Origin of the sequence: Streptomyces sp. NPDC007863 (assembly GCF_040633895.1) — a bacterium.
GTDB lineage: Bacteria > Actinomycetota > Actinomycetes > Streptomycetales > Streptomycetaceae > Streptomyces.
Genome location: NZ_JBEYEI010000011.1, coordinates 167,124 through 279,609, shown reverse-complemented (window position 1 = coordinate 279,609; position 112,486 = coordinate 167,124). Strand labels below are relative to the sequence as shown.

Annotated in this window: 102 protein-coding genes, 3 tRNA genes and 1 pseudogene (1 of these 106 running past the window's edge); 43 read left to right on the top strand and 63 right to left on the bottom strand. The window is 73.9% G+C overall.

Translation table 11 applies throughout. The annotated features are described in order from the left end of the window. Positions 1–399 (top strand): Fur family transcriptional regulator (locus ABZ621_RS19640; RefSeq protein ID WP_360606102.1); only part of this gene is annotated, 399 nt, incomplete at its 5' end. A 117-nt stretch (positions 400–516) separates the two neighbouring features. Here the strand turns inward: ABZ621_RS19640 and ABZ621_RS19635 are convergent. The 4 genes from ABZ621_RS19635 to ABZ621_RS19620 form a co-directional block, all read right to left on the bottom strand. Next, a tRNA-Met gene (locus ABZ621_RS19635) sits at positions 517–590 on the bottom strand. Positions 591–638: 48 nt separating this feature from the next. After that, positions 639–2,684, bottom strand: a complete 2,046-nt coding sequence (locus tag ABZ621_RS19630) for a sel1 repeat family protein (RefSeq protein ID WP_360606100.1) — start codon at positions 2,682–2,684, stop codon at positions 639–641. 203 nt (positions 2,685–2,887) lie between these two features. Beyond that, positions 2,888–2,961, bottom strand: a tRNA-Met gene (locus ABZ621_RS19625). Positions 2,962–3,004: 43 nt separating this feature from the next. Beyond that, the gene (locus tag ABZ621_RS19620) at positions 3,005–5,944 is read right to left on the bottom strand and encodes a UPF0182 family protein (protein WP_360606098.1); all 2,940 of its coding nucleotides are present in this window, start codon (positions 5,942–5,944) and stop codon (positions 3,005–3,007) included. A gap of 135 nt (positions 5,945–6,079) precedes the next feature. On the opposite strand from ABZ621_RS19620, the gene ABZ621_RS19615 reads away from it, so the two are divergent. Next, entirely contained in the window at positions 6,080–6,619 is a 540-nt protein-coding gene (locus ABZ621_RS19615; protein WP_360606096.1) for a PPA1309 family protein, read from the top strand. Between the two features lie 41 nt (positions 6,620–6,660). Here the strand turns inward: ABZ621_RS19615 and ABZ621_RS19610 are convergent, their stop codons facing one another. The 4 genes from ABZ621_RS19610 to ABZ621_RS19595 form a co-directional block, all read right to left on the bottom strand. Continuing rightward, positions 6,661–7,749 (bottom strand): PDZ domain-containing protein, encoded by a 1,089-nt coding sequence (locus ABZ621_RS19610; RefSeq protein ID WP_360606094.1) that lies wholly within the window; start codon positions 7,747–7,749, stop codon positions 6,661–6,663. A 72-nt stretch (positions 7,750–7,821) separates the two neighbouring features. Further along, the gene (locus ABZ621_RS19605; protein WP_360606092.1) at positions 7,822–8,046 is read right to left on the bottom strand and encodes a hypothetical protein; all 225 of its coding nucleotides are present in this window, start codon (positions 8,044–8,046) and stop codon (positions 7,822–7,824) included. Positions 8,047–8,247: 201 nt separating this feature from the next. Further along, positions 8,248–8,709 carry a molybdenum cofactor biosynthesis protein MoaE gene (locus ABZ621_RS19600; RefSeq protein ID WP_360606090.1) on the bottom strand — a complete coding sequence of 154 codons (462 nt, stop codon included), beginning with the start codon at positions 8,707–8,709 and terminating at the stop codon, positions 8,248–8,250. Between the two features lie 80 nt (positions 8,710–8,789). Then, positions 8,790–9,899: an SDR family oxidoreductase gene (locus tag ABZ621_RS19595; protein ID WP_360606088.1), complete on the bottom strand. Its 1,110-nt coding sequence runs from the start codon at positions 9,897–9,899 to the stop codon at positions 8,790–8,792. Positions 9,900–10,090: 191 nt separating this feature from the next. Between ABZ621_RS19595 and ABZ621_RS19590 the strand changes: the two genes are divergently transcribed. Together ABZ621_RS19590 and ABZ621_RS19585 are read left to right on the top strand one after the other, a co-directional pair. Continuing rightward, positions 10,091–11,533: a zinc-dependent metalloprotease gene (locus ABZ621_RS19590; RefSeq protein WP_360606086.1), complete on the top strand. Its 1,443-nt coding sequence runs from the start codon at positions 10,091–10,093 to the stop codon at positions 11,531–11,533. Then, positions 11,530–12,051: an NUDIX hydrolase gene (locus ABZ621_RS19585; protein WP_360606084.1), complete on the top strand. Its 522-nt coding sequence runs from the start codon at positions 11,530–11,532 to the stop codon at positions 12,049–12,051. Before ABZ621_RS19590 ends, ABZ621_RS19585 begins: the two co-directional genes overlap by 4 nt. 70 nt (positions 12,052–12,121) lie before the next feature. Here the strand turns inward: ABZ621_RS19585 and ABZ621_RS19580 are convergent, their stop codons facing one another. The 4 genes from ABZ621_RS19580 to ABZ621_RS19565 all read right to left on the bottom strand — a co-directional run bounded on the left by ABZ621_RS19580 (position 12,122) and on the right by ABZ621_RS19565 (position 15,899). Beyond that, positions 12,122–12,877, bottom strand: coding sequence for an AIM24 family protein (locus ABZ621_RS19580; RefSeq protein ID WP_360606082.1), 756 nt, complete (start codon positions 12,875–12,877; stop codon positions 12,122–12,124). Positions 12,878–12,896: 19 nt separating this feature from the next. Then, the gene (locus ABZ621_RS19575) at positions 12,897–13,577 is read right to left on the bottom strand and encodes an AIM24 family protein (RefSeq protein ID WP_189847816.1); all 681 of its coding nucleotides are present in this window, start codon (positions 13,575–13,577) and stop codon (positions 12,897–12,899) included. A 14-nt stretch (positions 13,578–13,591) separates the two neighbouring features. Next, entirely contained in the window at positions 13,592–15,253 is a 1,662-nt protein-coding gene (locus ABZ621_RS19570) for a TerD family protein (RefSeq protein WP_360606080.1), read from the bottom strand. A gap of 112 nt (positions 15,254–15,365) precedes the next feature. Further along, the gene (locus tag ABZ621_RS19565) at positions 15,366–15,899 is read right to left on the bottom strand and encodes a M48 family metallopeptidase (protein ID WP_360606078.1); all 534 of its coding nucleotides are present in this window, start codon (positions 15,897–15,899) and stop codon (positions 15,366–15,368) included. Between the two features lie 190 nt (positions 15,900–16,089). Between ABZ621_RS19565 and ABZ621_RS19560 the strand changes: the two genes are divergently transcribed. Both ABZ621_RS19560 and ABZ621_RS19555 read left to right on the top strand, forming a co-directional pair. Next, positions 16,090–17,298, top strand: a complete 1,209-nt coding sequence (locus tag ABZ621_RS19560; RefSeq protein ID WP_360606076.1) for a TOMM precursor leader peptide-binding protein — start codon at positions 16,090–16,092, stop codon at positions 17,296–17,298. Then, positions 17,291–18,640, top strand: coding sequence for an AarF/ABC1/UbiB kinase family protein (locus tag ABZ621_RS19555; protein WP_360606074.1), 1,350 nt, complete (start codon positions 17,291–17,293; stop codon positions 18,638–18,640). The genes ABZ621_RS19560 and ABZ621_RS19555 overlap by 8 nt, the downstream gene beginning before the upstream one ends. 7 nt (positions 18,641–18,647) lie before the next feature. Here ABZ621_RS19555 and ABZ621_RS19550 read toward each other — a convergent pair whose 3' ends face one another. The 5 genes from ABZ621_RS19550 to ABZ621_RS19530 form a co-directional block, all read right to left on the bottom strand. Then, the gene (locus tag ABZ621_RS19550; RefSeq protein ID WP_360606072.1) at positions 18,648–18,830 is read right to left on the bottom strand and encodes a hypothetical protein; all 183 of its coding nucleotides are present in this window, start codon (positions 18,828–18,830) and stop codon (positions 18,648–18,650) included. Between the two features lie 94 nt (positions 18,831–18,924). Next, on the bottom strand, positions 18,925–19,287 hold the full coding sequence (locus ABZ621_RS19545) for a hypothetical protein (RefSeq protein ID WP_360606071.1): 363 nt from the start codon (positions 19,285–19,287) through the stop codon (positions 18,925–18,927). Beyond that, on the bottom strand, positions 19,284–19,652 hold the full coding sequence (locus tag ABZ621_RS19540) for a WhiB family transcriptional regulator (RefSeq protein WP_031013886.1): 369 nt from the start codon (positions 19,650–19,652) through the stop codon (positions 19,284–19,286). Before ABZ621_RS19540 ends, ABZ621_RS19545 begins: the two co-directional genes overlap by 4 nt. A 170-nt stretch (positions 19,653–19,822) precedes the next feature. Then, positions 19,823–20,158 carry a hypothetical protein gene (locus tag ABZ621_RS19535; RefSeq protein WP_360606069.1) on the bottom strand — a complete coding sequence of 112 codons (336 nt, stop codon included), beginning with the start codon at positions 20,156–20,158 and terminating at the stop codon, positions 19,823–19,825. A 172-nt stretch (positions 20,159–20,330) separates the two neighbouring features. Continuing rightward, the gene (locus tag ABZ621_RS19530) at positions 20,331–22,523 is read right to left on the bottom strand and encodes an ATP-dependent DNA helicase UvrD2 (protein WP_360606067.1); all 2,193 of its coding nucleotides are present in this window, start codon (positions 22,521–22,523) and stop codon (positions 20,331–20,333) included. Between the two features lie 200 nt (positions 22,524–22,723). Here ABZ621_RS19530 and ABZ621_RS19525 point away from each other — a divergent pair, with 200 nt between their 5' ends. Beyond that, complete coding sequence (locus ABZ621_RS19525) at positions 22,724–22,978, top strand: glutaredoxin domain-containing protein (protein WP_360606065.1); 255 nt, start codon at positions 22,724–22,726, stop codon at positions 22,976–22,978. A 54-nt stretch (positions 22,979–23,032) separates the two neighbouring features. On the opposite strand, the gene ABZ621_RS19520 is transcribed toward ABZ621_RS19525, so the two are convergent. Beyond that, positions 23,033–24,136, bottom strand: coding sequence for a helix-turn-helix transcriptional regulator (locus ABZ621_RS19520; protein WP_360606063.1), 1,104 nt, complete (start codon positions 24,134–24,136; stop codon positions 23,033–23,035). 140 nt (positions 24,137–24,276) lie between these two features. Between ABZ621_RS19520 and ABZ621_RS19515 the strand changes: the two genes are divergently transcribed. From ABZ621_RS19515 to ABZ621_RS19500, 4 genes are all read left to right on the top strand, one after another. After that, on the top strand, positions 24,277–24,486 hold the full coding sequence (locus tag ABZ621_RS19515; RefSeq protein WP_360606061.1) for a hypothetical protein: 210 nt from the start codon (positions 24,277–24,279) through the stop codon (positions 24,484–24,486). Between the two features lie 20 nt (positions 24,487–24,506). Continuing rightward, the gene (locus tag ABZ621_RS19510; protein ID WP_360606059.1) at positions 24,507–24,713 is read left to right on the top strand and encodes a hypothetical protein; all 207 of its coding nucleotides are present in this window, start codon (positions 24,507–24,509) and stop codon (positions 24,711–24,713) included. A 130-nt stretch (positions 24,714–24,843) separates the two neighbouring features. Further along, entirely contained in the window at positions 24,844–25,329 is a 486-nt protein-coding gene (locus ABZ621_RS19505) for a hypothetical protein (protein WP_360606057.1), read from the top strand. A 90-nt stretch (positions 25,330–25,419) separates the two neighbouring features. Then, a complete protein-coding gene (locus ABZ621_RS19500; protein WP_360606055.1) occupies positions 25,420–26,088 on the top strand; it encodes a class I SAM-dependent methyltransferase in 669 nt (222 codons plus the stop codon). Between the two features lie 480 nt (positions 26,089–26,568). Here ABZ621_RS19500 and ABZ621_RS19495 read toward each other — a convergent pair whose 3' ends face one another. Continuing rightward, entirely contained in the window at positions 26,569–28,260 is a 1,692-nt protein-coding gene (locus ABZ621_RS19495; RefSeq protein ID WP_360606053.1) for a hypothetical protein, read from the bottom strand. A gap of 297 nt (positions 28,261–28,557) precedes the next feature. Here ABZ621_RS19495 and ABZ621_RS19490 point away from each other — a divergent pair, with 297 nt between their 5' ends. Continuing rightward, complete coding sequence (locus ABZ621_RS19490) at positions 28,558–28,803, top strand: hypothetical protein (protein WP_360606051.1); 246 nt, start codon at positions 28,558–28,560, stop codon at positions 28,801–28,803. 25 nt (positions 28,804–28,828) lie between these two features. Here ABZ621_RS19490 and nudC read toward each other — a convergent pair whose 3' ends face one another. The 7 genes from nudC to ABZ621_RS19455 form a co-directional block, all read right to left on the bottom strand. Beyond that, positions 28,829–29,776 carry an NAD(+) diphosphatase gene (nudC, locus tag ABZ621_RS19485; protein WP_360606049.1) on the bottom strand — a complete coding sequence of 316 codons (948 nt, stop codon included), beginning with the start codon at positions 29,774–29,776 and terminating at the stop codon, positions 28,829–28,831. Between the two features lie 56 nt (positions 29,777–29,832). Further along, entirely contained in the window at positions 29,833–31,251 is a 1,419-nt protein-coding gene (locus ABZ621_RS19480; RefSeq protein ID WP_360606047.1) for a dipeptidase, read from the bottom strand. Positions 31,252–31,261: 10 nt separating this feature from the next. Further along, positions 31,262–34,753, bottom strand: coding sequence for a UvrD-helicase domain-containing protein (locus tag ABZ621_RS19475; RefSeq protein ID WP_360606045.1), 3,492 nt, complete (start codon positions 34,751–34,753; stop codon positions 31,262–31,264). 61 nt (positions 34,754–34,814) lie between these two features. Continuing rightward, positions 34,815–35,624 (bottom strand): hypothetical protein, encoded by an 810-nt coding sequence (locus ABZ621_RS19470; protein WP_360606043.1) that lies wholly within the window; start codon positions 35,622–35,624, stop codon positions 34,815–34,817. 107 nt (positions 35,625–35,731) lie between these two features. Next, positions 35,732–36,508 carry a hypothetical protein gene (locus ABZ621_RS19465; RefSeq protein ID WP_360606041.1) on the bottom strand — a complete coding sequence of 259 codons (777 nt, stop codon included), beginning with the start codon at positions 36,506–36,508 and terminating at the stop codon, positions 35,732–35,734. A gap of 160 nt (positions 36,509–36,668) precedes the next feature. Next, positions 36,669–40,076, bottom strand: coding sequence for a UvrD-helicase domain-containing protein (locus tag ABZ621_RS19460; protein ID WP_360606126.1), 3,408 nt, complete (start codon positions 40,074–40,076; stop codon positions 36,669–36,671). 488 nt (positions 40,077–40,564) lie between these two features. Next, the gene (locus ABZ621_RS19455) at positions 40,565–40,975 is read right to left on the bottom strand and encodes an MGMT family protein (RefSeq protein WP_360606039.1); all 411 of its coding nucleotides are present in this window, start codon (positions 40,973–40,975) and stop codon (positions 40,565–40,567) included. A 171-nt stretch (positions 40,976–41,146) separates the two neighbouring features. Between ABZ621_RS19455 and ABZ621_RS19450 the strand changes: the two genes are divergently transcribed. Beyond that, positions 41,147–43,792 carry a lysylphosphatidylglycerol synthase domain-containing protein gene (locus ABZ621_RS19450; RefSeq protein WP_360606037.1) on the top strand — a complete coding sequence of 882 codons (2,646 nt, stop codon included), beginning with the start codon at positions 41,147–41,149 and terminating at the stop codon, positions 43,790–43,792. Between the two features lie 10 nt (positions 43,793–43,802). Here ABZ621_RS19450 and ABZ621_RS19445 read toward each other — a convergent pair whose 3' ends face one another. Beyond that, positions 43,803–44,543 carry a YwiC-like family protein gene (locus tag ABZ621_RS19445; protein WP_360606035.1) on the bottom strand — a complete coding sequence of 247 codons (741 nt, stop codon included), beginning with the start codon at positions 44,541–44,543 and terminating at the stop codon, positions 43,803–43,805. 138 nt (positions 44,544–44,681) lie between these two features. On the opposite strand from ABZ621_RS19445, the gene ABZ621_RS19440 reads away from it, so the two are divergent. From ABZ621_RS19440 to ABZ621_RS19405, 8 genes are all read left to right on the top strand, one after another. Continuing rightward, on the top strand, positions 44,682–48,326 hold the full coding sequence (locus ABZ621_RS19440) for a nitrate reductase subunit alpha (protein ID WP_360606033.1): 3,645 nt from the start codon (positions 44,682–44,684) through the stop codon (positions 48,324–48,326). A gap of 1 nt (position 48,327) precedes the next feature. Beyond that, entirely contained in the window at positions 48,328–49,860 is a 1,533-nt protein-coding gene (gene narH, locus ABZ621_RS19435; RefSeq protein WP_360606031.1) for a nitrate reductase subunit beta, read from the top strand. After that, complete coding sequence (gene narJ / locus ABZ621_RS19430; RefSeq protein WP_360606029.1) at positions 49,857–50,486, top strand: nitrate reductase molybdenum cofactor assembly chaperone; 630 nt, start codon at positions 49,857–49,859, stop codon at positions 50,484–50,486. Before narH ends, narJ begins: the two co-directional genes overlap by 4 nt. Beyond that, a complete protein-coding gene (gene narI, locus ABZ621_RS19425) occupies positions 50,486–51,208 on the top strand; it encodes a respiratory nitrate reductase subunit gamma (protein ID WP_360606028.1) in 723 nt (240 codons plus the stop codon). The genes narJ and narI overlap by 1 nt, the downstream gene beginning before the upstream one ends. Further along, positions 51,205–52,392, top strand: coding sequence for a TIGR04053 family radical SAM/SPASM domain-containing protein (locus ABZ621_RS19420; protein ID WP_360606026.1), 1,188 nt, complete (start codon positions 51,205–51,207; stop codon positions 52,390–52,392). Before narI ends, ABZ621_RS19420 begins: the two co-directional genes overlap by 4 nt. Further along, positions 52,380–53,705, top strand: a complete 1,326-nt coding sequence (gene hemG / locus ABZ621_RS19415) for a protoporphyrinogen oxidase (RefSeq protein WP_360606024.1) — start codon at positions 52,380–52,382, stop codon at positions 53,703–53,705. Before ABZ621_RS19420 ends, hemG begins: the two co-directional genes overlap by 13 nt. Before the next feature lie 487 nt (positions 53,706–54,192). Continuing rightward, positions 54,193–55,779, top strand: a complete 1,587-nt coding sequence (locus ABZ621_RS19410) for an alpha/beta hydrolase (RefSeq protein WP_360606022.1) — start codon at positions 54,193–54,195, stop codon at positions 55,777–55,779. 106 nt (positions 55,780–55,885) lie between these two features. Further along, positions 55,886–57,355 carry an alpha/beta hydrolase gene (locus tag ABZ621_RS19405; RefSeq protein ID WP_360606020.1) on the top strand — a complete coding sequence of 490 codons (1,470 nt, stop codon included), beginning with the start codon at positions 55,886–55,888 and terminating at the stop codon, positions 57,353–57,355. Between the two features lie 57 nt (positions 57,356–57,412). Here the strand turns inward: ABZ621_RS19405 and moeZ are convergent, their stop codons facing one another. The 7 genes and pseudogenes from moeZ to ABZ621_RS19370 form a co-directional block, all read right to left on the bottom strand. Beyond that, a complete protein-coding gene (gene moeZ, locus ABZ621_RS19400) occupies positions 57,413–58,591 on the bottom strand; it encodes an adenylyltransferase/sulfurtransferase MoeZ (protein ID WP_360606018.1) in 1,179 nt (392 codons plus the stop codon). Between the two features lie 63 nt (positions 58,592–58,654). Beyond that, complete coding sequence (locus tag ABZ621_RS19395; RefSeq protein WP_360606016.1) at positions 58,655–59,404, bottom strand: spherulation-specific family 4 protein; 750 nt, start codon at positions 59,402–59,404, stop codon at positions 58,655–58,657. Then, positions 59,392–60,363 (bottom strand): NAD-dependent epimerase/dehydratase family protein, encoded by a 972-nt coding sequence (locus ABZ621_RS19390; RefSeq protein WP_360606014.1) that lies wholly within the window; start codon positions 60,361–60,363, stop codon positions 59,392–59,394. The genes ABZ621_RS19395 and ABZ621_RS19390 overlap by 13 nt, the downstream gene beginning before the upstream one ends. A gap of 121 nt (positions 60,364–60,484) precedes the next feature. After that, positions 60,485–62,002 (bottom strand): hypothetical protein, encoded by a 1,518-nt coding sequence (locus ABZ621_RS19385; RefSeq protein WP_360606012.1) that lies wholly within the window; start codon positions 62,000–62,002, stop codon positions 60,485–60,487. A 13-nt stretch (positions 62,003–62,015) separates the two neighbouring features. Beyond that, complete coding sequence (locus ABZ621_RS19380) at positions 62,016–63,656, bottom strand: glycosyltransferase (protein ID WP_360606010.1); 1,641 nt, start codon at positions 63,654–63,656, stop codon at positions 62,016–62,018. 308 nt (positions 63,657–63,964) lie between these two features. Further along, positions 63,965–64,786: pseudogene (locus ABZ621_RS19375) on the bottom strand (DUF3152 domain-containing protein); the annotation flags it as partial. A 775-nt stretch (positions 64,787–65,561) separates the two neighbouring features. Next, positions 65,562–66,542: an alpha/beta hydrolase gene (locus ABZ621_RS19370; protein ID WP_360606008.1), complete on the bottom strand. Its 981-nt coding sequence runs from the start codon at positions 66,540–66,542 to the stop codon at positions 65,562–65,564. A 199-nt stretch (positions 66,543–66,741) separates the two neighbouring features. On the opposite strand from ABZ621_RS19370, the gene ABZ621_RS19365 reads away from it, so the two are divergent. The 4 genes from ABZ621_RS19365 to ABZ621_RS19350 all read left to right on the top strand — a co-directional run bounded on the left by ABZ621_RS19365 (position 66,742) and on the right by ABZ621_RS19350 (position 68,745). Beyond that, complete coding sequence (locus ABZ621_RS19365; RefSeq protein ID WP_360606006.1) at positions 66,742–66,957, top strand: hypothetical protein; 216 nt, start codon at positions 66,742–66,744, stop codon at positions 66,955–66,957. A 235-nt stretch (positions 66,958–67,192) separates the two neighbouring features. Beyond that, positions 67,193–67,852, top strand: a complete 660-nt coding sequence (locus tag ABZ621_RS19360) for a TetR/AcrR family transcriptional regulator (protein ID WP_360606004.1) — start codon at positions 67,193–67,195, stop codon at positions 67,850–67,852. 136 nt (positions 67,853–67,988) lie between these two features. Continuing rightward, positions 67,989–68,216, top strand: coding sequence for a DUF3107 domain-containing protein (locus tag ABZ621_RS19355; RefSeq protein ID WP_360606002.1), 228 nt, complete (start codon positions 67,989–67,991; stop codon positions 68,214–68,216). Positions 68,217–68,469: 253 nt separating this feature from the next. After that, positions 68,470–68,745, top strand: coding sequence for a hypothetical protein (locus ABZ621_RS19350; RefSeq protein ID WP_360606000.1), 276 nt, complete (start codon positions 68,470–68,472; stop codon positions 68,743–68,745). A 148-nt stretch (positions 68,746–68,893) separates the two neighbouring features. Here the strand turns inward: ABZ621_RS19350 and ABZ621_RS19345 are convergent, their stop codons facing one another. After that, positions 68,894–69,646 (bottom strand): ferritin-like fold-containing protein, encoded by a 753-nt coding sequence (locus tag ABZ621_RS19345; protein WP_169087119.1) that lies wholly within the window; start codon positions 69,644–69,646, stop codon positions 68,894–68,896. Between the two features lie 483 nt (positions 69,647–70,129). Between ABZ621_RS19345 and ABZ621_RS19340 the strand changes: the two genes are divergently transcribed. Further along, on the top strand, positions 70,130–72,862 hold the full coding sequence (locus ABZ621_RS19340; protein ID WP_360605998.1) for a DEAD/DEAH box helicase: 2,733 nt from the start codon (positions 70,130–70,132) through the stop codon (positions 72,860–72,862). Positions 72,863–72,962: 100 nt separating this feature from the next. Beyond that, entirely contained in the window at positions 72,963–73,865 is a 903-nt protein-coding gene (locus ABZ621_RS19335) for an alpha/beta hydrolase (RefSeq protein ID WP_360605996.1), read from the top strand. Here ABZ621_RS19335 and ABZ621_RS19330 read toward each other — a convergent pair. Further along, complete coding sequence (locus ABZ621_RS19330; protein WP_360605994.1) at positions 73,849–74,772, bottom strand: NYN domain-containing protein; 924 nt, start codon at positions 74,770–74,772, stop codon at positions 73,849–73,851. The genes ABZ621_RS19335 and ABZ621_RS19330 overlap by 17 nt on opposite strands. A 157-nt stretch (positions 74,773–74,929) precedes the next feature. On the opposite strand from ABZ621_RS19330, the gene ABZ621_RS19325 reads away from it, so the two are divergent. Beyond that, positions 74,930–75,082: a hypothetical protein gene (locus tag ABZ621_RS19325; RefSeq protein WP_099054331.1), complete on the top strand. Its 153-nt coding sequence runs from the start codon at positions 74,930–74,932 to the stop codon at positions 75,080–75,082. Positions 75,083–75,171: 89 nt separating this feature from the next. On the opposite strand, the gene ABZ621_RS19320 is transcribed toward ABZ621_RS19325, so the two are convergent. The 4 genes from ABZ621_RS19320 to ABZ621_RS19305 all read right to left on the bottom strand — a co-directional run bounded on the left by ABZ621_RS19320 (position 75,172) and on the right by ABZ621_RS19305 (position 78,441). Further along, complete coding sequence (locus ABZ621_RS19320; protein WP_360605992.1) at positions 75,172–75,777, bottom strand: MarC family protein; 606 nt, start codon at positions 75,775–75,777, stop codon at positions 75,172–75,174. Between the two features lie 291 nt (positions 75,778–76,068). Continuing rightward, entirely contained in the window at positions 76,069–76,935 is an 867-nt protein-coding gene (locus tag ABZ621_RS19315; RefSeq protein WP_360606124.1) for a PHP domain-containing protein, read from the bottom strand. Positions 76,936–77,058: 123 nt separating this feature from the next. Further along, positions 77,059–77,697 carry a DUF6758 family protein gene (locus tag ABZ621_RS19310; RefSeq protein ID WP_360605990.1) on the bottom strand — a complete coding sequence of 213 codons (639 nt, stop codon included), beginning with the start codon at positions 77,695–77,697 and terminating at the stop codon, positions 77,059–77,061. Positions 77,698–77,850: 153 nt separating this feature from the next. After that, positions 77,851–78,441, bottom strand: a complete 591-nt coding sequence (locus ABZ621_RS19305; protein ID WP_360605988.1) for a suppressor of fused domain protein — start codon at positions 78,439–78,441, stop codon at positions 77,851–77,853. Between the two features lie 423 nt (positions 78,442–78,864). On the opposite strand from ABZ621_RS19305, the gene ABZ621_RS19300 reads away from it, so the two are divergent. Both ABZ621_RS19300 and ABZ621_RS19295 read left to right on the top strand, forming a co-directional pair. Continuing rightward, complete coding sequence (locus ABZ621_RS19300; RefSeq protein ID WP_360605986.1) at positions 78,865–79,992, top strand: magnesium and cobalt transport protein CorA; 1,128 nt, start codon at positions 78,865–78,867, stop codon at positions 79,990–79,992. A gap of 25 nt (positions 79,993–80,017) precedes the next feature. Further along, positions 80,018–80,518 carry a hypothetical protein gene (locus ABZ621_RS19295; RefSeq protein WP_360605984.1) on the top strand — a complete coding sequence of 167 codons (501 nt, stop codon included), beginning with the start codon at positions 80,018–80,020 and terminating at the stop codon, positions 80,516–80,518. Here the strand turns inward: ABZ621_RS19295 and ABZ621_RS19290 are convergent. Further along, positions 80,515–80,988: a DUF4440 domain-containing protein gene (locus ABZ621_RS19290; protein ID WP_360605983.1), complete on the bottom strand. Its 474-nt coding sequence runs from the start codon at positions 80,986–80,988 to the stop codon at positions 80,515–80,517. The genes ABZ621_RS19295 and ABZ621_RS19290 overlap by 4 nt on opposite strands. Positions 80,989–81,050: 62 nt before the next feature. Between ABZ621_RS19290 and ABZ621_RS19285 the strand changes: the two genes are divergently transcribed. Next, positions 81,051–81,419 carry a helix-turn-helix domain-containing protein gene (locus ABZ621_RS19285; RefSeq protein WP_360605981.1) on the top strand — a complete coding sequence of 123 codons (369 nt, stop codon included), beginning with the start codon at positions 81,051–81,053 and terminating at the stop codon, positions 81,417–81,419. A gap of 7 nt (positions 81,420–81,426) precedes the next feature. Here the strand turns inward: ABZ621_RS19285 and ABZ621_RS19280 are convergent, their stop codons facing one another. Further along, positions 81,427–82,203 carry a hypothetical protein gene (locus ABZ621_RS19280; protein ID WP_360605979.1) on the bottom strand — a complete coding sequence of 259 codons (777 nt, stop codon included), beginning with the start codon at positions 82,201–82,203 and terminating at the stop codon, positions 81,427–81,429. Between the two features lie 344 nt (positions 82,204–82,547). Between ABZ621_RS19280 and ABZ621_RS19275 the strand changes: the two genes are divergently transcribed. Genes ABZ621_RS19275 through ABZ621_RS19265 form a run of 3 tightly spaced genes read left to right on the top strand, consistent with a single transcriptional unit; the run spans position 82,548 to position 85,565 of the window. Beyond that, a complete protein-coding gene (locus ABZ621_RS19275; RefSeq protein ID WP_360605977.1) occupies positions 82,548–83,816 on the top strand; it encodes a CBS domain-containing protein in 1,269 nt (422 codons plus the stop codon). Next, positions 83,809–84,387: a DUF1003 domain-containing protein gene (locus tag ABZ621_RS19270; RefSeq protein ID WP_360605975.1), complete on the top strand. Its 579-nt coding sequence runs from the start codon at positions 83,809–83,811 to the stop codon at positions 84,385–84,387. Before ABZ621_RS19275 ends, ABZ621_RS19270 begins: the two co-directional genes overlap by 8 nt. A 44-nt stretch (positions 84,388–84,431) precedes the next feature. Next, a complete protein-coding gene (locus ABZ621_RS19265; RefSeq protein WP_360605973.1) occupies positions 84,432–85,565 on the top strand; it encodes an Mrp/NBP35 family ATP-binding protein in 1,134 nt (377 codons plus the stop codon). A gap of 54 nt (positions 85,566–85,619) precedes the next feature. Here ABZ621_RS19265 and ABZ621_RS19260 read toward each other — a convergent pair whose 3' ends face one another. From ABZ621_RS19260 to sigE, 5 genes are all read right to left on the bottom strand, one after another. Further along, on the bottom strand, positions 85,620–86,222 hold the full coding sequence (locus tag ABZ621_RS19260; protein WP_360605971.1) for a hypothetical protein: 603 nt from the start codon (positions 86,220–86,222) through the stop codon (positions 85,620–85,622). A 62-nt stretch (positions 86,223–86,284) separates the two neighbouring features. After that, complete coding sequence (locus ABZ621_RS19255; protein WP_360605969.1) at positions 86,285–86,758, bottom strand: sec-independent translocase; 474 nt, start codon at positions 86,756–86,758, stop codon at positions 86,285–86,287. 105 nt (positions 86,759–86,863) lie between these two features. After that, the gene (locus tag ABZ621_RS19250; RefSeq protein ID WP_360605967.1) at positions 86,864–88,573 is read right to left on the bottom strand and encodes a trypsin-like peptidase domain-containing protein; all 1,710 of its coding nucleotides are present in this window, start codon (positions 88,571–88,573) and stop codon (positions 86,864–86,866) included. 76 nt (positions 88,574–88,649) lie between these two features. Then, positions 88,650–89,513, bottom strand: a complete 864-nt coding sequence (locus tag ABZ621_RS19245) for a zf-HC2 domain-containing protein (RefSeq protein WP_360605965.1) — start codon at positions 89,511–89,513, stop codon at positions 88,650–88,652. Further along, a complete protein-coding gene (gene sigE / locus ABZ621_RS19240) occupies positions 89,510–90,268 on the bottom strand; it encodes an RNA polymerase sigma factor SigE (protein WP_360605963.1) in 759 nt (252 codons plus the stop codon). The genes ABZ621_RS19245 and sigE overlap by 4 nt, the downstream gene beginning before the upstream one ends. Positions 90,269–90,410: 142 nt before the next feature. On the opposite strand from sigE, the gene ABZ621_RS19235 reads away from it, so the two are divergent. Beyond that, entirely contained in the window at positions 90,411–91,076 is a 666-nt protein-coding gene (locus ABZ621_RS19235; RefSeq protein WP_360605961.1) for an O-methyltransferase, read from the top strand. 89 nt (positions 91,077–91,165) lie between these two features. Here the strand turns inward: ABZ621_RS19235 and ABZ621_RS19230 are convergent, their stop codons facing one another. Beyond that, positions 91,166–91,333 (bottom strand): DUF3117 domain-containing protein, encoded by a 168-nt coding sequence (locus tag ABZ621_RS19230; RefSeq protein ID WP_009997451.1) that lies wholly within the window; start codon positions 91,331–91,333, stop codon positions 91,166–91,168. Between the two features lie 312 nt (positions 91,334–91,645). Here ABZ621_RS19230 and ABZ621_RS19225 point away from each other — a divergent pair, with 312 nt between their 5' ends. After that, positions 91,646–92,449 (top strand): enoyl-CoA hydratase-related protein, encoded by an 804-nt coding sequence (locus ABZ621_RS19225; RefSeq protein WP_360605959.1) that lies wholly within the window; start codon positions 91,646–91,648, stop codon positions 92,447–92,449. 20 nt (positions 92,450–92,469) lie between these two features. Here ABZ621_RS19225 and ABZ621_RS19220 read toward each other — a convergent pair whose 3' ends face one another. Together ABZ621_RS19220 and ABZ621_RS19215 are read right to left on the bottom strand one after the other, a co-directional pair. Next, a complete protein-coding gene (locus ABZ621_RS19220; RefSeq protein ID WP_360605957.1) occupies positions 92,470–93,054 on the bottom strand; it encodes a DNA-3-methyladenine glycosylase I in 585 nt (194 codons plus the stop codon). Continuing rightward, positions 93,051–93,380, bottom strand: coding sequence for a DivIVA domain-containing protein (locus ABZ621_RS19215; RefSeq protein ID WP_360605955.1), 330 nt, complete (start codon positions 93,378–93,380; stop codon positions 93,051–93,053). Before ABZ621_RS19215 ends, ABZ621_RS19220 begins: the two co-directional genes overlap by 4 nt. A 111-nt stretch (positions 93,381–93,491) precedes the next feature. Between ABZ621_RS19215 and folP the strand changes: the two genes are divergently transcribed. After that, a complete protein-coding gene (gene folP, locus ABZ621_RS19210) occupies positions 93,492–94,352 on the top strand; it encodes a dihydropteroate synthase (protein ID WP_360605953.1) in 861 nt (286 codons plus the stop codon). 52 nt (positions 94,353–94,404) lie between these two features. Here the strand turns inward: folP and ABZ621_RS19205 are convergent, their stop codons facing one another. Both ABZ621_RS19205 and dapE read right to left on the bottom strand, forming a co-directional pair. Beyond that, positions 94,405–95,154 (bottom strand): TIGR00730 family Rossman fold protein, encoded by a 750-nt coding sequence (locus tag ABZ621_RS19205; RefSeq protein WP_360605951.1) that lies wholly within the window; start codon positions 95,152–95,154, stop codon positions 94,405–94,407. A 79-nt stretch (positions 95,155–95,233) separates the two neighbouring features. After that, complete coding sequence (dapE, locus tag ABZ621_RS19200) at positions 95,234–96,349, bottom strand: succinyl-diaminopimelate desuccinylase (protein ID WP_360605949.1); 1,116 nt, start codon at positions 96,347–96,349, stop codon at positions 95,234–95,236. A gap of 29 nt (positions 96,350–96,378) precedes the next feature. On the opposite strand from dapE, the gene ABZ621_RS19195 reads away from it, so the two are divergent. Together ABZ621_RS19195 and ABZ621_RS19190 are read left to right on the top strand one after the other, a co-directional pair. Then, positions 96,379–97,299, top strand: a complete 921-nt coding sequence (locus tag ABZ621_RS19195) for a hypothetical protein (protein WP_360605947.1) — start codon at positions 96,379–96,381, stop codon at positions 97,297–97,299. 465 nt (positions 97,300–97,764) lie between these two features. Then, the gene (locus ABZ621_RS19190; protein ID WP_360605945.1) at positions 97,765–98,214 is read left to right on the top strand and encodes an ATP-binding protein; all 450 of its coding nucleotides are present in this window, start codon (positions 97,765–97,767) and stop codon (positions 98,212–98,214) included. A 76-nt stretch (positions 98,215–98,290) separates the two neighbouring features. Here ABZ621_RS19190 and dapC read toward each other — a convergent pair whose 3' ends face one another. Together dapC and fdxA are read right to left on the bottom strand one after the other, a co-directional pair. Next, a complete protein-coding gene (dapC, locus tag ABZ621_RS19185) occupies positions 98,291–99,385 on the bottom strand; it encodes a succinyldiaminopimelate transaminase (protein ID WP_360605943.1) in 1,095 nt (364 codons plus the stop codon). 102 nt (positions 99,386–99,487) lie between these two features. Then, positions 99,488–99,808 carry a ferredoxin gene (gene fdxA, locus ABZ621_RS19180; protein ID WP_015035968.1) on the bottom strand — a complete coding sequence of 107 codons (321 nt, stop codon included), beginning with the start codon at positions 99,806–99,808 and terminating at the stop codon, positions 99,488–99,490. 112 nt (positions 99,809–99,920) lie between these two features. Here fdxA and ABZ621_RS19175 point away from each other — a divergent pair, with 112 nt between their 5' ends. Beyond that, a complete protein-coding gene (locus ABZ621_RS19175; protein ID WP_360605941.1) occupies positions 99,921–100,976 on the top strand; it encodes a GNAT family N-acetyltransferase in 1,056 nt (351 codons plus the stop codon). A gap of 28 nt (positions 100,977–101,004) precedes the next feature. Continuing rightward, positions 101,005–101,841, top strand: coding sequence for a transglutaminase-like domain-containing protein (locus tag ABZ621_RS19170; protein ID WP_360606122.1), 837 nt, complete (start codon positions 101,005–101,007; stop codon positions 101,839–101,841). Here ABZ621_RS19170 and ABZ621_RS19165 read toward each other — a convergent pair. Next, positions 101,838–102,659, bottom strand: coding sequence for an inositol monophosphatase family protein (locus ABZ621_RS19165; RefSeq protein ID WP_360605939.1), 822 nt, complete (start codon positions 102,657–102,659; stop codon positions 101,838–101,840). The two genes, ABZ621_RS19170 and ABZ621_RS19165, sit on opposite strands and share 4 nt — an antisense overlap. Positions 102,660–102,693: 34 nt before the next feature. Beyond that, a tRNA-Ala gene (locus ABZ621_RS19160) sits at positions 102,694–102,768 on the bottom strand. A 132-nt stretch (positions 102,769–102,900) separates the two neighbouring features. Here ABZ621_RS19160 and ABZ621_RS19155 point away from each other — a divergent pair. Beyond that, positions 102,901–103,263: a DUF1304 domain-containing protein gene (locus ABZ621_RS19155; RefSeq protein WP_360605937.1), complete on the top strand. Its 363-nt coding sequence runs from the start codon at positions 102,901–102,903 to the stop codon at positions 103,261–103,263. 76 nt (positions 103,264–103,339) lie between these two features. Here the strand turns inward: ABZ621_RS19155 and ABZ621_RS19150 are convergent, their stop codons facing one another. The 4 genes from ABZ621_RS19150 to ABZ621_RS19135 form a co-directional block, all read right to left on the bottom strand. Then, positions 103,340–105,469: a hypothetical protein gene (locus ABZ621_RS19150; RefSeq protein WP_360605935.1), complete on the bottom strand. Its 2,130-nt coding sequence runs from the start codon at positions 105,467–105,469 to the stop codon at positions 103,340–103,342. Between the two features lie 152 nt (positions 105,470–105,621). After that, positions 105,622–105,975 carry a DUF6113 family protein gene (locus ABZ621_RS19145; RefSeq protein ID WP_360605932.1) on the bottom strand — a complete coding sequence of 118 codons (354 nt, stop codon included), beginning with the start codon at positions 105,973–105,975 and terminating at the stop codon, positions 105,622–105,624. Continuing rightward, positions 105,972–106,928: an N-acetyl-1-D-myo-inositol-2-amino-2-deoxy-alpha-D-glucopyranoside deacetylase gene (gene mshB / locus ABZ621_RS19140; RefSeq protein ID WP_360605930.1), complete on the bottom strand. Its 957-nt coding sequence runs from the start codon at positions 106,926–106,928 to the stop codon at positions 105,972–105,974. Before mshB ends, ABZ621_RS19145 begins: the two co-directional genes overlap by 4 nt. Before the next feature lie 41 nt (positions 106,929–106,969). Further along, positions 106,970–107,170, bottom strand: a complete 201-nt coding sequence (locus ABZ621_RS19135) for a hypothetical protein (RefSeq protein ID WP_169087190.1) — start codon at positions 107,168–107,170, stop codon at positions 106,970–106,972. Positions 107,171–107,430: 260 nt separating this feature from the next. Between ABZ621_RS19135 and ABZ621_RS19130 the strand changes: the two genes are divergently transcribed. Beyond that, entirely contained in the window at positions 107,431–109,617 is a 2,187-nt protein-coding gene (locus ABZ621_RS19130) for a prolyl oligopeptidase family serine peptidase (RefSeq protein ID WP_360605928.1), read from the top strand. Here ABZ621_RS19130 and ABZ621_RS19125 read toward each other — a convergent pair. The 3 genes from ABZ621_RS19125 to ABZ621_RS19115 all read right to left on the bottom strand — a co-directional run. Beyond that, the gene (locus ABZ621_RS19125; protein ID WP_360605926.1) at positions 109,593–110,531 is read right to left on the bottom strand and encodes a hypothetical protein; all 939 of its coding nucleotides are present in this window, start codon (positions 110,529–110,531) and stop codon (positions 109,593–109,595) included. The two genes, ABZ621_RS19130 and ABZ621_RS19125, sit on opposite strands and share 25 nt — an antisense overlap. Positions 110,532–110,715: 184 nt before the next feature. Beyond that, the gene (locus tag ABZ621_RS19120) at positions 110,716–111,927 is read right to left on the bottom strand and encodes a dipeptide ABC transporter ATP-binding protein (protein ID WP_360605924.1); all 1,212 of its coding nucleotides are present in this window, start codon (positions 111,925–111,927) and stop codon (positions 110,716–110,718) included. Continuing rightward, a protein-coding gene (locus ABZ621_RS19115; protein WP_360605922.1) for an ABC transporter ATP-binding protein crosses the window boundary here: on the bottom strand, positions 111,920–112,486 show its 3' portion. It continues 417 nt past the right edge of the window; 567 of the gene's 984 nt are visible here — the last part of the coding sequence; its start codon lies off the right edge, out of view — the gene reads right to left on this strand; it ends in the stop codon at positions 111,920–111,922. The genes ABZ621_RS19120 and ABZ621_RS19115 overlap by 8 nt, the downstream gene beginning before the upstream one ends.

Below are 112,486 nucleotides of genomic sequence, written 5' to 3'. Positions count from 1 at the left end.
CGACTGCGCGGACGCGGCTGGCGGATGACCGCCCAGCGCCGTGTCGTCGCCGAGGTCCTCGACGGCGACCACGTGCATCTCACCGCCGACGAGGTGCACGCCCGCGCCGTCGAGCGCCTGCCCGAGATCTCCCGTGCCACCGTCTACAACACGCTGGGCGAGATGGTGACGCTCGGTGAGGTCATCGAGGTCGCCACCGACGGCCGCGCCAAGCGGTACGACCCCAACGCCCACCGGCCCCACCAGCACCTGATCTGCGCCGGCTGCGGCGCGATCCGGGACGTCCACCCGGCGGGCGACCCGCTGAAGGACCTGCCGGACGCGGAGCGCTTCGGCTTCACGATCTCGAACGTCGAGGTCACCTACCGCGGCCTCTGCCCGAACTGCGCGGCGGCCTAGCCGCCCACCGAGAAGGGGCGCCCCGCCCGGGGCGCCCCTTCTTCGTGTGCCCGCGCCCCGCGGAAACGCCGAAGGCCCGGATCGTATGCATACGATCCGGGCCTTCGGGCTACTGAGTAGCGGGGACAGGATTTGAACCTGCGACCTCTGGGTTATGAGCCCAGCGAGCTACCGAGCTGCTCCACCCCGCGTCGGTGAACACCACTCTACGGGACCGTCGTGACAGGAGCAAATCGCGTTTACGCCGTGAGCTCCTGGTGCAGCGCCTCGCTGAGCCGGGCCGCCCGCTCGGCGACCTCGGCCGGGCCGAGCTCCACGGCGCGGGCGCACCACTTGCGGCCCTCGGACAGCTCGCCCCGGCGGGCGGCGAGCAGCGCGAGGCGGAGCGCGGCGCGGCCGTGCCCGGCCCGGGCGGCCCGGGTCCACCAGAGGGCGGCCTCGCGCTCGCTGCCCTCGCGGGCGAGGAGCAGGCCGAGGTTGAAGGCGCCGTTGCGGCTGCCGGCCTCGGCGGCCTCCCGGTACCAGCGGGCGGCCCCGGTGAGGTCGCCCCGGCCGGCGGCGAGCATGCCGACCCGGACCTGGGCGCGCCGGTGGCCCTGCTGGGCGGCCCGCTCGTACCACTCCTCGCACTCGGTCTTCTGGTCCACGGGCGCGCCGAGGACCACCGGGCCGGGCTCGGGACGGCGGGCGTCGAGGAGGGTGGCGAGCCTGAAGGCGGCCTCGGCGCTGCCGCCGCCCGCCGCGCAGCGCAGGTGGCGCTCGGCGGTCCGCTCGTCGCCCTCGCGCAGGGCGGCGATGCCGACCTGGAGGGCGGCCTCGGTGTGCCCGGCGGCGGCGGCCCGCTCGTACCAGGCGAGCGCGGAGCGGTCCTCGTCGCGGCCCGCGTGGATGATGCCGAGGTTGAAGGCGGCGTCCACGGAGCCGGCCTCGGCGGCCTTGGAGAACCACGGCTCGGCGCCGCCCGCGTCCCCGGCCTGGAGGAGCAGCACGGCGAGTGCGTTGGCGGCCTCGCGGTGGCCGGCGTAGGCGGCGCGGCGGTACCACTGCTCGGCCTGCGGGAGGCGGTCCTGGGCGGCGCAGAGCAGGCCGAGGTTGTAGGCGCCGTTGACGTCCCCGGCGTCCATGGCGGCGCGGTACCAGCGCTCGGCGGTCTGCTGCTCGCCGCGGGCGGCGTGCAGGGCGCCGAGCGCGTTGGCGGCGTTGCCGTCGCCGTCCTGGGCGGCGCGCAGCCACCAGACGGCGGCGCTCTCCTCGTCGCCGGCGTCGCGCAGCAGGAAGCCGAGGGCGCAGGCGGCCTTGGCCTCGCCCTCCTTGGCGGAGCTGAGGTACCAGCGGCCGGCCTCCTTCAGCTCGCCGCGCTGCTCCAGGATGGCTCCGAGGTGGAGCGCGGCCCGCCGGTGTCCCCGGGCGGCCGCCTGCCGGAACCACTGCTCGGCCTCGCCGAGCGGCCCGGGGCCGCCGGTCTCGCCGGCCCGGGCCGGGGCGGCGGCGGGCACGGGGACGGGCGGCCGGTCGTCGCCGGCGTGCGCGGGGTCGGCCGCGCGGAGGCGTCCGGCCGTGTCGTAGGCGTGGCCGGCGCGGCCCGTGGCGGCGGTGGGGCCGTAGGCGTGCGGGCCCCGCAGGGTCTCGGTGGCGCGCCGCTCCAGGGCGAGGGCGAGGCGGTACGCGGCCTCGCGGTGGCCCTGCTCGGCGGCGGCGCGCAGCCAGCGCTCGGCGCCGACGTCGCTGCGGTGCTCCAGGAGGTCGGCGAGGGCGTAGGCGCCCAGGGCGTGGCCCTGTTCGGCGGCCTGGCGGAGCCAGTACTCGGCGGCGGGCTCGTCGCCGCGCTCGCGGTGGTGGCGGCCCAGGGCGTGCGCGGCCGGCGCGGAGCCGGCGACGGCGGCGACCCGCCACCAGCCGGCGGCCTCGTCGGGGTAGCCGCGCTGGTGGAGGAGGACGCCGAGGTTGTTGGCGGCGGCGCGGTCGCCCTCGGCGGTGGCGCCGCGCAGGAAGGGCTCGGCGCCGTCGAGGTCGCCGCGGCGGAGCAGGAGGGCGCCGAGGGCGCTCATGGCGTCGGTGTCACCGCGCTCGGCGGCCCTGCGGTGCCGGCCCTCGGTCTCGGCCTCGGTCTCGGCCTCGGTGTCCGGTCCTGCGTCCGGGACGGCCCTGGCTCGGGGGGTGCTGTCGACGACGACCGCATCGACGGCCGGCACGGCCTCGATGATCTCGTCCGCGGCATTTCTGGCGTGCCGCTGCACAAACCGCCCTGTCTCCAACAGAGTTGCCCTGTCCCCCATAAATACCATCGTCGCACCACCCGCAACCCGCGCACACCCGGTATACCGCAGCCCTTGAGGTCACCTCAGGCGTTTTGTCGACATGCCCACAGAGAGACAAGTCAAACACGCCACGCCTCAACTCGCCCCTTCCGTACCGCTCTTCGGTGCCCCTCGTCACCCCGACACGCGACGAGGGCCCGGATCCTTATGGATCCGAGCCCTCGTGTCAGTAGCGGGGACAGGATTTGAACCTGCGACCTCTGGGTTATGAGCCCAGCGAGCTACCGAGCTGCTCCACCCCGCGTCGGTGAAGTAACACTATCACGACGCGGGGTGAATCTCGCAGGTCAGCTGCCGTCGGCCGGCTTCTCGGCCTCCTTCTCGGCACCGCCCGCACCGGACGGCTGGAGCTTGGCGCCTGCCTCGGCGGCCTTCTCCAGCGCGGCCTGGAGGTCCTCCTGGGCCTTGCCGTAGGCCGCCCAGTCCTGCTTCGCCAGCGCCGCCTCGCCCGCGTCGTACGCCTTCTGGGCGTCGGCGATGGCCTGCTTCAGCGCCGCGTCCGCCGAGGCCGGCGGCTGCGGGGTGGTCGGCGGCTGCTCGGTGCCCGGCGGGGTCGTCGGCGGGGTCGTGCCCTCCACGCCGAAGACCGCGTTGAGCGCCTCCGTGAGGGTGTTCTCGAACACCGTGGTGTCCTTGGTGGTGTCGCCGCCCGGCTGGTCGGCGTCCACGTACGACACCGCGACCTTCTTCAGGAGCGGGTAGAGCGCGTTCCGCCCCTGGGCGTAGACCGGCTCCACGTACAGGAACCCGCCGTCGAGCGGCACGGTGAGCAGGTTGCCGTACTGGATGTCCGAGTCGGCGCCCCGCATGTCACGGACGAAGGTGGCGACGTCGGGCAGGCTGTTGAGCTTGCTCTGGACCTGCGCCGGGCCGGGCACGTCCTCGGTGACCCGGAGCAGTCTCAGCCGGCCGTACTCCTTGCTGGTGGCGTCGGCGTCGACCGCCATGAAGCCGCCCAGGTTGGGCCGCCCGTTGGGCGTGAAGGTCGTGGTCAGCGAGAAGCGCTGCTCCGTGTCCCCGGGCATCTTCATGCTCAGGTAGTACGGCGGCACCGCCACGTTGTCCTTGTTGGTCGGGTCGTTCGGCACCTGCCAGGCGTCCGAGCCGCTGTAGAACTGGGCCGGGTCGGTGACGTGGTAGCGGGTCAGCAGCTCGCGCTGGACCTTGAACATGTCCTGCGGGTAGCGCAGGTGCTCCAGGAGGTCGCCCTTGACCTCGGACTTGGGCTTCACCGTGTCGGGGAAGGCCTTCATCCAGGTCTTCAGGACCGGGTCCTCGGTGTCCCACTGGTAGAGGGTGACCGTGCCGTCGTAGGCGTCGACGGTGGCCTTCACCGAGTTGCGGATGTAGTTGACCTGGTTCTGCTGGGCGACGACCGCGCGCTGCTGGTTGCCGACGGTCAGCGAGTCGGCGGTGGTGTCGCCGAGCGTGGTCCGCGAGGCGTACGGGTAGCCGTTGGTGGTCGTGTACGCGTCGACGATCCACTTGATCTTGCCCTCGACGACCGCCGGGTAGGCGTCGCCGTCGATGGTCAGCCACGGGGCGACGGCCTCGACCCGCTGCTTGGGCGTGCGGTTGTACAGGATCCGCGAGCCGTCGCCGATGGCCCCGGAGTAGAGGATCTGCGGCTCGCTGAAGGCCACCGCGTAGGCCGCGCGGTTGAAGGCGCTCTCCAGGCTGACGCCGCTGTTGCCCTCGTAGCTGGTGGTCTTCTCGCCGTTCTCCTCGTAGTCCAGCTCCTTCTGGGGGCCGCCCACGATCGAGTACTGGTCGGTCTTCTCGCCGTAGTAGATCTTCTGCTGGTACTTCCCGAGCTCACCCGTGGTCGGCAGGCCCGACTCGGTGAAGACCGGGGAGCCGTTGGCGTCGGTCTGGGTGCCGCGGGCCATGATGGCGCCGTAGCCGTGGGTGTAGGTGAAGTGGTCGTTGATCCAGTTCCGCTTCGGGATGCCGCGGATGTTCAGCTCGCGCAGACCGATGACGACGTCCTGGCCCTGGTAGCGGTCCACGTCGAGCGTCGTCGGGAACTGGTAGTACTTCCGCTTCTGCTCCAGCTGCTGGAAGGTCGGCGAGACGATGTTCGGGTCGAGGATGCGGTAGGCGGCCGCCGTGTCGGCGTCCGCGCGCAGCTTGTCCTTGGCCTTCACCGTCGACTTGCCCGAGTAGTTCTCCAGCTTGGTGTCGTCGATCGCGTACGCCTTGCGGGTCGCGTCGATGTTGTTCTGGATGTACGGGGCTTCCTTGGCCTGCTCGTTCGGCTGGACCTGGAACTTCTGCACGATCGCCGGGTACAGGCCGCCGATGAGGACGGCGGAGAGCACCATCAGGCCGAAGCCGATGACCGGCAGCTGCCAGGTGCGGCGCCACAGGGTGGCGAAGAAGAGCACGGCGCAGATGACGGCGATGCAGAAGAGGATCGTCTTCGCCGGCAGGTAGGCGTTGGCGTCGACGTACCTGAGGCCCGTCCAGTTGCCGGTGGCCTTGAAGTCGCTGGACTTCACCGCGAGGCCGTACCGGTCGAGCCAGTACGCCGCGGCCTTCAGCGTCACGAAGACGCCGAGCAGCACCGAGAGGTGGCCGGTGGCGGCGGCGGTCGCGCGGGCACCGGGGCTGGTGACCCGCAGTCCGCCGTACAGGTAGTGGGTGATCGCCGCGGCGATCAGCGAGAGCACCACCGCGGCGAAGCCGAACGCCAGCAGGAAGCGGTACCAGGGCAGGTCGAAGGCGTAGAAGGAGACGTCCTTGCCGAACTGGACGTCCTTCTCGCCGAAGTCCACGCCGTTGACCCACATGAGCCAGGTGCGCCACTGGCCGGAGGCGGAGGCGCCGGCGATCAGCCCGACCAGGGCGGTGATCGCGAGCAGCACCCACTTCTTGAACGGGGCGACGCCCATCCGGTACCGGTCGAGGCTCTGCTGCTCCAGCGACATCGCGCTGAGCGGCGGGCGGAGCCGGTACGCCAGCCAGATGTTGAGGCCGACGACGAGGCCCATCAGCAGCCCGAAGACCGCGAACAGGCCGATCTTGGTCCACAGGGTGGTGGTGAACACGGACGAGTAGTGGACCGAGCGGTACCAGAGCCAGTCCGTCCAGAACCCGGCGAACATCACGAACGCCATGGCCAGGACGGCCAGGACGCCCAGTGTCATCAGCAGGGTGCGGGCCCGCCGGGACGGCCGGCCGACTCTGATCCTTGGCCCGGACGGGCTGCCGCCACGGTCCGGCATCTGGAAAGCCAACGTGCGCCCCTCGGTGTTGATGCGTCGGAAAGCGGGCCCCGCGATCGTAGGGCCCACTGGTGCAACTTACTGACGCTTTACCTAGTTCCCGTCTCCGGGGGAAGAGGAGGCAGGATATTGGTCATGTCCAACCTTTCCCCCTCGGGCCCGCCGATGGCCTCCAGTCCCCTCACCCGTGCGGTGCTCGAGATCGACGAGTACGCCTCGGGCCTCGGCTGGGACCGGCCCGCCCGCCTCTTCGCCCTGGTCGACACCGCCCGTCTGCGCGCCCAGGCGCCCTCGCTGAAGCTCGGCGAGGACGCGACCGCCTACACCCCCATCGAGCAGGAGGAGATCCCCAAGGGCAAGCCGCTCGACGAGTTCCTCGGCACCATCGCCTGGCCGGACGCGGTGGCCGGCTGCGCCCTCACCGTGGAGCGGCTGATGCTGCCGCCGTCGGCGGAGGCCCAGGTCCCCAAGGACCTGAGCGGCGCCAAGCTGAACAAGTGGGTGGCCGCGCACCCGGACCGCCAGGAGGTCCGGATGACGGTGGCCGTGCTGCGGACCGGCGCCCGGGAGGCGGCGATCCGGCTGCGCGAGAAGGACTCGCCGACCGAGGTGCTGACCGGCCCGGACCTGGTGCCGGGGCTCGCCGACGCGCTCGCGGCGACCTTCGAGGGCTGAGCGGTACGGGTACGGGGCCCCGCGCGGGGTCCCGTACCGGCTCAGCTCTTCGAGCAGCTCGGGAGGCCCGCCGTGTCGCCCTTGCGGAGCTTCTCCAGCGACTTGGTGGCGTCGTCGATGGTGTCGACCTTGACGAGGGTGAGCCCGTCCGGCGTGTCGTCGGCCGCCGTGGCGCAGTTGTCGGCCGGGGTGAGGAAGTACTCGGCGCCGGCGTTCCGCGCGCCGACCAGCTTCATCTGGATGCCGCCGATCGGGCCGACCTTGCCGTCGTCGTCGATGGTGCCGGTGCCCGCGACGAACTTGCCGCCGGTGAGGCTCTCCGGGGTCAGCTTGTCGACGATGCCGAGCGCGAACATCAGACCCGCGCTGGGGCCGCCGACGTCGGCCAGCTTGATGTCGATGGTGAACGGGAAGACGTGGTCGGTGCCGGCCTGGATGCCGACGATCGCCCGGTCGCCCTCCTCGGACTTCACGGTGGTGACGGCCACCTTCCGGGTGACGGTGGCTTCCTTGTGCGCCTTCTCGGCGGCGGCCGCCTCCTTGGCCGGGACGATCGTGAACTCGACCTTCTGGCCCGGCTTCCGCTTGGTCACCTGCGCGGCGACGTCGGCCGGCTTGGTGACCTTCACGCCGTCGACGGCCTTGATCACGTCACCGGCGTGCAGGGTGCCCTCCGCCGGGGAGTCCTTCACCACGGAGGCGACGACGACCCGGGTGGTGAAGGGGATGCCGAGCTCGTCGAGGGCGGCGACCTTGGCGCTCTCCTGCGACTGGGAGAACTCCTCCGCGTTCTCCTGGCTCGACTCCTCCTCCGTCTTCCCGTCCGGGTAGAGGGTGTCGTGCGGCACCACCACGTTGTCGTGGGTCAGCCAGCCGTAGACCGCCTCGACGGCGTTCATCTTGTAGTCCGCGCTGGTGACCCTGACCGTGGTCATGTTGAGGTGGCCGTCGGTCGGGTAGGTCTTGCGACCGGAGATCTGGAGGACCGGCTCGCCACGCGCCTCGCCGAGCGTGTTGACCGTGGGACCGGGGCTCATCTCCGAGTACGGCACCGGGATCAGGACGCCGGCGATCAGCAGGCAGATCAGGACCAGGGTGGAGGCGAGCATCGTCGCGGTGCGGCGTGGCATGGAACGACAGTACGGGACTCGCCTGTGCGCGCACCCCTGGGGCGGTCCGTACGGGACGCCGCCGGGCCTCCGTCAGAGGGCCGGTGAGGACTCCGCGGGGGCGGGCTCGGCCACGGGCCGGAACGGAGCGGAATCGGGTGCGGTGGGGTGGGAACGCTCCATGGCGTCCCTGAAACGGGCGTAGCCGGCGAGCTCGGCCACGTCACCTATCGTCTTGTTCCTCTGGACCCAGCTTCCCCATATCGCCGCGCCGACGACTGCGAAAAGCGGAATCAGCAACCAGGCCAGCACTGCCATCCCGACCTCCCATCCCCAGTGAGTTGATCAGCAGATTATTCATCTGTGCCACCAACGCTCGGGCCTGGGGGTCGGTTACGCAAATCGGGCGTTCGGCTACACCGTGTCGGCGCGCCTGTTTGCACGACTCCTGGGGGCTCAGCAGGCCCCCACCCTCCCCCAGACTTCGTCCGGGGGGACCCCCAGCCTCGGGGCGGGAGCTCAGCAGGCCCCCACCCACTCCTCGGTGCCGTCCGAGAAGGTCTGGTGCTTCCAGATCGGGACCTCGTGCTTGAGGTCGTCGATCAGCTTGCGGCAGGCCTCGAAGGCCTCGCCGCGGTGCGGGCAGGAGACGGCGACCACGACCGCCAGGTCGCCGACCTCCAGGTCGCCCACGCGGTGGACCGCCGCCAGGGCGCGGACCGGGTAGTTCGCGACGACCTTCTCGGCGACCCGGCGCAGCTCGGCCTCGGCGCTGGGGTGGCAGGAGTAGCCCAGCGCGTCCACGTCGGCGCCGCCGTCGTGATTGCGCACGGTGCCGACGAAGAGCGTCGTGCCACCCGCCGCGTCGTCGCCGACGGCCCGGAAGACCTCGTCGACCGAGAGCGGGGTGTCGCGGATCGCGAGCAGCTTGATCGGGTCGTCCGCTGCCTGCTCACCGGGGTGGTCGTGCGTGGTCGTCATGCCGTCCATGGTGCCGCACGGCTCCGACATCCCGGAATAGCGTTTTCGACCGGTGGACCGGGACCCTCCGTAGGAGGGTCCTACAGGCCGCGCCGCTTCCTCATCTGCCGTACCAGGGCCGCGGTGCCCAGGAGGGCCACCGTGGCGCCCGCCGCGCCCGCCGCCGTGGCGTCCTTGCGGCCGAGCCGGCGGCCCGCGACCGTGTGCCGGCCCTGGACCTCCTCCAGGAGCGCCGCGAGCACCTCCTCGTTGGTCCACTGCGGGCGCCAGCCCGCGTCGTGGAGCCGGCCGACGCTCACCACCCAGGGGTGCATGGTGTAGGCGAGGTCGCCGGCGGGGGACGGGGTGAGGCCGATGCGGTGCAGCCGGGCCGCCGCGCCCAGGGCGACCGCCGAGGGCAGCTCCATGCGGCGGATCCCCGACAGCTCCTCGACCTCCTCCTGCTCCAGCCAGCCCTCGCAGCCGACGGCGAACTCGCCGTCGACCTTCTCCAGGGCCGCGTACTCCAGGGCGCTGACCAGGTCCTCCACGTGGCAGAACTGCCAGGTGGGGCGGGAGCCGGCGACGACGAGCAGCCGCGGCGACTCGAAGTAGCGGGTCAGCGCCGTGTCCGTACCGCCGACGAGGACGGCCGGGCGGACCACGGTCACGTTGAGGCCGGGGTGGGCGCGGGAGCCTCGGCGGCCGAGCCGTTCGATCTCCAGGAGGTCGCCGACGCCGGTGGCCTCCGCGGTGGCCCGCAGCTCGGCGTCCTCGGAGAGCGGGATGTCGTTGTCGGGGAGGGCGCCGTAGACCATGGTCGAGGTGCACAGGACGACCCGGTGGACACCGGCCGCCGCGGCGGCCGTGAGGACCGTCTGCGTGCCGCGCACGTTGTACGCCGACCGGGCGGCGGGATCGGTCTCCAGATCGAGGTCGACGGCGAGGTGCACGACGACGTCGGCACCGCGCAGCTTCTCCGCGATGGCCGGATCCCGCACGTCGAGGACATGCCAGGTCGCCTCGGCCACCTCGCCGCGCCGCTCGTCGACGGCGATGACCCGCCGGACCTCCTCCGAATCGGCGAGACGCCTGGTCAGGAGGGCTCCGACGCCGGTGGCGGCGCCGGTGACCGCGACGACGGGACCGCGCGCGGCGGACCGGGTTGAGTGGTTTCGCGCTCCGCGAACCTGCGGATCTGGGGAACTCACCGACCGACTCCAGTGGTTGTCTTCAGTACGTACGGGGATGACGCGTACGTACCAGGTGGCGTCCATCCTGCCGCAGGGCACGGCCCGGCGGAGACTTGAGCCCATATCCGACCCGGATGTCTACGCTGGTGTTGTGCAGCGGGCAGTCGCCGCCGGCGGAGAGCCGGCGGCCCTAGGAGCCGAGGAAACCTGTGAGTGACACCCCATTCGGATTCGGCCTTCCGCCGGAGGAGCCGGAGGACGGCGACGAAGGCAAGAAGAAGGACCCCGCCGGAGGTGGCCAGGGGTCCGGTGGCCAGGGCGGCGGCAATCCGTTCGGGGCGAACCCGTTCGGATTCGGCGGCATCCCCGGCATGGGCGGCGGCCAGGGCGGCGCGGACAATCCCTTCGCCGCGATGTTCGGGTCGATGAACCCGACGGACCTGGGCGCGGCCTTCCAGCAGCTCGGCCAGATGCTGAGCTACGAGGGCGGTCCCGTGAACTGGGACATGGCCAAGCAGATCGCCCGCCAGGTGGTCGCCCAGGGCACCGCCGACGGCGTCAAGGACGCCAGCGTGGGCCCGGCCGAGAAGACCGCGGTCGAGGAGGCGGTCCGCCTCGCCGACCTGTGGCTGGACCAGGTCACCTCGCTGCCCTCCGGGGCGAACACGGCGGTGGCGTGGAGCCGCGCCGAGTGGGTCGAGGCGACCCTCCCGGCGTGGAAGGCGCTGGTGGACCCGGTCGCCGAGCGGGTCGGCACCGCCATGGGCGACGTGCTGCCGCAGGAGATGCAGGCCATGGCGGGCCCGCTGATCGGCATGATGCGGTCGATGGGCGGCGCCATGTTCGGCCAGCAGATCGGGCAGGCCATCGGCGCGCTCGCGGGCGAGGTCGTCGGCTCGACCGACGTCGGCCTGCCGCTCGGCCCGGCCGGCCGGGCCGCGCTGCTCCCGCTGAACGTGGAGTCCTTCGGCAAGGACCTGAGCGTGCCCTCCGACGAGGTGCGGCTCTACCTGGCCCTGCGCGAGGCCGCCCACCAGCGGCTCTTCGCGCACGTGCCGTGGCTGCGGGCGCACCTCTTCGGCGCGGTCGAGTCCTACGCGCGCGGCATCAAGGTCGACACCTCGAAGCTGGAGGAGGCCGTCTCCCAGCTCGACCCGACCCACCCGGAGCAGCTCCAGGAGGCGCTCCAGTCCGGCATGTTCCAGCCGCAGGACACGCCCGAGCAGAAGGCGGCCCTGGCCCGTCTGGAGACGGCGCTCGCGCTGGTCGAGGGCTGGGTGGACGCGGTGGTCCACGAGGCCGCCAAGACCCGGCTGACCTCGGCGGACGCGCTCCGCGAGACGCTGCGCCGGCGCCGGGCCACCGGTGGTCCCGCCGAGCAGACCTTCGCCACCCTGATCGGTCTGGAGCTGCGGCCGCGCCGGCTGCGGGACGCCTCCCGGCTGTGGGCCTCGCTCACCGACGCGCGCGGTGTCGACGGCCGTGACGCGCTGTGGGAGCACCCGGACATGCTGCCGACGGCGACCGACCTCGACGACCCGGACGGCTTCGTCCACCGCGAGCACCTGGACTTCTCCGAGCTGGACAAGCTGCTCGGCGAGGCCGCCAAGGGCGACACGCCCGAGGACGGGGACGGGGACGACGCGAAGTGACGCTGCACGACGACGCGGTCCTCGTCCTCAAGGGGTACGAGGGCCAGCCCGAGCTGCGCGAGCTCTACCTGGAGCACCTGGCCGCGCATCCCGACGGCATGTACAAGCCCTGCTCGGCCGGCCACCTCACCGGCAGCGCGCTGGTGATCGACCCCTCGCGCGGGCGGGTGCTGCTGACCCTGCACAAGAAGCTCGGCATGTGGCTCCAGATGGGCGGTCACTGCGAGGAGGGCGACGCGACCATGGCGGCGGTGGCGCTGCGCGAGGCCGCCGAGGAGTCGGGGATCGCGGGGCTCACGCTGCTGCCGGGCGGTCCGGTGCGGCTGGACCGGCATCCGATCCCGGCGCCCTGCCACTGGCACCTCGACGTGCAGTACGCGGCGCTGGCTCCGGCGGAGGCGGTGGCCCAGATCAGCGAGGAGTCGCTGGACCTGAAGTGGTTCGCGTACGACGAGGTGGCCGCCGTGGCGGACACGTCGGTGGTGCGGCTGACGGAGGCGACGCTGGCCCGCCTGTGAGGTGAGCCTGAGCACACGGCGAAGGGCCCCCGGTCTCCCGGGGGCCCTTCGCCGTCGTGCCGTCCGTGCGTCAGTTCCAGGCGTTGTTCTGGTTCTGGCCGTGGGCGCCTTGCTGGCCGACGCCGAACTGGGCGGCGACGCCCTGCCCGATGGCGGCGTTCTGCGGGGGCATGACCTCGCTGGGCTGGACGAGGGCGAAGCCCTGGCCGAGGAAGCTGAGCTCCCAGCCCTCGCCGGTGCTGCCGCGGCGGCTGCGGACGCTGCTGTTGTGCGTCTGCGCCTGCATCTGGACCCGCAGCGAGGTGGACCAGGCGACGATCGCGTCCGCGTCGGCGCTCACGTACTTCTCGGGCGTGACCTGGAGCATCAGCGGCTGGCCCGAGGTCATGAGGGCGACCTTGCCGCGGCCGGTGATGTTGAGCTGGTACTTGCCGGTGCCGGAGACGCCGTACTGGCTGTCGACGGCGATGACCTCGGTGTGCAGGCTGGTGTCGAGCGCCAGCACGTAGGCGCTGTCGACGGTGAGGCCCTCCTGCTCGACCTCGACGACGTGGATGTACTGGGCGAGGTTGGCGAAGTAGACCGTGCCCTGGCCGGAGCAGCGCATCAGGTCGAGGCCCTCGCCGGTGCGGGCGCGGGCCTGCCGCTGGCTGCTGCTCTGGTACTCGCCGTCGAAGTCGACGAGGCCCTGGTAGGCGACCATGGCGCCCTTGCGCGCCAGGATGTCGTCGTGGCCGGTGAGGCTGACCCGCAGGAGCTGCGGGTTCTGGACGACGTACCGCTCCTGGCTCTGCTGCTCGGCGTGGTTGAAAAGCGGGCTCTGCATGATGTGTTCTCGCTCCCCCTCAGCCCCGGACCCGCAGGCGGTCGCTGCTGTCCTCGCTGGGCTGTACGACGACGATGCCCTGGCCCGAGAAGGCCATCTGGTATGCCTCGCCGCTGCCCCGCCCGATGAGGGAGGACGCCTTGAAGCTGCGCTTGCCCTTGACCTTCAGCGCCGGCGACCAGGCGACGAGCGCGTCGGGGTCGACGTAGGTCTCGTCCTCGCCGCGGCCGCAGTCGACGACGATCGGCGTGCCGCGCGAGGTGAGCGCGACCCATCCGGTGCCGGCGATCCCCACGTTGAAAAGGCCCTGGCCGGCGAACTTGGCGAGGCCCTTGACCCGCTCGACGCCCCACTGGAGGTGGGCGTCGAAGGCGAGGAGGTTGCTGCCGTTGACCGAGATCGCGTCGTTCTGGAGGTTGATCACGACGACGTCGGCGCCGTAGTCGGCGAGGTAGAGCAGGCCGTCGCCGGCGCACTTCATGATCGGCGCGCCCTCGCCGGTGGCCCACTCCTTGGCGACCTGGCGGACGGCGGGCGGGTTGGGCTCGTAGCTGATGAAGCCCTCGTAGGCGACCATCGAGCCGGTCCGGGCGTAGAGGTCCTGGCCGGAGGCCATGGCGACCTTGAGCATGGTGCGGCCGTGGTTCTCCATGCGGGCCGCGATGGGGGTCGGGGCGTAGCCCGCGAGCTGCTGGTTCATGGTGTCGGGCTCCCTCAGACCTCGTACGGCTGAACGACGATGAAGTTGCCGGGGGCGCCCCGGAACTGGAGGTTCACGGTCTCCCCGCTGTGGCCGGGGTAGGCGTTGCGCCGGAGCCGGACCTGGCTGGAGAGGATGACCTGCGAGGCGGCCGACCAGGCGACGACCGCGTTGCAGTCCGCGAAGGTCGTCGGGGTGACGGGCAGGACCACGGGGACGCCGTGGGTCTTGACGATCACGGTGCCGGTGCCCTGGAACTGCATGGTGAACAGGGCGCCGCCGGGGATGCCGTGGCCCTCGATGCGGCGGACCTCGTACTGGAGGGACTCGTCGAAGGCGAGCACGTTCTCCGCGGAGACGCAGATGGCGTCGCCCTGGAGCTCGATCGGGTGCAGATGCGCGCCGTTCTCGGCGAGGAAGACCTGGCCGCGGCCGGAGCAGCGCATCAGCTGCATCTCCTGGCCGGTGGCGTTGCCGACGATCCGGCCCGCGAAGCCCGCGCCCTTGTAGGAGAAGTCGACCTTGCCCTGGTACATGACCATGGAGCCCTGGCGGGCGAGGACGGGGGTGCCGCCCATGCTGAGGTCGACCCGCATGAGCTGCTGGTTCTGCGGGGTCCAGCGGGCGCCGGTCGCGGTCTCCTTGAAGGGGGCGAGCGCGGCGGCGAGCCCGGCGCCGGTCGCGGGCGCGCCCTGCGGGACGCCCTGGGGCGGCATGCCCGGCGGCATGCCGGGCTGCTGGCCGTACGGGGCGGGCTGGCCGTAGCCGGGCTGCTGGCCGTACGGCGCCTGGGGCGGCTGCCCGTAAGGGGCGCCGGGCGGCGGCGTCTGGCCGGGGATCTGCCCGTAGGGGGCCTGCGGCGGCTGCTGGCCGTACGGGCCGGCGGCGGGGGCCGGGGGCGGCACGGGCGCGGGGGCGAGCGGCGCGACCATCGTGGGCTGGGTGTGCACCGGCTGCGGGGCCGGCGGCGGCGTGGGCGGCTGAGCGCCGTAGCCGGGCTGCGGGGCGCCGAAGGCCGGGGCGGGCGCGGGAGCCGGCGCCGGGGCGGCGGGCGCGCCGAAGGCGGGCGGGGCCGCGGCCTGGGCGGGGGCGCCGAAGCCGGGGGCGGCCTGCTGGGGGGCGGCCGGCTGCTGGGCGGCGGGCTCCTCCTCCATGACCTCTCCGCCGAAGTTCCGCAGCAGCGCTTCCAGGCCGCCGTCGAAGCCCTGGCCGACGGCGGCGAAGCGCCACACGTCCTTCAGGTAGAAGTCGCCGAGCATGACCGCGCGCTCGGTGGAGAACTCCGCGCCGGTGAAGGCGTAGCGGGCGACCTCCTCGCCGCCGGCGACGATCCGGATCCAGCCGGGGCCGACCTGCGACATCTGGCCGTCGCCGTCGATGGTGGCGGTGAAGGCGAGCTTGTGGATCTGCGGGGGGATCCGGTCGAGGGTGACGCGGAAGGACTCGGTGTCCCCGGCCTGCGCCCCGAGCTGCTGGATGGACTCCTCGGGGGACTTCGGCTGGTTGAAGAAGACGAAGTACCGGTCGTCGGACAGCCGCTCCTCGGCGTCGAGACCGAAGCAGCTGATGTCGAAGGTGAGCCCGGGAGCGGAGATCTGCACGCCCACGTACAGATCGGTGCCCGCGGTCAGATCACTGATCTTGGCCTTGTGGCCGCGTTGGAATTCCCTGGCCATGCGTAACGACCGTCCCCCATCCCGATGGCGAATGACTCGCGCCAGGCTAACCGCTGGGGACGACATTGAGACAGGGGAGGTCCGATCCGGTACGGAATCGGGAAAAAGGGCCTCAGGGTGCGGGCTCGGTGTCCGGCGGCACCGGGAGGCGGTCCGCGGCGACCACTCCTTCGAGGTACCCGCGGGCCCGCTCGGTGCGGGGGTACGCCTCCAGGAGCCGCCAGAAGTCGGGGCCGTGGCCGGGGACGAGGAGGTGGGCCAGCTCGTGCAGGAGGACGTAGTCGACGACGTACTCGGGCATCGGCTGGAGGCGGTGGGAGAGCCGGATGCTGCCCTCGGCGGGGGTGCAGGAGCCCCAGCGGCCGTTCTGGTTGGTGACCCAGCGGACCGAGCCGGGCCGGGCCCTGCCGTCGAGGTAGCGCTCGGAGAGCCGGGCCGCCCGCTCGGCGAGCTCGGCGTCGCCGCGGGTGGCGCGGCGCTCCTTGTCCCGGTCCTTGGCGTCGAGCTTCTCCAGCATCACGCCGACCCAGCGGCGCTCCTCGGCCTCCGACATCCGGGCCGGGATGAGGACGATCGTGCGGTCCCCCTCGCGGTAGGCGGAGACGGAACGGGTGCGGCGGGCGCTCCTGCGGATCTCGACTGACACGCCCTCGACGGTACCCGGCGGGAGCGACGGAATCCCCCACGCGTGTCCGGCGCGCATGTCCGGCGCGCATGTCCGGTGTGACTTTCCGCCCATAGGACTTTCGGGCGGGCCTGTGGACAACTCTTCGCGGCGGCCCGCGGCGGTGGGCACTCTGATCACCGAGGGAACACGGCGGAGGACGGGGGCGGGGATGCATCCGATGGTGAAGCCGGCGCTGCGCCGGGCGTGGCGGAGTCTCACCTGTGTGCAGTACGGGGTGGCGCCCGCGCACGCGGTGGTGCTGGATCCGGTGGACGCGGCGACGGGCCGGCTGCTGGGGCTGATGGACGGGACGCGCGGGACGGCGCTGCTGCGGGCGGAGGCGGCGGCGCTCGGACTGCCGGAGGGGCGGCTCGACGCGCTGCTCGGGCGGCTCGCGGCGGTGGGGCTGCTCGTGGAGGCCGCCGCCGGGCGGCCGGGGCGGGCGGGGCCCGCGGCCGGGGCGGTGGACACGGCGCTCGATCCGCTGCGGGCGGATCTGGCCGCGCTGTCGGTGGTGTGCCCGCAGCCGGAGCGGGCACTGGGGACGCTCGCGGCCCGGCGGGAGAAGCGGGTGCGGGTGCGGGGTGCCGGGCGGGTGGGCTCGATGGTGGCGGCGCTGCTCGCGGCGGCCGGCGTGGGCGGGGTGGAGGTGGTGGACGGCGGCCGGGTCGAGCCGTGGGAGACGGCACCGGGCGGACTGCCCGCCGAGGCGGTCGGCGAGCGAAGGGTGGCGGCGGCGCGGCGCCTCGTGGGGCGCTGGTCGCGCGGGCCGGTGGCGGCGCGGCGGACCGGCCGGCGGGGCGCGCCGGGTGACGGGGACGGCCGTGCCGCGGTGTCACTCGTGGTGGTGACGGACCGGGACGGGCTCGGGGTGCGGGTGCCGGACCCGGTGCCGGCGGAGCCGTGGATGGCGGCCGGGGTGCCCCATCTGTACGCGGGGGTTCTGGAGGCGACCGGGGTGGTGGGGCCGCTGGTGCTGCCGGGCGGGACGGCGTGTGCCCGGTGCCTCCAGGAGGAGGCGACGGACCGGGACCCGGCGTGGCCCCGGCTGCTCGCGCAGTGGCGTTCGGGGGCGCCGCATCCGCTGCCGGCCTGTGACGTGGCGCTGGCGACGGCGGTGGCGGGGCTGGCCGCCGGGCACGCCCTCGCCTTCCTGGACGGGGAGTTGCCGGCGAGCACCGGGGCCCGTTGGGAGGCGGCCATGCCCTCGCTGGGCTGGCGGTCCGAGCGACTGGTGCCGCACCCGGCCTGTCCCTGCGGGGCCGCCCGGGGCAGGGTGGGGGTGGGCGCCTCGGGCGCCGGGGAGGCTGGGTCCACAATGGCGGGGCGCAGCCCTGCGCGGCACGGCAGTCTGGGAATTGGAGGGGCGCATGTCTGATCTTCCCCGGAAGGCGGTCACCCGGACCGCCAAGTTGGCCGCGTTGCCGCTGGGCTTCGCGGGCCGGGCGACATGGGGGCTCGGCAAGCGGATCGGGGGCAAGTCGGCGGAGTTCGTGGCCCGGGAGCTCCAGGAGCGGACCGCGGAGCAGCTGTTCAAGGTGCTCGGCGAACTCAAGGGCGGGGCCATGAAGTTCGGCCAGGCGCTGTCGGTCTTCGAGTCGGCGCTGCCGGAGGAGATCGCCGGCCCCTACCGGGCGGCGCTGACGAAGCTTCAGGAGGCGGCCCCGCCCATGCCGGTGAAGACCGTGCACGGGGTGTTGGCGGAGCGGCTCGGGGACGGATGGCGGGAGCTGTTCCTGGAGTTCGAGGACAAGCCGGCGGCGGCCGCGTCGATCGGGCAGGTGCACCGGGCGGTCTGGCACGACGGCCGCGAGGTCGCCGTGAAGGTGCAGTACCCGGGCGCCGGGGAGGCGCTGCTCTCGGACCTGGCGCAGCTGGGGCGGTTCGCCCGGCTGCTCGGGCCGCTGGTGCCGGGGATCGAGGTGAAGCCGCTCATCGCGGAGTTGCGCGAGCGGGTGTCGGAGGAGCTGGACTACGCCCTGGAGGCGCGGGCGCAGCGGGAGCACGCCGAGGTCTTCGCGGACGATCCGGACGTGGTGGTGCCCGAGGTGGTGCACCAGGCGGAGCAGGTCCTGGTGACCGAGTGGATGGACGGGATCCCGCTCGCGGAGGTGATCGCGGAGGGCGGTCAGGAGCAGCGGGACCGGGCGGGTCAGCTGCTCGCCCGGTTCCTCTTCTCGGGTCCGGCGCGGACCGGGCTGCTGCACGCCGATCCGCATCCGGGGAACTTCCGGCTGCTGCCGCCCGCCGGCGGCGACGGAGCGGACGGTCCGGCCGGGTGGCGGCTGGGGGTGCTGGACTTCGGCACGGTGGACCGGCTGCCGGGCGGGCTGCCGGAGACCATCGGGACCTGTCTGCGGATGACGCTGGCGGGCGAGGCCGAGACCGTGTACGCGCTGCTGCGGTCGGAGGGCTTCGTGAAGGAGTCGGTGGCGCTCGATCCGGAGGAGGTCCTGGAGTACCTGCTGCCGATCATCGAGCCGGCGGAGGCGGAGTCCTTCGTCTTCACCCGGAGCTGGATGCGGACGCAGGCGGCCCGGATCGCCGACCCCCGCTCCCCCGCGCACCAGCTGGGGCGGCAGCTGAACCTGCCGCCCTCGTACCTGCTGATCCACCGGGTGACGCTGTCGACGATCGGGGTGCTCTGCCAGCTGAACGCGACGGTGCGGCTGCGGGACGAGCTGACCGCCTGGCTGCCCGGCTTCGATCCGGCGCCCTGAGCCGGGCTCACCACCAGGAGGAGTCGAGGCGGCCCTCGATGGCCCGGATGTGGGCGCGGGCGCACTCCTCGCAGAAGTACTGACGGCGGCCGTTCTCGACGGAGCAGGTCCAGGTGATCGGGAGGGTGTCGGCGGTCCTGCCGCAGCGTGCGCAGGCCACGGGCTCCTCCGCGGCGCGGGGCTCGTTCATCCTCGTGACGATAGCCCGGCGGGGCGGCCGCCGTGGTGCAACGCACCGCGGGGGCCGGTCCGTTCGGACCGGCCCCCGCGGGGACGCGGGGCGCTCAGTTCATGACGGCCATGGCGAGGGCGCGGCGGGCGCGCAGCGAGACGCGCTCGGCGCGGCGCTGCATGCGCCGGGCGGCGATCAGGCGCACGGCCTGACGTTCCGCCTCGGCCTCACGCCGGCGCTCGCGCATATGGGCACGGGCCAGGGCTTCTGGGATGAGTTGCATGTCACGGGTCCTGTTCTGGTGCGACGCGGGGGCGCCGGCGGTGGAGAAGTCGGGGGTAGCGGAGCGGATGGGCTCGAAGGCGGACGTGGTCATCGGGGCCTGCTTCTGGGGATCGTGCGTGAGGGGGTGGTCGATCGTTCCGGTGCGCCTGGGGGCCTTGTGGGGTACTGCCTCCCAGGTCAGGGCGGTCATGCCGCGACCGGGTTCTTGCGCGGGCGGCCACGGGGCCGCTTGCGGGCGACGACCACGCCCTGGACGAAGAGCTCGCCGCCCCAGACACCCCAGGGCTCACGGCGCTCCTTGGCGCCGGCAAGGCAGGCCGCGACCAGCGGGCAGGTCTTGCAGAGGGACTTCGCGTACTCGACGTCGGCCGGGGACTCCGCGAAGAAGACCTCCGGGTCGTAGGCCCGGCAGGGGACCGGGACGCCGAGGTTCTCGATGGCGTCGTCGAGCGCGGTGAGCGATGTCAGGGGGGTCAAGGCGTGGTCCTCCGTGAGGCCGGACGGGGGGATCGTTTCGGAAGGCGGTACGGACGGGGCGTGCGCTTCGAGTTGCACGGGTGTCTTTCCTCGTCTGGTCGTTTCCGGCCGGTCGGCCGGGTCTTCGGCTGGTACCGGGTTGGTTGTCCCGAGGCCCCTTCGCTCCGTCGTCCCCGTTCGGGGACAAACAGAAGGGCCGCGGATCCCGGGTGGGGTTCCGCGGCCCTGAAGGCGCCGGCCTGATCGGGTCAGGCTGGATCACTCCAGGGTTCGAGCCCACGGAAGGCCCACATCGTGTGGTGCTGCGTCGTCGTCTGCTGCTTGCCGGCACCGGCTGCCGCGAAGCCATAGGCCGTGAAGCCGGCCTTGGTCTCTTCAGCCACCCGTGCCTTGGTCGGTCGCTCGTCGCGCTCGATGGCGGCCATGCCGCGACCGGACAGACCGGTGACGGGCAGACCGCTGCCAAGGAGCGCGAAGGCGGAGAGGCCGAGCGAGCAGGCGGAGACGACCGAGCGATCGGTCATTTTGGCGGTGCTGACGACGGTGTCGTTGATGACGGTGGTGCTCTTGATGTTGCTGATCACTGGAATCGCCTCCTCTCGGCGTCTCGGAGAGCTCGGGGGTGAGCCGGGCTCTCGATGTTCATTTGGACAAGTACAGCACGAGACAGGGCTTCATATGAAGCCGCTGTTGCGTGGTTACGAACCTATGGGGCTTGACGGGGCGGGCGCAAACTATTTTTCCCACGAGTTTCGATCAGTCTTCCGTCGGCTCCGTCACACCCTCTTCACCTGCGCAGATGGCGAGGACATCGGCTCCGAAGCGGTCCAGCTTGCGGGTGCCGACCCCGGCGATCATGGCGAGCTCGCCGCCGGAGGAGGGGACGCGCTCGGCGATCGCCATGAGCGTCTTGTCGGTGAAGACGCAATAGGCGGGCTGGCCGAGCTCGCGGGCCCGCTCGCCCCGCCAGGCGTGCAGCCGCTCGTACAGGCCCTCGTCCATGTCCGAGGGGCAGTCCTCGCAGCGGAGGAGCTTCATGGCGCCGGCCTCGGTGAGGGTGGTGCCGCAGACCCGGCAGCGGACCGGGCCGCGCGGGCGGCGGCGGGCGCCCGCCCCGGCCGGGCCGCCGGAGCCGCCCCGCTCGATGCCGCCGGCCGCGGCGTACCCGCCGGCCCGGCTGCCGGAGCCGGGGCGCAGCCCCTTGAGGAAGCGGCTCGGGACCCGGGAGGCGCGGCCGCCCGGGGAGCGGGAGAGCGCCCAGGACAGGGTCAGGTGCACGCGGGCCCGGGTGACGCCCACGTAGAGGAGCCGGCGCTCCTCCTCGATCTGCTCGTCCGTCTTGGCGTAGGTGATCGGCAGCATGCCGTCGGTCAGGCCGACGAGGAAGACGGCGTCCCACTCCAGGCCCTTGGCGGCGTGCAGCGAGGCGAGGGTGACGCCCTGGACGGTGGGGGCGTGCTGGGCGGCGGCCCGCTCGTCGAGCTCGGCGACGAGGTCGGAGAGGGTGGCGCCGGGGCGGGCGGCGGCGAAGTCGTCGGCGAGCCGGGCGAGCGCGGCGAGCGACTCCCAGCGGTCGCGGACGGCGCCGGAACCGGCCGGCGGTTCGCTGGACCAGCCTTGGCCGGAAAGCACCGCTCGCACCTGGGCCGGGAGGTCGTCGGCGCCGTCGAGGAGCGAGTCGTTCGCCCCGAAGCGGGCCGCGCCGCGCAGGGCCGCGCCCGCCTCCCGTACCTCCTGGCGCTCGAAGAAGCGCTCGGCGCCGCGCAGCTGGTAGGGGACGCCGGCGTCGGCGAGGGCCTGCTCGTAGACCTCCGACTGGGCGTTGATCCGGTAGAGGACGGCGATCTCGCCGGCGGGGACTCCGGCGGCGATCAGGTCGCGGACCCGGCGGGCGGTGCCCTCGGCCTCGGCGGGCTCGTCGCCGTACTCGGTGTAGACCGGCTCGGGGCCGGCCTCGCGCTGCGAGATCAGCTCCAGGCGGTGGTCGGCGGCCCGGCCGCTGGCCTGGTTGAGCAGGCCGTTGGCGAGGTGGACGACCTGGGGGGTGGAGCGGTAGTCGCGGACCAGCTTGACCACGGTCGCGCGCGGGTGGCGGAGGCGGAAGTCCAGCAGGTGGTCGGGGGTGGCGCCGGTGAAGGAGTAGATGGTCTGGCTGGCGTCGCCGACCACGCAGAGGCTGTCCCGCTCCCCCAGCCACAGCTCCAGGAGGCGCTGCTGGAGCGGGGAGACGTCCTGGTACTCGTCGACGACGAAGTGCTGGTACTGGCCGCGGATCTGCTCGGCGATGTCGTGGCGGTCCTGGAGGATGCCGACGGTGAGCAGCAGCACGTCCTCGAAGTCGATCACCGAGCGCTCGCCCTTGAGCTGCTCGTACATCGCGTAGAGCTGGCCGATCTCGGCCGGGTCCCGGGGGGCGTCGCGCCGGGCGCGGGCGACGGCCGCCGGGTAGTCGGCGGGCACGGTCTGGGTGACCTTGGCCCACTCGATCTCCGCGGTGACGTCCCGCAGCTCGCCGCGGTCGAGCCGGACCCGGCAGCGGGCCGCGGCCTCGGCGACGAGCTGGACCTTCCGCTCGACGAGCCGGGGCAGCGGGCCACCGATCGCTTTCGGCCAGAAGAACTGGAGCTGCCGGAGGGCCGCCGAGTGGAAGGTGCGGGCCTGCACGCCGCCCGCGCCGAGCTGGCGGAGCCGGCCGCGCATCTCGCCCGCGGCGCGGTTGGTGAAGGTGACGGCGAGCACGCTCGCGGGCGGCAGCACGCCGGCCCGCACCCCGTAGGCGATCCGGTGGGTGATCGCCCGCGTCTTGCCCGTGCCGGCGCCCGCGAGGACGCAGACCGGGCCGTGCAGGGCGAGCGCGACCTCGCGCTGCTCCGGGTCGAGCCCGTCGAGCACCGCGTCGGCGGTCTCCGGGACCCGCGGGAAGAGAGGGGAGTGCGTTGCTGCTGTCACTCCGCCATGCTGCCAGGTCGGGCGGGCCGGTGCGGTGCGTCGTCCACAGGCCCGAGGGCGCGGTCGTACCGTCGCATGATCACCCCGGCCGTGCGCGGGAAGCGGCGCAGCTCACCCGGCGTGCGGGAATGGCCGGCCCGGTGGCGTACGTTCTTCCTTCGGCACCGACCCCCGACCCCGACCCAGAGGAGCGCCTGGCCATGCAGGGCACCGTGACGATGTACAGCACCGAGTGGTGCGGCTACTGCCGCCGGCTGAAGGGCCAGCTGGACCGCGAGGGCATCGCCTACACCGAGATCAACATCGAGCTGGACCCCGCGTCGGCCGCCTTCGTCGAGCAGGCCAACGGCGGGAACCAGACCGTCCCCACGGTGTTGGTAATTGCCCCCTCTGGTGCTGAGTCGGTCATGACGAACCCGAGCCTGGCCCAGGTCAAGCAGGCTCTCGCCGTCTGACCCTCCCGATCCCCCGTATATACGACAGGGCCCCCGCTTCGGCGGGGGCCCTGCTCATGCCCGGATCTCGTCCATGAGCATCCGCAGGGTCAGCGAGTGCTTCTCCGGTGGCAGGGCATCCATGGCGGCCTGTGCGTACGCCACACCTCCCGCGCGATCCCCGGACCGGGCGAGCATGAGGCCCCGGTGAAGCTCAAGGTGCGTGGCAAACCGGGGAAGCTCCGCCGGTAGCTCCACCCGCGCCGCGTCCTGTGCCTCGACCGCTCCCCGCTCGTCCCCGAGCCGAGCCAGCAACAGGGACCGGAACACGTTCACCCGCCACCACGGCACGGCGTAGTCAGAGGTTTGTTCGTGAGACCCGGCCGCGTCGAAGATCCGGCGCCCCTTCGCGTCCAGAGCCAGGGCCGTAGCCCTGTCACCCCGCAGTGCGGCAGCGTGAGCCTTGCCATAGATCGCGTTCAGTAGCCCAAGAGAAGGCTTGTCGCTCGCCGCCATGGCCTGATCGGCAAGGATGTCCGCCACTCCGAGCGAGGCCCCCTCGTAGCCGAGTGCGATAGCTGCCCGGCCACGCACCCACACCCGGGCAGCAAGGTTCCCCGACTCGTCTGCGGCCTCTACCGCCAGCCGGTACCAGTGCACAGCCTTCGAGCCGTCCGACCCCGGGAACGTCTTCGCGTACAAGGTCATCAGCCGCGACGCGACCGACCACAGCCGAGGGTCGTCCAGCTGTTGCTGCACCACGACAAGCTCACCCGACACGCGACGCTGAATGTCGGCAGCACCCATGGACATGTAGTCGGTTCCGTACGTGGCTAGCTTCGCCTCCCACGCGTCCGCAGACGGCCCGCCATGGAGCCGTGCCGAGAACCCTGCCGACAACAGGTCAGAGGCCACCACAGGGGCTATCGCGGCCCCTGCCGCGTCCGTCAGGAACGTACGTCGCTTCACGTCACCCTCAAGAACCGCTAGCGGCACGTCCAGGACGGCCGAAAGCTTCGCTAGGTAGTAGTCGGACGGGACGTTCTTCGAACGCTCCCACCGGCTCACGTACTCCCGGTCAAGGTTCGTCCCGAAAGCGTCGTTGAGCTCAGACGCAAGGCGCCCTTGAGACCAGCCGCGCGCCTTCCGAAGCTCCCTGATCAGGTCCCCGATCCGCATGCGCCCATCATGCCCCTGAGCGGATCTCCGTGCGGCCAATCGGCCACGCTCGAACACCACTTGCCCCTACAGATGCCCCTACCTGTAGCCAGGGGCTTGGAGCACTCTCAAGGCACCGCGCAGGCCGGAGGGTGAAGACGATGGCAACAACGACATGGGAGTACGGCACGTACGCGCCGAAGGGCTCGACGTGCAACCGATGCAAGCGGGAAGTCGGGCCGCTGGAACGCGTCCGGCGCGGCTACGAGGCTGGCAGGGACCCCGGTGTCTTGGCGAACGTCGTCTACACGCACACGGGCAACCAGTGCACCCCCGACGAGCCGGCCGGACAGAAGGCGGCCAAGAAGTGAGCCGGACTGTTCTTCGGTTCGTGAACCACACCATCCGGCATGAGCCGGACGGCGGCATGACCTACGAACTGTTCTGCACCCATCCCGACTGCCACGAAGAGTCGGGGCCGCAGGAACTCCAGAACACCGCGCAGGACTGGGCCCTACGCCACACAGGCCGCAACCCCGACCACGACCTCTTCCGGCGGGTCTGCACCGACCACGCCAGGGTTACCAGAGCCGAGTAGAACCCGGCCCCTCTGATCTCCCGCCCTCCCGTGTCCGCCACCGACCGGCGCGGCAGGGCGGGGTCTCTGCAAGTCCACTCACACAGTCCCCTACTGGCAGCGTGCGCGCTGCCCGAACGGAGGCACCACCGTGAGCACGACCACCAGGCCGACCACGGCCGAACCGATCACCCCGGAGCTGTCCGCCCGCCTCATCGCGGACGTGCGCAAGACCTGGCCCGAACTGACCGACGAGCTCGGCGCGCGCGGCGTGCAGCAGATGGCGGCCTACCTCGGCACCGTCGCGCACTCCACGGAGCCGCTGACCCCGTCGCTCCGTGTGGACCTGTTCTGGCACGCGTTCATCCTGCGGACGGCCCCCTACACGGTCTTCTGCAAGTCCATCGGCGTGGACTACATCCACCACGTCCCGGAGGACAACGAGAGCGGCACCGACCCGGAGAAGGGTCGGGCGGCACTCACACGGACGACGGACGCCATCCGGGCGGCCGGGTACGACGTCGACGCCGAGTTCTGGCCCGGCGAGGACGCGGCCGACTGCACGGAGACGCCGTTCGTGGAGGCGTCCGACTGCACGCAGTGCCACGCGGGATGCCACAACAGCCCTAAGAAGTAAGCCCGTTGGGCGGAGAATGACCGTCCCGGCAACGCACAGCCCCCAAGGTCGTCATGGCCTTGGGGGCACCGCCACATTCCAGGGAGAGACGTGCACGACGTAGAGGCGTGGAACCAGTGGGCCACGGACAGGCCCGGCCGGGCCAAGACCAACGCGGCCGGTGAGACCACGTGGTTCAACTGGACGATCTATCCCGACCACGGGCCCGGCGTGGAAGCCCTCGGAGACATCGGCCCTGGCAAGCATGTCCTTGAGCTCGGGTGTGGGCCGGGCGGCAACCTTGCCCATGTCGCCACCCTCGGCGCCGACGCCTCCGGTATCGACCTGTCTCCCTTGCAGGTGCAGTCAGCCGAAGACAGGTACCCGAATCTGGCTGTGCACGTGTCGGACGCGCTGAGCTTCCTCGCGGCGTCACCGGTGCCGTATGACCTGATCTACAGCGTCTATGGTGCGTCCTGGTTCACTGACCCTGACGCCCTTCTCCCCCTGGTGCTCGAAGCTCTCGCCCCCGGCGGCCGGTACGCGTTTTCCCAGAACCCTCCCGCGCTCCCTGGTTGCGTCGGCCCTCAGGCGACACAGATGAAGCCGCCTGTGCCCGGTGAGCCGCTGTACGTCAAGCGCTGGGACTACGAGCCGGACGAGTGGGAGGCACGGTTGAAGGAAGCCGGGTTCGTAAACGTACGGGCCCAGATCATCGCCCCGCCGCCGGGGCGCCGCACCGGCACGCTCTTGGTGGCTGGGGACAAGCCACGGCCGTAAGGTCCGGCGGCGGCGCAGAGGCGTCCCGGAATCTACGAGGGTGCAGCAACAAACGAACGCCCCTGCCATTCTCGGCAGGGGCGTTCTTTGGTTTGTTCGGTCGGTTCAGAGCAGGGCGCGGAACGGGTTGCCGGTTACGGCGGGAACGGGAGTAGGTGACTGCCTCACAGGGGCCGGAGTGGGGGCCGGGCGGTAGGCGTCGAGTCGGACGACCGTGGCGCGGTTCTCCTCACGCTCCGCGCTGGCCGGCTGCGGCTCAGGGTGACGGGAACCGTCACCGCGGAGTGTGAAAGCGGTGTTCGGGCGACCGGCCTTCCCACGCTCGTTCCACGGTGACGATGATTCCGGGCAGCGCCTTGACCTCTTCAGCCGTGGCCCCGACGTACGGGAGCGCCTGGGACGACGTGCTCGACCTCCGCCCATCGCTCAAGACCGTCCCGACCGTCCAGGTGGTACCCACATTCGGCGCCGCCGAGGTCGTCATGACGAACCGTTCTTAGCGTTGTTGGCCGGTGTTGGCCGAACTGTCGCTAACCGGGCCGGTGAGGGGCCAGTGACCTCGCGAACGGTCTTCGAGGTCGGGAACAACGCGGGCTGGTCACTTCGGCGCGGTCGAGTCTTGCCGCCCGGTAGGGGCGTGCTCGCTGTCCTGGGTGGGCTCGCGGTCCCACACGCCCTCGGGGTGGGTGCGGCCTGGCCGGTAGCTCTCCGCGTCACGATCCTCCGGTCGTGGGCGGTCACACCTGGCCGACGCCGCACCCGGTGCCCGAGGGCGCGTCGTGCGATGGCCACCGAAGCACCGTGGTGCCGGGTGACCGTGGTCTGCTGGTTCTTCTGGTTCTGCTGCTGGAGCGGGGTCTTCCAGTACCGCTCGCCCCAGACGCTGGTGTACGCCGGATCGACCGCAAGCACGACGAGGCCGGCGTGGAACGCCATCGAGCGCAGGCGTTCGCGGAACTTCGCGGTGGGGATACCCGCCACGGTGCGGCGGAACGTCTTGCCGCGCCTACCGCGTCCCATGGTCTCGCGGCCGATGGCGCGGGCGTCACCGAAACCCAGGTTCTCGATTGCGATCCCCGCGCAGCCGTGCTCACGGGCGGTGCGCAGGAGTCGGGAGATCGCCGCGCGCAGGCGGCCGTCCCGCTGGGACGCGGGGCCGGTCAGGTCAAGGGGAATGGTGAGGGGTGCGCCGATGGGGTTGCCCTGCGGGTCGAGGACGTAGGCGGCCAGGTGGTCGGCGTTCAGGTCCACGCCAAGGAGACGTCCGCCGAGGGCGCGGAGCTCCTCGGGGGTGGGCAGCAAGGCGGTCTCGTTGGCCCAGGACGCGTCGAGGTACCAGCGGTCGCGCGCCGGATCGTGGACGACGTCGTACCGTACGGCCCGGTTCGCGGTGACCCGGTCCAGCCACTCCTCCCGCCGGTGCGGGAAGCCGACCGTGCACGTGAGCCGATACCTGCCACGGGGTGCGTTCGCCAGGTGTCGCAGCGGCTCGGGCAGCACGATCGTCACACCGCCGTCACTCGGGTCCACGCTGATGGTGTAGTTGCCGTACGGGACGCCAGACTCTCCGTCGGCGGTGAGGAACAGCCGGGCAGCGTCCCAGCGCTGCCGCCACTGCGCCTCGGTGAGCCCGGCATCGGCAAGGCTGTGCCGCACCCTGGCCAGCCGCCGACCGCCCACGACAATGCCCGGCCGACCGGACTCGATACGGGCATCGACCCGCGCGAGACGGGTCCGGAGCATGGCGAGGCGGCGCTGCTTCGCCCACCGTTCGCCTTGGTCCGCATAGCCCCGGGCCTTGCCCTTCCGCTCCCCGCACGGCACCGCGATCCGTATCTCGATGGCACGCGATGCCCGGCCGAGCGACGCCCGCTCGTCGTACAGGCAGCGCAGGGAGAGTTGGTACTGGTCCTCGCTGGCGCGGGTCATCGCCCCGGCCCACCGCGACGACGAGCCGGCGGTGAGCTTCTTTTTCCGCTCCGCCCGCCGGTTCTCCCCGGCCTTCACCCGACCGACCCCGACCCGCAACGCGAGATCCGTCCGCTGGAGGCGGCCCAGATGATCACCGATCAGCCGGAGCACCTCCGCCTCCCCCGAGGTGACCCGCAGCCGGTCCCGGATGCGCGCCCCACCGGGCGCGGCAACCGTGAACGGGGCCGCGATGGCCCGCAACCCACGCCTCCTGCCACGTTTACGCGCCACCGGTCACCCCACCTCCTGAACGCATCGAACTCGGCTCCCACCACCGATCATGCGTGCCACACGACGCGAGATCCCGGAAACCACCCCCGCTCACCCGATCGAGGGACACTGGCCGACCTCGACCAACAAGCGACAGTCGCCGACCCCAGCCTGGCCCAGGTCAAGCAGGCGCTCGGCGCCTGACCGCGCCTCCTCCGCACGGGCGAAGGGCCCCCGGCCACACCGGCCGGGGGCCCTTTGTCAGTGGCGGGCGCTAGCGTCCCCGGCATGGACAGCAACGACCCGCAGGACGTGGGGGCGGAGTTCTGGGCGCAGGTCCAGGGCTTCACGATCGCCGAGGGACCGGCGGCGCCGGACACCCCGCTCGGCCGGCTCCAGGCGTTCGCCGCCGCGCACGGAAGCGACCGGCTGACCGAGGAGCACGTGAGAGCGGCGATCGAGGGCCGGCCCCTGCTGCCCGGGAGCGCGGACGGCGCCGGGGACGGCTCGGCCCCGTCGCCCGCGGCGGGCTGACGGGGCCGGGCGGAGCCGGAGCGGCTCAGACGACGTCGCCGGGCTTCGGCAGGGGCTTGCCGTACCAGAGCTCGATGAGGCGGGAGGCGATCGAGATGCCGTACGGCGGGAGGATCTCGCCCGAGGCGAAGCCGGCCTCCAGGTCCTCGCGGGAGAACCAGCGGGCCTCGTCGATCTCCTCGCCGTCGACCTCGATCTCCGGGGAGGTGGCCCGGGCGAAGAAGCCGAGCATCAGGCTGGACGGGAAGGGCCACGGCTGGCTGGCCACGTAGGAGACCTCGCCGACGGTGACGCCGGCCTCCTCGAAGACCTCCCGGACCACCGCCGCCTCGATCGCCTCACCGGGCTCGACGAAGCCGGCGAGCGTGGAGAAGCGGCCCTCCGGCCAGTGCACCTGGCGGCCGAGGAGCGCCCGGTCCTGGTCGTCGGTGACCAGCATGATCACGGCCGGGTCGGTCCGCGGGTAGTGCTCGGCGCCGCAGGTCTGGCAGCGGCGGATGTGCCCCGCGGCCGCGATCACCGTGCGGTCGCCGCAGCGGGAGCAGAAGCGGTGCAGGCGCTGCCAGTTCTCCAGGGCCACCGCGTGGGTCATCAGGCCCGCGTCGCGCGGCGAGAGCAGCAGACCGGCCTCGCGCAGGCCGGCCGGGCGCGCCGACTGGTCCATGCGGCCGGGCAGCGAGTCCTTCTGGAGCGCGAAGTAGGAGACCCCGTCGGCGTCGGTGCCGAGGAAGTAGCGGTGCGTCTCGGTCATCGGCGCCTCGAACGCCGGGGTCATGACCAGCTCGGTGGTGCCGTCGGGCCGGTCGTCGATCAGCACCTGGCCGCCGGAGACCACGAAGACCCGGGTGGTCGGGTGGCTCCAGGCGGCCGCCAGCCACGCCTCGTCGAGACGGTGGTGGGCGGCGCGGTCGATCCCGCTCGGGGCGGTGAGCGAGATCGGGTGGTCCGCGAACGCGTTGCTCAGGGTGTCCACAGGTGTTTCCTACTCCCCCGGATCGGTGTCGGTCATTACGGCTCCGGCCCCGCGCCTCAGCGCCCGCCGGCGCGCAGGGCGGCCGGGAGGTCGCCCCACAGGTACGCGGTCGTCTCGACGCCCTTCATGAGGAGGTCGAGCTCGATCTTCTCGTTCGGCGCGTGCCAGCCGTCGGACGGGACCGAGATGCCCAGGAAGAGCACGGGCGCGTCCAGGACGTCCTGGAGGTCGGCGGCCGGTCCCGAGCCGCCCTCGCGCGTGTAGCGGACGGTGGCCCCGTCGAAGGCCCGGCTCATCGCCCCGGCCACCGCCGTCAGGGCCGGGTGGCCGAGCGGGGTGAGGCAGGGGCGGGTCGGGGCGCCGAAGACGACGTCGTACCGGATCCCGGCCGGCACGAGTCCGGCCAGCCACTCCCGTACCAGCGTCTCGATCCGGTCCGGGTCCTGTCCGGCGACCAGCCGGAAGGACAGCTTGAGGTGGGCGGAGGCGGGCACGATCGTCTTGCCGCCGGGGCCCTGGTAGCCGCCGCCGATGCCGTTGACCTCGGCCGTCGGGCGGGCCCAGACGCGCTCCAGGGTCGAGTGGCCGGCCTCGCCGAGGGTGGCGTGGGACTTGGCGGTGCGCAGCCAGGCCGCCTCGTCGAAGGGCAGCTCGGCGACGAGCCGCCGCTCGGCCTCGGTGAGCTCGGCCACCCCGTCGTAGAAGCCGGGGATCGCGACCCGCTCGCCGTCGTCGTGGAGGGCGGCGACGATCCGGCCCGCGACGGTCGCCGGGTTGGGCACGGCGCCGCCGAAGGAACCGGAGTGGATGTCCTGGTCGGGGCCGTACAGGTCGATCTCGCAGTCGGCGACCCCGCGCATGCCGGTGCAGACGGTGGGGGTGGTCTCGGACCACATGCCGGTGTCGGAGACGATCACCGCATCGGCGGCGAGCCGGTCGGCGCGCTGCTCGACGAGCGCGCGGAAGTGCGGCGAGCCGGACTCCTCCTCGCCCTCCACGAGCAGCTTCAGACGGACGGCAGGCGTCGTGCGGCCGGTGGCGGCGAGGTGGGCGCGGACGCCGAGCGTGTGGAAGAAGACCTGGCCCTTGTCGTCGGCCGCCCCGCGCGCGTACATCCGTCCGTCGACGACGGTCGGCTCGAAGGGGTCGGTGTGCCAGCCGTCCTCGCGGGCCGCCGGCTGCACGTCGTGGTGGCCGTAGACCAGGACCGTGGGCGCGTCCGGGTCGTCGGACGGCCACTCGGCGAACACCGCCGGAGCCCCGTCCGTCTCCCACACCTCGACCGTGGGGAACCCCGTGTCCTTGAGGGCGCCGGCGAGCCAGTCGGCGCTGCGCCGCACGTCCCCGGCGCGCTCCGGCTGCGCCGACACGGACGGGATCCGCAGCCACTCGGCGAGGTCGCCGAGGAAGGCGGCGCGGTGCTGCGCGATGTACGCGCGTACGGGGTGGACGGCGCTGTCCGGGGTCTCGCTCATGGTCACGAGCCTATCCGGCGCCGGAGGGTGCCCCGCCCAGCAGGATCGCCTCCAGCTCGGCCCGCCCGGGCAGCCGGGCCGGCCGGGCCACCTCGCCGGTCCGTACGTAGACGAAGGCGGCGGCCACCTCCTCCGGGTCCAGGCCGTGCTGCTCGGCCCAGGCGAGCCGGTACAGCGCCAGTTGGAGGGGGTCGGCGGTGCGGTGCCGGCTGGTCTTCCAGTCGACGATCTCGTACGCCCCCGAGTCCGGGTCCCGGTAGACGGCGTCGATCCGGCCCCGGACCACCCGGCCCGCCAGGGTGAGGTGGACGGGGACCTCCACGCGGTACGGGGTGCGGTGGGCGTACGGGGTGCGCGCGAAGGCCTCCTTGAGGCTCTCCAGGTCCCGCTCGTCGACGATCTCCGGCTCGCCCGCGAAGTCCTCGCCGCCGGGGAGCTCGTCCGGGGCGAGGAACGGCAGCGGCAGCTCCTCGAAGCGGGACTCCACCCACGCGTGGAAGCGGGTGCCCCGGCGGGCCGCGGGCTGCGGGCGCTGGGGCATGGGCCTGGCCAGCTCCTGCGCGAAGGCGTCCGGGTCCTCGGCCAGGCGTATCACCTGGGAGGCGGAGAGGTAGGCGGGGAGGAGGACGTCCCGGGTGGTGGCGCGGGTGCGGTGCAGCTCCGCGGTGAGGGCGGTGAGGTCCTTGTCCCAGGAGGTGATGGTGCGGGCCTCCTCCGGGGTGAGCCCGTGCTCCCGGGGGTGCGGGATCGCGTCGGCCGGGACGGCGCCGCGCGCGGGCCCGCCGTGCGGGGCCGGGGTGCCCGGGGGCTCGTCGTACGGAGCCTCCTCCGGCTCGTACGGCGGCTCGTCGAACGGGGCGTCGCCGGGCTCGTACGGGGGCTCGTCGTACCGGGCGTCCCCGGGCTCGTACGGGGGCTCCTCCGCGAGGTCGCCGGGGAGCCAGAGGCCCTCGGCGGGCCGGTCCGGGAGGGCGGGGGCGGGGCTCGGCCGGGTGACGCGGCCGTCCCGCGGGGGGAGGGCCCGCAGGGCGGCCCTGACGTGCTCCGCCGCCCGCCTGCGGCGGGCCAGGGCCTCCTCGTCGAGCGGGAGCGGCCACGGGAGGTCGCCGGTGGCCTCCGCCAGGAGGGGGTTGCCCTCGTCCTTCTCCGGGGCTTGTGCCCACGCCTCGATGTCGCCGTGGCCCCGCTCGCAGTGGTCGTACAGGGACTGCATGAAGGCCGAGGGGCCCCGGGGCTTCTTCTGGGAGGGGCCCCACCAGTGGGCGGAGGCGAGGAGGAGGGTACGGGGGCGGGTGAAGGTGACGTAGCCGAGGCGGAGTTCCTCGGTGTGCTGGTGGTCCGTCATCGCCGCCTTGAAGGACTTCATGGCGGCGGCGTCCCAGGCGTCGAGGTCCGGGAGGGTCGCCGCGTCGCCGCGCAGGGCGTGCGGGAGGACCTGGGGCTGGGAGGTCCACGACTCACGCGCGCGTGCGGACGGGAACTGGCCGGCGACCAGGCCGGGGACGGCGACGACGTCCCACTCCAGGCCCTTGGACTTGTGGGCGGTGAGGACCTTCACGGTGTTCTCGCCGCCCGGCAGGGCGTTGTCGAGGCCCTTCTCGAACTGGACGGCGGTGCGCAGGAAGCCGAGGAAGGCGAGGAGGCTGGCCTCGCCGTCGAGGGAGGCGAAGCCGGCGGCCACGTCCAGGAAGTTGCCTAGGGTCTCGCGGCGGCGGGCGGCGAGCGCGTGCGGGGAGGCGGAGAGCTCCACTTCGAGGCCGGTGACGGTCAGGACCCGGTGGAGGACGTCCATCAGGGGGTCGGCGAGGGAGGCGCGGAGCGAGCGCAGCTCGGCGGCGAGGTGCGCGAAGCGGACCCGGGCCTCGGCGGAGAACGGCAGGCCGTCGTCGGGGTGGCCGCCGGAGTCGAGGAAGGTGTCGAGGGCGTCGGCGAGCGAGGTCACCTCGGCGGGGTCGACGCCCTCGACGGCGGCGGCGAGCCGCTGCGCCGGGTCGGGGTCGGCGCCGCCGTGGCGGACGAGGAGGCGGGCGCGGCGGCCGAGGAGGGCGAGGTCGCGGGGGCCGATGCGCCAGCGGGGACCGGTGAGGAGGCGGACCAGGGAGGCGTTCGCCCCGGGGTCCTGGAGGACCTCGCAGACGGCGACGAGGTCGGCGACCTCGGGGAGGTGGAGGAGGCCGGAGAGGCCGACGACCTCGACGGGGACGCCACGGGCGACGAGCGCCGCCTGGATCGCGGGGAAGTCGCCGGCGGTGCGGCACAGGACGGCCATGGAGCCGGGCTCGCGGCCGGTGCGGACGAGGTGGGCGAGGGAGTCGGCGAGCCAGTCGAGCTCCTCCGCGTGGGTGGGCAGGAGGGCGACGCGGACGGTGCCGTCGGCCTCGGCGCCGGGCGCGGGGCGCAGCGCCTCCACGCCCGCGTGCAGGGCGCGCAGCGGGGTGGCGAGGCCGTTGGCGAGGTCGAGGAGGCGGCCGCCGCTGCGCCGGTTCTCGGAGAGCGACTGGCGGCTCGCGGGGGTGCCGTCGGCGTGCGGGAAGTGGGCCGGGAAGTCGTCGAGGTTGGCGACGGAGGCGCCGCGCCAGCCGTAGATGGCCTGGCAGGGGTCGCCGACGGCGGTGACGGGGTGGCCGGTGCCCTGGCCGAAGAGGCCGGAGAGGAGGAGCCGCTGGGCGACGGAGGTGTCCTGGTACTCGTCGAGGAGGACGACCCGGTATTCGTCGCGGAGGATCGCGCCGACCTCGGGGCGGGTGGTGGCGAGGCGCGCGGAGAGGGCGATCTGGTCGCCGAAGTCGAGGAGGTCGCGGGAGCGCTTGGCGGCCCGGTAGCGGGTGACGAGTCCGGTGAGCTCGCGGCGGGCGGTGGCCGTCTCGGGGAGCTTGCGCAGGTCGTCGTTGGTGAGCCGGGCCTCGGCGAGGGCGGTGAGGAGCTCGGCGTCGTACGCGAGGAGCTCGGCGGGCTCGACGAGGTGCTCGGCCAGTTCGGCGTCGAGCGCGAGGAGGTTCTCGACGAGGGTCGGGAAGGACTTGGTGAGCGCGGGGTACGGCCCGGGGGCCTCGCGGAGCACGCGCGCGGCGAGCTGGTAGCGGGTGGCGTCGGCGAGGAGCCGGGAGGTCGGTTCGAGGCCGATGCGCAGGCCGTGGTCGGTGAGGAGCTGCCCGGCGAAGGCGTGGTACGTGGAGATGCGGGGCTCGCCGGGAGGGTTCTCCGGGTCGACCGGGTCGGGGTCGGTGACGCCGGCGCGGACGAGGGCGGTGCGGACGCGCTCGGCGAGTTCGCCCGCGGCCTTGTTGGTGAAGGTGAGGCCGAGGACCTGCTCGGGGGCGACCTGTCCGGTGCCGACCAGCCACACGACCCGGGCCGCCATCACCGTGGTCTTGCCGGAGCCGGCTCCGGCCACGATGACCTGCGGGGCGGGCGGCGCGGTGATGCAGGCCGTCTGCTCCGGCGTGAAGGGGATGCCGAGGAGCTCCTTGAGCTGCTCGGGGTCGGTGATGCGTGCGGTCACCTTGAAGAGGCTAACCGGACGGTCGGACATTCCCGTCCGGTACGGGCCTGACCTGCGGGTTTCAGGCGGAGGTGCCGGTGTCGAGCCGGGAGAGGTCGACGATCTCGTCGGCGGGCGGGGCGGTGACCTCCACCGGGCGGTCGAACTCGGAGAGGGTCATCGAGCCGGGTTCGTCGCCGCCGGTACTGACGACCTGGCGGATGTACGGCTTGCCCTCCTGGGCGACGGAGGCGGTGGTGGTCTCGCCGGACTCCTTCTCCACGAGGGTCGCGACGGGGTCGCCGTCGATCTCGCGGTCGGGGCCGCGGGTGAGGCCGGCGCTGCCGTCCTGGTCCTCGCCGAGGTCGTCGAGGAGCAGGTCGAGGTCGCACACCTCGGCGAGGTCGGCGCTGCCGGCCTCGCCGGGGCCGATCTTGAGCCAGCGGCCCTCGACGAGTTCGATGACCGGGTCGATCTGGTTCTCGGGGACGCCCTCGGCGGTCATGGAGATCCGCCAGAAGGCCGCGTCGCCCTTCATGTAGGTGACGCCGTCGAGCCGGCGGAGTTCCGCCTCGCCCTCGTCGACTCCGATGCGGCCCTGGCAGGAGCCCTGGTCGTCGACGGAGAGGTCGACGTCGAGGTCCTGTCCTTCGGACACGACCTGTCCGGTCATGCGCAGGGAGTGGGCGGAGCGGGTGGCGTCGACGGCCCGGTCGGCGATCTCGGCGGGGGTGAGCCCGTCGAAGGGATCGGGGGTCGGGGCCGCGACGGCCGGGGCGGGGCCCTGCGGCGTCGTCGCCGCCCAGGCCGCCGCCGGGGCGGGGACCGCGACGGCGGCGACGACGGCGACGGCCGCGGCGCGGAGCTTCCGGTGGCTGGACTGGGACCTCATACGAGCCTCCTCGTCCCCCCGGAGTTCCCCCGGAGTTCCCCCGGAGTCCCCGGACCCTGTCACCAGGGTCGCCCCACGCGCGCGTGGCCGCTACTCGGTGCCGGGGGTCAGCTGCCGGCGCCGGCCTTCATCAGCGCCTCCATGTCCATGACCTGGTCGGCCGGCGGGGCGGTGACGGTCAGCGGCTTGTCGAAGTCGCTGAGGGTGACCGTGCCGGGCTCGTCGCCGCCGGCGGTGACGGAGCGGAGGATGTACGGCTTGGCGGAGTCCTTGGCCACGAACAGCGTGGTGGTCTCGCCCTTCTTGTCGGCCTTGCTCTTGAGGACGACGGCGGCGGTGCCGTCGACGTCGGCGTCGGCCTCGCGGGTGAGACCGGTGGTCTCGGTGTCCTTGTCCATGTCGGCGAAGAGCGCCTTCAGGTCGCAGAACTCGCCCATGTCGTTGGAGTCCGCGTCGTCGGCGGGGAGCTTCATCCAGCGGCCGTTGAGCAGCGTGGCGATGGCGCCGGCCTCCTCGGCCGAGGAGCCGTCCTCGCCCGCGGTGCCCTTGTAGAAGGCGTCGTCGCCCTTCATGTAGGTGAAGCCGCCGGTGCGCATGACCTCGGCCTTGCCGCCCTCGGCCATGGACATGGAGCCCTGGCAGGTGCCCTTGTCGTCGACGGAGAAGTCGACCTTCATGTCCTTGCCGTCGTCCTTGCCCTCGCCCTTCATGTGGACGGAGGTGGCGCCCTTGGTCGTCTCGACGGCCTTCTTGGCGATGTCGTCGGCGGAGAGGCCCGCGAAGGGGTCGGCGGCCTTGTCGTCGCCCTTGCCGCAGCCGGTGACACCGACGACGACGGTCAGACAGATCGCCGCGGTGGCCCAGAGCTTCCGGTTGGCCCTCATGCGCGTACTCCTCAGCGTGCTTGGTGGTGCTTTCGGCGTGTTCGAAAGCGAAGATTCACAGCTTTTCTTGACGGCGACCTTATGGGGTGCCGCCCACAAAGTGACAAGCCGGGGTCACGAAAGGATGCACGGATGGAAACGTGACTCCCGTCACTCTCACTCAGTCGACGACCTGGCGGCCCTCCGGTCGGGCGCTGCACGCGGCGCGGAAGGAGCAGTTCGCGCAGTGCTGTCCGGCGGTCGGGGTGAAGCGCTCGTCGAGGACCCTGCCGGCGGCGGTGGCGAGCAGCTCGCCGACCCACTCGCCGTCCGGCGGCCGCTGGGCCTGCACCTTGGGCAGGGCGTCGCCGCCCTCCTTCTTGGGGGCGGCCTGGCGCAGCTGGACGAGTTCGGCGCCGCCGGGCTCGGGGCGGCGGCCGTCGAGGACCTCGTCGAGGGCGCCCTCGCGGACGGCGAGCTGGTAGACGGCGAGCTGCGGGTGGTGGGCGACCTCGTCCCGGGTGGGCGCGGACTTGCCGGTCTTGAAGTCGACGACGTACGCCCGGCCCTCCGCGTCCGTCTCGACGCGGTCCATGGAGCCGCGGATGCGGACCTGGTACTCCCCCGCGTCCAGGGTGACGTCGAAGCCGTGTTCGGAGGCGACGGGGGTACGGGCGCCGCGGTCCATCACGTGCCAGCGCAGGAAGCGTTCGAGCGCCACGCGCGCGTGCTCCTTCTCCTGCGCGGACTTCCACGGGGCGTCGAAGGCGAGGGCGTCCCACACGGTGTCGAGGCGGGTCATGAGGACGTCCAGGTCGGCGGGGGTGCGGCCGGAGGCGACCTCGTCGGCGAGGACGTGGACGACGTTGCCGAAGCCCTGCGCGGCGGAGGCGGGTTCGGCGGCCTTCACCTCGCGGCCCAGGAACCACTGGAGGGAGCAGGTGGCGGCGAGGTTCTCCAGGGCGCTCGGGGAGAGCGCGACGGGCCGGTCACGGTCGCGCAGCGGCACCTCGCCGCGGGTCGGCTCGTGCAGCCCCCACCAGCGGTCCGGGTGGGCGGCCGGGACCATCGGCTGCCCGTCCTCGTCGGCGAGGGCGGCGAGGGAGGCGAGGCGGCGGGCGGCGGCGTCGCGGAGCGCGGGCGAGGCGTCCGGGTCGACGGTGGTGGCGCGCAGCTCGGCGACGAGCGCGGAGACGGCGAGCGGGCGGCGGGGCCGGCCCGGCACCTCCTTCGGCTCGGCGCCCAGCTCGGCGAGGAAGCGGGAGGGCTGGTCGCCGTCCTCGGCGGGGGCCTTCACGGCGGTGACGACGAGCCGTTCGCGGGCGCGGGTGGCGGCGACGTAGAAGAGGCGGCGCTCCTCGGCGAGGAGGGCGCCGGCGGTGAGGGGTTCGGCGAGGCCGTCGCGGCCGATGCGGTCGGCTTCGAGGAGGGAGCCGCGGCGGCGCAGGTCGGGCCAGAGGCCCTCCTGGACGCCGGCGACGACGACGAGGCCCCACTCCAGGCCCTTGGAGCGGTGGGCGGTCATCAGCCGGACCGCGTCCGGGCGGGTGTGGCGGCGGGTCAGGGTGTCGGCGGCGATGTCCTGGGCGTCGAGCTCCTCCAGGAAGTTGAGGACACCGCGGCCGCCGAGCCGTTCCTCGGCGCGGGCGGCGGTCTCGAAGAGGGCGCAGACGGCGTCGAGGTCGCGGTCGGCGTTGCGGCCGGCCGGGCCGCCGCGGAGGGCGGCGCGCTCCAGGCGGCCGGGCCAGGGCGTGCCGTTCCAGAGGAGCCAGAGGACCTCCTCGGCGGTGCCGCCGGTGGCGAGGAGGGCACGGGCCTCCTGGAGGAGGCGGCCGAGGCGCTGGGCGCCGCGGGCGTAGGCGGGGTCGTGGGCGGCGAGGCGTTCGGGTTCGGCGAGGGCGCGGGTGAGGAGGACGTCGGAGGGGGGCGGGAGCTTGTCGCCCGCGGCGCGGTGCTCCTCTCGGAGGGCGCGGCCCAGTCGCCTGAGGTCGGCCGGGTCCACGCCGCCGAGGGGCGAGGCCAGGAGTTCGAGAGCCGTCTCCACGGGGAGCCAGGTCCCGGACCCGGGGGCCTGTGCGGGACGGGGCTCGGGGGCCGGTACGGGACCGGGCTCGGGGGCCGGTACGGGACCGGACCCGGGCTCGGACCCGGGCTCGGGGGCCGGTGCGGGACCGGGCTCGGGGGCCGGTACGGGACCGGACCCGGGCTCGGACCCGGGCTCGGACCCGGGCTCGGGGGCCGGTGCGGGTTCAAGCTCGGGGGCCGGTTCGGCGCCGTGGTCGGTTGTGCCCACCCGTTCCGCCCCTGCGGAACGCCTGCCCACAACCTGGGTCGCGACCGCCCTCAGCGCCAGCAGCAGGGGTGCCACCGCCGGTTCGTGGCGCAGCGGAGTGTCGGCCGTGTCCGTCTCCACGGGGACGCCGGCCGAGGTGAGGGCTCGGCGGAGGGAGGGGAGGGGGGCGGCGGCACGGACGAGGACGGCCATGTCGTGCCAGGGGACGCCGTCCTCCAGGTGGGCGCGGCGCAGCAGGTCGGCGATGTTCTCGGACTCGGCGGAGGCGGTGGGGTACGTGTACGCCTCGGCGCGGCCTCCGTCGCGTACCGGCGACAGCTCGCGGTGGGCGCGGACGGCGGCCGCGGGCAGCCGGGTCAGCGGCATGCGCCGGGTGAGCTGCCGGGTGGCGGCGAGGAGGCCGGCGCCGGCGCGGCGGGAGGTGCCGAGGACGCGGACCGGGGCTCCGCCGAACGCGGCGGGGAAGTCGAGGATGCCGTTCACGTCGGCGCCGCGGAAGGCGTAGATGGACTGGTCGGGGTCGCCGAAGGCGACGACCGTGTTCCGGCCGCCGCCGGTGAGCGCGGTGAGGAGCCGGACCTGGGCGGGGTCGGTGTCCTGGTACTCGTCGACGTACACGGCGTCGTAGGCGGGGAGGGTGGTCCGTTCGGCGAGCAGCACGGCCCGGTGGACGAGCTCGGTGTAGTCGAGGACGCCCTGGAGGTCGAGGACGTCGAGGTACTCGGCGAGGAAGCCGGCGGCGGCCTTCCAGTCGGGGCGGCCGACGCGTTCGGCGAAGCGGCGCAGCGCGTCGGGGCCGAGGCCGAGTTCGCGGGAGCGGGCGAGGACGGCGCGGACCTCGTCGGCGAAGCCCCGCGTGGTGAGGCAGGCGCGGAGTTCGTCGGGCCAGCGGACGCCGCCGATCCCGGTCCGTTCGAGGTCGATCTGGCCGGCGAGGAGTTCGCGGACGGCGAGGTCCTGCTCGGGGCCCGAGAGGAGCCGGAGGGGTTCGGCGAAGAGTTCGGCGTCCTGGTGGGCGCGGATGAGGGCGTAGCAGTACGAGTGGAAGGTGGTGGCCTGGGGCGGGCGGCGGCCGCCGAGCCGGGTCGCCATCCGGTCGCGGAGTTCGACGGCGGCCTTGCGGCTGAAGGTGAGGACGAGGATCCGCTCGGGGTCGGTGCCGCGTTCCATGCGCGTCGCGACCGCCTCCACCAGCGTCGTCGTCTTCCCGGTGCCGGGTCCGGCGAGGACGAGGAGCGGTCCCCTGTCGTGCTCAACCACCGCCCGCTGGGCTGCGTCCAGCTGAGGGGGATCCACCGGGGCCGGCGCCGTGCGCACCAGCCGGTACGCGCCGGGGGTCCGCTGCCTGCCCGCGCCCGGGTACGGCTGTCCCTGGTGCGGCGGCGTTGGCCGGGTGGTGGAGGAGGAACTCACGTGGTGGGCCGGTCCTGGTCGGTGGTGAGGTGGCGCGGGCGGTGCGGGTGGTGCGTGCGGTGCGGGTAGTCCGTGCGGTGCCGGTGACGACGGCGGAGGCGCGGGCAGCGGTACGCGGACGGGTGCGGGTCCGGGTGCGCGCACGCGCGCGTGCCGGGGCCCGTACCGCTCTCCGTACCTCTGCCGGATGCGCCGGCGGATCCGGCAGCGGATCCGTCGCCGTCGGCGGCATGCCCGTCGACGTTACGCGAAACCGGGCGCTCGCGGGCCCGTGTCTCCGGGACCGGACGGGCGGGGGCCCGGGCGCCACGGGGGTGCCACGCGCGCGTGTGAGATCCCGCACGCACGGGCCGCGCCGCGCGGCCCGCCGGTCATTCCGCTTCGCCGCCGGGTTCCGCTTCGACGCCGTCCCAGCGGGCCCGGCGCATGTCGATCCTCGGCAGGTGCCCCTCCGCCGCCGGGCCGCGCTCGCGGAGCGGGGTGCCCTCCTCGCGGTAGTGCCCGAGGGCGCGCAGCTCGTGGCCGGGGAGCAGGGCGCCGTCGGCGCGGACGACCCGCCACCACGGGGCCCCGCCGCCGTAGAGGGCCATGACGCGGCCGACCTGGCGGGGTCCGCCCTCGCCGAGCCATTCGGCGACGTCCCCGTAGGTCATCACCCGGCCCGGCGGGATCCGGTCGGCGGCGTCGAGCACCGCCTCGGCGTACGGGGGCAGCTCGCCCGCCGCTCCGGAGTCGTCCGCTCCGCTCGCTCCGGTCCGTCCCACGGGTCCCTCCAGGCTCATCCGTCTCATCCTGCCTCACCCCACCGACATGGCCCTGATGCCTCCGCCGGGCGGCTCTTCGTGCCACCATCGTCCGGGCGGTGACCGGTGATACGAGATCAACTTCGAGATCGACTTCGCGATCGACAGCGACAGACGCAAGCAGCAGGACACGCAGAGACGGACATGGTGATGGGTCAGGACACACAGCCTCCCGGTGAGGCTCGGCCCGACATGCCCGAACGGGTCTCCGGCGACGAGCCGCTGCTCGCCGCGCGTGTCCACCGGCCCTCCGACCTCATGCGTCTGCTCGCCGGGACGCTCGCCATCGCCGTCGTCCTCGCCATCGCCGCCTTCGCCCACGGCACCACCTCCGGCCTGGAGCAGGACATCAACAAGGGCGCGGTCGGCGCCTCCGACGTCTTCGTGAGGATCGCGGGGCTGGTCTCGTCGATCGCCATCCTCGTCCTGCCGGTGGCCTTCGCCATCGAGCGCCTGGTGAAACGGGACGGGCTGCGGATCGCGGACGGCGTGCTCGCGGCGGTGCTCGCGCACGGCGTCACCCTGGCGATCGACCTGTGGGTGGCGAAGGGCGCGCCGGACACCATCAAGGACGCGCTGACCCAGCCGGCGAGCGGCGGCGGGCTGACCGACCCGGTGCACAACTACCTCGCGCCGGTGATCGCGTACATGACGGCCGTCGGGATGGCCCGAAGACCGCGCTGGCGGTTCTCGCTCTGGGCCGTGCTGCTGCTCGACGCCTTCACCATGCTGGTGGCCGGCTACACCACCGCCTTCTCGATCATCCTCACCGTCCTCATCGGCTGGACGGTGGCGTACGGCACCCTGTACGCGGTCGGCTCGCCGAACGTCCGGCCGACCGGCCAGACCCTCCTCGCGGGCCTGCGCCGGGTCGGCTTCCGGCCGGTGACGGCGCTGCGCGCGGAGGAGGTGCCGGAGACCGCGGAGAGCGGGGACCGGGGCCGCCGGTACCTCGTGACCCTGGAGGACGGGCCGCCGCTGGACGTCACGGTCGTCGACCGGGAGCAGCAGGCGCACGGCTTCTTCTACCGGCTGTGGCGGCGGATCACCCTGCGGACGGTGACGACCCGCCGTTCGATCGTCTCGCTGCGGCAGGCCCTGGAGCAGGAGGCGCTCCTCGCGTACGCGGCGATCGCGGCGGGCGCGAACGCGCCGAAGCTGATCGCCACCTCCGAGCTGGGCCCGGACGCGGTGATGCTCGTGTACGAGCACATCGGCGGGCGGAGCCTGGACTCGCTCGACGACGACGAGATCACCGACGGGCTGGTGCGCAGCGCCTGGCGGCAGGTGAAGGCGCTCCAGTCGCGGCGCATCGCGCACCGCAGGCTGTCGGGTGACGCGATCCTGGTGGATCGTTCCGGCAGGGTGTTCCTGACGGATCTGCGCGGCGGCGAGATCGCGGCCGGCGATCTGGTGCTGCGGATGGACATCGCCCAGTTCCTGACGACCCTGGGGCTGCGGGTCGGGGCGGAGCGGGCGGTGGCGGCGGCCGTGGAGGTGCTCGGCCCGGACGCGGTGGCGGACTGTCTGCCGCTGCTCCAGCCGATCGCGCTGAGCCGCTCGACCCGCGCGACCCTGCGGAAGCTGGCGCGCGAGCGCTCGCAGCGGGAGCGGGACGCGGTCCTGGCCGCCTCCGAGGAGGCGAAGAAGGAGCGGGAGCGGGCCAAGGCGGCCGCCCACGCGGGGCTGCCGGCGCCGGGGGCCGACCCGAAGGCCGAGAAGGCCGAGAAGCGGGCGGACAAGAAGGCGGAGAAGCGGGCGCTCGACGAGGCCCTGGACGAGGCCCGCGAGGAGGACCTGCTCGCGCAGATCCGCCGGCAGGTGCTGCTGATCCGGCCGCAGGCGCCGGTGGAGCCGGTCCGGCTGGAGCGGATCAAGCCGCGGACGCTGATCTCGCTGATCGCGGGCGCGGTCGCCGCGTACTTCCTGCTGTCGCAGATCACCCGGACGCCGCTGTCCACGGTGAGCGAGGCGGACTGGCGGTGGGTGGCGGCGGCCGTGGTCTTCTCGGCGCTCAGCTATGTGGCGGCGGCGATGAGCCTGCTCGGTTTCGTGCCGGAGCGGGTCGGCTTCTGGCGGACGGTGGTGGCGCAGGTCGCCGGCTCGTTCGTGAAGATCGTCGCCCCGGCGGCGGTCGGCGGTGTCGCCCTCAACACCCGCTTCCTGCAGCGTGCGGGGGTGCGCCCGGGGCTCGCGGTGGCGAGCGTCGGCGCCTCGCAGCTCTTCGGGCTCGGGGCGCACATCCTGCTGCTGCTCTCCTTCGGCTATCTGACGGGCACCGAGAAGTCGCAGTCGTTCACCCCGTCGCGGACGGTCATCGCCGGCCTGCTGACGGTCGCGGTGCTCGTCCTGGTGGTGACGGCGATCCCGTTCATGCGGAAGTTCGTCTCGACGCGGCTGCGCTCGCTCTTCGCGGGTGTGGTGCCGCGCATGCTGGACGTGCTCCAGCGGCCGCTGAAGCTGGCGACGGGCATCGGCGGGATGCTGCTGATCACCGGCACCTTCGTGCTCTGTCTTGACGCCTCGATCCGCGCCTTCGGGCACGGGCACGCGTCGATCAGCTACGCGAGCGTGGCCGTGGTCTTCCTCGCGGGCAACGCGATCGGTTCGGCGGCCCCGACGCCCGGCGGTGTCGGCGCGGTCGAGGGCGCGCTCATCGGCGGTCTGGTCGCGGTGGGCCTGCCCATCGAGGTCGCCACCCCGGCGGTCCTCCTCTACCGTCTGCTGACCCTGTGGCTGCCGGTCCTGCCGGGCTGGATCTGCTTCAACTGGCTGACGAAGCGGGAAGCGCTCTAGCCGCGCGCGGTCAACCGTACACGCCGACGAGGAAGCCGAGGAGCAGCAGCGAGCAGCCGACCTCGACCGCGCCCACGACCGGCACCCCGATCCCGCGCCCGGGCAGCAGGGCGGCGCGGGCGAGGTAGCCGGCGAAGGGGACGGCGAGCCAGGGGCTCAGGAGCCCCGCCGCGAGCAGCGCCAGGGCGTGGTAGGCGACCGAACCCCTGCGGTACGCCTCCGAGTTCCGCTCGCGGATCATCGTCTTCACGTACGGGACGGTCCCGGCGAAGTACAGCAGGCAGGCGAGCGCCGGGGCGAGGCCCTCGGCGACCGGGCCGCCGCCCGCGCGCAGCGAGACGAGCAGCATCCCGCAGGCGGGCACGACGGCCACGAGCCCGTTGACCAGGGCCCGTTCCCTGTTGCGGCGGGCGTAGTGGACGTTCACCGCGAGGAAGGGGGCCGCCAGGGCGGCGGCGACGGCCAGCCATGGCGCGACGGACAGCAGGGGCAGTCCGCAGGCGAGCGCCGCGCTTCCGAAGACCAGGGCGGGGCGTCGGTGGCGTGCCGCCGCCCGGGGGTTGCGGGACGCGCGTCGGAGCCGTACCCACTGCTCGATGTGGAAGACGGCGCAGTAGCCGAGCAACCACGCCAGGAACAAAGGGAGTTGGAGCCAGGTCGGGGAGCCGGTCAGGACTCCCGCGAGGTAGGGCACGGCGAGCATGGCCCAGGCTCCGTGCTGGTTCGGTATCCACCGACGGACAGTGCTCACCCGACCAGGGTCACACGCCTCCCCCCGGGACAAATGCGGGATTTGGTCACCCCCGCACGGGACCATCGGCCCCCCTTCCGCCCGCTTCGCCCGACCTAGGCTCAAGCTGCTGAACGCTTCGTCGTGAAGGAGCCTGACGTGCAGCAGGAGCAGCCGGACGCCGCCGAGATCCTCCTCCGAGCGGGAAGGTTCTTCTCCCGTTCCGAGGTCTCCGACGACCTGCGGACGGTGCACCGCACCGGTGGCCGCGAGGGCGAGTCGTTCTACCGGGACCGCTGGAGCCACGACAAGGTCGTGTACTCCACCCACGGCGTCAACTGCACCGGCTCGTGCCGGTGGAAGGTCTACGTCAAGGACGGCATCATCACCTGGGAGACCCAGGCCACCGACTACCCCTCCGTGGGCCCGGACCGGCCCGAGTACGAGCCGCGCGGCTGTCCCCGCGGCGCCTCCTTCTCCTGGTACAGCTACTCCCCCACCCGGGTCCGCCACCCCATGGTCCGGGGCACGCTCCTCGCGATGTACCGGGAGGCGAGGAAGCGCCTGAAGGACCCGGTGCTCGCCTGGGCGGACATCCAGCGCGACCCGGTGCGCCGCCGCACCTACCAGCAGGCCCGGGGCAAGGGCGGCCTGGTGCGGGCGAGTTGGGAGGAGGCGGTGGAGATCGCCGCCGCCGCGCACGTCCACGCCATCAAGGAGCACGGCCCCGACCGGGTGGCCGGCTTCTCCCCGATCCCGGCGATGTCGATGGCCTCGCACGCGGCCGGCGCCCGCTTTCACTCCCTCATCGGCGCCCCGATGCTCTCCTTCTACGACTGGTACGCGGACCTGCCGGTGGCCTCGCCGCAGGTCTTCGGCGACCAGACGGACGTGCCGGAGTCGGGCGACTGGTGGGACGCCGCCTATCTGCTGATGTGGGGCTCGAACGTGCCGGTGACGCGGACGCCGGACGCGCACTGGATGACGGAGGCCCGCTACCGGGGCCAGAAGGTCGTCACGGTCTCCCCCGACTTCGCCGACAACACCAAGTTCGCCGACGAGTGGATGCACCCGCACCCGGGGACGGACGGGGCGCTGGCGCTCGCGATGGGGCACGTGGTGCTCAAGGAGTTCTTCGTCGACCGCGAGACGCCCTTCTTCGCCGACTACGTGCGGACCTACACGGACCTGCCGTTCCTGATCACGCTGACGGAGACCGAACGGGGCCTGGTGCCGGGCAAGTTCGTGACCGCGAAGGACCTGGGCGAAGACGTCGAGAACGCCGAGTGGAAGACCGTCCTCGTCGACGACGCCACCGGAGAGCCGGTCGTCCCGAACGGCACCCTCGGCCACCGCTGGGGCACCGGCGGCGAGCCCGACTGGAACCTCGACCTCGGCGGCGTACGGCCCCGGCTCTCGCTCCTCGGCGAGGGCGCGGCCGAAGTGGTGCTGCCGCGCTTCGACGAGGAGGGCGAGGTGCTGCGGCGGGGCGTGCCGGTGCGGCGCCTCTCCGGGGGCGGGCCGCTCGTCACCACCGTGTACGACCTGCTGCTCGCCCAGTACGGCGTCGGGCGCCCCGGCCTGCCGGGCGCGTGGCCGGAGTCGTACGAGGACGCCTCGCAGCCCGGCACCCCCGCCTGGCAGGAGACGCTGACCTCCGTGCCGGCCGCCCAAGCCGCGCGCGTGGCACGGGAGTTCGCGGACACCGCCGAGCGTTCGCACGGCCGCTGCATGATCCTCATGGGCGCGGGCACCAACCACTGGTTCCACTCCGAGACGATCTACCGGGCCTTCCTCGCCCTGCTGACGCTCACCGGCTGCCAGGGGCGCAACGGCGGCGGCTGGGGCCACTACGTCGGCCAGGAGAAGTGCCGGCCGGTGACCGGCTGGGCGACCCTCGCGAGCGCCTCCGACTGGGGCCGGCCGCCCCGGCACATGATCGGCGCCGGCTGGTTCTACCTCCACACCGACCAGTGGCGGTACGACACCCTGCCGGCCGAGTCGCTGGCCTCGCCGCTCGGCGAGGGGCGCTTCGCGGGCATGATGGGCGCCGACTGTCTGGCCGCCTCCGCGCGGATGGGGTGGATGCCCTCCTACCCGACCTTCGACCGCAACCCGCTGGAGCTCGGCGACGGGGACGACCCGGTCGGGGACACCGTGCGCGCCCTGAAGGACGGGTCCCTCGGCTTCGCCGGGGAGGACCCGGACGCGCCGGAGAACTGGCCGCGGGTGCTCAACGTGTGGCGGGCGAACCTCCTGGGCTCCTCCTCCAAGGGCAACGAGTACTTCCTCAAGCACCTCCTCGGCACCCACTCCAACCTGCCGGAGGACGGGCCGCGCTGCACTCCGAAGGACGTGCGGTGGCGGGAGGAGGACATCGAGGGCAAGCTCGACCTGCTCCTCGCCATGGACTTCCGGATGACGTCCACGACACTGCTGTCCGACGTCGTCCTGCCCGCCGCCACCTGGTACGAGAAGCACGACCTGTCCTCCACGGACATGCACCCCTTCCTGCACGCCTTCACCCCGGCCGTCGACCCGCCGTGGCAGGCCCGCTCCGACTACGACGCCTTCCTCGCCCTCGCCCGCCGCTTCGGCGAGCTCGCGAAGGAGCACCTGGGGGTCAGGAAGGACCTGGTCGCGACCGCCCTCCAGCACGACACCCCGGGCGGCGAGATGGCCCAGCCCGGCGGGGTGGCGCTCGACTGGTCGAAGGGCGAGTGCGCGCCGGTGCCGGGGCGCACGATGTACAACCTGACGGTCGTCGAGCGGGACTACGGCGCGGTCGGCGAGAAGTTCGCGGCGCTCGGCCCGCTGGTCGACCGGCTGGGCGTGACGACGAAGGCGATCACCTTCGACGTCGACGAGGAGATCGCCTACCTCGGCGCCCAGAACGGCCTGGTCAGGGGCGGGATCGCGGACGGGCGGCCGAGGCTGGACACCGCGCGGCGGGCCTGCGAGGCGATCCTCGCCCTCTCCGGCACGTCGAACGGGCGGCTCGCCACCCAGGGCTTCGAGAAGCTGGAGAAGCGGACCGGGCAGGAGATGGCCCATCTCGCCGCCGAGGCCGAGGGCAAGCGGATCACCTTCGCCGACACGCAGGCCCGGCCCGTCCCGGTCATCACCTCGCCCGAGTGGTCGGGCAGCGAGTCCGGCGGCCGCCGCTACACCGCCTTCACCGTCAACACCGAGCACCTCAAGCCCTGGCACACCCTCACCGGGCGCCAGCACTTCTTCCTCGACCACGACTGGATGCACGAGGTCGGCGAGGCGCTGCCCGTCTACAAGCCGCCGCTGGACATGCACCGGCTGTACGGGGAACCGGAGTTGGGGACGAGTGACGGCAAGCAGGTCGCCGTCCGCTACCTCACCCCGCACAACAAGTGGGCGATCCACTCCCAGTACCAGGACAACCTGTACATGATGACGCTCGGCCGGGGCGGGCAGACGGTCTGGATGTCCCCGCAGGACGCCGAGGCCATCGGGGTGAAGGACAACGACTGGATCGAGGCGGTCAACCGCAACGGCGTCGTGACCGCCCGCGCGATCGTCTCCCACAAGATGCCCGCCGGCACCGTCTACATGAACCACGCCCAGGAGCGCACGGTCGGCGTCCCGAAGACGGAGAAGACCGGCCGCCGGGGCGGCATCCACAACTCGCTCACCCGCGTGATGCTCAAGCCGACCCATCTCGTCGGCGGCTACGCCCAGTTGACCTGGGCGTTCAACTACCTGGGCCCGACCGGGAACCAGCGCGACGAGGTGACGGTGATCCGCCGCCGCGACCAGAAGGTGGAGTACTGACATGCGGGTCATGGCACAGGTGGCGATGGTCATGAACCTCGACAAGTGCATCGGCTGCCACACCTGCTCGGTCACCTGCAAGCAGGCGTGGACCAACCGGCAGGGCACCGAGTACGTGTGGTTCAACAACGTCGAGACCCTCCCCGGGCAGGGGTACCCGCGCCGCTGGCAGGACCAGGACCGGTGGAAGGGCGGCTGGGAGCGGACGCGGTCCGGGCGGCTGCGGCTGCGGGCCGGCGGACGGCTCAAGCGGCTCGGGCAGATCTTCGCCAACCCGGAGCTGCCGGAGCTCGACGACTACTACCAGCCGTGGACGTACGAGTACAGGAACCTCACCGAGGCCCCCGCGGGCGACGACCTGCCGACCGCCCGGCCCGTCTCCCAGGTCACCGGCGAACCCCTCGACAAGGTCGAATGGGGCCCCAACTGGGACGACAACCTCGGCGGCGCCCCCGAGCACGGGCCGAAGGACCCGCTGGTCGAGAAGGTGCGCCGGCAGGTCGGGGAGAAGATCCGCTTCGAGTTCGAGCAGAGCTTCATGTTCTACCTGCCCCGGATCTGCGAGCACTGCCTCAACCCGGCGTGCGTCTCCGCCTGCCCCTCCGGCGCCATGTACAAGCGCGAGGAGGACGGCATCGTCCTCGTCGACCAGGAGCAGTGCCGGGGCTGGCGGATGTGCGTCACCGGCTGCCCGTACAAGAAGGTCTACTTCAACCACACGACCGGCAAGGCCGAGAAGTGCACCTTCTGCTTCCCGCGCGTCGAGGTCGGCATGCCGACCGTCTGCTCCGAGACCTGCGTCGGCCGCATGCGCTACCTCGGCGTGCTGCTGTACGACGCCGACAGGGTCGCCGAGGCGGCGGCGGTCGAGGACGAACACGACCTGTACCCGGCACAGTTGGAGTGCTTCCTCGATCCGCACGACCCGGCCGTGGCCGCCGCCGCGAAGGCGGCGGGCATCACCGAGGAGTGGCTGGACGCGGCCCGCCGCTCCCCCGTGTACGACCTCGTCGCCACCTACCAGGTCGCGCTGCCGCTCCACCCGGAGTACCGCACGATGCCGATGGTCTGGTACGTGCCGCCGCTCTCCCCCGTCGTCGACGCGGTCGCCGCCACCGGCAGCGACGGCGAGGACGCCGGGAACCTCTTCGGCGCCATCGACGCCCTGCGGATCCCGGTGGAGTACCTGGCGGAGCTGCTGACCGCCGGGGACACCGTGCCCGTGGAGGCGGTGCTGCGCCGGATGGCGGCCATGCGCTCCTACATGCGGGCGGTCAACCTCGGCGAGGAGAAGGACGAGACCGTCGCGGAGGCGGTCGGGCTGACCGGGCAGGAGCTGGAGGACATGTTCCGGCTGCTCGCGATCGCCAAGTACGAGGACCGGTACGTGATCCCGACGGCCGCCCGCGCCGACGCGGACGCGCTCGCCGAGAGCCACCCGCTGGACCTCGACGCGGACTGCCCGGTCGCCGGCCAGGCCGGCGACGGGAGCCGTGTCCTGCTCAACCTGGGCCGCACGAGGAGGAGTTCATGACCCCGGACGCGGTGGTGCGACTGGTGGCGGCGCGCTGCCTGACGTACCCGGACGAGCGGCTGTACGAGGAACTCCCGCTACTGCGCAGGGCGTCGGCCGACATGCCGGGCGGGCTCGCGGACTTCCTCGACCACGTCGGGCGGACCCCGCTCCTCGACCTCGCCGCGCACTACACGGACACCTTCGACACCCGCAACCGCCGCTGCCTCTACCTGACGTGGTGGACCGACGGCGACACCCGGCGGCGCGGACTCTCGCTCGTCGCCGTCAAGCGGACCTACCGCGAGCACGGCCTGGTCTTCGACAGCGACGAGCTGCCCGACTTCCTGCCCGCCGCCCTGGAGTTCGCCGCCCGCCACGAGGAGCCCGGCACGGCGCTGCTCCAGGAGCACCGGGCGGGCCTGGAGCTGCTGCGGCTCGCGCTGGCCGCCGCCGGCACGCCCTACCTGCGGGTCCTGGAGGCGGTCTGCGGCACGCTGCCCGGCCCCTCGCCCCGCACCAAGGAGGAGGCGAAGGCGCTGGCCCGGTCCGGGCCGCCGCGCGAGCTCGTCGGGCTCGAACCCCTCGGGCCGGGCGTGGAGCTGCCCTGGCCCACCGTGCACCGCGCCGAAAGGACCCCGGTCTGATGGATCTGCTGCTCTGGGGCGTCCTGCCCTACGTCTCGGTGGCCCTGCTCGTCGCGGGCACGGTCTGGCGGGGGCGGTACGACCGCTTCGGCATCACCACCCACTCCTCCCAGCTGCACGAGTCGCGGCTGCTGCGGATCGGCTCGCCGCTCTTCCACTTCGGGATGCTCTTCGTCGTCCTCGGGCACGTGGTCGGCCTGCTGATCCCCAGGGAGTGGACGGACGCGATCGGGCTGAGCGACCACGCCTACCACCTGATGGCCGTCTCGACCGGCGCCGTCGCGGGCGTCGCCGCCGCCGCCGGCATCGGGATCCTGGTGTACCGGCGGCTGCGGGTGCCGGCCGTGCGGAAGGCGACGCTGAAGAGCGACCACCTGATGTACACGGTGCTGCTCGGCGCGATGACCCTCGGCATCCTCGCGACCGTCCTCAACTCGACGGGGGCGACGGACGGTTACAACTACCGCGAGGGCGTCTCGGTGTGGTTCCGCTCGCTGTTCGCGCTCAGCCCCGACTGGGGTCTGATGGCGGGCGCCCCGCTCGCCTTCAAGCTGCACGTCCTCTTCGGCTTCGCGCTCTTCGCGCTCATCCCGTACTCGCGGCTGGTGCACATGTTCGCGGTGCCGGTGCGGTATCTGTTCCGCCCCTTCGTCGTCTACCGGCGCCGCAGCCCCGGGCGGATCGCGAACCGGGAGCCCAAGCGCGGCTGGGAGCGGGTGTGAGCGCCCGGACGCCGGTCCGCAGACCGCGCCACTCCGTCGACGAGCGGCCGTTCCTCGTCATCTGGGAGACGACCCGGGCCTGCCCGCTGGCCTGCCTGCACTGCCGGGCCGAGGCCGTGCCGGAACGGCACCCGGACGAACTCGACGGGGCCGCCGCCCGGCGCCTCATGGACCAGGTCGCCTCCTTCGGGAAGCCCGCGCCGCTCTTCGTCCTCACCGGCGGCGACCCCTTCCAGCGGCCCGACCTCGCCGACCTCGTCGCCTACGGCACCGGGATCGGGCTGCGGGTCGCGGTCTCGCCGTCCGGGACGCCGACGCTCGACCGGGCGCACCTCGCCCGGATCCGGGACGCGGGGGCCGTCGCCCTCTCGCTCTCCCTCGACGGCTCGACCGCCGGCCGGCACGACGCCTTCCGGGGCGTGCCCGGCGTCTTCGACCTCACCCTCGACGGCTGGCGGGCCGCCCACGCGCTCGGCCTGAAGGTGCAGATCAACACCACCGTCTCCCGGCACAGCCTGCCCGACCTCGCCGACATCGCCGCGCTCGTGCGACGCGAGGGCGCCATGCTCTGGTCCGGCTTCCTGCTCGTGCCCACCGGCCGGGCCGGGGCACTCGGGGCGCTCACCGCCGCCGAGTGCGAGGACGTGCTCCACTTCCTGTACGACCTCGGCGCGCGCATGCCGGTCAAGACGACCGAGGGCCACCACTTCCGGCGGGTCGCGCTCCAGCGGGCGGTGCTCGCCCGGCGCGGCGAACGCCCCCGGCTCGGGCGGCTGCACGCACGGCTGACCGAACGGGCCACGGAACTGGGCCTGTTCGAGGGCGTGCCGCGCACCGCGCGCCGGCCCCCGATGGACGTCTCCTCCGGGCGCGGCTTCGTCTTCGTCTCCCACACCGGGGAAGTGCACCCGAGCGGCTTCCTGCCGCTGTCGGCGGGAAACGTGAAGGACCGCGAACTGCCCCTCATATACCGGGAGTCGGAACTCTTCCGGTCGCTCCGGGACCCGGCGCGGCTCGGCGGCGCGTGCGGGGCCTGCGAGTTCGCGGGCGTCTGCGGGGGCTCGCGCTCCCGGGCGTACGCGGTCACCGGCGACCCGCTCGCCGCCGACCCCTGGTGCGCCTACCGCCCGGGCTCCTTCCCCCACCAGGACGAACTCAAGGAGGTCCTCGCATGCGCCGGGTGATCGTGATCGGCGGCGGCATCAGCGGCCTCGCGGCGGCGTGGTCGCTGCGCGGGCGGGCCGAGGCGACCGTCCTGGAGGCCGACGACCGGATCGGCGGGAAGCTCCGCACCGGCACGCTGGCCGGGGTGCCGGTCGACGAGGGCGCGGAGTCGCTGATGGCGCTGCGGCCCGAGGCGGTCGACCTCGCGCAGGCGGTCGGGCTCGGCGCGGACCTGCGGGACCCGGCGCCGGGCCCCGTCACCCTGTGGAGCCGGGGCGCTCTGCGGGCGCTGCCGCCCGGCCATGTGATGGGCGTGCCGCCCGACCCGTCGGCCCTGGAGGGCACGGGCCTGCTCTCGGAGCCGGGCCTGGCGCGGCTGAGGCAGGAGGAGACGCTGCCGGCGCCCCCGCTGGAGGCCCGGGACGTCTCGGTGGCGGAGTACCTCACCGGGCGGCTCGGCAGGGAAGCCGTCGACCGGCTCGTCGAACCGCTCCTCGGCGGGGTGTACGCGGGCGAGGTCGACCGCCTCTCGCTGCGCTCCGCCCTCGGGCCGGTGGCCGCGCTCGCCGGGCCCGGCGGCTCGCTGCTCGCCGCGCTCCGCGACCGGCCCGCGCGACCGGCGCGCGCGGTGGTACGCGGCGTGACCGGCGGCACCGGGCGCCTGGCGGCGGCCGTGGCCCGGGCGTCCGGAGCGCGGATCGAGACGGGCGTACGGGTCACGGCGCTGCGCCGGGCGGGCGGCGCGTGGCGGGTGGCCACGGCGTCCTCCGGGGTCCTGACGGCCGACGCCGTCGTCCTCGCCGTCCCCGCGCACGCGGCGGCGCGGCTCCTCGCGGGGCTCGCGCCGGAGGCGGCGGAGGCGCTCGGCGGCGTGCGCCACGCGGACACGGCGGTCGTCTCCCTGGCCTTCCCGCCGGGCACGGAGGCGGGGCTGCCGCCCGGGAACGGCTTCCTGGTGCCGGCGGTGGAGGGCCGGGCGGTCAAGGCGGCGACGTACCTGTCCCGGAAGTGGGCGTGGCCGGCGGGCGGGCCGTGCGTGGTCCGCGCGTCGCTGGGCCGGGCGGGTGCGACCCTGCCCCGCTCGGACGCCGAGCTCACGGCCCTGGCCCTCGCGGACCTCCGCGCGGCAGCCGGCCCGCTTCCGGCGCCCCTCGCGACCCGGGTCACCCGCTGGCCCGCCGGCCTCCCCCAGTACGACACGGGCCACGCGACCCGCATGGCCCGCGCCCGCGCCGCCCTGACCGACCTCCCGCCCCTCACCCTCTGCGGCGCCGCCCACCAGGGCGTAGGCATCGCCGCCTGCATCGCCTCCGCCTACACGGCGACCCGGTAGCCCGGCGCGGGCGGCGCCTTCGCCGGACGAGCGCCCCCGCCGCCCCTGTGGGCAGGCATCCCGCAAGGGCGGTGCCCACCCCCGCGCCATCGCCGCCCTCCCTGTGGGCAGGCGTCCCGCTGGGGGTCCCCCCTGGACGAAGTCCTTGGGGGAGGGACGGGTGGGCACAGGGACGGCGCCCTTTGCCGGGCCAAGGCTTTACGCGCCTGAAGCCGCACCCGCTGCACGGCTTCGTACGGGTGCGGGTTCAGGCGCATGTGCGGAGGCACCCGCAAAGGGTGCCGTTCCGTTGTGCCCACCCGTTCCGCCCTGCGGAACGTATGCCCACAACGGAACGGCGGCCCGCCCTGGCGGAACCGGGCCGCAACGGAGCGGCGGCGCGGCTCCGGCGGCCGGCGCGGCGGGTGGGCGTCGTCGCCGTGGCGGGAGGCACCCGCTTGGGGGTGTGTCGCGGGCGGGGGCTGGCGGGGGCGACGAGCATGGGTGCATGCCCCTCTCCGCCGGCCGGCGCGCCGCCGCCCTCCTCACCGCCACCACCCTCCTCTGCCTGACCGGCTGCTCGGACGACGGCGACGAGGCCACCCCGGCCCGCCCCACCGGCACCGGCACCGGCACCGGCGGCCTCTCCTCCCTCACGAGCCAGCAGCTCGAATGGGACACCTGCCCGCCGCCGTCCCCGGCGGAGGGCGGCGGGCAGGCCCCGACCCCGCTCCCCGGCGGCACCCCCTGGGAGTGCGCGTTCCTGCGCACCCCGCTGGACTGGTCCCAGCCGGAGGGCGAGACGATCGAGCTGGCCCTGATCCGCGCGCGGGCCCGGGACAACGCCCGCCGCATCGGCTCCCTCGTCTTCAACTTCGGCGGCCCCGGCGGCTCCGGCGTCACCGGCCTGCCGGGCTTCGCGGCCGACTACGAGACCCTCCGCTCCCGCTACGACCTGGTCTCCTTCGACCCGCGCGGCGTCGGCCGCAGCGAGCCCGTGGAGTGCGCCACGGACAAGGAGCTGGACGCGTACTACGCCCTCGACTTCACCCCGGACGACCAGGCCGAGGAGCGGACCCTGTCCGACGCGCAGAAGAAGTACGCCGCGGGCTGCGACGCCGACGCCGGCCCGGTCCTCCCGCACGTCGGCACGGAGAGCGCGGCCCGGGACATGGACCTCCTGCGCCAGGTCCTCGGCGACGACAAGCTGCACTACTTCGGCATCTCGTACGGCACGGAGCTCGGCGGCGTCTACGCCCACCTCTTCCCCGAGCGCGTCGGCCGGGCCGTCTTCGACGCGGTCGTGGACCCGGACGCGGGCGTCGAGGAGGGCGCCCTCGGCCAGGCGAAGGGCTTCCAGCTGGCGCTGGACAACTTCGCGCAGGACTGCGTCGACCGGGGCGACGAGTGCGCCCTGCCGGGCTCGACGGTCGCCGAGATCGAGGAGGGCGTCACCGATCTCCTCACCGCGCTCGACAAGAAGCCGATCGCCGGCATCGGCAGCCGGAAGCTGACGCAGACCCAGGCCACCAACGGCATCGCCCAGTCGCTGTACTCGAAGGAGTTCTGGCCCTACCTGGAGCAGGGCCTGGAGGCCGCGGACGGCGGCGACGGCGCCCTCCTCCTCGCCCTCTCCGACTCGATGAACGGCCGCGGGGAGAACGGCAGTTACAGCAACATCCAGGCCGCCAACGCCGCCATCAACTGCGTCGACTTCAAGGAGCGCTACACCCTCGGCCAGGCCAAGGAGCGCCTCCCGCAGTTCCGCGAGGCCTCCCCCGTCTTCGGCGACTTCATGGGCTGGGCCCTGTCCTCCTGCTCGCAGTGGCCGGTGCCGGGCGCCTGGGACCACCCGGACGTGTCCGCGCCCGGCTCCGCGCCGATCCTGGTGGTCGGCAACACCGGCGACCCCGCGACCCCGTACGAGGGCGCCCGCGCCATGGTCCAGGCCCTCGGCAAGGGCGTCGGCGTGGAGCTGACGTACGAGGGCGAGGGCCACGGCGCGTACAACGGCGGCAGCGCCTGCGTGAAGAAGGCCGTCGACGGCTACCTCCTCGACGGCAAGGTCCCCGCCTCGGGCACCGTCTGCACGTAGCCGCCCGCGAGGAGCCGCCCCGGGCCCCCTAGGATGGCGGGCCAGTCCCGGCCCGAACCCTCGGGGGTCCTCCTTGTCCATACGGTCCCTACAGTCCATACGGTCCATGCGCGGGCGTCTGACGGCGCTCGCCGTCGCGGGCGGACTGCTGGCCACCGGCTGTGCGGGCACGGGCACCGGCCCCGCCGCCTCCGACACGAAGCCCTCCGCCGCCCCCCGGGGCCTCGACTGGAAGCGCTGCGACGACGCCGGCGACGAGTGGCGCTGCGCCACCGTGCGGGTCCCGCTGGACCACGCGAAGCCGGCCGGGGCCACCCTGGGCATCGCCCTGATCCGCAAGGAGGCGACCGACCGGAAGCGGCGGATCGGGTCGCTGCTCTTCAACTTCGGCGGGCCCGGCGCCTCCGGCGTCGAGATGCTGCCGCAGCTCTCCGGGGAGTACGCCTCCCTGGGCGAGCGGTACGACCTCGTGGGCTTCGACCCGCGCGGGGTGGGCCGCAGCTCCGGAGTCGTCTGCCGCGACGACGCCGAGCAGGCCGCCGCCGAGGCCACGGTCGACTCCACCCCGGACACGCCCGCCGAGGAGGCCGCCTACCTGAAGGACGCCGCCGCCTTCGGGGCCGGCTGCGCCCGCCGCTCCGGCACGGTCATCCCGCACACCACCACCTCGGCCACCGCCCGCGACCTGGACCTGGTCCGGCAGGCCCTCGGCGACGAGAAGCTGCACTACTTCGGCGTCTCGTACGGCACCCAGCTCGGCGGCACCTACGCCCACCTCTTCCCCGGCAGGGTGGGCCGGCTGGTCCTCGACGCCGTGGTCGACCCGACCGCCGACGCCGCCGGCCACGCCCGGCACCAGACGATCGGCTTCCAGCGGGCCCTGGACAACTACCTGAGGTCCACCGGGCAGACCCCGCAGGCCGGCACCGCGCGGATCACCACGCTGCTCGCCGTGCTCGACCAGCGGCCCCTGGAGGTCGGCGACCGGCTGCTCACCGAGGGCCTGGCGACCACCGGCATCGCGGTCACCCTCTACGCGGAGTCGAGCTGGCCGCTGCTCACCCAGGCTCTGCAGGCGGCCGAGGCCGGCGACGGCAGCGGGCTGCTGCGGCTCGCGGACGCCTACAACGACCGCGACGAGCAGGGGCGTTACGCCACCGGGTCGCACTCCCAGCGGGCGATCTCCTGCGCCGACTCCAGCGAGCGCCCGACGGCCGCGCGGGCGAAGGCGCTGCTGCCGGAGTTCCGCCGGCTCTCCCCCGTCTTCGGCGCCTTCCTCGCCTGGGACACGGCCGGCTGGTGCGCCGGCTGGCCGGTGAAGGGCGAGGCGAGGACGCCGGCGGCGTCGGCCCCGGGCGCGGACCCGGTGCTCGTCGTGGGCACGACGGGCGACCCGGCGACCCCGTACGAGGGCGCCGAGCGGATGGCGGCCGAACTCGGCGAGGGCGTCGGGATCCTGGTCACCAACAAGGGCGAGGGGCACGGCGCCTACGGCACCTCCCCGTGCGTGACGCGGACGGTCGACGCGTACCTGCTCGACGGGAAGGTGCCCGCGTACGGCACGACCTGCGGCTAGCCCGGACGCGCGAAGGCCCCGGACCGACACGCGGTCCGGGGCCTTCGGCACGGTCGACTAGTAGACCGGCTTCTCGGGCTCGATCTGGTGGACCCAGCCGATCACGCCGCCGCCGACGTGCACGGCGTCCGCGAAGCCCGCGGACTTGAGCACGGCGAGGACCTCCGCACTGCGGACGCCCGTCTTGCAGTGCAGGACGATCTTCTTGTCCTGCGGGAGGTCCTGGAGGGCGTTGCCCATCAGGAACTCGTTCTTCGGGATCAGGCGGGCGCCGGGGATCGAGACGATCTCGTACTCGTTGATCTCGCGGACGTCGATGATGTCGATGTTCTCGCCGTCGTCGATCCACTCCTTGAGCTGCTTCGGAGTGATCGTGGAGCCGAGCGCCGCCTCCTGGGCCTCCTCGGACACGACGCCGCAGAAGGCCTCGTAGTCGATGAGCTCGGTGACGGTCGGGTTCTCGCCGCAGACGGCGCAGTTCGGGTCCTTGCGGACCTTCACCTGGCGGTACTGCATCTCCAGGGCGTCGTAGATCATCAGCCGGCCGACGAGCGGCTCGCCGATGCCGGCGAGGAGCTTGATGGCCTCGTTGACCTGGATGGAGCCGATGGACGCGCACAGCACGCCCAGGACGCCGCCCTCGGCGCAGGAGGGGACCATGCCCGGCGGCGGGGGCTCCGGGTAGAGGCAGCGGTAGCAGGGACCGTGCTCGGACCAGAAGACGGAGGCCTGGCCGTCGAAGCGGTAGATCGAGCCCCAGACGTACGGCTTGTTCAGCAGCACGCAGGCGTCGTTCACCAGGTAACGGGTGGCGAAGTTGTCGGTGCCGTCGACGATCAGGTCGTACTGGCTGAAGATGTCCATCACGTTGTCGGCTTCGAGCCGCTCCTCGTGCAGGACCACGTTCACGTACGGGTTGATGCCGAGCACGCTGTCGCGCGCCGACTCCGCCTTGGAGCGGCCGATGTCGGCCTGGCTGTGGATGATCTGGCGCTGGAGGTTCGACTCGTCGACCTCGTCGAACTCCACGATGCCGAGCGTGCCGACACCGGCCGCGGCCAGGTACATGAGGGCCGGCGAGCCGAGGCCGCCGGCGCCGACGGCCAGCACCTTGGCGTTCTTCAGCCGCTTCTGCCCGTCCATCCCCACGTCGGGGATGATCAGGTGGCGGGAGTACCTGCGGACCTCGTCTACGGTGAGCTCGGCAGCCGGCTCGACCAGGGGTGGCAGCGACACGGGGACTCCGTTGGTCGGTATGTCAGTACGGTTGTTCTCCCCGTAACACTGCCACGCCCCTCCTCATTCCGAGACACCCGGTCCGATACGCGAGACGATTTCGTCCCAGTAGCCGGGCAGCGAGTGAAATGGCATGGTCTGTCCCGGCGCCGCTCCGCGGTCCGTGAAGAAGATCGTGCCGGCGCCCTGCCAGCGGGCGATCCGCAGCGCCTCGTCGAGATGGGTGCGCGGCACCCCGTGGACGAAGTGGGCGAACTTCCCCTCCGGGTACTCCGCGGTCCACTCGGCCACCTGCGACCAGCGGTAGTCCGTCCAGGACCCGGCGAAGGTGACCAGCTGGTCCGCCGTCTCCGCGTAGCCGGGGTACGGGTGGTGGCCCTGGCCGAGGACGAGGTGGGCGTCACCGCCGAGGAGCGCCGAGAGGGTCGCGGTGACCCTTCTCACCCCTGGCAGGTCCGTCCGGTCCGTGGGACAGCGGTCCAGATAGAAGCCGCCGACGCGGTACCAGTCGAGGTAGCGCTGGGCCTGTGAGACCAGCTCCCCGAAGGGGCGCGAGCCGTGGGCCAGGTCCAGGTGCCCGAGCACCCGCACGCGCGCGTGCCGGAGCCGGCCGGCGGTCTCCAGGCAGTGCGGGTCGGGGCGGGAGCCGGGGCCGTCGGCGACGTTGAGCACCGCCCAGTGCACAGGCGTGCCGGGGCGGGTCAGTTCGGCCCATTCGACCGGGGCGAGCAGCGGGTGGGCGTAGCCGGGGGCGCCGATGCCGAGGGTCCGGAGGGTGCCGGTCGCGGTGCCGGCGCGCGTCAGATGCGACACGCCGCCTCCATCCAGATGTCGGCGAGCGACTCCTCCAGGTTGATCCGGGGGCGCCAGCCGAGCCGGTCCCGGGCGGTGCGGACGTCGGCCTGCTGCCAGGGCCCGCAGCCGTCGGGGTACGGGAAGGGCGTGGCGGCCAGCTGTTCGGCGATGGTCGCCTCGGTGCGCGGGGCGCCGATGACGGGCCGCTGCGGGACGCCGTGCGGGGCGTCGACCTCGTGGAGGTTGCCCGCGTAGCCGGCGACCCGGGCGAGGACGGCGGCGGCGTCCCGGAGCCGGACGGCACGGCCCGTACCGATGTTGACGACGCCCTGGGCGGCGGAGAGGGAGGCGGCGTGCACGGCCCGCGCCACGTCCCGGACGTCCACGAAGTCCCGCTGCACGCCGAGGCCGCTGAGCTTGAGCTCGCCGTCGCCGGCCTGCATGGCCCGGCGCATGGCCTCGGCGAGCCGGCCGAGCGGGGAGCCGGCCGGGGTGCCGGGGCCGACGGGCGAGAAGACCCGCAGGACGACGGCGTCGAGGCCGGAGCCGAGGACGAGTTCGGTGGCGGCGAGCTTGGAGACGCCGTACGGGCCTCCCGGGCGCGGCACGGCGTCCTCGGCGGTGGAGGAGCCGGGCTGGCTGGGCCCGTACTCGGAGGCGCAGCCGACCTGGACGAGCCGGGCGCCGCAGCCGCTGCGGCGCAGGGCCTCGCAGACGGTGGCGACGGCGACGGTGTTGTGCCGGGTGAGGTCGCGGGCGCCGCCGCGGGTGGCGCCGGCGCAGTTGACGACCACGCCGGGGTGGACGGCGTCCAGGAAGCGGGTGAGCGCGCCGGGGCTGCCGCTGGCGAGGTCGAAGCGGACGTCGGCGTCGTCGCCGCGGCCGAGGGCGGTGAGGTGGACCGCCGGGTCGGCGAGCAGCCGGTCGGCGACGAAGCGGCCGATGAAGCCGTTGGCTCCGAGCAGTAGCACCCTCATCGTGCGGCCCCTTCGTGCCGACCGGCCGGTGCTGGGGAGTGAGGGGTCATGGTCTGGGTTCTCCTTGCGGGTGGTGAGTCGGGCCGGGCGCCCGCGGCGTCGGCTCCGCGGGTGCGACGGGTCAGGGGGTGGTGTGGGCGGAGGCCCGGGTGAGGGCGCCGGTCGCGTGGGCCAGCAGGCCGAGCGCGGCGGCGCCGCAGACGAGCGCGGGGAGGGCGCCGGCGCCCCAGGCGTCGACGGCGGTCCGTACGGGGACGGCGAGCGCGTCGAGGCCGGGGAGCGGGAGCCGGGCGGCCAGCACGCTCGCGAGGCCGAGGGCTTCGGCGGCGCAGGCGGCGGCGAGTGCGGCGGCGGCGGTCTCGCCGTGTCCGTGGACGGCGAGCAGCCGGGCGGTCAGGAGCAGGGCGCCGAGGGCGAGCGCGCCGGCGGTGAGGCCGGTGAGCGCGAGCAGGGCGGTGAGGGCGGCGAGGTGCAGGAGCACGGCAGCCAGCAGCCACGCGCGCGTGGCGGCGGCGAAGTCGGCGAGGCCCCGGCTCTCGGCGATGCGCCGCCGGGCCCGGCCCGCGAAGAGGCGGGCGCACCAGGCGGCGGGAGCGACGGCGAGCGCGAGCCCGAGGAGCGGCGCGGGGTCGACGCGCCAGGTGCCGTCGGGTCCGCCGCGGAGCACCTCCTCCAGGAGCCCGTCGCCGGCGACGGCGTACGCGAGCAGCCAGAGGGTCCACACCCGGGCGGCGGGCGCGGCGGCGGGCGCGTGCAGGGGTCCGCGCCGGACGGCGAGGACGAGCGCGGCGGCGAGCCCGAGCGCGCCGGCGGTCCCGGTGACGAGCCGGGCGGCCCCGTCGAGGTGGAGCAGCGCGGGCACGAGCAGCGCGGCGGCGGCCCCGGGCGCGCACGCGGCGAGCGCCCAGGGGGCGCGGGGCCCTTCGGCCTCCTCCTCGGGCGCGGCCTCGCGGTGCGCGCGCGGCACGCGCGCGTACAGCTCCTCGGCGAGCGAGAAGACGTCCCGGTGCCGGTAGCGGGCGGCGGTCCGGTCGGTGAACCCCTGCGCTTCGAGTCCGGCGGCGACCTCCAGCGGGTCGACGGCCCGCTCGCACAGCTCCCGGTGCCGGTGCATGAGCACCTTGACGGGATCGCCACCGCTGCGGCGCGCCTTCCCTGCGGACGCGGGGGCGGGCGGGGAAGCGGGGGCGGGGGCGGGCGGCTCCCCCCAGGCGACCCCGGGCCCGGGCGCGACGGCCCCTCCCGGGGCGGGGACGGACTCGGGCTCGGGTACGGGGGTGGGCTCGGGTACGTCCTCCGGCGCGCCGACCACGGCCACGGCCTCGGGCTCGGCCTCCGGCTCGGACACGTCGTCCGGCTCCGGCTCCGCCTCCGGCTCCGTTTCCGCCTCCGGCTCGGGCACGCGCGCGTGCGGGGTCGGGCGGGGCGGGCCGAAGGCGGAGAGGAGGTCGTCGAGGGCGGTCTCCCCACCGGGAAGGGGGGCGGGGTCCGCGTGGAGGTCGAGGGTGGGGAGCGTGCCGGCGGGCCCCGGGGCTATGCCGGGCGGCGTGGGTTCCGCATCCACCGCGGGGGCGCCGAGGAGGGCCTCGGAGCGGGCGTCCCAGGCTCCGGGGCTCGTCGGGGCGGCGGGGCCGCGCATGGGGGTGCCTCCTTCAGGCATCGGGGGCTCCTGTGCCCGCGGAGACGGCCTTCGGCGCCCAGCTGCCGGGGAGGTGGGTTTCCGCGGGGTGGGCGAAGGGCACGTCGGACCCGGCACGGTGGCGTACCGGCGCGTGGGAGAGGAGTTCCAGGTAGATGCCGCGGAACGCGGCGAGGTTCTGGTCGACGGTGAAGAGTTCGAGCGCGCGGGCGCGGGCGGCCGCGCCGAGCCGGTGCCGGCGCTCGGGGTCGCGCAGCAGCGCGAGGCAGGCGTCGGCGAGCGCCCGGGGGTTGCGCGGGGGCACGACGAGCCCGGTGCCGCCGATGATCTCGACGACGGCGCCGACGTCGGTCGAGACGGTGGCCCGGGCGCAGAACATGGCCTCGACGAGGCTCGCGGGGAAGCCCTCGACGGTGCTGGAGAGGACGACGACGGCGGCGGAGGCGTAGACGTCCTCCAGGGTGGGCGCCTCGGGTCCGCCGAGCTCCTCGAAGGAGACGGGGTTCTCGCCGACGGCGTGGGCGCCGGCCGCCTCGTCGGGGAAGAGCTGCGCGGCGAGCGCGGCGCACTGGGCGAGGTAGGCGCAGTGGTCGGCCTCGCCCTGCTCGGCGGGGACGGAGACGATCCGCAGCCGGGTGTCGGGCTGCCGGGCGCGGAGCTCGGCGAAGGCGTGCAGGAGCGCGACGAGGTCCTTGGCGGGCTCGACGCGGCCGATCCAGACGAGGGTGCCGGGCTCGCCGCTCTCCTCGTCCTCGCCGACCTCGGCGAACCGCTCGGCGGGCATGCCGGGGTGGACGGTGCGGACCCGGTCCCGGTCGGCGCCGAGGCGCTCCTGCCAGCGGCGGGCGTGCGCGTTCCCGGGGGTGAGGAGGGCGGCCTCGCGGTAGGTCTCCCCGGCGAGGCGGCCGTGGAGGGCGGCGAGCAGGGTGCGCAGGGCGGTGGAGTGCTCGGCGGTGCCCGCGTCGAGGTAGTGGGAGCGCAGGCCGACGCCGTACTCGGTGACGAGGAGGGGGGTGCCGAAGAAGCGTTTGGCCAGGAGGCCGGGGAGGGCGACGGGCCCGCCGGCGGTGGCGTGGCAGAGGTCGGCGGCGCCGAGGGCGGTCTCGTCGTACCAGCCGAGGGAGAGGGGGCGCAGGGCCCGCTCCAGGTGGTCGGCGAAGGCGAGGTGGTCGCGGAGTCCGGCCGCCGCGGCGGCGCGGCGGGCGCCGGGGGCGCGGCAGGCGGCCTCCAGGAGGCGGACGGCCTCGTCGGAGCGGAGCGCGCCGGGCAGTCCGCCGCTGGCGCGCGCGAGGTCGGCGAGGGCGCCGAGGCCGTCGGCGAAGGCCCGCGCGGGCTCGTCCTCCCCGGTGCCGGGGGCGGCCTCGGCGGTGAGGCCGGTGGCGAGGGCGTGGAAGCCCTCGGCGAAGCGGCGGCGGTCCCGGCGGCCGTAGGCGCGGCGGCCCGCGCGCTCGGGCGGGGCGGCGACGGGGGCGCCTTCGCCGGTGGCGGGGACGGTCCGGGTGTTGGGGGGCAGCGGGGCAGCGGGGAGGGGGCCGCCGACGGCGTACAGGTCGAAGTCGTGGGGGGCGAGGCCGCGGACGAGCCGCTGCCACCAGGCCACGGTGTCACCGGCGGCGCACGGTGCGCCACCCTCCGTGAGCAGTCCGATCCGCACGAGTCCACACCCCCGGTCGTCGTCGACGGGGATTCCCGGGCCGGGAATCCCACAGCGGGATGAACGTAAGCGCAGCGGCCGGTGGTGCGACGGACGGTTGTCCGCCGCACCACCGGAAGGGGTGAATGCGCGTGACTTTCCCGGCCCCGTCGCGTTCGTCCGGAGTACGCCTGCGGGCGGGAAACCCGTCGGGAATCAGGACGGGAAAGGCGAATTCCGGGGGCGCGCGCGAGAAAGCCGGAAAGGCGAGAACGACGACGGCCGGAGGCGATGAATACGACCCCGGCCGGAAACGCCGAACGGCGCGGTCAACTCCCCGGGTGCACCCAGGGGTTGGGCTTGCAGCTGATTCCGTCGACGTTCAGGGACTTGGTCTGCTGCTGCATCACGGGCGCCAGCGCGCCGGGCGTCCGGCACGACACGTGGTTGTGCCCGAGCCGGTGTCCGACCTCGTGGTTGATCAGCATCTGCCGGTAGGCGTACATCGCCTTCGGGCCGAAGGTCTCCGAACCCTGCGCCCAGCGGAAGGCGTTGATCATCACGCGCTCGGTGGAGGCGGAGTCGCAGGAGACGTTGTCGATGGTGGTGTCGAGCCCCGACTTGGCGCACCAGGTGCCGGTGGTGCCGGGGCTGGCGAGGGTGATGACGAAGTCGGGCTGCCCGCTGGAGATCCGCTCGAAGGTCATGGCGCCCTGACCGGCCCAGCTGCGCTTGTCGTTGAGGGTCTGCTGGACGGCCCGCGCGAAGAGCTTGGCGTCGAGACCGAGCCCCTTCTCGACGTCCACCCGGTAGCGGTACTTCCGTCCCGAACCCGGCGCCTTGTCGAGCCCGGCCACGGCCTCGAACTCGCCGGAGGCGGTGAGCTTCGGGTCGATCGGGAACTGATGGGTCATCAACTGCTCGTACGTGGGCGCGGCTTGCGTCCTCGCGGGGGCCGGGCTCGACGGGGCGACGCGCTCGTCGGAGCGCGAGGCCGAACCGTCCGAGGCCCGCTCGGCGGGCTTCTGCGCGGCGCGCGCGGCCGGCGCGTCGTCCTCGCCGTCGGCGACCTGCCCGGCGACGACGATCGCGAGGCAGGTGGTGACGGCCGCGGCGGCGATCCCGGTGAACGCCCGCCCCTTGCCGCCGCGCCCCCCGACGGCCTCGGCCTCGGGCCCGGCCTCGGCCTCGGCCGGCGGGGCCACGGGCGCCCGACGGGGCCCGGGGATCACCGGCACGGCGCCCGTGGCGGGCCCGTACCGCTCGGGCCCCGGCCGTCCGTTCTCCTCGTCCGCGGGGTGCCCCCCGCGCACCGGAATCCCGTACGCGGGCGTGTCCGGAGCCCCGTGCCCGGCCGCGCCGCGCCCACCCGCACCGCCGTACGCGGGCGTGCCGTGCGCCGGCGTGCCCTGCCCGGCACCCGAGCCCGCCGGGCTCCCGTACGCCGGAGTCCCGTGCGCGGGGGTCCCGTAGCCGGGCGCGGCCGGCGCGGCGCCACCGCGCGCGGAAGCGCCGTACCCCGGAACGCCCTGCGCGGAGGCACCTCGCCCAGGCGTGCCGTGCGCCGGGGTGCCATAAGGGGAAGCGCCGCGCCCAGGGGCCCCGTACGCGGGAGCGCCCTGACCGGCAGCGCCGCGCCCAGGGACCCCGTACCCCGGAGCGCCCTGACCGGGCGTCCCGTGGGGCGGGGTGCCGTGCGTCGGGGTTCCCTGGGCGGGTGTGCCCTGGCCGTGGAAGGGGCCGTGGCCCCGGGTGGTGCCGTGGGCCGGGGTGTACTCGTCCGCGCCGTCGCCGCTCCTGCGGCGGCGGCCCGTGCCGGCGCCGGTGTCCGTCACGGGCGTGCGCCCGGTGTCCCCCACCGGGGTGCGCCCGGCGTCGCCCGCCGTGGGCGCGGGCCCCTTGCGACTATGTCGTCCCACCCCGGGTTCAGCTCCCGTCGTGCCGCGCGTCGTGGTCCGCGATCAGCTCCCGCGCGGCCGCGGCGACCGTCTCCGGGTACTCCATCATCGCCACGTGTCCGGCGTCGGGCAGGCTCAGCAGCCGCGAGCCACGGAAGGCCGCGGCGGCCCTGCGGGCCATCCGGTACGAGACGAGCCGGTCACGGCCGCCGTAGATCAGGAGGGTGGGCGCGAGGACCCGCTCCGCCTGCCGCCACAGGCCGTGCTGGCCGCCGAGCGTATAGGCGTCGACGATCCCGCGCGAGGACCTGGCCATCGCGTCCCAGAAATAAGGGAGTTCGAGCCGGCGCTCCATCTCCTCGACGGCGTGCCGGAAGCCCTCCTCGGTGACCTGGCCCGGGTCCCCGTAACAGAGCGAGAGGACACCGCGGACGCGCTGCTCGGCCGTCCAGTCGCGGGAGAGGTGGGCGAAGAGCCCGGCGACGCCGGGGACGGCGAGCAGCGCCGTCGGCCAGGCGGTGCGCTGGGCGCGCAGCTCGGGGAGGGCCGGCGAGACCAGGGTCAGGGTCCTGACCAGGTCGGGCCGGACGGCGGCGACGCGGGTGGCGACGGCGCCGCCCATCGAGTTGCCGAAGAGGTGGACCGGGCCGCGCCCGGAGGCGTCGAGCAGCCGGATGACGGCCCGGGCGTGCCCGGTGACCGAGTAGTTGCCGTCGTCGGGCGGCGGGGAGTCGCCGAAGCCGGGCAGGTCGACGGCCTCGCCGTCGACGAGGTCGGCCAGGAGCGGCATCAGGGCGGACCAGTTCTGCGAGGAACCGCCGAGGCCGTGCACGTAGAGGGCGGGCGGCAGACCGGTGCGGACGCCGGGCCGGGAGCGCACGGTGAGGGTGAGACCGGGGAGCGCGACGGAGCGGAGCTCCTCGCCGTCGGCGACCCGGACGGCGCGCGGAGGCGCCGGCGCCGGAGCGGTGTCGGCGGTCCGGGTTTCCGGCAGCTCGGTCGAGGACATGGCCGCAATATTACGAGACGATCACGCGGGCCCGGGTGTGGGTGCGGTCACAGGGTCCGCGTGGCGCCCGCCCCGGCCCCGGTCGCGGCCCCCGCGGGGGCGGCTCGGGTGCGGTCGGACGCCGCTGCTCCTACGCTCGAAGGTGAGGGTCATCCGCGCGGGCGGCCGCCCGCGCACGGGGAGGACGGGAAGGAACCGCATGACTGTCGATCCGTCCGAGCCGGACACGTTCCCCGAGGAAGAGGACACCGTGCTCGACGAGGAAGTCCCCGAGGCCGACGCGGCCGAGCAGCACACCGACCTGCGCCCCGGCGAGGACGAGCCGCTCAGCGGCATCACCCACGAGGCGGCAGACGAGGGAGACGCCTCGGAACAGGCGCGCGTCGTCACGCTGGACGAAGACGACTACCGCTGACCACCACCACCGACGCCCACCACCGACGACCACGACCGAGCACGACCGACCACGACCGCCGACGAAAATCCGCCGACGACTACCGCTGATTTGTTCGGTTTAATCTTGAATCGCCTGTCGACCCAGGCGTCCGGTCCGTGAAATTCTGCGTCCGCACCGCGCACACCCGGGTTACCCAAAAGTACGATGGCCGCGCGGCGCGACAGCGCACTGGATCGAATTCTTGGGAGGCCGCGTGAGCGCCATCGAGCAGACAGAGGCAGCACGCCCTCGCGGTACGCGGCTGCCGCGCCGTGCCCGGCGGAACCAGCTGCTCGGCGCGGCCCAGGAGGTCTTCGTCGCCCAGGGCTACCACTCGGCGGCCATGGACGACATCGCCGAGCGGGCCGGGGTCAGCAAGCCGGTGCTCTACCAGCACTTCCCGGGGAAGCTGGAGCTCTACCTGGCCCTGCTCGACCAGCACTGCGAGTCCCTGCTCCAGTCCGTCCGCACGGCCCTCGCCTCCACCTCGGACAACAAGCTGCGCGTCGCGGCCACCATGGACGCCTACTTCGCCTACGTCGAGGACGAGGGCGGCGCCTTCCGGCTCGTCTTCGAGTCCGACCTCACCAACGAGCCGGCCGTGCGCGAGCGGGTCGACCGGGTGAGCCTCCAGTGCGCCGAGGCGATCTCCGAGGTCATCGCCGAGGACACCGGCCTGTCCAAGGACGAGTCGATGCTGCTCGCCGTGGGCCTCGGCGGCGTCTCGCAGGTCGTGGCCCGCTACTGGCTCTCCAGCGAGTCCCCGATCCCCCGCGACACGGCGGTCTCCCTCCTCACCTCGCTCGCCTGGCGCGGCATCGCGGGCTTCCCGCTGCACGCCGTCGAGGGCCAGCTGAGCGCCGAGGGCCACTGACCGTCTCTTTGTTCCCGGGGACTGTTCGCTCCTGGCGTGCCGCCACTGAGCCGTGCGCGTCCCCTCACCGGGCTAATGTGTGCAGCGTACGGCGCGGGTTCATCGCGCATGGCTGACCGTTCGGAGGGACATAGCCGTGGAGGTCAAGATCGGCGTGCAGTACGCACCCCGGGAGATCGTTCTGGAGAGCGGGCAGCCCGCCGAGGACGTGGAGCGCGCCGTCGCCGACGCGCTGTCCGGCAAGGCGCCGCTGCTCAGCCTCGAGGACGAGAAGGGCCGCCGGGTCCTCGTCCCGTCGGACAAGATCGCGTATGTCGAGCTGGGCGAGGCCGCGGTGCGCCGCGTGGGCTTCGGCACGCTCTGAGCCCCGGCTCTCGCCGCTGAAGGCGACGAGGAGGCCCGGAAGGACACCCGTCCTTCCGGGCCTCTTCGCGTACGCCCGTCCGGGTGGCGCCGGGGGCGCGTGCCGGGGGCGCCCCGCCGCCGGGTTCCGGCCGCGGCCGGCGTGTGCCCGGGGCGTCCCACCAGGGCGGAGGGAGGATTGCGTTCCGGTGGCCCGGGGTAGGAGGGGGCTTGACCGCACCACCCGCCCCGCACCCTCCGCGAGGTGATCCACCGTGTTCCTGGAAGCCCTCGGTTCCGCCCTGCTCGGACTCGCCCTGGCCTGGGCCGCCGCGCACCGCCTGCCCGACCGCCTCCCCGCCCGGAGGACCGTCCTCCTCACCGGTGCGCTCGGCGCCGTCTTCGGGGCGCTCGTCACCCACGGGGCGCTCGGCCCCGGCCACTTCCTCGCCACCCTCGTCGGCGCCGTCGCCGTGGCGGCGGTGCTGCTCTCGCTCCTGGTGCGTCCGGCCGCCCGCAGGCTGCGCCGCTCATCCTCCGCCGCGTACTGAGCGCGTGCCGGCCGCCGCGTACTGAGCGCGAAACGGCTGAGCGCGTACCGGCCGAGCGGCTACCGGTGAAGCGCCTGCCGACCGCGAACGGCCGCGTGGCCCGGGACCGTCCAGGTCCCGGGCCACGCGGCCTTCGTACGGGGAGGGCTCAGGCCGCCAGGCCCAGCGCCGCCATCCGCTTGGTGTGCGCCTCGGTGATCCGGGAGAACATCCGGCCCACCTCCGCCAGGTCGAAGCCGTCCGCGACCCCGCCGACGAGCATCGTGGAGAGCGCGTCCCGCTCCGCCACCACCCGCTGGGCCTGCGAGAGCGCCTCGCCCATCAGCCGGCGGGCCCACAGCGCGAGCCGGCCGCCGACGCGCGGATCGGCCTCGATCGCGGCGCGGACCTTCTCCACGGCGAAGTTGCCGTGGCCCGTGTCGTCGAGGACCGCGAGCACCAGGGCGCGGGTGTCCGAGTCGAGGCGGGCCGCGACCTCGCGGTAGAAGTCACTGGCGATCGAGTCGCCCACGTACGCCTTGACCAGGCCCTCCAGCCAGTCCGACGGGGCGGTCTGGCGGTGGAAGTCGTCGAGCGCCTTCGCGAAGGGCTCCATCGCGGCGGTCGGCTCGGCGTCCACGGCGGCCAGCCGGTCGCGCAGCCGCTCGAAGTGGTGGAACTCCGCGGAGGCCATCTTCGCCAGCTCCGCCTTGTCCTCCAGGGACGGCGCGAGCTTGGCGTCCTCGGCGAGCCGCTCGAAGGCCGCGAGCTCGCCGTAGGCGAGGGCGCCGAGAAGGTCGATGACGGCGGCGCGGTACTGCGGCTCGGCGGAGGCCGTGGCCCAGTCCTCGGCGGCGATGCCGGTGGGGCTGGTGTCGGCGTCGGTCCCGCCGGCGGGCGTGGCGTTGTCAGGCGTCTCCATGCACGGCACAATAGCCCGCCGTCCGCACCCCCGAAGGGGCTGGTCAGTCAGTGTGACCGTGCCCTCATCACCATTTCGCCCAACACACATGCGCGATTCCGGGGTACAGTGATATTGCGCCTGCCGAGTATGCGGACATGCTTTCGCACGTTCGGACGTACCCGGTGGGCCGACGCATGAATGAGGATGCCCGGTCGGTGGCCCGATCGGCTCCGGCCCGACAGCCCTTCCGGCGGACCCGCCGAAGGGTCCCTCAGCGGTACGACGCTCGAGCGGCGGCAGTGGTCCCGTGCCACCCGGCGGTGATCTTCCCCAGGATCCCGCGGGAAGAGCCCGGCACGATGAGACCCCCTTCGTTCGCCTCGTACCGCGTCTCACAGAAGAGGCAGCACCCTGACTACGTTCCGAGAGCTCGGAATCCTTCCCGAGACCGCCGAAGCGCTGGAAGCCGTCGGCATCGTCAACCCCTTCCCCATCCAGGAGATGACCCTTCCGGTCGCCCTCACCGGCACCGACGTCATCGGCCAGGCCAAGACCGGCACGGGCAAGACCCTCGGCTTCGGCCTGCCGATCCTGGAGCGCGTCACCGTCCCCGCCGACGTCGAGGCGGGCCGCGCGAAGCCCGAGCAGCTGACGGAGGCCCCGCAGGCCCTCGTCGTCGTGCCGACCCGCGAGCTGTGCCAGCAGGTCACCAACGACCTCCTGACCGCCGGCAAGGTGCGCAACGTCCGCGTCCTCGCCATCTACGGCGGCCGGGCCTACGAGCCGCAGGTCGAGGCGCTGCAGAAGGGCGTCGACGTCGTCGTCGGCACCCCCGGCCGCCTGCTCGACCTGGCGGGCCAGCGCAAGCTCGACCTGTCGCACGTCAAGACGCTCGTGCTCGACGAGGCCGACGAGATGCTCGACCTGGGCTTCCTGCCCGACGTCGAGAAGATCATCAACATGCTTCCGGCGACCCGCCAGACCATGCTGTTCTCGGCCACCATGCCGGGCGCGGTCATCGGCCTGGCCCGCCGCTACATGTCGCGGCCCACGCACATCCGCGCCACCTCGCCGGACAACGAGGGCGTGACGCACGCCAACATCACGCAGCGCGTGTACCGGGCGCACAACATGGACAAGCCGGAGATGGTCGCGCGCATCCTCCAGGCCCGCGGCCGCGGCCTCGCGATGATCTTCTGCCGTACGAAGCGCACGGCGGCCGACATCGCCGAGCAGCTCCAGCGGCGCGGCTTCGCCTCCGGCGCGGTCCACGGCGACCTCGGCCAGGGCGCCCGCGAGCAGGCGCTGCGCGCCTTCCGCAACGGCAAGGTGGACGTCCTCGTCTGCACCGACGTCGCCGCGCGCGGCATCGACGTCGAGGGCGTCACCCACGTCATCAACTACCAGACGCCCGAGGACGAGAAGACGTACCTGCACCGCACCGGCCGGACCGGCCGCGCGGGCAACACCGGCACGGCGATCACGCTCGTCGACTGGGACGACATCCCGCGCTGGCAGCTGATCAACAAGGCGCTGGAGCTCGACTTCGCCAACCCGGTGGAGACGTACTCCAGCTCCCCGCACCTCTACACCGACCTCGACATCCCCGAGGGCACCAAGGGCATCCTGCCGCGCTCCGAGCGGACCCGCGCGGGTCTCGCGGCGGAGGAGCTGGAGGACCTGGGCGAGCCCGGCGGCCGTCGTGGCCGCGGCGGCCGCGCCGAGGCCCCGGCCGAGGAGCGCCCCGCCCGCACCCGCACCCCGCGCCAGCGCCGCCGTACCCGTGGCGGCACGGAGGCCGAGGCCGAGGGCACGCAGGCGACCGCCGCCGCGCCGGAGACCGCCGAGGCCCCCGAGGCCGTCGACGGCCCCCGCCGTCCGCGCCGCCGCCGCACCCGCGGCACCGGCCCGTCGACCGGTGGCATCCCGGTCGCCGGCGCCACCCCGGTGACGCCGGCCGAGGCCCCCGTCGAGGCCGTCGCCCCCGTCGAGGCCGCCGCGCCCGTCCAGGCCGTCGAGGCCCCGGCCGAGGAGCCGGCCGCCCCGCGCCGCCGCCGCGGCCGTGGCGGTCGTACGGAGACGGCTCCGGCCGCCGCCGAGACCCCCGCGGTCGAGACGCCGGTCGAGACGGCCGCGCCCGTCCAGGCCGCCGCCCCGGTCCAGGCCGTCGCCCCGGTCCGGGCCGTCGAGGCCCCGGCCGAGGAGCCGGCCGCCCCGCGCCGCCGCCGCGGCCGCGGCGGTCGTACGGAGACGGCTCCGGCCGTCGCCGGGACGGCCGTGGCGCCGGTCGCCAAGGCCGCTGCCGCCGCCCCGGCCCCGGCTGCCGCCCAGGCTCCGGTCTTCACGCCGCGCAAGCGGCGGGTCCGGCCGCGGGCCGAGGACACGGTGAGCTTCCAGACCGTGGAGACGGCCGCCGCCGAGCTGGCCGCCGCCCGCAAGCGGTCGGTCCCGGCCCAGTCCTCGGAGCAGCGCCCGGCGTCCCGCCCGGCCGCCACCGAGGCACCGGCCAAGGCCGCCCCGGCCGCCCCGGCCGTCGGGGCCCCGGCCGCTCCGGTCCAGGCCGCTCCGGTCCAGGCCGCTCAGGCCGCCGTCCCGGCGCAGGCCGTGGCCGCGCCGCCGCGTGCCCGGCGCCGGGCGACCCGTCCGGCCACCACCCCGGGTGCCGTCGTCGAGGCGGCTCCGGCCGTCGTCGAGGCCCCCGTGGCCCCGGTCGTGGAGGAGCCGGCCGGCCGCCCGCGCCGCCGCGCGGTCCGCAAGGCGTCCAGCCCGGTGACGACCACGGCCCCCGCCGAGGCCGTCGTGGTCATCCCGGCCCCGGTCGCCGAGCCGGCCCCGGCCGTCGTCGAGCCGGCGGAGGCCCCGAAGGCTCCGCGCAAGCGCGCCGCCGCCAAGAAGACGGCCCCGGCCGCCACCGAGGCACCGGCCGCCACCGAGGAAGCCCCCAAGGCCCCCCGCAAGCGGACCACCGCCAAGAAGGCCGCCCCGGCCGCCGAGGCACCGGCCGACACCACCGCCACCGCCACCGAGGAGGCCCCCAAGGCTCCCCGCAAGCGGGCCGCCAGGAAGACGGCCGCGGCCGTGGCGCCGGACGCGTCGGAGCCGCAGACCGCGGCGCCGGCCCGTCGGCGCACGGTGAAGAAGGCCGTCGCCGCCGAGGCTCCGGCCGAGGAGGCGCCGAAGGCCCCGCGCAAGCGCGCCGTGAAGAAGGCCGCCCCCGCCCAGCCGGAGGCGTGACGCTCCGCCCGGACCACCGGGCATGACGGCGGCCCGGCCCCCACCAGGGGCCGGGCCGCCGTCGTCGTACCGGCGACCGCCCTCCGGTTACAGTCCTTTCATGAGCAAGCCCCGCTCCCTGGCCCTCCCGCCGGGCACCCGCGCCCGCCGCCTCGACACCGTGCGCGGCGCGTTCGCCGTGCTCGACACGGCGCCGGCGGGCGAGCGTCGCGGGACGGTGCTGATGCTGCCCGGGTACACCGGCAGCAAGGAGGACTTCCTGGCGCTGCTCGGCCCGCTGGGCGAGGCCGGGTACCGCGTCGTCGCCGTCGACGGGCGCGGTCAGAACGAGTCGTACGGCCCCCGGGGCCGCGCCGCCTACCGCCGCCGGGCGCTCGCCCTGGACGCGGTCGCGCAGGCCCTCGCGCTGGGCGAAGGCCCGGTGCACCTGCTCGGTCACTCCTTCGGCGGGATCGTCGCCCGCTCGGCGGCGGTGCTCGCCCCGCGCGCCTTCCGTTCGCTGACGCTGCTCTCCTCCGGTCCCGGCCGGGTCGCCCGCCCGCAGCGGGTCCGGATCCGGGTGCTGCGGGCCGGGCACGCGCTGCTGGCGAAGGACCGGGTGTGGCGGACGACCCGCTGGCTGGACAGCCGGGGTGAGGAGCCCGACGAGGCGGTCGACTCGGAGGAGGTGCTGGGCTTCCTGCGGCGCCGCTGGATGCTGACCAAGGTCGCCCAGCTGTCCGGCACGGGCCGGCTGCTGCTGCGCGACCCGGACGGCGCGGCGGAGCTGGCCGGCCTGGCGATGCCCGTGCACCTGGCGTACGGCTCCGAGGAGATGGTCTGGGCGCCCGCCGAGCTGGCGGGGGTCGCCGCCGGCATCGGCGCGCACCACACGGTGGTGGAGGGCGCGGGCCACTCCCCCAACGTCTCGCACCCGCGCGAGCTGGCCGAGCGGCTCGCCGCCTTCTGGCAGCGGGTGGACGCCCCGGCCCACCGGACGGCTCCGCTCAGTACTGCGCCCTGAGGTGCTGCCAGAAGCCGTCGCGCAGGGCGCGGCGGAGGGCTCCGTGGCCGCGCAGTGAGCGGCTGAGCCGGGACTCGGCCTCGACGAGGAGGTCCTGGTCGTAGGCGGCGGGGAGGTACGGGTCGCCGGGCAGGAGTTCCGCGAGCCGGTCGCGGCCGCGTTCGCCGAGCCAGGTGGCGGCGATCTGGGCGCCGACGAAACGGACCTCGTCGCGGGAGGGCGGCGGCTCGCTGTCGTTCTCGTACATCGTGACCGGGCGGCGGGTGACGTACGGCCGGCAGAAGTCGAGGTCGAAGGTGCGCTGGCTGTCGACCTCCCAGAGCAGCGCCTCGGCCTGGTTGGGGCCGTCGGCTGCCTCGATGCCCCAGAGGTGGACGCGGGCGCCGTAGCCCTGGGCGGCCTCGACGGCGGAGACCAGGTCCTCGTCGCCGCCGACGAGGGCGGCGTCGCTGATGGCGCGGTGACGGGCGAGGGACTCCAGGTCGGAGCGGATGAGGGAGTCGACGCCCTTCTGCTGGTTGTTGGCGTTGAGGTTGCCGAGGCGGACCTTGACGTCGGGGAGTTCGGCGATGGACTGCTGCTCGGGGGTGTGGATGCGGCGGCGGGCGCCGTCGTACCAGTAGACGCGGAGCAGCCGGCTGTCGGCGAAGATCGTGCGGGCGGTGTCGATGAACGCCTCGATGAGGCCCTCGGCGTCGAGGTCGTAGGAGCGCCGGTCCTCGGTGCCGGTCACCAGCAACCCGGCGGAAGCATGGACGTAACCGGCGTCGACGAAGATGGCGTGGGTGGACGGGGTCTTCGCGACCTCGGCCAGCATCCGCGTCAGGAGCTCGTTGGTGCGCTCCAGGCGGGCGCCGAGCGCGGCGAGGGCGTCGGTGGGCGGTGCGGGGTTCATGGCGTCGTTCATCAGCCCTCATTGTCCGCCGTCGGCCGCGCTACCCGCCAGTAGTTAGCCATCCGAAAATTTTCCTTAGCGTAAGGAATGTTCTGGATGGTTCCGCTGTTGGAGACATACGTACGCCAGTTCTCCGCATGGAGGATCAACTCGGACGAAGGGAGAAGCCATGCGCTTCGAAATCCTGCGACTCGACGACATCGACGGCACGCCCGTCGACTCGACCGTCGTGGACGCCGCCTCCGTCAACCGGATCGTGCAGCAGGCCGCAGCGATCGGCCAGCGCATCTGGATCCGCCCCGCAGAGACCTCCGCCTCGTAACGGGGCAGGTCCACACGACGCACCGCGCCCCCGCGCGGACTCCGCCCTGGCGGAATCCGTACGGGGGCGCAGTGGCGTCCGGGCCCGGGTCAGGCGCCCTGGATCACCTGGGTGACGCCGTTGATGATCTGCTGCACGGCGATCGCGGAGAGCATCATGCCGGCGAGCCGGGTGACGAGGACGACGCCGCCGTCCTTGATGACGCGGATGATCCCCAGCGAGAACCGCATGGCCAGCCAGAGCACGACGTGCATGGCGGCGATGGCGGTCCAGACGGAGATCTGCGCGGCGGCGGTGTCGGCGTGCTGGACGGCGAGGATGACGGAGACGATGGCGCCGGGCCCGGCGAGCAGCGGCATGCCGAGCGGGACGAGGGCGACGTTGACGTCCTTGGTCTGCTTCGGCTCGTCGGTCTTGCCGGTGAGCAGGTCGAGCGCGATGAGCAGCAGCAGGAGGCCGCCCGCGATCATCAGGGCGGGGACGGAGACGTGCAGGTAGTCCAGGATCTGCTGGCCGAGGATGCCGAAGACGGTGATGACGCCGAAGGCGACGGCGACGGCCTGCCAGGCCATCCGGCGCTGGACCTTGGCCGGGCGGCCCGAGGTCAGCGCGAGGAAGATCGGCGTGATGCCGGGCGGGTCCATGATCACGAAGAGGGTGAGGAAGAGCGAGCCGAAGACGGCGACGTCGAACACGGTGGGGTGCCTTGCGGTGAGGGTCGAACGGTGGGGTGTGGGGCACCGGACCGGAATCCAGGATTCCGGCACCGGGGCAGGAGTGCCCCGCCCCCGCGCGACGGACGCGCGGGGCCACGGGGGCGGTACGGAGAGGGGGCCGGGGGCGACGGGGACGCCGGCCGCTGCCGGCACGGCACGCGTCGGCACGAGGCGGGCCTGCGCGACGACGCGGCGGTACGGCGACGGGGCGGCCGCCCGGCGCGGCACGTCGCCGCGGTCCGGGAGGGCTCCCGGCGCTCCGGTCCCGGTCTAGCCGGCGAGCGCTCCGCCGGCGCCGGGGACCGGGAAGGCGCCGGTGGCACGGCGGGTGATCTCGCCGTAGATCTCGGGATCGGTGGTGTACTCGCCGAGCCGGCAGGTCTTGCGGCTGCCGTGGTAGTCGCTGGAGCCGGTGACCAGCAGGCCCAGCTCCTTCGCGAGCCCGCGCAGCCGCGCGCGGGTGGGCTCGTCGTGGTCCATGTGGTCGACCTCGATGCCGTCGAGCCCTGCCTCGGCGAGCGCGGCGATCGCGGACTCGGGCACCACCTGGCCGCGCTTGACCGCGCCCGGGTGGGCGAAGACGGTGACGCCGCCGGCCGCCTTCACGAGCCGGATCGCGTCCACCGGGTCCAGCTCGTGCTTCTGCACGTGCGCGCGGCCGCCGTCGGCGAGCCACTCGGCGGTGAAGGCCCCGGAGACGTCGGGGACGACCCCCAGCTCGACGAGGGCCTCGGCGACGTGCGGACGGCCCACGGAGCCGTCTCCGGCGATCCGCTCGACCTGCTCCCAGGTGACGGGGACGCCGAGCTCCCGGAGCCGGGCCACCATGGCCCGGGCGCGCGGCACCCGGTCGTCGCGGACCAGCTCGCGCTCGGCGAGGAGGGCGGGCTCCTCGGGGTCGAAGAGGTAGGCCAGCATGTGCAGGCCGATGCCGTCGAGGCGGCAGGAGAGCTCGGCGCCGGGGACGACGGTCAGCCCCTCGGGCGCGGCGGCGATCGCCTCGGCGTGCCCGCGGGTGGTGTCGTGATCGGTGAGCGCGACGACGTCGAGCCCGGCCGCGGCGGCGTGGCGCACCAGCTCGGCGGGGGTGTCGGTGCCGTCGGAGGCCGTGGAGTGGCTGTGCAGGTCGATGCGCACGACGCGGTTCTCCAGGGGCTCGGGCACGGACGAGTGACGCTCCAGCATAACGGGCGACACGCCCCCTGCTGTACGGGCTCCACCCGGGAGGCACCCATTACGCACCCCGGGACGCCCGGGGCGTCAGCCGAGCAGGCGGGGTGTCAGCGCGCCGCAGGGCAGGAGGTCGACCTCGGAACCCGCGTCGCGGAGGTCGGTGAGGACCAGCTCGTCGTACATGAGCAGCCCGGACTGCTCGGGCCAGACGATGGCCCAGAGCCAGAGCCCGCGGGCCTCGCCGGCGAAGACCGCCCGGTCGTGGGGCGCGCCGGTGACGTGCCACAGGGGGGTGGGGCGGCCCGCGGCGAGGACCTTGGCCGCGGGCGGCTTGTCGATGGCCATGCCGGAGCCGGGGTCGGGGCCGTCGATGCCGGCGTACCGGGCGCCGAGGCCGACGCCCAGCTCCTCGGCGACGAGCAGCAGCTCGCCGATGCCGCCGAGCGGGCCGGGCCCGGAGCAGGCGACGGCGGTGGCACGGCCGCCGCTGCGGTCGTCACCGGCGTACGCGACGCCGGTGAAGAGCCAGCCGACGGGCAGCGGCCAGGGCATCCAGACGGGCACGTGGGAGCGGTGCACGACGACGCCGAGGCCTTCGATGCTGGGCGGGATCACCGGCTGGAGCGGGTGCACGGCTCCGTGTACGTCGCACTGCCAGGAGTCGGAGAAGAGACCGGGCGCCCTGACCCGCCCACCGCACTTCGGACAACTGGGTTCGCCCCTCATAGGGCTCAACGGTCCTCCCGCGCGCGCCTCCCGTCAAGGACGGCAGCGGCCGATCACCCGTCCGGCCGGGAGCGTTCACCCCGGCGCGCGCCGCCCCCGGCCCGGGCCTCGGTCCCGGGCCGCCCCCGGCCCGGTCCCGGCCCGGGCGCGGGCTCAGTCCAGGGCGACCGAGCCGCGCAGCGGATCCCGCAGGTCCGTGCCCTTCGCGAGCCACCGCTCCTCCAGGGCCTGCGCGCCGTGCACCCGCTTCCAGGCGGCCTCGTTCGGCGTCATCGGCAGCAGCGGCAGGAAGCGCACCGGGTCCATCGGCTCGTCGAGCTCCAGGTCCTCCACCAGCCCCCCGGACTCGGCGACGAGCACCGAGCTGAAGCCGGCCCCCGGCCAGAGCGGGTCGCCGACGTCCAGCGAGGCGCCCGGGGCCACGACCACGCCCTCCACCTGAGGGGTGGCGGCGAGCACCGCGAGCGGGCGCAGCACCTTGTCGGTGTCGGCGCGCCCGAGGCGTACGGTCAGGACGAGCTCGGCGCGCGGGCCCTTCACCGGGTCGGCGAGGGCGGCGGTCGGATCGGCCATCGGGGCGGCGGACATGCCGAGCGTGGCGTAGCGGACGAGCCCGGCCTCCGCGTCGACGAAGCGGAGCACCTCGATCCGGTCGGTGCCCAGGAACGTCACCGCGGCCCGCGCGTCCGGTTCGCCCAGGGCCGTACGCAGCCGGGCCTCGACCAGTGCAAGAACTTCTCCCATGCGGGGAGCATAGATCGCGTATGGAACGGGCAAAGTAAGGGATTGACCCTCGGTCGGCTGATAGTGTTGGCCACTGGTCGGGTTTCCCGACTGTGCGTCACACGTCATCCCTCACGAGGGACCGGCCGGAGGAGGTGGGACTGCGATGGACCGAAGTCGATCGGGCAGTACCAGCCGCTCTTCCGCCGCACCGCACCCGAGCCCGGTGCGTTCCCCCCTCCGGTGACCCCGGGTCCCTGAACCGCGGACCCCCCTCTCCGGCATCGCGTACGACGGAAGAGCGCCCCTCTTTGCCTGTCTGAGTTGCGAACGCCGTCACCGCGATCCTCCGGTGCCGCCCGCTTTGTGGACGACGTCCCCTTCCCGTCCTCATTCCGGGTTGCGCCACGCTCGCCGACGGCCTGTCCGTGAAGGAGCACGCCCATGTCGATGATCCGTGACCTGCGCGCCGCCGTTCGGCCCAGCCTGCGTCCGAGCCTGCGCAAGACCCCGACCACGTACACGAACTACGACCCGACCCGCGACCACTCGGCCTCCAGCGCCATCGTCGACTGCGCGGTCTACCGCGACGGCCGGCGCATCGACGACCGCGCCTGCCTCACCCCGCGCGGCGCGATGGCGCAGGTGCGGGAGTCCGGCGGCTTCGCGTGGATCGGCCTGCACGAGCCGACCGAGGCCGAATTCGCCGGTATCGCCGCCGAGTTCGGGCTCCACCCGCTCGCCGTCGAGGACGCCGTCCACGCCCACCAGCGGCCCAAGCTGGAGCGGTACGACGACACCCTCTTCACCGTCTTCAAGACGATCCACTACGTGGAGCACGCCGAACTCACCGCCACCAGCGAGGTGGTGGAGACCGGCGAGGTGATGTGCTTCACCGGCCCCGACTTCGTCATCACCGTCCGGCACGGCGGCCAGGGCTCGCTGCGCAACCTCCGCCACCGCCTCCAGGGCGAGCCCGAGCTCCTCGCCAAGGGCCCCTCGGCCGTGCTGCACGCCCTCGCCGACCACGTCGTCGACGGCTACATCGCGGTCGCCGACGCCGTCGAACTCGACATCGACCAGCTGGAGATCGACGTCTTCTCGCCGGCCGCGAAGGGCTCCACGCGCGGCACCGACACCGGCCGGATCTACCAGCTCAAGCGCGAGGTCCTGGAGTTCAAGCGGGCCGTCAGCCCGCTGCTGCGCCCGATGCAGCTGCTCTCCGAGCGGCCGATGCGCCTGGTCGACCCGGACATCCAGAAGTACTTCCGGGACGTCGCCGACCACCTCGCCCGCGTCCAGGAGCAGGTCGTCGGCTTCGACGAGCTGCTGAACTCGATCCTCCAGGCCAACCTGGCGCAGGCGACCGTCGCGCAGAACGAGGACATGCGCAAGATCACCTCGTGGGCGGCGATCGTCGCCGTCCCCACGGCGGTCTGCGGGGTCTACGGCATGAACTTCGACCACATGCCGGAGCTGCACTGGAAGTACGGCTACCCGATGGTCCTCGGCGGCATCGCCGTCATCTGCTTCGCGATCCACCGCACCCTGAAGCGCAACGGCTGGCTCTGACCGGCCTGCCGATAGGCTGCGGGCCATGACTGAAGAGCTGTTCCTCGTCGAGGAGGCCACCAAGAAGTCCGGCCTCGTCTGGGTCCGGGGCACCGGGCCCGCCCGGGCGCTCTGGCACGTCTGGCACGACGGCGCCGCCCACGTGGTCGGCGACGGCCCCGGCGAGCAGCCGCTGCCCGGCCTCGCCGACGGCGCCACCGCCGAGGTCACCGTCCGCAGCAAGGACAAGGGCGGCCGGATCGTCTCCTGGACGGCCGCCGTGCGCCAGCTGACCCCCGGCACCGAGGAGTGGGACGCGGCCGTCGCGGAGCTGAAGGGCAAGCGGCTCAACGCCCCCGACGGCGAGGCCATGCCCGGGCGCTGGGCGCGCGAGTGCCGCGTCCTGCGCCTCGACCCGCGCGGCGCCACCACCGCGTTCCCCGACGGCTCGCTCGCCGCCGTCCCCCTGCCGTCCCCGGCGACCACCCGCAGGCCGGTCCCCGCCGCCCTGCCGAAGCTGCTCTTCCGCCGGAAGAAGCGGCGCTAGACCTCGGGCAGGCCCGCCGGGGCCGTCCCGAAGGGGTTGTCGATCGCGTAGCGCCACCGCCCGTCCGCGCCCCGTCGGGCCACGTCGGTGGCGGTGCCCTCGACGCGCACCGGGCGGCCGTCGGGGCCGGTGCCCTCGATGATCCAGTCCACCACGAGCAGCGCCAGGCCGCCGGTGGCGTACACCGTGCGCGGGCGGACCGTGATGGGGAGGCCCAGGGCCTGGAGGCGCGCGTTGGCGGCGTGCAGCGCGTGCCCGGCGAGCGGGGCGCCGCCCGGCCCGGCGGCCAGCACCGCGCCCTCCTCGTAGACCTCGGCGAGGGCCGCCGGGTCACCGCTGCCGAAACGGGCCGCGAAGACGGCGGGCACGTCCTCGGGCCGGGTCGCGAGCGGGGGCAGGACTCCGGACCGGCGCGCGGACGGGGCGCCGGGCACGGCTTCTGGCAGGGCTTCGGGCGGGGTCGCGGACATGGCCGACGGAGATCCTTCCGTACGGGGAGAATCGGACCCCCGACACGCTAGGAGGCGGCCTCGTGACTCACCGAACGGTAGGCCACCCGCCGGGGCTCCCGGACCACGACCCCCGCGCCCGCGTCGACGCACCCGACCCGGACTGCCCGGTGGAGATCGCCCTCGCGGCCCTGCGCGGCCGCTGGACCACCCTGGTCGTCCGCGAACTCCTCGGCGGCGAGCGCGGCTACAGCGAGCTGCGGGAGGCGCTGCCGAGGCTCTCCGACAAGGTGCTGTCCGAGCGGCTCGCGCAGCTCGCCGAGGCGGGCGTGGTGACGCGGTTCCGGCACCCGGGCTGGCCGCCGACCGTGCGGTACGCGCTCACGCCGCGCGGCCGGGAACTCGGGCCGGTGCTCCAGGCGCTGTGGGACTGGGGCGCGGCGACCGGCTGAGCCCGGTTCAGGTCCGGGGCAGCTGGCGGCCGTAGTCGAGGGTCTCCTCGCGGTCCGGCTCGGCCAGCGGGAAGTCCTTGTCCCACTCGGAGAGGACGACCAGGCCCGCGCCGCCGCCACGGGCGAACTGGAGCGGGTACGGCGAGCCCTCCAGGGCCACGTCGAGGGTGCCGCCCTGGCCTTCCGCGCCGCCCTTCACCTTCACCGTGCGGACGCCGCCGATCTGGTCCCGGTCGCCCTTGACGACCTCGCCGTGCAGCCCGATCAGGCCGCGCAGCAGCTGGTCCATCTCCGTGAAGCCGCGCAGCTGCTTGTACGAGGGGTCGTCGCTCGGCACCTTCACGTACTTGTCGTCGAGCTTGTCGGCGGCCTCCGTGTCGGCCTCGCTCGGCTTGCCGTCGCCCTCCTCCTCGTGCGACCAGAAGCCGGCGTCGGCCTTCAGGTAGAGCGCGTCGCCGACCCGCAGCAGCTCGAAGGTGCTGTTCTTCGTGGTCACCGAGCCGGTGGCGCCGTTCTGCTTCAGCCGCATGTTCAGCTTGAAGGTGCCGCCCTTGCTGACCAGGGTGCCCGCGAGCCGTACCGCCTTCGCGGCGTCCGCCGCCGTGCGGGCCTCCCGCTCGATCTCCGGCGCCGACAGCTTCCCGATCCCGTTCGTCCCCTCGTCGGGATCGGGCCCGGACCCGCAGGCCGCCAGGCCCACCGTCAGCCCCGCGCACAGCGCCAGCGGCACGGCCGCCCGGCGGAACCGGCCCACGGGGGCGGTGCGGGCGCGTGCCGACGGCACGGACGGGATACGCGATGACGGGGTGCGGACGGCCACCTGCGCTGCCTCTCGTTCTGCGGTGCGGGGGGAACGGGGCCCCGGCCACGCGCACACACGGCGGGAGGGGCCGCCGGGGTCGGCCGGACGGGCCGGCCGGTGCCGGTGGGGGGCGGCAGACCGCAGCGTACCCGGGCGGGCCCGGCGCCCCCGCAGGCAGCCGGACGGCGGCGGTGCCGGAGCGGGGCGCAACGCCACGGGCTAGCCTGAACCCTGCGGAGTCCGCCCAGGACACCGCAAAGGCCGTGAATCGCCCCACGGGGGCGGCGCGGCGACCCGGATCGTGCGGCACCGAGGAGGCGCGAGGCATGGCGGCAGGCGTCCCCCGGATCTTCGTCTCCCACCTCGCCGGCGTGCCCGTCTTCGACCCCGTCGGCGACCAGGTCGGCCGGGTCAGCGACCTGGTCGCGATGCTCCGCGTCGGCCGCCGCCCGCCCCGGCTGCTCGGCATGGTCGTCGAGGTACTGAGCCGACGCCGGGTCTTCGTCCCGATGACCCGCATCACCGGCGTCGAGTCCGGCCAGGTCATCACCACCGGCGTGGTCAACATGCGGCGCTTCGAGCAGCGGCCCACCGAGCGGCTCGTCCTCGGCGAACTCCTCGACCGGCGGGTGACGCTCGTCGAGACCGGCGAGGAGGTCACCGTCCTCGACATCGCCATCCAGCAGCTCCCGGCCCGCCGCGACTGGGAGATCGACAAGGTCTTCGTCCGCCGCGGCAAGGGCGGGGCGCTGCGCCGCAAGGGCGAGACCCTGACGGTGGAGTGGTCGGCGGTGACCGGCTTCTCCCTGGAGGAGCACGGGCAGGGCGCCGAGAGTCTGGTCGCCACCTTCGAGAAGCTCCGCCCGGCCGACCTCGCCAACGCCCTGCACCACCTCTCCCCCAAGCGGCGCGCCGAGGTCGCCGTCGCCCTCGACGACGACCGGCTCGCCGACGTCCTGGAGGAGCTGCCCGAGGACGACCAGGTGGAGATCCTCGGCAAGCTGAAGGAGGAGCGGGCCGCCGACGTCCTGGAGGCGATGGACCCCGACGACGCCGCCGACCTCCTCAACGAGCTGCCCGAGGACGAGAAGGAGCGGCTGCTCACCCTGATGCGGCCGGACGAGGCGGCCGACGTGCGCCGGCTGATGTCGTACGAGGAGCGGACGGCGGGCGGTCTGATGACGACCGAGCCGATCGTGCTGCGCCCGGACGCCACGGTGGCCGACGCGCTCGCCCGCGTACGGCAGCAGGACCTGTCGCCGGCGCTGGCGGCGCAGGTGTACGTGTGCCGGCCGCCGGACGAGACGCCGACCGGGAAGTACCTGGGCACGGTGCACTTCCAGCGGCTGCTGCGCGACCCGCCGTTCACGCTGGTCAGCTCGCTGGTCGACAGCGATCTGCCGCCGCTCGGCCCGGACACCGCGCTGCCCGCCGTGACCAGCTACTTCGCCGCGTACAACCTGGTGGCGGCGCCGGTCGTGGACGAGAGCGGTTCGCTGCTCGGCGCGGTCACCGTCGACGACGTGCTCGACCACCTGCTGCCGGACGACTGGCGGGAGACGGAGTTCCACGAGGAGGGGGTGCGGGGTGGCTGAGCGGTCGCAGGAACGGGAGAGGGAGCGGGAGCGGGACCAGCCGCGGATCCCCCGCATCCGGCTCGACCAGCCGCGCGAGCGCCGGGCCAGGCTGCTGCCGGAGTACGACCCGGAGGCGTTCGGCAGGCTCTCGGAGCGGATCGCGCGGTTCCTGGGGACGGGCCGGTTCCTGGTCTGGATGACGCTGACGATCATCGTCTGGGTCGTCTGGAACATCTTCGCGCCGGCGTCGCTGAAGTTCGACGAGTACCCCTTCATCTTCCTGACGCTCGCGCTCTCCCTCCAGGCCTCGTACGCGGCCCCGCTGATCCTGCTGGCGCAGAACCGGCAGGACGACCGGGACCGGGTCAACCTGGAGCAGGACCGCAAGCAGAACGAGCGGTCGATCGCCGACACCGAGTACCTGACGCGGGAGATCGCGGCGCTCCGGATGGGCCTGGGCGAGGTCGCCACCCGCGACTGGATCCGCTCCGAACTCCAGGACCTGGTGAGGGAGCTGGAGGAGCGCGGACGGGAACGTGATCTATTCCCGCCGGACGGCGAGCGGCGGAGTGACGTACCCGACCGTTGACAGCCCTTTCATAGCGAGGTGGTCGTCCCCGTACCATCGGACCTATGGCTACGGAAGACGCGGTGCTCGAAGCACTGGCGACGGTGAACGACCCCGAGATCAATCGTCCGATCACGGAACTCGGCATGGTCAAGTCGGTGGAGATCGGACCGGACGGCAAGGTCGCGGTGACGGTCTACCTGACGGTCTCCGGCTGCCCGATGCGCGACACCATCACGCAACGCGTCACCGAGGCCGTCGCCCGGGTCGAGGGCGTCACCGGTGTCGACGTGACGCTCGACGTGATGAGCGACGAGCAGCGCAAGGAGCTGGCGGCGGCGCTGCGCGGCACCACCGCCGAGCGCGAGGTGCCCTTCGCGAAGCCGGGCTCGCTGACCCGGGTGTACGCGGTGGCGTCCGGCAAGGGCGGCGTCGGCAAGTCCTCGGTGACCGTGAACCTGGCGGCGGCGATGGCCGCGGACGGCCTGAAGGTCGGTGTCGTCGACGCCGACATCTACGGCCACAGCGTGCCCCGCATGCTGGGCGCGGACGGCCGTCCGACCCAGGTCGAGAACATGATCATGCCGCCGTCGGCGAACGGCGTGAAGGTCATCTCCATCGGCATGTTCACCCCGGGCAACGCGCCCGTGGTGTGGCGCGGCCCGATGCTGCACCGCGCGCTCCAGCAGTTCCTCGCGGACGTGTACTGGGGCGACCTGGACGTCCTGCTCCTCGACCTGCCCCCGGGCACCGGCGACATCGCGATCTCCGTCGCCCAGCTGGTGCCGAACGCGGAGATCCTGGTCGTGACGACCCCGCAGCAGGCGGCGGCCGAGGTCGCCGAGCGGGCCGGCTCGATCGCCGTGCAGACCCACCAGAAGATCGTCGGCGTCGTCGAGAACATGTCGGGCCTGCCGTGCCCGCACTGCGACGAGATGGTCGACGTCTTCGGCACGGGCGGCGGCCAGATGGTCGCGGACGGCCTGACGAAGACCACGGGCGCCAGTGTCCCGGTCCTCGGCCAGATCCCCATCGACGTGCGTCTGCGCGAGGGCGGCGACAACGGCAAGCCGGTCGTCCTCTCCGACCCCGACTCCCCGGCGGGCTCCGCCCTGCGCGCCATCGCCGGCAAGCTCGGCGGCCGCCAGCGCGGCCTCTCCGGGCTGAGCCTCGGCATCACGCCGCGCAACAAGTTCTGAGCCACGACGAAGGGCGCCCCCGCAGCGGGGGCGCCCTTCGTCGTACCCGGAACCTCAGGCGTACGGCCCCAGGTCCTTGATCTGCGCGAAGCCGAGCCCGTACGCGCTCATGCCCCGCCCGTACGCCCCGATGTGCACGTCCCCGGCGGAGCCGGCCAGCACCCAGCCGAACTCGGACTCGCGGTAGTGGAAGGGCACCGGCACCCCGTCGACCGGCAGCGACAGCGCGGTCCACGCGGGGCCGTCGAGGTCGTCCGCGAGCTCGAAGGCCGTCTCGGTCTGCTGGTCGAGCCAGTGGTCCCGCAGCCCGTGGTCGAGCGAGGCGGGCCAGGTGTGGGCGAGCAGCCCGGAGCCGGCCAGCCAGGCGGCGGAGGAGACGGTGGTGGCGTCGAGGACGCCCGTGCCGTCGCCGGTGCGCCGCACCGGGTTCGCGGCGACCGTCACGACGACGGCGAACCGCTCCTTGTCCGTGCCGGCGACCTCGGACTTTATCGACGGCTCGTCACCGTGGCCCACCGAGCCGTGCTGGACCGTGCCGTCCGCGGCCGTGCCGATCTGCATCAGCCTGCGGGGCCCGGTGAACGCCTCGTCGAGCCCGTACCAGGCGAAGGGCGCGCGCAGAAACCCCTCGGCTTCCACCCGACTCGTCGTCTTCATTCCGGCCGCCTCCTCGTTGCGTCAACTCAAGGAGGATAGCGACCGGCCGGTGACACCCCGTGTCAGGTCGCGTCGGAGTCGTACGGCGGGCGCTCGGGCGCGGCCGGCTTGTCCTGCTTCTTCATCAGGTCGGGCGCGGAGCCGTTGACGGCCGCGGGCGCCGCGGCGGGGGCGGCGGCCGGCGAGGGGGCGGGAGCGGGGGCGGCCTCGCGGCCGTTCACCGCGTCGGCGACGTCGTTCATCTCCTTGCGGAGGTCGAAGGTCGAGCGGAGCTCCTTGAGCTCGCCGAGGTCCTCGTTGCCGTCGAGCTGCTTGCGGATGAAGGTCTTCGGGTTCAGGTCCTCGAACTCGAAGTCCTTGAACTCCGGCCCCAGCTCGCTGCGGATGTCCTCCTTGGCGCTGTCGGAGAACTCCCGGACCTTGCGGATGAAGCGCGAGACGTCCTGGACGACCTTCGGCAGCTTGTCCGGCCCGAAAACGAGCACGGCGAGGACGATGAGCGTCACCAGCTCGAGTGCGCCTATGTCGCTGAACACCTAATAGCTCCTTCACGCCGGACCAGGACGGCCCGGACCACGGTACCCGCCCGGGCTGCCGGACGGGTACCTTGCGATGTCCGCCACATGTACTCGGGCAGGTCCTCAGGTGCCCTGGGCGGAGCCGAGCGTGATCGTCCTGGTCAGTTCGCGGCCGTCGCGCGTCAGCGTGAGGGCGAGCGCGTCGCCGGGGCGGTGGGCGCGGATCTTCACGATCAGCTCCTCGCCGTTGTGCACCCGCTGGCCGTCGACCTTGGTGATGACGTCGCCGGGGCGCAGGCCGGCCTTGGCGGCGGGGCCGTCGGGGGTGACGGCCGGCGCGCCGTCCTTGCCCTTGTCGCCGACGCGGGCGCCGTCGCCGTTGAACTGCATGTCGAGGCTGACGCCGATGACCGGGTGGGTGGCCTTGCCGGTGTTGATGAGCTCCTCGGCGACCCGCTTGCCCTGGTTGACCGGGATGGCGAAGCCGAGGCCGATGGAGCCGGCCTGGCCGCCGCTGCCGCCGTCCCCGTCGCCGGAGCCGCCGGCGGCGCGGATGGCGCTGTTGATGCCGATGACGCGGCCCTTGCCGTCGAGGAGGGGGCCGCCGGAGTTGCCGGGGTTGATGGGCGCGTCGGTCTGGAGGGCGTCGACGTAGGAGATGTCGCTGCCGTCGCCCTTCTCTCCGCCGGCGGTGATGGGGCGCTCCTTGGCGCTGATGATGCCGGAGGTGACCGTGTTGGAGAGGTCGAAGGGGGCGCCGATGGCGACGACGGGGTCGCCGACGCGGACGTCGTCGGAGTTGCCGAGCGGGAGCGGCTTGAGGCCGTTGACGCCGGTGACCCGGACGACGGCGAGGTCGTAGCCGGTGTCCTTGCCGATGAGCTTGGCGGACGCCGTCTCGCCGCTGGAGAAGGTGACGGTGATGTCGCCGGAGGTGGCGGCGGCGTCGACGACGTGGTTGTTGGTGAGGATGTGGCCGCGGTTGTCGAGGACGAAGCCGGTGCCGGTGCCGGCCGAGCCGCCGCCGCTGACGTGCAGGGTGACGACGCCGGGCAGGGCGGCGGCGGCGATGCCGGCGACGCTGTCGGGCGCGCGGTCGGTGGTCCCGGCCTCGGACTGCGGGAGCTGGACCGTGCCGATGCCGCCGTTGCGCTCGACGTAGGCGCCGACGCCGCCGCCGATGACGCCGGTGACGAGGGCGAAGGCGAGGGCCCCGACGAGGGCGAGGCCGCGCCGGGACTTCTTCCGCGCGGGCGGGGGCACGGGCGCGTGGCCGGCGCCCCAGGGGTCGTACTGGCCCCAGGCCTGCGGCGGCACGGGTGCCTGCGGCGGGACGGCGGCCTGCGGGGCCGGCAGGGGCGCGGCGGGCAGGGGAGCGGTGGGCAGGGGCGCGGCGGGCCGCTGCACCGGCGGCGCGGGCGCCCACGGCCCCGGCTCGCCGTAGGGCGGCGTCCGGTACTCGTCGGGCTCGTGCAGGGGCTGGGGGGCGGTCGCCTCGTCGCGTACGGGCTCCGCCGGGGCGGCGTCGGCCGTCAGGGGCTCCACCGGGGCGGGCGCCGCGTCGGTGGCCTCGGGGGCCCGAGGGGCCTCAGCCGCCTCCGTGGGCTCGGCGGCCTCCGCGGGCGCCGGTTCCTTCGTCATGTCGACCCTGGGGGCGGCGGGCGCCTCCGTGGCCGGCTCCGCCACCGCCACCGGCGCGGGCGTGGCGGGCTCGGCCGGGTCCGGGGCCTGGAGGGGGAAGTCTTCCGCCTCCGCCGGGGGCGGCGTGGGTATCCGCGCCGCCTCCGGGGGCGTCGAAGGCCGGCTCCACCAGTTCGGCTTCCCGTCGTTCATGCTCTCCCCGCAACCGCTGACCCGTGAGCGCCCGGTGGTTCGGGCGCTCTGACCGAGGATTCAACCAGGTCGGAGGTCAGCGGTGGGAGCCCGGCGGGACGCCGGACGGGCTGGGGGCCGGGCTGGGCGCCGGGCCGAGGGCCAGCTGCAGTGCGGGGGCCGTCGGGCGTATGAACGGCGAGAGGGCGAGGAGCGACTGCGCCTGCACCGCCGTCCGGAGCCGTACCGCCGTCACCGGACCGGCCCGGTCCACGTCCGCCGGGACCGCGCCCGAGGGGACGGTGCCGCCGGGGACCAGCGGGGCGCCGGCCACGGACTGGGCGCCGCCCGGGGAGCGCTCGGAGCGGTCCGACCGCCCGGTGACGGAGCCGGAGCCCGTGCCGGGTCCCCCGGAGGCGCCCGCGCGCAGCGGGGTGACCGCGGTGCCGGTGCCCTGCCCGCCGCGCGCGGTGGCGGTGAGGGAGCTCTCGACGGGGATCGTGCCGCCGAGGGCGATGGCCGCGAAGGAGACCGCGCCGGCGGCGGCGACGGCGAAGCGCCGGCCGCGTCCGGACGGGGCGGTGACGGTGTGGACCCGGAAGCCGGTGCCGGTGCCGGTGTCGGGCGCGGCCGGGGGCGCGGTGGCGAAGCCGTCGCTCTTCACGCCGCCGGCTTCGAGGAGCTGCTCCAGCGGGGAGCGCCCGGGCTCGCCGGGGCCGCCGGGAAGTCCCTGGAGGCGGGCGAGGAAGCCTTCGGAGGGCTGCGGGGCGCCGCTGGACGCGAAGACGCTCTTCAGGGCGCGCTGCGCGTCGGCCTCGGCCTTGCAGCGGGCGCAGGTGGCGAGGTGGGCGAGGACCCGCTCGCGGGTGTCGTGGCCGAGCTCGCCGTCGACGAGCGCGGCGAGCCGGTCCCCGAGGTGGTGCTCGGCGGGACTCGGGGACGGGGGACGGGTGCCGCTCACGCTGTCCCGGCCTCCCATCCGACGGTGGCCAGGGCGCGCTCCGCCCGGGCCTCGGGCGAGCGGTGCTTGAGCGCCTTGCGCAGGTGGGAGCGGCCCCGGTGGATGCGGCTGCGGACGGTGCCGAGCTTCACGCCGAGGGTCGCGGCGATCTCCTCGTACGAGAGCCCCTCGATGTCGCAGAGGACGACGGCGGCGCGGAACTCGGGCGCCAGGGTGTCGAGGGCCTGCTGGACGTCGGCGTCGAAGTGGGTGTCGTTGAACACCTGCTGGGGGGAGGGCTCACGGCTGGGGAGCCGCTCGGCGGCGTCGTCGGCGAGCGCGTCGAAGCGGATGCGCTGCTTGCGGCGGACCATGTCGAGGAACAGATTGGTGGTGATGCGGTGGAGCCAGCCCTCGAAGGTGCCCGGGGTGTAGGTCGACAGCGAGCGGAAGACGCGGACGAAGACCTCCTGGGTGAGGTCCTCGGCGTCGTGCTGGTTGCCGGTCAGACGGTAGGCGAGGCGGTAGACGCGGCCGCTGTGCGTGCTGACGATCTCCTCCCAGGTGGGCGGAGTCCACGCCTGCGATTCCGCATCCGATGCGAAGGTCGCGGTGGTGGGTGCGGTGTCGGTGGTGTGGAGCTGGTCAGCGGTGTCGGTCACGGATTTCGGCTCACCCGCCGACCTGAGGAGGCGACGCAGCGCCCCTCTCCGATCCACAGGCGCAGCCGCACCTCCCCTATCGGCTCTGGTGGTGTCCAGTGGAGCCCCTACCATAGCCACCTCGCCCGTTAGCTCCGGATAAGAATCTTTACGAGCTTTTGAACCGGCGCCGTCGGCCGCCTCACGCGCTCGTCCTTCCCCTGGTGAACGCCCGGTCCCATCTGCGGGTTCCCGCTGACAGCGGATACAGTCACCGTTGCGCCAACTAAGGGGACAGGAGAGGGCCATTACCGCCAACCGGCAGACGAACTGGGCGTTCGCCGACGCCTTTGTCGCCGAGGACGAAGCGCTGCGCTGGGCCCGCGAGCGGGCCCGTGAGGCAGGGCTGCCCTCGGTGTCGCCGGGCACGGGCGCGGCGCTGCGTCTGCTGGCCGCGTCGGCGGACGCCAAGGCGGTGGCCGAGATCGGTACGGGCACGGGCGTGTCGGGCATCTACCTGCTGCTCGGGATGCGCCCCGACGGCACCCTCACCACGGTGGACGTGCAGCCGGAGCACCAGCAGTTCGCGAAGACGGCGTTCCGGGCGGCGGGCTTCGCCGGCAACCGCGCGCGGTTCATCCCGGGCCGGGCCCTCGACGTGCTGCCGCGGCTCGCGGACGGCGGGTACGACCTCGTCTTCTGCGACGGCGACCGGGGGGAGTACCCGGACTATCTCGCTGAATCGTTGCGCCTGCTCCGACCTGGGGGTCTGGTCTGCTTCGAGGGCGTCTTCGCGGACGGCCGCACGGTCGACTCCGGCGCCCAGCCGGCCGAGGTGCAGCGGGTCCGCGAGCTGCTGCGCACGGTCCGGGAGAGCTCCCAGCTGCTTCCGACCCTGCTGCCGGTGGGCGACGGCCTGCTGTGCGCGGTCCGGCGCGGCTGAGCCCCTCTCCCGGCTTCCCCCTCCGGACACGCCACCGCCCCGGTGCGGCGGGGCCGTACCGGGGCGGTGGGACAGGAATTAGGGGAGGGTCAGCCGACGACCTTCTTCAGGGCATCACCGAGCGCCTCGGCCTCGTCCGGGGTCAGCTCGACCACGAGCCGACCGCCGCCTTCGAGCGGAACGCGCATGACGATGCCCCGCCCCTCCTTGGTCACCTCGAGCGGGCCGTCACCCGTCCGCGGCTTCATGGCCGCCATGCTCGTTCCCCTTCCTGAAACCAGCTCATCTTCAGCCGGGCAGCTCCGTACTACGGAGCACGCGTCACCGGCTTCGAACACATTGCTTCCAGGTCATTATCCCGCATCGCAGGACCCGATGACCAACATCGATCGGCATCGCTTGCGCAACGCGCTCTCGCAAAACCCCACATTTCGGCGTCGGGCCTGCGATACTTCGCCGCCGCGGGTCGCTCCGCGGGCCCCGATTCTTTGACGCAGCTCACATGGGCGGTACGGGTGATCTCCGTCATGCTGGGCTGATCAGCCCATCCACGAGACGAAGGGGTCCCGATGGCCGACACGGTCCTGTACGAAGTGAGCGACGGACTCGCCACCATCACGCTCAACCGGCCCGAGGCCATGAACGCGCTGAACATCGCCGCCAAGGTGGCGCTGCGCGACGCGGCCGAGGCGGCCGCCGCCGACCCGGCGGTCCGCGCGGTGCTGCTGACCTCCGCGGGCGACCGGGCGTTCTGCGTCGGCCAGGACCTGAAGGAGCACGTCGGTCTGCTGCTCCAGGACCAGGAGTCGGGCACCACCGCCACGATGACCACGGTCCGGGACCACTACAACCCGATCGTCCGCGCGCTCACCGGCATGAAGAAGCCCGTGATCGCCGCGGTCAACGGCGTCGCCGCCGGCGCCGGCTTCGGCTTCGCGCTCGCCGCCGACTACCGGATCGTCGCCGACACCGCCTCCTTCAACACGTCCTTCGCGGGCGTCGCGCTCACCGCCGACTCCGGCATGTCCTGGACGCTCCCCCGCCTCATCGGCCAGAGCCGCGCCTCCGACCTGCTGCTCTTCCCCCGCACGCTCACCGCGCAGGAGGCGTACGACCTGGGCATCGTGAACCGCCTGGTCCCCGCCGCCGACCTGCCGGCGGAGGCCCTGAAGCTGGCCCGCAAGCTCGCCGAGGGCCCGACCGTGGCGTACGCGGCCCTCAAGGCCTCCGTCGCCTACGGCGCCGACCACTCCCTCGACGAGGCCCTCGACAAGGAGGACGAGCTCCAGACCCTCGCCGGCGCCTCCGAGGACCACACCATCGCCGTCCGCGCCTTCCTCGCGAAGGAGAAGCCGAAGTACCTCGGCCGCTGACGGTGCCGGACCGGGGCGGGCTACTTCCCGCCCCGGGACGCGCAGTCCGCGAGGTGGTCGTCGACGAGGCCGCAGGCCTGCATCAGGGCGTAGGCCGTCGTCGGGCCGACGAAGCGGACGCCCTTCTTCTTGAGGGCCTTCGACAGGGCCGTCGACTCGTCGGTGATCGCCGGGACGTCCGCGAGGGTGCGCGGGGCCGGGCGGGTCGCCGGATCGGGGGCGTACGACCAGATCAGGGCGTCCAGGTCGCCCGGGGACCAGTCGGCGAGCAGCTTCGCGTTGGCGAGGGTCGCGTCGATCTTGGCGCGGTTGCGGATGATGCCCTCGTCGGCGAGGAGCCGCTCGCGGTCGGCGTCGCCGAAGGCGGCGACCGAGGCGATGCGGAAGTTCCCGAAGGCGCGCCGGAAGCCCTCGCGGCGGCGCAGGATCGTGATCCAGGACAGGCCCGACTGGAAGGCCTCCAGGCAGAGCCGCTCGAAGAGGGCGTCGTCGCCGTGGACCGGGCGGCCCCACTCGTCGTCGTGGTAGGCCGTGTAGTCCTCCGCGGAAAGCCCCCAGGGGCAGCGCGGGAGCCCGTCCGGCCCGGGGATCGTCCCTCCGGTCATCGCTCCTCGCCCTCCGCCGCCCCGTCGCCCGCCGGCGCGCCCGCGAGGGCCGCCTCCAGCTCCGCGATGCGGGCGTCCCGCTCGGCGAGCTCGGCCGCGAGCCGGTCCAGGACGTCGTCGACGTCCTCCATCCGGTAGCCGCGGGCGGAGACCGGCAGCCGGAGCGCCTCGACGTCCGCGCGGTCGACCGGGCGGCTCAGCGGCAGCGGGTCCACCAGCTGCTCGGGGGCCGCCTCGGGCAGCACCTCGCTGTCGCCGCCGCCGACGACGGCGAGGGTCACCGCCGCGACGACCACGACCATCGTGATGAGCAGAAACCAGAACACCAGCGCGCCTCTCCCCGGAGTGGAAAACGTCCCGTGCCGATCGTGCCACGTGCCACCGGCGGTTAGGGTCACAGACGAGCAGGTGAGCGGTGGCAAGGGAGGACATAAGGGATGCTGCGCTTGGGACGGCGCGAGTTCGGGCCGCACGAGCCGGTGATCATGGCGATCGTGAACCGGACCCCGGACTCCTTCTACGACCAGGGCGCGACCTTCCGCGACGAGCCGGCGCTCGCGCGGGTCGAGCAGGCGGTCGCCGAGGGCGCCGCGATCATCGACATCGGCGGGGTCAAGGCGGGCCCCGGCGAGGAGGTCACGGCCGAGGAGGAGGCCCGCCGCACGGTCGGCTTCGTCGCGGAGGTCCGCCGCCGCCACCCCGACGTGGTGATCAGCGTGGACACCTGGCGGGCGGACGTCGGCGAGGCGGTCTGCGAGGCCGGCGCGGACGTGCTGAACGACGCGTGGGGCGGCGTCGACCCCCGGCTCGCGGAGGTCGCCGCGAAGTACGGCGCCGGCCTCGTCTGCACCCACGCGGGCGGCGCCGAGCCGCGGACCCGGCCGCACCGGGTGGAGTACGAGGACGTGATGGCCGACATCCTGCGGGTCACCGTGGGACTGGCCGAGCGCGCGGCCTCGCTGGGCGTGCGGCGCGACGGGATCATGATCGACCCCGGCCACGACTTCGGGAAGAACACCCGGCACAGCCTGGAGGCGACCCGCCGGCTCGGCGAGATGACGGAGACGGGCTGGCCGGTCCTCGTCTCCCTGTCCAACAAGGACTTCGTCGGCGAGACCCTCGACCGGCCGGTCAAGGAGCGGGTCCTCGGGACCCTGGCGACGACCGCCGTCTCCGCCTGGCTGGGTGCCCGGGTGTACCGCGTCCACGAGGTCGCCGAGACGAAGCAGGTCCTGGACATGGTCGCGACGATCGCGGGCCACCGCGAGCCGGCGGTGGCCCGGCGGGGCCTGGCCTGAGGCCTCGTCCCGCCGGACCCGCGGGGTCCAGGGCCTGTCTGTCAGACAGGCCCTAGCGGCCGACCTCCTTGGTGACGAGCGCGACCGCCTCGTCCACGTCGTCCGTGACGTGGAAGAGGAGCAGGTCGCGCTCGCTCGCCTTGCCGCCGGCGACGACCGAGTCGCGCAGCCAGTCGACGAGGCCCTTCCAGTACTCCGTGCCGAAGAGCACGATCGGGAAGCGGGTCACCTTGCGGGTCTGCACCAGGGTGAGCGCCTCGAAGAGCTCGTCGAGGGTGCCGAGGCCGCCGGGCAGGACGACGAAGCCCTGCGCGTACTTCACGAACATCGTCTTGCGGACGAAGAAGTACCGGAAGTTCACGCCGATGTCGACGTGCGGGTTGAGCCCCTGCTCGAAGGGGAGCTCGATGCCGAGGCCGACCGAGACGCCCTGCGCCTCCCGGGCGCCCTTGTTGGCCGCCTCCATCGCGCCCGGGCCACCGCCCGTGATCACCGCGAAGCCCGCCTCGACGAGCGCCCGGCCGATGCGCACGCCCGCCTCGTACTCGGGCGAGTCCGGCTTCGTGCGGGCCGAGCCGAAGACGCTGATCGCGCTCGGCAGTTCGGCGAGCGCGCCGAAGCCCTCGACGAACTCGGACTGGATCCGCATGACCCGCCAGGGGTCGGTGTGCACCCACTCCGAGTCGCCCTCGGTGTCGAGCAGCCGCTGGTCCGTGGTGCCCGGCTGGACCTGGTCCCTCCGCCTCAGCACCGGACCGAGCCGCTGCTCCTCCGGCTTCGCCATTCCCTCGGGAATGCCCATGGCCTGCTCCCTCCGCCGATCCACGATCTTCTCTGGCTCTTGGGTCAGGGTAGGACTCCTGAGGTGACGAAACGCGAAATTACGGGAGACGGGCGGTCAGCCAGTCGCGGAGCCTCGCCTCGCAGTGGTGGATCCGGGCGACATGCACGTGCTCGTCCCGCTTGTGCGCGTAGAACGGGTCCCCGGGGCCGTAGTTGACCGCGGGCACGCCGAGCGCGCTGAAGCGGGAGACGTCGGTCCAGCCGAACTTGGGCATCGCGGTGCCGCCGACCGCCTTCATGAAGGCCTCGGCCGCCGGGTGGGAGAGGCCGGGCAGCGCGCCGGGGCTCTCGTCGTCGACGACGAACTCGGCGATGTCGCACTCCGCGAAGACCTCGCGGACGTGCGCGAGCGCCTCGGCCGGCGAGCGGTCGGGCGCGTACCGGTAGTTGACCGTGACCGAGCAGGCGTCGGGGATGACGTTGGTCGCGACGCCGCCCTGGATCGCGACCGCGTTGAGGCCCTCGTGGTACTCCAGGCCGTCGATGACCGGCTTGCGCGGCTCGTACGCGGCGAGACGGGCGAGGATCGGCGCGGCGGTGTGGATGGCGTTGGAGCCCATCCAGGAGCGGGCGGAGTGGGCGCGCTCGCCGGCCGTGTGCAGGATGACGCGGAGCGTGCCCTGGCAGCCGCCCTCGACCTGCCCGTCGGAGGGCTCCAGGAGGACCGCGAAGTCGCCCTCCAGCCACTCGGGGTGGGCGGCGGCGATCTTCCCGAGGCCGTTGAGGTCGGCGGCGACCTCCTCGTTGTCGTAGAAGACGAAGGTGAGGTCGCGGTTGGGCTCGGGGACGGTCGCGGCGATCCGGAGCTGGACGGCGACACCGGACTTCATGTCGGAGGTGCCGCAGCCCCACAGGACGCCGTCCTCGTCGAGCCGGGACGGGACGTTGTCGGCGATCGGCACGGTGTCGATGTGGCCGGCGAGGACGACCCGCTCGGCGCGGCCGAGGCGCGTCCGGGCGACGACGTTGTTGCCGTAGCGGTCGACCGAGAGGTGGGGCAGGGCGCGCAGGGCCTGCTCGATGGCGTCGGCGAGCGGCTTCTCGGTCCCGCTGACGGACGCGAAGTCGACGAGGGCGGCGGTGAGCGCGGCCCCGTCCTGGGCGAGGTCGAGCGAGGTCTCCTGGGCAGTCTCCTGCGGGGTGATGTCAGCCATATGCCGACCCTAACCCGGCCTCCAGTACGGTGGGCCCCGTGTCCGACTCCCCCCGCCCCGCCCGTCGCGGCCGACTCGCCCGTTCGGCCGCCGCCCTCGCCGTGCTCTGCGGCCTCGCGTCGTACGTCGCGGTCCACCAGCTGACCGGCAGCAAAGGCGCGCCGCGGTGCGCGGTGGGCAGCGGGGACCAGCGGTACGAGTTCACCCCCGAGCAGGCGTCGAACGCGGCGACGATCGCGGCGGTCGGCACCTCCCGCGGCCTTCCGGAGCGCGCGGTGACGATCGCGCTGGCGACGGCGCTCCAGGAGTCGGCCCTCCGCAACATCGAGCACGGCGACCGGGACTCGCTCGGCCTCTTCCAGCAGCGCCCGTCCATGGGCTGGGGCACGCCGGAGCAGATCATGGACCCGGTGTACTCGGCCGGGAAGTTCTACGAGGGCCTGGAGAAGGTCCCCGGCTACTCGCGGATGCCGCTGACGGTGGCGGCGCAGAAGGTCCAGAAGAGCGGCTTCCCCCAGGCGTACGCCAAGCACGAGCCGGACGCGACGCTGCTGTCGGCGGCGCTGACGGGCCGGGCGCCGGCCTCCCTGTCGTGCACGGCGGACCTCAAGGAGGGCCGCCCCGGCGACCCCGCCTTCGTCCGTACGGAGCTGGTGCGGGCCTTCGGCGACTCCGCGGCGCCCACCTCCGTCTCCGGCGGCGCCGGCGCGGGGCGCTCCGCGACGGAGCCGGCCGTCCTGGTCGTCCCCGTCGGGGACGGCTCCGACCGGCGCGGCTGGGAACTGGCCCAGTGGGCGGTCGCCCGCGCGGCGACGCTGCGGGTCGCGGAGGTGTCGTACGGGGGGAAGGTGTGGCGCGCGGACGACTCGGGCGGCGGCTGGTCGAGCGCCGCCCCCGCCCCCGACGCCGCCCCCAAACCCCCCACGGTCCACCTCCGCCTCACCCGCTGACCCCTCCCCCGTGCGGGCACGGCTCCGTACGGGTGCGGGTCCAGGCGCAGAAGCGGAGGCACCCGCTCAGGTTGCCGTTCCGTTGCGCCCACCCGTTCCTCCCCCAAGGACTTCGTCCAGGGGGGACCCCCAAGCGGAACGTATGCCCACAACGGAACGGCGGCGGCGGTCTCCGTGGGGTGGACGGGTGTGCGAGGGGTCGCTCGGGGTGGGGATCTGGGGGCGGTGGGGGGGGCGACGGGGGCGTGGGGGGTGGTGGGGTGCGCGGGGGGCTTGGGGCGCAAGGGGAGTGACGGTTCGGCACAGCGCAGCGCCCGGCGGCGTTCGTCCGCTTTCCTCCCCACCCGACAATACGACGCATTGCCCAGCCTTTACCTTCGGCGCCCGCAACCTCCCCCGCCCCCGGCTCGGTTGTGCAGCCCGCAAAGGCAACGTCCCCACCGTCTCCCCCGTCGAAGGAGCACCATGTCCCTCCCCCTGACCCGCCGGATCGCCCGCGCCGCCCTGATCGTCGCGGCCGGCGCAGCCCCCGTGGTCGGTGCGGCCGGCTCCGCGAGCGCCCTGGACCACAGCCTCGCCCCGACCGGCGCCCTCGGCGGCCTGACCGCCCTCGACGCGGCGAACGCGGGCTCGGCCGTCGACGGTGCCGCGCAGACCGCGACCGGCGTCGCCGGGGCGACCGGCAGCGAGGCCGTCGGCACGGCCGTCCCGGCGGCCGGCAAGGCCGTGGGCGCGGCCGGCAAGACCGCCACCCCGGCGGCCCAGAAGATCGCGGGCGAGACCGCGGGCAGCGCCGGCCAGGCGGTCGGCGAGACCGCCGGCGCCGCCGCCGGCAGCGCCGGCAACACCCCCGCCGGCGGCGCGCTGGGCGGCGCCCCGGCCGGCCAGATGCTCGGCGGCCTCCCGATCGGCTGACGGCCCCACCGCACGCGGAAGGGCCCGGGCGCACCACGCGCCCGGGCCCTTCCGCGTATCCGCGTCACGCCATCCGTCAGCCGAGGCGCTTGACCGCCGCCGCCACCCGCTCGTCCGTCGCCGTGAACGCGACCCGCACGTGCCGCGCCCCCGCCTCGCCGTAGAAGTCGCCCGGGGCCACCAGGACGCCCTTCTCCGCGAGGTACGCCACCGTGTCCCAGCAGGGCTCGTCGCGGGTCGCCCACAGGTACAGGCTCGCCTCGGAGTGCTCGATGCGGAAGCCGTGGGCCTCCAGGGCCGCCTTCAGGGAGTCGCGCCGGGCCGCGTACCGCGCCCGCTGCTCCACGACGTGCGCGTCGTCGCCGAGCGCGGCCACCGTCGCCGCCTGGACCGGCACCGCCGTCATCATGCCGCCGTGCTTGCGGATCTGGAGGAGCTCGCCGAGGACCGCCGCGTCACCGGCGATGAACGCCGCCCGGTACCCCGCCAGGTTGGACCGCTTGGAGAGCGAGTGGACGGCGACGATCCCCTCGTAGGTGCCGCCGCAGACGTCCGGGTGCAGGACCGACACCGGGTCGGCGTCCCAGCCCAGTTCGAGGTAGCACTCGTCGGAGAAGACGAGGACGCCGTGCTCGCGCGCCCAGGCCACGATCCGGACCAGCTCCTCCTTCGGGAGCACCTTGCCGGTCGGGTTCGACGGGGAGTTGAGCCAGAGCAGCTTCAGACCGGCCGGGTCGAGCTCCGTCGGGTCGTCGTAGACGACGGGCTCCGCGCCGCAGAGCCGCGCGCCGACCTCGTACGTCGGGTACGCGAGCCGCGGGTAGGCCACCTTGTCGCCGGCGCCGAGCCCCAGCTGCGTCGGCAGCCAGGCGACGAGCTCCTTGGAGCCGACCACCGGCAGCACGTTCCCGTGGGCGAAGCCGACCGCGCCGAGGCGCCGCTCGCACCACCCGGTGAGCGCGTCCCGCAGCTCCGGCGTGCCCCAGACCGTCGGATAGCCGGGCGAGTCCGCGGCGGCCACCAGGGCCTCCTGGATCAGCGCGGGGACCGGGTCGACCGGCGTGCCGACCGACAGGTCCACGATCCCGTCCGGGTGGGCCAGGGCCGTCTGCTTGTACGGCTCCAGCTTGTCCCAGGGGAAGACGGGCAGGCGCGAAGAGACTGCGCTCACGGGTTGGCTCACTTCCTCAGTACGTACGCGTACGCGTCGGATACGCGTCGGTCCCGTACGGCGGCGGAGCCGTACGGGACCGAGAGCGGGTGCAACGAAAGATCAGCCGTTCTGCGGCGGCAGGGCGGCGATGAAGGGGTGGTCGCGCTCGATCTCGCCGAGCTTGGAGGCGCCACCGGGCGAACCCAGCTCGTCGAAGAACTCGACGTTCGCCTTGTAGTAGTCCTTCCACTCCTCCGGGGTGTCGTCCTCGTAGAAGATCGCCTCGACCGGGCAGACCGGCTCACAGGCTCCACAGTCGACGCACTCGTCCGGGTGGATGTAGAGAGATCGCTTGCCCTCGTAGATGCAGTCGACGGGGCACTCCTCGATGCAAGCCTTGTCCTTGACGTCGACACAAGGCTGCGCGATGACGTAGGTCACGCTGTCGTTCCTCCTCGGTAGGGCTGGTCTGCGCGGGAGCGCGGTGTCGTCGATGCCCGCACCTAGTATCTCCGTTCTTGGGGGCGATCCGAACAGGAGGGGCGGAGAAGCTGTGGAAAACATCGGCGGAGGGCGGCTTGAGGTCCGTCTCACCAGGGCTGACGTGGGAAAACGTGTCTCCGTTCGGTACGTGACGGACTCTGCCGCACCGGGTGAGCGATTCACCGACGCGGTCGGCGTGCTCACATCCTGGGACGCCGGTGTGCTCACGATCACACGAAAGAGCGGCGAGACCGTCCGCATCCCGGAACTCCGCCTGGCCGCGGGCAAGGTGGTCCCCGCGGCACCCGCCCGCCGGCGCGGTCCCGCCGCCACCTTCCCCGAGCTGTCCCGGGTCACCGCGCGCGCCTGGCAGCCGGTCGAGAGCGCACCGCTCGGGGCGTGGACGCTGCGGGCCGCGATTCTGGAGGGGCCGGGCGAAGCCCGTCCTGGAGGGGCGGTGGCCGGGCGACGGGTGGGCTTCACCCGCCGCGCCAACTCGGCCCTGCCGGAGGGCGATCCCGGCCGACCCGTCGCCGAGGCCCTGGAGGCCGTACGGGAGTGGTACGCGGACCGGAAGCTGCCCGCGTACGTCCAGGCAGCCACCGGTGCCGCGTCGACCCAGGAGCTGCTCTGCGCCGACCTGGAGCGGCTCGGCTGGCGGCGCGAGGTCACCGCCGAAGTGCGGATCGCCGCGCTCGCGCCGCTCGCCGACCGCGAACCGGGGCCGGCCGTGGTGCGGCTCTCGCGGACGCTCGACGAGCCGTGGCTGCGCCGCTACCAGCGGTTCACGGAGGCGGGCCCGGCGGTCCGGCACGTGCTCTCCTCCGGCCCCAGTGTGTGGTTCGCGTCCGTCGCGGGCACGGGAGAGGTGCCGGCCGCCATCGGCCGCTGCGTCGTGGACGGCCGCTGGGCCGGGTTCATGGCGATAGAGGTCGATCCGGCGCACCGCCGCCGGGGCCTGGCCACCGCGGTGATGACCGCGCTCGCCCGGCAGGCGCTCGACGAGGGCGCCTCGGCGGCCTGGCTCCAGGTCGAGGCCGACAACGACGGCGCGCGGGCGCTGTACGAGGGGATGGACTTCGCGGTGCACCATCACTACCACCACTACCGGCAGGCGGAGGCGTGAGCGCGGCGTGAGCGCGGAGGACCACCCCCTGAGACCCTCGGACCCGCCGCCCGACCGGCGGCGGGAGTTCGCGGAGGAGGCCCGGGCCGAGCGGCCCGACCTCGCCCGGCTCTGCCTGCTGATCTGCGCGGTGGCCGACCCCGCCCTCACCGAGCACGACCTCGTCGGGGCGGACGTCGAACTCGACCGGCTCGCCGGACTCGTCCCGTACGCCACCCGGCACACCGGCGCCTGGAAGGAGGAACTGGCGGCGCTCCTCGGCGTCCGCGAGGGCTTCGAGGGCGTCCCCGCCGACTACCAGCGCCTGGAGTCCTCGCTCCTCCACGAGGTGCTCCGGCGCCGCCGCGGCCTGCCCATCCTGCTGTCCGTGGTGTGGATGGAGGTCGCCCGGCGCGCCGGCGCCCCCGTGTACGGGCTCGGCCTTCCCGGCCACTTCGTCGTCGGCTTCGGCGACCCCGCCGACCTCGACCTCGCCGACCCCTTCGCGGGCGGCCGCGCGATGACCGGCGAGGACGCCGAACTGCTCGTGGCGAGCGCGACCGGCGAGGCCCTCGACCGCTCGATGCTCCGCCCGGCCGAACCCGGCGCCATCGTGCTCCGCATCCTCGCCAACATCCGCGCCTGGGCGACCCCCCGCCCCGAACGCTCCGACGTCGCCCTGTGGGCGGTCGACCTCGCTCTGCTGCTCCCCTCCCATCCGGCCCGCCTCCGCTACGAACGCGCCGAACTCCTCGTCCAGCGCGGCGACTTCCTCACCGGGGCGGCGGAGATGGAGGCGTACGCGGAGATCATGGACGCGGTGGACCCTGAGTCGGCCGCCGCGATCCGCCACCGCGCCCAGGCGGCCCGGGCCCGCCTCAACTAGACCGCGCCTCCGGGACCGGGGCGGGCGGGCGTCTCCCGGATCATCGCCATGAGGCGGGCGTGGGTCACGGCGTCGGCGGCGGCCACGAGGCCACGGGCGGGCCCCTCCCCCACCGGGGTGCCGTCGAGGCCGGTGACGACGCAGCCGGCCGCGCGGCAGAGGGCGATGCCGGCGGCGAAGTGGACGCTGTCGGCGAGGTCGCCGCCGTCGGTGACGTACGCGGCCCGCTTCCCGGCCGCCACCCAGGCGAGCGCGAGCGAGGTCGACACGACCCGGGGCCGGAAGCCGGCGACGAAATCCGGGTGGGCGAGCAGCTCGACGGCCCGGAAGCCGGGCGCGGAGGGGAACGGCGGGTCGAGGTTCACGTCGACGAGCCCGGTGGCGGCGGTGGGCGCCAGGACGGCGCCGTCCTCGCCCCAGGCGGTCTTCCCGTCGGTACGGAACACCTCGCCGTCCTCGCCCGCGAAGGGGTCGGCCACGGCCGCGGCCCCGCCGCGCAGGGCCACGTTGACGGCGACGAGCTTGTTCCCGACGGCGTAGTTGAGCGTCCCGCAGAGCGGATCCACGAGCCACTGGCGCCGGGCGTTCCCCGGCCCCTGCTCTCCGCCCTCCTCACCGAGGACCCCGTCCTCGGGACGGACGGCGCGCAGCACGTCGAGGATGGCCCGCTCGGCCGCGAGGTCGGCGGCGGTGGCGAAGTCCCCCGCGCCCTTGTCGACCCGTGCGAGCTCCCGCCCGTACGCGTCCCGTACGACTCCGGCGCCCACCCGGGCGGCGAGGGCGGCGACTTCGACGTCGGAGAGGTCTGTCTCGATCATGCGGCGAGGGTACGCGGCGACTCTTCCGGGAGGGAGCGGGGCGACCGGATTCGAACCGGCGTCCTCCGAGATGCCATCGCGGCGCATTACCTCTGTGCTACGACCCCGCTCCCAGGTGCCCGAGTCTAGAAGGGGCACACGGCGCGGGACAATCCGGTTTCGCGGGGGGCGCGGGTGGAGGCTCTCGGCGTGGGCCGCGTCGTGGTCGGCCCTGTGCCGCTCCCGCGCTCACAATGGGGGCATGCCCTTGACCGCCGATATTCTCGTCGCCCTGATCGCGCTGCTCCACTTCTACATCCTCGTCATGGAGATGTTCCTGTGGGAGAAGGAGACCGGGCGGCGGTTCTCCGGGTTCGACGCGCGGCTCGCCCGGGAGACCGCCGCCATGGCCGCGAATCAGGGGCTCTACAACGGCTTCATCGCCGCCGGGCTCGTGTGGGGGCTGATCGCGGACGATCCCACCGGGTTCGGGGTGCGGGTGTTCTTCCTGTCGTGCGTCGTCGTCGCGGGGATCTACGGCGCCGCCACCGCCAACCGGCGGATCCTGTTCGCTCAGGCGCTGCCCGGGGCGCTCGCGCTGTCCGCCGTGCTCGTCGCCGGGTGAGGGGCGCGGCCCCCATGCGTACGGCCCCCGTCCTCACCCGAGGACGGGGGCCGTTCGCGTGGCTTCGCGCCGGGCGTCAGCCGTTGCCCGAGAGGTCGATCGTGGCGGTGCGCTCCGCCTTGGTCTTGCCCCGGAGCGCGTCGCGCATGACGAAGGCGACGTCGTCGGCGGAGACCTCGTGCTTGGAGCCGTCGCCCTTGGTGACCATGACACCCTTGAAGGTGCCTTCGAGGAGGCGGGTGATCGCCTTCTTGTCGTAGACCTCCACGAGGTGGCCGTCGACGGCCTTCATGGAGAGGATCTGCGGCAGCGAGCGGGCCGGGCCGAAGTCGATGGACTTGCCGCCGGCCTTGATGGTGATCCGGCCGGACATGGCGGGCTCGGCGAACTCCTTCATCGCCCGGTCCAGTTCGGCCTTGGTGACGGTGGGCTTGCGGACGCTGACCGGGAGTTCGACGACCTTGTTCACGCCGGTCTCGACCTGGGCGCGGAAGGCGTCCTTGACCGAGATCACCGAACGCTGGACGTCGAGGCCCTGGCCGGGCTTGCCCTCGACGGCGGTGACCTTGTTCGGGGCGAAGAGGATCGTCGCCTCGGTCGCCGACGACGCGGAGCCCCCGAGGTCCCGCAGGGCGACGGCGAGCTTCTCGTCGTCGACCGGGAAGACCGGCTTGGCGACGCGCTCGCCGCCGAAGAGGGAGCCGATCACCGAGACGGGGTTGTAGTCGCTGCCCGCGGCGCCCCGGACGGTCTCCTGGCTGTCCAGGGCGAGGCCGGCCTTGTCGGGGGCGAGCTGGATCTTCTTGCCGCCGACGGTGAGCTGGAGCGGGGTCGCGGCGCGCTTGCCGAGGCTCGCCTCCAGCTTGGCGACGGCCTCCTCCTTCGTGCCGCCGCCGATGTCGACGCCGAGGACGGTGGTGCCCTTGGGGACGTCGGAGTGGTTGAGGAGGAGCCCGGCGCCGTAGGCGACGCCCGCGATGCCGACGACGCCGACGGCGGCGAGGACCAGCTTGGAGCGGCCCTTCCTGGCCGGGGCCGGGGCGGGGGCGGGCTTCGGTGCGGGGGTGGCGCCCGGTGCGGGCTGCTGCCGCTGGGGCGCCGGGGCGGGTGCCCGGTGTCCCTCGGCGCGCGGGTTCGGGTCGGGGCGGCCGCCGGCCGGGGGGACGACCGGGATGCCGCTGGTGAGGGTGTCGCCGGAGATCCGGCCGCCGCCGTCGGGGCCGCCCTGGCCGGCGGGACCGCCCTGGCCGGCCTGGGCGCGCAGGTTGCCGAGCTGCTGCGGCGTCAGGATCGCGGTGTCGTCGGACAGGCGCGGGGCGCCGGCACCGGGGCCCCCGGCGAGCGGGCCGCCGGCCTTCGGGGCGCCCGCGAGGGGGCCGCCGGGCCGGGGGGCGCCGGGGCGCGGGGCGCCGGGGCGCTGCGGCATCGGCGGGCGCGGGGCCTGGCCGGCGCCGAGGTCGGCGATGCCGGAGGCGGGGCCCGTGGTGGGGCCGGTGGGCTGGCCGTCGTAGCGGGGCGTGCCGTCGGCCGGGGTGCCGTCGGGCAGGGGGCCGTCGTAGAGGGGGACGCCTGCGGCGGGGGTGCCCTCGTAGCCGGGGAGGGTGCCGGTGTCGTACAGCGGGTTGCTGACGGGGCGGCTGGAGGGCGTGCTGCCGACCGTGGGCACTCCGGCGGTCGCGGAGCCCGCGAAGCCGGTGCCGGACGTCTGCGGGCCGCCGGGGGCCTTCGGGGCGGGCGCCGCCGGGGCGCCCGTGGGGGCGGCGGGTGCCGGTCCCGCGTTCTTGCGGGGGGCGAACCAGTCGCTGGTCTCCTTGCCCTTGGGCGCCTCGCCCGCGGCCTGCGGCGGCTCGGGCGCGGCCGGCGCGGGGGCCGGTGCGGGCTCGGGCTCGGGGGCCGGGGCGGGCCGCTCGGGCTCGGCCGGGGCGGCGGCTTCGGCGTCCGTGACGGGCTTGCGGACCACGACGGGCGGGATCGGCCGCGAACCCGGAATGTTGATGCGGATCCGGGTCGTCAGGGTGGTCTCGGTCTTCGGCTCCTCCGGCGGCGCGGACGCGGCGGGGGTCTCCCCCTGCGCGTCCTGCGTCGGGTGGAGCGACGGGTACTCGCGGGATCCATAGGGCTGGGTTCCCGACGGGTAGGCTGCCCCGCCGCGCCCCTGGGCGCCGGTGGACGAACTGTCGGTCTCTCGACCAGTTTCACGACTCAAAGCAGGATCTCCCGGTTGGCTCCGCCGCCCGCTCTTGCTGATGCTCGTACTGTCCCGGGCGGTTCGGCGGCGCGCACCACCATACTGTCCGGCGCCGCAGGTTACCCGCCCGGTGCGAAGTCCCGCTGCTCACAGGGGGTTCCCCGAAGGGTCTACGGGGTGTTCTGCGGCAGCCTGCTGACGGTGGCGCAGATCACAGCGGCGCCCATGCCGCCGAAGAGGAAGAGCAGCTCGCCGAGGCCGCCGCCGAAGAGCCCGTCGCCCTCGGGGCGGCCGAGGCTGAGCAGGATGACGGCGAGGAGCCAGCCGCCGCCCGCCGCGGCGAGGCCGAGCTGGTTGCCGGTGGCGCGCATGCCGCCGTAGAAGAGGGCGGCGGTGGCGAGGAGGGCGAGGAGCAGCCCGAGGGGCAGCCAGGCGGCCTGGACGAGGGCGCCGGCGGTGCCGACGAGGGCGCCGAGGACGAGGAGGCCGGCGTACGCGGCGTACCGGGCGGCGGGGGTGTTCATCGGCCCGCCACCTCGCCCGCGCCGGAAGGGCCCTCGGCGGGGAGGCCCGCCGTGGGGAGGCCCGCGAAGAGGTCGGTCTCGCGTTCGCCTGCCGGGGCGCCGTGGGCGCCGCGGACGAGTTCGTAGTACTCGGTGGTGAGGAGGGGCTGGCCGAGGTCGTTGGAGAGGGCGAACCAGGGGCCGTCGACGGCGACCTGGGTGGCGTGGGCGGCCATGGCGGCGCTCTTGCGGGCCGCGTACGAGCCTCCCGCGGCGAGGTCGCCGCCGGTGATCTCGGCGGTGATCCGGTCCTCGTCGACGACTCCGGGGACGTCGTCGACGACGGCGTCCTTCGGGAAGGCGGAGCCCTCGGCCGCCAGGCGGGCGAAGCCGGCCTCGGCGACGGGGCGGGGCACCCGGTTCCAGTAGATCTTGGCAATGGTGTGGGCCGGGCCGAGGCCGGGGCGGTACGCGGGGTCCGCGGCGAGGTCGGCGGCGCGCATGGCGACGCGGTGGGCCTGGATGTGGTCCGGGTGGCCGTAGCCGCCGTCGGGGTCGTAGGTGACGAGGACCTGGGGGCGGGTCTCGCGGATCACCTCGACGAGGTGGGCGGCGGCGGTGTCCACGTCCGTGTTCCAGAAGGCGTTCGCGCGCTCGTTCTGGGGGACGCCCATCATGCCGGAGTCGCGGAAGCGGCCCTCGCCGCCGAGGAAGCGGTGGTCGGTGACGCCGAGGGCGGCCATGGCGGCCGCGAGTTCGCCGACGCGGTGGGGACCGAGGCGGTCCTCGCGGTCGGGGGCCAGGTGGGCGAGCTCGGGCGGGATGACCTCGCCCTCCTCGCCCAGGGTGCAGGTGACCAGGGTGACCAGGGCGCCTTCGGCCGCGTACCTGGCCATGGTGGCGCCGTTGTTGATCGACTCGTCGTCCGGGTGCGCGTGCACGAGGAGCAGACGACGGGCGGGGAGATCGGTCATGGCCCCAGCCTACGAGGCGGGGCCGCCACCGACCGCACGGGTCAGAACTTGAGCCCCGCGATCATGCTCGCCACGTTGGTGGTGAGGGTGGTGATGGAGTCGGAGAGGGAGGAGCTGGCGAGGTAGAAGCCCAGGAGCGCACAGACCACCGCGTGACCGGCTTTGAGTCCGGATTTCCGGATCAGCAGGAAGACGACGATCGCCAGCAGCACCACCACGGAGATCGAGAGCGAGAGTGCCACGGCGGTTCACCTCCACCTTCGGTCGGTTGATTCGAGCGGTTCGTGCGTGCGGTTGCGTACGGGTGGTGCGAGTGGTGCGTACGGGTCGTTCCCGTGCTTCGCGCGGTTGCCACGGTCCTCGGGCATGTGCCCGGGGACCCCGCGCGAGTGCATACCCACGAAGGGGTACCCACCAAGCGCTACGGATCATAACTATCCGTACCCGCGCATTGATCGGCGTACAGGCGCGCGAGGGGGCGTACAGCGCTACTTTCGGCCGTATGACCTTGTCTCAGCAGCACTCTGCCGCCCCACCCGAGGGGCTCTCCTTCCCGCGCCTGCACGCCCGGACCCAGCGGTTCACGCTCGGGGTGCCGCGCGGTTTCTCGGTCTCCCCGGACGGGGAGCGGGTCGTCTTCGTCCGCTCCGGATCGGGCACGGACCGGACGCACGCGCTGATGGTGCTCGACCTGCCGGCGGACGGCGGGAAGCCGGTGGAACGGGTCGTCGCGGAGCCGTCCGCGCTGCTCGCGGGGGCCGAGGAGGAGCTGTCGGCCGAGGAACGGGCGCGACGCGAGCGCAGCCGCGAGGGCTCGGCGGGGATCGTCGGCTACGCGGTGGACGCGGCGGTGGAGCTGGCGGCGTTCGCGCTGTCCGGGCGGCTGTTCGCGGCCGAGCTGCGCGCCGGGACGGCGCGGGAGCTGCCGGTGCCGGGTCCGGTGATCGACCCGCGGCCGTCGCCGGACGGGCGCCTGGTGGCGTACGTGTCCGGCGGGGCGTTGCGGGTGGTCGGAGCGGACGGTTCCGGCGATCGGGAACTGGCGGTTCCGGAGGACGGGACCAGCACCTACGGATTGGCCGAATTCATCGCCTCGGAGGAAATGGGACGGGACCGCGGATTCTGGTGGTCTCCGGAGTCGGACGCGCTCCTCGTGGCCCGCGCGGACGACCGCGAGGTGCGCCGGTGGTACATCGCGGACCCGGCGCACCCGGACCGGGAGCCGCAACGGGTGGCGTACCCGGCGGCGGGGACGCCCGACGCGGAGGTGCGGCTCTTCCGCCACGGCCTCGACGGCTCCCGTACCGAAGTGGTGTGGGACCGGGAGCGGTACCCCTACCTCGCGCGCGTGCACTGGTCGTCGGCCGGCGCGCCGCTGCTGCTCGTGCAGGCACGGGACCAGCGGCACCAGCTGGTGCTCGCGGTGGACACCGCCTCGGGCGCGACGACGACCGTGCGGGAGGACGAGGACCCGGCCTGGCTGGAGCTGCTGCCCGGGGTGCCGTGCTGGTCGCCGGACGGGAGGCTGGTGCGGATCGGCGACGAGAGCGGGGCGCGGGCGCTGTCGGTGGGCGGGGAGCTGCTGACGGACGCCTCGCTGCACGTGCGGGCGGTGCTCGACGTCGGCGAGGACGACGTGCTGGTGTCGGCGTCGGCGGGCGAGGCGGCCGAGGCCCCGGAGACGGGCGAGGCCCATGTGTACCGGGTGTCGTCGGCCGGCGTGGAGCGGGTCTCGGAGGGCGTCGGCTGGCACGGGGCGGTGCGCGCCGGCGCGGTGACCGTGCTGGTCTCCTCCCGGCCGGACGCGCCGGGCTCGGTGGCGCGGGTGCTGCGCGCGGGCCGGCCGGTGGCGGTGGTCGGTTCGTACGCGGCCGAACCGCCGCTGCGGGCCCGGCCGGTGCTCACGGAGGCCGGTGAGCGGCGGATCCCCTGCGCGGTGCTGCTGCCGTCCTGGTACGAGGAGGGGCACGGGCCGCTGCCGGTGCTGATGGACCCGTACGGCGGCCCGCACGGGCCCCGGGTGGTGGCCGCGCACAACGCGCACCTGACCTCGCGGTGGTTCGCCGAGCAGGGCTTCGCGGTGGTGGTGGCGGACGGCCGGGGGACGCCGTGGCGCTCCCCCGCGTGGGAGAAGGCGGTGCTGCGGGACTTCACGGTGACGCTGGAGGACCAGGTGGCGGCGGTGCGGGCGCTCGCGGAGCGGTTCCCGCTGGACCTGGACCGGGTGGCGGTGCGGGGCTGGTCGTTCGGCGGCTATCTGGCGGGGCTCGCGGTGCTGCGGCGGCCCGACGTCTTCCACGCCGCGGTGGTGGGGGCGCCGGTGACGGACTGGCGGCTGTACGACACCCACTACACCGAGCGGTACCTGGGCACCCCGGAGGCGGAGCCCGGGGTGTACGCCGCGCAGTCGCTGCTCACCGACGACGGGCTGTCGGCGCCCCGGGAGCCGGTCCGGCCGATGATGATCGTGCACGGCCTCGCGGACGACAACGTGGTGGTGGCGCACGCGCTGCGGCTGTCGTCGGCGCTGCTGGCGGCGGGCCGCCCGCACGAGGTGCTGCCGCTGTCGGGGGTGACGCACATGACCCCGCAGGAGCAGGTGGCGGAGAACCTGCTGCTGCTCCAGGTCGACTTCCTGAAGCGGTCGCTGGGCGGTTTCGCCGGTCACCAGCCGGGCGGGCGCGGGTAGGGCGGCGGCGGGGTCGCCGCCGGGATCCTGAGGACGGGTGCGGCGTCGGGGGCGCCGCGCCCGGCCAGGAGGGCGAGGACGGCGGCCCCGGCGAGCGCGCCGTAGAGCGCGGTGGCGAGGGCGGGGACGTCGAGTTCGGGTGCCCGGACGTACACGACGTCGGGGTGGAGGTGGAGCCGGGCGAGGCGGGCGAGTTCGGCGAGGCCGGTGCCGAGGAGGAGGCCGCCGGCGAGGAGGCCGAGGGGGCGGGTGTGCCGGGCGGCGGCGAAGGCGGAGCCGGCGGCCGTCAGGTGGAGGGCGACGAGGACGGCGGCGAGCCAGCCGGGCGGGACGCCGAGCGCGGCGCCGAGGGCGGAGCGGCCGCCGGTGAAGCGGTCGACGGCGAGGCGGAGGCCGAGCCCGGTGGCCCGGTCGATCTCCCAGGCGAGCAGGGCGAGGGCGGCGACGGCGAGCAGGAGGCCGGCGGCGGCGGCCGGTCCGGGGCGGGGCCGGGTGGGGACGGGTTCGTCGGGGCCGCCGGCCGGGCGGCGGCCGGCGAGGGCGGTGGCGAGGAGCCCGGCGCCGAGGGCGACTTCGGCGAGGGCGGTGACGAGGGGGCCGGTGCCGTGGGTCCAGAGGCCGGGGAGGCGTACGGCGAGGGTGACGGCGCCGGTGGCGGCGAGCGCGGCGGCGGCGTGCCGGGAGCGGAGGGCCGCGAGGGCGGTGCCGGCGGCGGCGAGGCAGAGCAGCGGGTCGAGCAGGGTGGTGGCCGACCGGGCGCGGCCGGGCACGAGGCGGTCGCCGGTCCAGTACCGGAACAGGTCCTCGGGCGAGCCGAGGGCGGCGAGGTCGCGCAGGATCCAGACGAAGGGGACGAGCGCGAGCACGGCGGCGAGCGCCGCGCCGGTGAGACGTGCCGGTCGTGTCACTGTCACGGGGCCGATACTCACGGTCAGGCGCGGCCGGGACAAGCGGTTCCGCGGAACGGTGTCCCGGCGGGGGCTCCGGGGAGCCCCCGCCGGTCGACGGCACCCGCACGGGCCGCATGTCCGACAGGATCCAGTATTCGTATATCGGATCCGATACTCGGTGATTGCCGAGGCGTTAAGCGGCCCGGCGCTACAGCGTCTTCGGGCTGCCCGGCTCCTCGGGAGGCTCCCCGGGACCCGGCTCCCCAGGCTCCGGTCCCTCCGGACCCGGTTCCTCCGGAGGCTCCCCCGGACTCCCGGGGTGCCCCGCGGCCTCCCGGGCCGCCTCCACCGGGGCCGGGCCCTCCTCCAGGGGGTCCGGGTGGGCGAGGGACTCCTCCGGCGGGACGACCTGCTTCTCCTCGGCGAAGTGGCAGGCGGAGTCGTGCTTGGCGGGGCTGTCGGTGAGTCGGAAGACGGCCGGGACGGCGAGGAGCGGGACCTCCAGCTCGCACCGCTCCCGCGCCTTCCAGCAGCGGGTGCGGAAGCGGCAGCCGGAGGGGATGTTGGCCGGGGAGGGCACGTCGCCGGTGAGGATGATCCGCTCGCGGTGGACGCGGGCCTCGGGGTCGGGGACGGGCACCGCGGAGAGCAGCGCCTGGGTGTAGGGGTGGGTGGGGTGGTCGTAGATCTGGGAGTCGGTGCCGATCTCCACGATCCGGCCGAGGTACATGACGCCGACGCGGTCCGAGATGTGCCGCACGATCGACAGGTCGTGGGCGATGAAGACGTACGACAGGGAGAACTCGGACTGGAGCCGGTCGAGCAGGTTGACGACCTGCGCCTGGACGGAGACGTCGAGGGCGGAGACCGGCTCGTCGGCGACGATGATCTCGGGCCGGAGGGCGAGGCCGCGGGCGATGCCGATGCGCTGCCGCTGGCCGCCGGAGAACTGGTGCGGATAGCGGTTGATGTACTCGGGGTTGAGGCCGACGACGTCGAGCAGGTCCTGGACCTTGCGGCGCCGGTCCCCCTTCGGCGCGACCTCGGGGTGGATCGCGTACGGCTCGCCGATGATGTCGCCGACCGTCATCCGCGGGTTGAGCGAGGTGTACGGGTCCTGGAAGACCATCTGGATGTTGCGGCGGACGGCCTTGAGGGCGCGCGGGGAGAGCTTGGTGAGGTCCTCGCCCTTGTACTTGATCGAGCCGGAGGTCGGCTTCTCCAGGTTGACCAGCATCTTCGCGACCGTCGACTTGCCGCAGCCGGACTCGCCGACGATGCCGAGGGTCTCGCCGGCGGCGAGGTCGAAGTCGACGCCGTCGACGGCCCTGACCGCGCCGACCTGCTTCTTGAAGAGGATGCCCTGGGTCAGCGGGTAGTGCTTGTGCAGGTCCCGGACCTCGAGAATCGCCTCAGCCATGGAGGCACTCCTTCCAGAAGTGGCAGGCGCTGGAGCGCGGGACGGGCGACTCGGTGACCTCGTACAGCGGGGGCACGTCGGTGCGGCAGACGTCCTGGGCCATCGGGCAGCGCGGGTTGAAGGCGCAGCCGGGCGGGATGGCGAGCAGGTTGGGCGGCAGGCCCTTGATCGCGTACAGCTCCTGGCCCTTCTGGTCCAGGCGCGGGATCGAGTCGAGGAGGCCGCGGGTGTAGGGGTGGGCGGGCGCCTTGTAGATCTCGTGGACGGGGGCCTTCTCGACGATCCGGCCGGCGTACATGACGGCGATGTTGTCGGCGACGTCGGCGACGACGCCGAGGTCGTGGGTGATGAGGATGAGCCCCATGTTGTACTCGCGCTGCAGTTCGGCGAGCAGGTCCATGACCTGGGCCTGGACGGTGACGTCGAGGGCGGTGGTGGGCTCGTCGGCGATGATCAGCTCGGGTTCGAGGGCGAGCGCCATGGCGATCATGATGCGCTGGCGCATGCCGCCGGAGAACTGGTGCGGGTACTGGCCGACGCGTTCCTTGGCGGCGGGGAT

Excerpts from the sequence above, each read along its gene's own strand:
- ABZ621_RS19630 (WP_360606100.1), bottom strand. The coding sequence starts at position 2,684 with ATGGTATTTATGGGGGACAGGGCAACTCTGTTGGAGACAGGGCGGTTT.
- ABZ621_RS19620 (WP_360606098.1), bottom strand. The coding sequence starts at position 5,944 with ATGCCGGACCGTGGCGGCAGCCCGTCCGGGCCAAGGATCAGAGTCGGC.
- ABZ621_RS19615 (WP_360606096.1), top strand. The coding sequence starts at position 6,080 with ATGTCCAACCTTTCCCCCTCGGGCCCGCCGATGGCCTCCAGTCCCCTC.
- ABZ621_RS19610 (WP_360606094.1), bottom strand. The coding sequence starts at position 7,749 with ATGCCACGCCGCACCGCGACGATGCTCGCCTCCACCCTGGTCCTGATC.
- ABZ621_RS19605 (WP_360606092.1), bottom strand. The coding sequence starts at position 8,046 with ATGGCAGTGCTGGCCTGGTTGCTGATTCCGCTTTTCGCAGTCGTCGGC.
- ABZ621_RS19600 (WP_360606090.1), bottom strand. The coding sequence starts at position 8,709 with ATGACGACCACGCACGACCACCCCGGTGAGCAGGCAGCGGACGACCCG.
- ABZ621_RS19580 (WP_360606082.1), bottom strand. The coding sequence starts at position 12,877 with ATGCAGAGCCCGCTTTTCAACCACGCCGAGCAGCAGAGCCAGGAGCGG.
- ABZ621_RS19575 (WP_189847816.1), bottom strand. The coding sequence starts at position 13,577 with ATGAACCAGCAGCTCGCGGGCTACGCCCCGACCCCCATCGCGGCCCGC.
- ABZ621_RS19570 (WP_360606080.1), bottom strand. The coding sequence starts at position 15,253 with ATGGCCAGGGAATTCCAACGCGGCCACAAGGCCAAGATCAGTGATCTG.
- ABZ621_RS19560 (WP_360606076.1), top strand. The coding sequence starts at position 16,090 with ATGCATCCGATGGTGAAGCCGGCGCTGCGCCGGGCGTGGCGGAGTCTC.
- ABZ621_RS19555 (WP_360606074.1), top strand. The coding sequence starts at position 17,291 with ATGTCTGATCTTCCCCGGAAGGCGGTCACCCGGACCGCCAAGTTGGCC.
- ABZ621_RS19550 (WP_360606072.1), bottom strand. The coding sequence starts at position 18,830 with ATGAACGAGCCCCGCGCCGCGGAGGAGCCCGTGGCCTGCGCACGCTGC.
- ABZ621_RS19545 (WP_360606071.1), bottom strand. The coding sequence starts at position 19,287 with ATGACCGCCCTGACCTGGGAGGCAGTACCCCACAAGGCCCCCAGGCGC.
- ABZ621_RS19525 (WP_360606065.1), top strand. The coding sequence starts at position 22,724 with ATGCAGGGCACCGTGACGATGTACAGCACCGAGTGGTGCGGCTACTGC.
- ABZ621_RS19520 (WP_360606063.1), bottom strand. The coding sequence starts at position 24,136 with ATGCGGATCGGGGACCTGATCAGGGAGCTTCGGAAGGCGCGCGGCTGG.
- ABZ621_RS19515 (WP_360606061.1), top strand. The coding sequence starts at position 24,277 with ATGGCAACAACGACATGGGAGTACGGCACGTACGCGCCGAAGGGCTCG.
- ABZ621_RS19490 (WP_360606051.1), top strand. The coding sequence starts at position 28,558 with ATGGACAGCAACGACCCGCAGGACGTGGGGGCGGAGTTCTGGGCGCAG.
- ABZ621_RS19480 (WP_360606047.1), bottom strand. The coding sequence starts at position 31,251 with ATGAGCGAGACCCCGGACAGCGCCGTCCACCCCGTACGCGCGTACATC.
- ABZ621_RS19470 (WP_360606043.1), bottom strand. The coding sequence starts at position 35,624 with ATGAGGTCCCAGTCCAGCCACCGGAAGCTCCGCGCCGCGGCCGTCGCC.
- ABZ621_RS19465 (WP_360606041.1), bottom strand. The coding sequence starts at position 36,508 with ATGAGGGCCAACCGGAAGCTCTGGGCCACCGCGGCGATCTGTCTGACC.
- ABZ621_RS19455 (WP_360606039.1), bottom strand. The coding sequence starts at position 40,975 with ATGAGCCTGGAGGGACCCGTGGGACGGACCGGAGCGAGCGGAGCGGAC.
- ABZ621_RS19450 (WP_360606037.1), top strand. The coding sequence starts at position 41,147 with ATGGGTCAGGACACACAGCCTCCCGGTGAGGCTCGGCCCGACATGCCC.
- narH (WP_360606031.1), top strand. The coding sequence starts at position 48,328 with ATGCGGGTCATGGCACAGGTGGCGATGGTCATGAACCTCGACAAGTGC.
- narJ (WP_360606029.1), top strand. The coding sequence starts at position 49,857 with ATGACCCCGGACGCGGTGGTGCGACTGGTGGCGGCGCGCTGCCTGACG.
- narI (WP_360606028.1), top strand. The coding sequence starts at position 50,486 with ATGGATCTGCTGCTCTGGGGCGTCCTGCCCTACGTCTCGGTGGCCCTG.
- hemG (WP_360606024.1), top strand. The coding sequence starts at position 52,380 with ATGCGCCGGGTGATCGTGATCGGCGGCGGCATCAGCGGCCTCGCGGCG.
- ABZ621_RS19410 (WP_360606022.1), top strand. The coding sequence starts at position 54,193 with ATGCCCCTCTCCGCCGGCCGGCGCGCCGCCGCCCTCCTCACCGCCACC.
- ABZ621_RS19405 (WP_360606020.1), top strand. The coding sequence starts at position 55,886 with ATGCGCGGGCGTCTGACGGCGCTCGCCGTCGCGGGCGGACTGCTGGCC.
- ABZ621_RS19390 (WP_360606014.1), bottom strand. The coding sequence starts at position 60,363 with ATGAGGGTGCTACTGCTCGGAGCCAACGGCTTCATCGGCCGCTTCGTC.
- ABZ621_RS19385 (WP_360606012.1), bottom strand. The coding sequence starts at position 62,002 with ATGCGCGGCCCCGCCGCCCCGACGAGCCCCGGAGCCTGGGACGCCCGC.
- ABZ621_RS19370 (WP_360606008.1), bottom strand. The coding sequence starts at position 66,542 with ATGTCCTCGACCGAGCTGCCGGAAACCCGGACCGCCGACACCGCTCCG.
- ABZ621_RS19365 (WP_360606006.1), top strand. The coding sequence starts at position 66,742 with ATGACTGTCGATCCGTCCGAGCCGGACACGTTCCCCGAGGAAGAGGAC.
- ABZ621_RS19345 (WP_169087119.1), bottom strand. The coding sequence starts at position 69,646 with ATGGAGACGCCTGACAACGCCACGCCCGCCGGCGGGACCGACGCCGAC.
- ABZ621_RS19340 (WP_360605998.1), top strand. The coding sequence starts at position 70,130 with ATGACCCTTCCGGTCGCCCTCACCGGCACCGACGTCATCGGCCAGGCC.
- ABZ621_RS19335 (WP_360605996.1), top strand. The coding sequence starts at position 72,963 with ATGAGCAAGCCCCGCTCCCTGGCCCTCCCGCCGGGCACCCGCGCCCGC.
- ABZ621_RS19330 (WP_360605994.1), bottom strand. The coding sequence starts at position 74,772 with ATGAACGACGCCATGAACCCCGCACCGCCCACCGACGCCCTCGCCGCG.
- ABZ621_RS19325 (WP_099054331.1), top strand. The coding sequence starts at position 74,930 with ATGCGCTTCGAAATCCTGCGACTCGACGACATCGACGGCACGCCCGTC.
- ABZ621_RS19310 (WP_360605990.1), bottom strand. The coding sequence starts at position 77,697 with ATGAGGGGCGAACCCAGTTGTCCGAAGTGCGGTGGGCGGGTCAGGGCG.
- ABZ621_RS19305 (WP_360605988.1), bottom strand. The coding sequence starts at position 78,441 with ATGGGAGAAGTTCTTGCACTGGTCGAGGCCCGGCTGCGTACGGCCCTG.
- ABZ621_RS19300 (WP_360605986.1), top strand. The coding sequence starts at position 78,865 with ATGTCGATGATCCGTGACCTGCGCGCCGCCGTTCGGCCCAGCCTGCGT.
- ABZ621_RS19295 (WP_360605984.1), top strand. The coding sequence starts at position 80,018 with ATGACTGAAGAGCTGTTCCTCGTCGAGGAGGCCACCAAGAAGTCCGGC.
- ABZ621_RS19290 (WP_360605983.1), bottom strand. The coding sequence starts at position 80,988 with ATGTCCGCGACCCCGCCCGAAGCCCTGCCAGAAGCCGTGCCCGGCGCC.
- ABZ621_RS19275 (WP_360605977.1), top strand. The coding sequence starts at position 82,548 with ATGGCGGCAGGCGTCCCCCGGATCTTCGTCTCCCACCTCGCCGGCGTG.
- ABZ621_RS19265 (WP_360605973.1), top strand. The coding sequence starts at position 84,432 with ATGGCTACGGAAGACGCGGTGCTCGAAGCACTGGCGACGGTGAACGAC.
- ABZ621_RS19260 (WP_360605971.1), bottom strand. The coding sequence starts at position 86,222 with ATGAAGACGACGAGTCGGGTGGAAGCCGAGGGGTTTCTGCGCGCGCCC.
- ABZ621_RS19250 (WP_360605967.1), bottom strand. The coding sequence starts at position 88,573 with ATGAACGACGGGAAGCCGAACTGGTGGAGCCGGCCTTCGACGCCCCCG.
- sigE (WP_360605963.1), bottom strand. The coding sequence starts at position 90,268 with ATGGTAGGGGCTCCACTGGACACCACCAGAGCCGATAGGGGAGGTGCG.
- ABZ621_RS19230 (WP_009997451.1), bottom strand. The coding sequence starts at position 91,333 with ATGGCGGCCATGAAGCCGCGGACGGGTGACGGCCCGCTCGAGGTGACC.
- ABZ621_RS19225 (WP_360605959.1), top strand. The coding sequence starts at position 91,646 with ATGGCCGACACGGTCCTGTACGAAGTGAGCGACGGACTCGCCACCATC.
- ABZ621_RS19220 (WP_360605957.1), bottom strand. The coding sequence starts at position 93,054 with ATGACCGGAGGGACGATCCCCGGGCCGGACGGGCTCCCGCGCTGCCCC.
- folP (WP_360605953.1), top strand. The coding sequence starts at position 93,492 with ATGCTGCGCTTGGGACGGCGCGAGTTCGGGCCGCACGAGCCGGTGATC.
- ABZ621_RS19205 (WP_360605951.1), bottom strand. The coding sequence starts at position 95,154 with ATGGGCATTCCCGAGGGAATGGCGAAGCCGGAGGAGCAGCGGCTCGGT.
- dapE (WP_360605949.1), bottom strand. The coding sequence starts at position 96,349 with ATGGCTGACATCACCCCGCAGGAGACTGCCCAGGAGACCTCGCTCGAC.
- ABZ621_RS19190 (WP_360605945.1), top strand. The coding sequence starts at position 97,765 with ATGTCCCTCCCCCTGACCCGCCGGATCGCCCGCGCCGCCCTGATCGTC.
- ABZ621_RS19165 (WP_360605939.1), bottom strand. The coding sequence starts at position 102,659 with ATGATCGAGACAGACCTCTCCGACGTCGAAGTCGCCGCCCTCGCCGCC.
- ABZ621_RS19155 (WP_360605937.1), top strand. The coding sequence starts at position 102,901 with ATGCCCTTGACCGCCGATATTCTCGTCGCCCTGATCGCGCTGCTCCAC.
- ABZ621_RS19145 (WP_360605932.1), bottom strand. The coding sequence starts at position 105,975 with ATGAACACCCCCGCCGCCCGGTACGCCGCGTACGCCGGCCTCCTCGTC.
- mshB (WP_360605930.1), bottom strand. The coding sequence starts at position 106,928 with ATGACCGATCTCCCCGCCCGTCGTCTGCTCCTCGTGCACGCGCACCCG.
- ABZ621_RS19130 (WP_360605928.1), top strand. The coding sequence starts at position 107,431 with ATGACCTTGTCTCAGCAGCACTCTGCCGCCCCACCCGAGGGGCTCTCC.
- ABZ621_RS19120 (WP_360605924.1), bottom strand. The coding sequence starts at position 111,927 with ATGGCTGAGGCGATTCTCGAGGTCCGGGACCTGCACAAGCACTACCCG.